The 112,045-nt window shown below is 61.4% G+C and carries 116 protein-coding genes (1 of these 116 running past the window's edge); 85 read left to right on the forward strand and 31 right to left on the reverse strand.

What is annotated here, in order from left to right; translation table 11 throughout:
• The first annotated feature begins 19 nt into the window (after positions 1–19).
• Genes M1E12_RS00245 through M1E12_RS00255 form a run of 3 tightly spaced genes read left to right on the forward strand, consistent with a single transcriptional unit; the run spans position 20 to position 4,125 of the window.
• A complete protein-coding gene (locus M1E12_RS00245; protein ID WP_479563326.1) occupies positions 20–2,173 on the forward strand; it encodes a type I secretion system permease/ATPase in 2,154 nt (717 codons plus the stop codon).
• On the forward strand, positions 2,170–3,462 hold the full coding sequence (locus M1E12_RS00250) for an HlyD family type I secretion periplasmic adaptor subunit (protein WP_479563327.1): 1,293 nt from the start codon (positions 2,170–2,172) through the stop codon (positions 3,460–3,462). Before M1E12_RS00245 ends, M1E12_RS00250 begins: the two co-directional genes overlap by 4 nt.
• Before the next feature lie 6 nt (positions 3,463–3,468).
• On the forward strand, positions 3,469–4,125 hold the full coding sequence (locus M1E12_RS00255) for a ribbon-helix-helix domain-containing protein (RefSeq protein WP_479563328.1): 657 nt from the start codon (positions 3,469–3,471) through the stop codon (positions 4,123–4,125).
• 19 nt (positions 4,126–4,144) lie between these two features.
• On the opposite strand, the gene M1E12_RS00260 is transcribed toward M1E12_RS00255, so the two are convergent.
• Positions 4,145–5,101: a transglutaminase-like cysteine peptidase gene (locus M1E12_RS00260; RefSeq protein ID WP_479563329.1), complete on the reverse strand. Its 957-nt coding sequence runs from the start codon at positions 5,099–5,101 to the stop codon at positions 4,145–4,147.
• Positions 5,102–5,426: 325 nt separating this feature from the next.
• Between M1E12_RS00260 and M1E12_RS00265 the strand changes: the two genes are divergently transcribed.
• From M1E12_RS00265 to M1E12_RS00275, 3 genes are all read left to right on the forward strand, one after another.
• Positions 5,427–6,605, forward strand: a complete 1,179-nt coding sequence (locus tag M1E12_RS00265) for a type 1 periplasmic-binding domain-containing protein (protein ID WP_310240326.1) — start codon at positions 5,427–5,429, stop codon at positions 6,603–6,605.
• Between the two features lie 144 nt (positions 6,606–6,749).
• Complete coding sequence (locus M1E12_RS00270; protein WP_479563330.1) at positions 6,750–7,292, forward strand: cytochrome b; 543 nt, start codon at positions 6,750–6,752, stop codon at positions 7,290–7,292.
• 19 nt (positions 7,293–7,311) lie between these two features.
• Positions 7,312–8,118, forward strand: coding sequence for a RibD family protein (locus tag M1E12_RS00275; protein WP_479563331.1), 807 nt, complete (start codon positions 7,312–7,314; stop codon positions 8,116–8,118).
• Here the strand turns inward: M1E12_RS00275 and M1E12_RS00280 are convergent.
• From M1E12_RS00280 to M1E12_RS00295, 4 genes are read right to left on the reverse strand one after another with little or no spacing between them, the layout of a single operon-like run.
• A complete protein-coding gene (locus tag M1E12_RS00280; protein ID WP_479563332.1) occupies positions 8,071–8,868 on the reverse strand; it encodes a class I SAM-dependent methyltransferase in 798 nt (265 codons plus the stop codon). The two genes, M1E12_RS00275 and M1E12_RS00280, sit on opposite strands and share 48 nt — an antisense overlap.
• The gene (locus M1E12_RS00285) at positions 8,865–9,908 is read right to left on the reverse strand and encodes a glycosyltransferase family 4 protein (protein ID WP_479563333.1); all 1,044 of its coding nucleotides are present in this window, start codon (positions 9,906–9,908) and stop codon (positions 8,865–8,867) included. The genes M1E12_RS00280 and M1E12_RS00285 overlap by 4 nt, the downstream gene beginning before the upstream one ends.
• Positions 9,905–10,303 (reverse strand): 6-pyruvoyl trahydropterin synthase family protein, encoded by a 399-nt coding sequence (locus tag M1E12_RS00290; RefSeq protein ID WP_136542361.1) that lies wholly within the window; start codon positions 10,301–10,303, stop codon positions 9,905–9,907. Before M1E12_RS00290 ends, M1E12_RS00285 begins: the two co-directional genes overlap by 4 nt.
• Positions 10,304–10,316: 13 nt before the next feature.
• Entirely contained in the window at positions 10,317–11,318 is a 1,002-nt protein-coding gene (locus tag M1E12_RS00295; protein ID WP_479563334.1) for a zinc-dependent alcohol dehydrogenase, read from the reverse strand.
• A 159-nt stretch (positions 11,319–11,477) separates the two neighbouring features.
• Here M1E12_RS00295 and ribA point away from each other — a divergent pair, with 159 nt between their 5' ends.
• From ribA to M1E12_RS00310, 3 genes are read left to right on the forward strand one after another with little or no spacing between them, the layout of a single operon-like run.
• Positions 11,478–12,584: a GTP cyclohydrolase II RibA gene (gene ribA / locus M1E12_RS00300; protein ID WP_479563335.1), complete on the forward strand. Its 1,107-nt coding sequence runs from the start codon at positions 11,478–11,480 to the stop codon at positions 12,582–12,584.
• 28 nt (positions 12,585–12,612) lie between these two features.
• Positions 12,613–13,425 (forward strand): CDP-alcohol phosphatidyltransferase family protein, encoded by an 813-nt coding sequence (locus M1E12_RS00305; protein ID WP_479563336.1) that lies wholly within the window; start codon positions 12,613–12,615, stop codon positions 13,423–13,425.
• On the forward strand, positions 13,422–14,180 hold the full coding sequence (locus M1E12_RS00310; RefSeq protein ID WP_479563337.1) for an FkbM family methyltransferase: 759 nt from the start codon (positions 13,422–13,424) through the stop codon (positions 14,178–14,180). Before M1E12_RS00305 ends, M1E12_RS00310 begins: the two co-directional genes overlap by 4 nt.
• An 8-nt stretch (positions 14,181–14,188) precedes the next feature.
• Here the strand turns inward: M1E12_RS00310 and M1E12_RS00315 are convergent, their stop codons facing one another.
• The gene (locus tag M1E12_RS00315) at positions 14,189–15,109 is read right to left on the reverse strand and encodes a lysylphosphatidylglycerol synthase transmembrane domain-containing protein (RefSeq protein ID WP_479563338.1); all 921 of its coding nucleotides are present in this window, start codon (positions 15,107–15,109) and stop codon (positions 14,189–14,191) included.
• Between the two features lie 131 nt (positions 15,110–15,240).
• On the opposite strand from M1E12_RS00315, the gene M1E12_RS00320 reads away from it, so the two are divergent.
• Entirely contained in the window at positions 15,241–16,845 is a 1,605-nt protein-coding gene (locus M1E12_RS00320) for an alkaline phosphatase family protein (protein ID WP_479563339.1), read from the forward strand.
• A gap of 4 nt (positions 16,846–16,849) precedes the next feature.
• Here M1E12_RS00320 and M1E12_RS00325 read toward each other — a convergent pair whose 3' ends face one another.
• Positions 16,850–17,773, reverse strand: coding sequence for a helix-turn-helix domain-containing protein (locus tag M1E12_RS00325; RefSeq protein WP_479563340.1), 924 nt, complete (start codon positions 17,771–17,773; stop codon positions 16,850–16,852).
• Between the two features lie 104 nt (positions 17,774–17,877).
• On the opposite strand from M1E12_RS00325, the gene pobA reads away from it, so the two are divergent.
• Positions 17,878–19,050, forward strand: a complete 1,173-nt coding sequence (pobA, locus tag M1E12_RS00330) for a 4-hydroxybenzoate 3-monooxygenase (protein ID WP_479563341.1) — start codon at positions 17,878–17,880, stop codon at positions 19,048–19,050.
• 193 nt (positions 19,051–19,243) lie between these two features.
• The gene (locus tag M1E12_RS00335) at positions 19,244–20,689 is read left to right on the forward strand and encodes an aldehyde dehydrogenase (RefSeq protein WP_479564784.1); all 1,446 of its coding nucleotides are present in this window, start codon (positions 19,244–19,246) and stop codon (positions 20,687–20,689) included.
• A 64-nt stretch (positions 20,690–20,753) separates the two neighbouring features.
• Here M1E12_RS00335 and M1E12_RS00340 read toward each other — a convergent pair whose 3' ends face one another.
• Positions 20,754–21,266, reverse strand: coding sequence for a MarR family winged helix-turn-helix transcriptional regulator (locus tag M1E12_RS00340; protein WP_113459946.1), 513 nt, complete (start codon positions 21,264–21,266; stop codon positions 20,754–20,756).
• 162 nt (positions 21,267–21,428) lie between these two features.
• Here M1E12_RS00340 and M1E12_RS00345 point away from each other — a divergent pair, with 162 nt between their 5' ends.
• The 3 genes from M1E12_RS00345 (at position 21,429) to M1E12_RS00355 (ending at position 24,333) form a co-directional block, all read left to right on the forward strand.
• Positions 21,429–22,985 carry an AMP-binding protein gene (locus M1E12_RS00345; RefSeq protein ID WP_479563342.1) on the forward strand — a complete coding sequence of 519 codons (1,557 nt, stop codon included), beginning with the start codon at positions 21,429–21,431 and terminating at the stop codon, positions 22,983–22,985.
• A 51-nt stretch (positions 22,986–23,036) separates the two neighbouring features.
• Positions 23,037–23,864: a p-hydroxycinnamoyl CoA hydratase/lyase gene (locus M1E12_RS00350; RefSeq protein WP_310240351.1), complete on the forward strand. Its 828-nt coding sequence runs from the start codon at positions 23,037–23,039 to the stop codon at positions 23,862–23,864.
• A 277-nt stretch (positions 23,865–24,141) separates the two neighbouring features.
• Positions 24,142–24,333 (forward strand): CsbD family protein, encoded by a 192-nt coding sequence (locus M1E12_RS00355; protein ID WP_479563343.1) that lies wholly within the window; start codon positions 24,142–24,144, stop codon positions 24,331–24,333.
• 94 nt (positions 24,334–24,427) lie between these two features.
• Here M1E12_RS00355 and M1E12_RS00360 read toward each other — a convergent pair whose 3' ends face one another.
• The 5 genes from M1E12_RS00360 to M1E12_RS00380 are packed head-to-tail and all read right to left on the reverse strand — an operon-like array spanning position 24,428 to position 30,697.
• Entirely contained in the window at positions 24,428–26,161 is a 1,734-nt protein-coding gene (locus tag M1E12_RS00360) for an acetyl/propionyl/methylcrotonyl-CoA carboxylase subunit alpha (protein WP_479563344.1), read from the reverse strand.
• A 48-nt stretch (positions 26,162–26,209) separates the two neighbouring features.
• The gene (locus M1E12_RS00365) at positions 26,210–27,814 is read right to left on the reverse strand and encodes a 5-oxoprolinase subunit B/C family protein (RefSeq protein ID WP_479564785.1); all 1,605 of its coding nucleotides are present in this window, start codon (positions 27,812–27,814) and stop codon (positions 26,210–26,212) included.
• A 7-nt stretch (positions 27,815–27,821) separates the two neighbouring features.
• Entirely contained in the window at positions 27,822–28,628 is an 807-nt protein-coding gene (locus M1E12_RS00370) for a putative hydro-lyase (protein WP_479563345.1), read from the reverse strand.
• A gap of 22 nt (positions 28,629–28,650) precedes the next feature.
• Positions 28,651–29,415 (reverse strand): LamB/YcsF family protein, encoded by a 765-nt coding sequence (locus tag M1E12_RS00375; protein ID WP_479563346.1) that lies wholly within the window; start codon positions 29,413–29,415, stop codon positions 28,651–28,653.
• A 22-nt stretch (positions 29,416–29,437) separates the two neighbouring features.
• Entirely contained in the window at positions 29,438–30,697 is a 1,260-nt protein-coding gene (locus M1E12_RS00380; RefSeq protein WP_479563347.1) for an NRAMP family divalent metal transporter, read from the reverse strand.
• Between the two features lie 324 nt (positions 30,698–31,021).
• Between M1E12_RS00380 and M1E12_RS00385 the strand changes: the two genes are divergently transcribed.
• A complete protein-coding gene (locus tag M1E12_RS00385; RefSeq protein ID WP_113459939.1) occupies positions 31,022–31,672 on the forward strand; it encodes a GntR family transcriptional regulator in 651 nt (216 codons plus the stop codon).
• 23 nt (positions 31,673–31,695) lie between these two features.
• Here M1E12_RS00385 and M1E12_RS00390 read toward each other — a convergent pair whose 3' ends face one another.
• The 3 genes from M1E12_RS00390 to M1E12_RS00400 all read right to left on the reverse strand — a co-directional run bounded on the left by M1E12_RS00390 (position 31,696) and on the right by M1E12_RS00400 (position 33,855).
• Positions 31,696–32,451 carry an SDR family oxidoreductase gene (locus tag M1E12_RS00390; RefSeq protein WP_479563348.1) on the reverse strand — a complete coding sequence of 252 codons (756 nt, stop codon included), beginning with the start codon at positions 32,449–32,451 and terminating at the stop codon, positions 31,696–31,698.
• A 79-nt stretch (positions 32,452–32,530) separates the two neighbouring features.
• Positions 32,531–33,040: an acyl-CoA thioesterase gene (locus M1E12_RS00395; protein WP_310240375.1), complete on the reverse strand. Its 510-nt coding sequence runs from the start codon at positions 33,038–33,040 to the stop codon at positions 32,531–32,533.
• Positions 33,041–33,348: 308 nt separating this feature from the next.
• Positions 33,349–33,855 (reverse strand): histidine phosphatase family protein, encoded by a 507-nt coding sequence (locus M1E12_RS00400; RefSeq protein WP_479563349.1) that lies wholly within the window; start codon positions 33,853–33,855, stop codon positions 33,349–33,351.
• Positions 33,856–34,152: 297 nt separating this feature from the next.
• On the opposite strand from M1E12_RS00400, the gene M1E12_RS00405 reads away from it, so the two are divergent.
• Positions 34,153–35,250, forward strand: coding sequence for a glycoside hydrolase family 25 protein (locus M1E12_RS00405; protein ID WP_479563350.1), 1,098 nt, complete (start codon positions 34,153–34,155; stop codon positions 35,248–35,250).
• A 20-nt stretch (positions 35,251–35,270) separates the two neighbouring features.
• Here M1E12_RS00405 and M1E12_RS00410 read toward each other — a convergent pair whose 3' ends face one another.
• Complete coding sequence (locus M1E12_RS00410; protein WP_113459929.1) at positions 35,271–35,450, reverse strand: hypothetical protein; 180 nt, start codon at positions 35,448–35,450, stop codon at positions 35,271–35,273.
• A gap of 193 nt (positions 35,451–35,643) precedes the next feature.
• On the opposite strand from M1E12_RS00410, the gene treZ reads away from it, so the two are divergent.
• Together treZ and M1E12_RS00420 are read left to right on the forward strand one after the other, a co-directional pair.
• Positions 35,644–37,494 (forward strand): malto-oligosyltrehalose trehalohydrolase, encoded by a 1,851-nt coding sequence (gene treZ / locus M1E12_RS00415; protein WP_479563351.1) that lies wholly within the window; start codon positions 35,644–35,646, stop codon positions 37,492–37,494.
• Between the two features lie 84 nt (positions 37,495–37,578).
• On the forward strand, positions 37,579–37,833 hold the full coding sequence (locus M1E12_RS00420) for a hypothetical protein (protein WP_479563352.1): 255 nt from the start codon (positions 37,579–37,581) through the stop codon (positions 37,831–37,833).
• Between the two features lie 144 nt (positions 37,834–37,977).
• Here M1E12_RS00420 and M1E12_RS00425 read toward each other — a convergent pair whose 3' ends face one another.
• Positions 37,978–38,277, reverse strand: coding sequence for a BON domain-containing protein (locus M1E12_RS00425; RefSeq protein ID WP_479563353.1), 300 nt, complete (start codon positions 38,275–38,277; stop codon positions 37,978–37,980).
• Positions 38,278–38,354: 77 nt separating this feature from the next.
• On the opposite strand from M1E12_RS00425, the gene M1E12_RS00430 reads away from it, so the two are divergent.
• Positions 38,355–40,046: an HWE histidine kinase domain-containing protein gene (locus tag M1E12_RS00430; RefSeq protein ID WP_479563354.1), complete on the forward strand. Its 1,692-nt coding sequence runs from the start codon at positions 38,355–38,357 to the stop codon at positions 40,044–40,046.
• A 58-nt stretch (positions 40,047–40,104) separates the two neighbouring features.
• Complete coding sequence (locus M1E12_RS00435) at positions 40,105–40,335, forward strand: hypothetical protein (RefSeq protein ID WP_479563355.1); 231 nt, start codon at positions 40,105–40,107, stop codon at positions 40,333–40,335.
• 203 nt (positions 40,336–40,538) lie between these two features.
• Here the strand turns inward: M1E12_RS00435 and M1E12_RS00440 are convergent, their stop codons facing one another.
• Complete coding sequence (locus tag M1E12_RS00440; protein ID WP_479563356.1) at positions 40,539–40,859, reverse strand: hypothetical protein; 321 nt, start codon at positions 40,857–40,859, stop codon at positions 40,539–40,541.
• 100 nt (positions 40,860–40,959) lie between these two features.
• Here M1E12_RS00440 and M1E12_RS00445 point away from each other — a divergent pair, with 100 nt between their 5' ends.
• Positions 40,960–41,235 (forward strand): hypothetical protein, encoded by a 276-nt coding sequence (locus M1E12_RS00445; protein ID WP_113459922.1) that lies wholly within the window; start codon positions 40,960–40,962, stop codon positions 41,233–41,235.
• On the forward strand, positions 41,232–41,441 hold the full coding sequence (locus M1E12_RS00450) for a hypothetical protein (RefSeq protein WP_479563357.1): 210 nt from the start codon (positions 41,232–41,234) through the stop codon (positions 41,439–41,441). Before M1E12_RS00445 ends, M1E12_RS00450 begins: the two co-directional genes overlap by 4 nt.
• A 64-nt stretch (positions 41,442–41,505) precedes the next feature.
• Here the strand turns inward: M1E12_RS00450 and glgA are convergent, their stop codons facing one another.
• Together glgA and M1E12_RS00460 are read right to left on the reverse strand one after the other, a co-directional pair.
• Positions 41,506–42,957, reverse strand: coding sequence for a glycogen synthase GlgA (gene glgA / locus M1E12_RS00455; RefSeq protein ID WP_479564786.1), 1,452 nt, complete (start codon positions 42,955–42,957; stop codon positions 41,506–41,508).
• 128 nt (positions 42,958–43,085) lie between these two features.
• On the reverse strand, positions 43,086–43,349 hold the full coding sequence (locus tag M1E12_RS00460) for a DUF2934 domain-containing protein (protein WP_113459919.1): 264 nt from the start codon (positions 43,347–43,349) through the stop codon (positions 43,086–43,088).
• A 289-nt stretch (positions 43,350–43,638) separates the two neighbouring features.
• Here M1E12_RS00460 and ku (M1E12_RS00465) point away from each other — a divergent pair, with 289 nt between their 5' ends.
• A complete protein-coding gene (ku, locus tag M1E12_RS00465) occupies positions 43,639–44,448 on the forward strand; it encodes a non-homologous end joining protein Ku (protein WP_479563358.1) in 810 nt (269 codons plus the stop codon).
• Between the two features lie 47 nt (positions 44,449–44,495).
• Here ku (M1E12_RS00465) and ligD read toward each other — a convergent pair whose 3' ends face one another.
• Positions 44,496–47,072 carry a DNA ligase D gene (gene ligD / locus M1E12_RS00470; protein WP_479563359.1) on the reverse strand — a complete coding sequence of 859 codons (2,577 nt, stop codon included), beginning with the start codon at positions 47,070–47,072 and terminating at the stop codon, positions 44,496–44,498.
• Between the two features lie 2 nt (positions 47,073–47,074).
• Complete coding sequence (ku, locus tag M1E12_RS00475; RefSeq protein ID WP_479563360.1) at positions 47,075–47,917, reverse strand: non-homologous end joining protein Ku; 843 nt, start codon at positions 47,915–47,917, stop codon at positions 47,075–47,077.
• Between the two features lie 410 nt (positions 47,918–48,327).
• On the opposite strand from ku (M1E12_RS00475), the gene M1E12_RS00480 reads away from it, so the two are divergent.
• The 13 genes from M1E12_RS00480 (at position 48,328) to visR (ending at position 60,445) form a co-directional block, all read left to right on the forward strand.
• Complete coding sequence (locus M1E12_RS00480; protein WP_479563361.1) at positions 48,328–49,965, forward strand: methyl-accepting chemotaxis protein; 1,638 nt, start codon at positions 48,328–48,330, stop codon at positions 49,963–49,965.
• A gap of 135 nt (positions 49,966–50,100) precedes the next feature.
• Positions 50,101–50,400, forward strand: coding sequence for an STAS domain-containing protein (locus M1E12_RS00485; protein WP_113459914.1), 300 nt, complete (start codon positions 50,101–50,103; stop codon positions 50,398–50,400).
• Positions 50,397–50,762 (forward strand): chemotaxis response regulator CheY1, encoded by a 366-nt coding sequence (gene cheY1 / locus M1E12_RS00490; protein ID WP_113459913.1) that lies wholly within the window; start codon positions 50,397–50,399, stop codon positions 50,760–50,762. Before M1E12_RS00485 ends, cheY1 begins: the two co-directional genes overlap by 4 nt.
• A gap of 16 nt (positions 50,763–50,778) precedes the next feature.
• Positions 50,779–53,046, forward strand: coding sequence for a chemotaxis protein CheA (locus M1E12_RS00495; RefSeq protein ID WP_113459912.1), 2,268 nt, complete (start codon positions 50,779–50,781; stop codon positions 53,044–53,046).
• A 4-nt stretch (positions 53,047–53,050) separates the two neighbouring features.
• Positions 53,051–53,521 carry a chemotaxis protein CheW gene (locus M1E12_RS00500; protein ID WP_113459911.1) on the forward strand — a complete coding sequence of 157 codons (471 nt, stop codon included), beginning with the start codon at positions 53,051–53,053 and terminating at the stop codon, positions 53,519–53,521.
• Complete coding sequence (gene cheR / locus M1E12_RS00505) at positions 53,518–54,420, forward strand: protein-glutamate O-methyltransferase CheR (protein ID WP_136542400.1); 903 nt, start codon at positions 53,518–53,520, stop codon at positions 54,418–54,420. Before M1E12_RS00500 ends, cheR begins: the two co-directional genes overlap by 4 nt.
• Positions 54,420–55,466, forward strand: a complete 1,047-nt coding sequence (gene cheB / locus M1E12_RS00510; protein ID WP_113459909.1) for a protein-glutamate O-methylesterase CheB — start codon at positions 54,420–54,422, stop codon at positions 55,464–55,466. The genes cheR and cheB overlap by 1 nt, the downstream gene beginning before the upstream one ends.
• The gene (locus tag M1E12_RS00515; protein ID WP_006726293.1) at positions 55,466–55,855 is read left to right on the forward strand and encodes a response regulator; all 390 of its coding nucleotides are present in this window, start codon (positions 55,466–55,468) and stop codon (positions 55,853–55,855) included. Before cheB ends, M1E12_RS00515 begins: the two co-directional genes overlap by 1 nt.
• The gene (gene cheD / locus M1E12_RS00520) at positions 55,852–56,406 is read left to right on the forward strand and encodes a chemoreceptor glutamine deamidase CheD (protein WP_113459908.1); all 555 of its coding nucleotides are present in this window, start codon (positions 55,852–55,854) and stop codon (positions 56,404–56,406) included. The genes M1E12_RS00515 and cheD overlap by 4 nt, the downstream gene beginning before the upstream one ends.
• Positions 56,407–56,419: 13 nt before the next feature.
• Positions 56,420–56,809, forward strand: coding sequence for a chemotaxis protein CheT (cheT, locus tag M1E12_RS00525; protein WP_113459907.1), 390 nt, complete (start codon positions 56,420–56,422; stop codon positions 56,807–56,809).
• Between the two features lie 161 nt (positions 56,810–56,970).
• Positions 56,971–58,665 (forward strand): flagellar basal-body MS-ring/collar protein FliF, encoded by a 1,695-nt coding sequence (gene fliF / locus M1E12_RS00530; RefSeq protein WP_479563362.1) that lies wholly within the window; start codon positions 56,971–56,973, stop codon positions 58,663–58,665.
• A gap of 270 nt (positions 58,666–58,935) precedes the next feature.
• A complete protein-coding gene (gene visN / locus M1E12_RS00535; RefSeq protein WP_113459905.1) occupies positions 58,936–59,685 on the forward strand; it encodes a transcriptional regulator VisN in 750 nt (249 codons plus the stop codon).
• Between the two features lie 10 nt (positions 59,686–59,695).
• Positions 59,696–60,445 carry a transcriptional regulator VisR gene (gene visR, locus M1E12_RS00540; RefSeq protein ID WP_113459904.1) on the forward strand — a complete coding sequence of 250 codons (750 nt, stop codon included), beginning with the start codon at positions 59,696–59,698 and terminating at the stop codon, positions 60,443–60,445.
• Positions 60,446–60,452: 7 nt separating this feature from the next.
• On the opposite strand, the gene M1E12_RS00545 is transcribed toward visR, so the two are convergent.
• The 6 genes from M1E12_RS00545 to motA all read right to left on the reverse strand — a co-directional run bounded on the left by M1E12_RS00545 (position 60,453) and on the right by motA (position 65,743).
• A complete protein-coding gene (locus M1E12_RS00545) occupies positions 60,453–60,893 on the reverse strand; it encodes a hypothetical protein (protein WP_113459903.1) in 441 nt (146 codons plus the stop codon).
• Positions 60,894–60,898: 5 nt separating this feature from the next.
• Positions 60,899–61,981 carry a flagellar biosynthesis protein FlhB gene (flhB, locus tag M1E12_RS00550; RefSeq protein ID WP_136542404.1) on the reverse strand — a complete coding sequence of 361 codons (1,083 nt, stop codon included), beginning with the start codon at positions 61,979–61,981 and terminating at the stop codon, positions 60,899–60,901.
• A 179-nt stretch (positions 61,982–62,160) separates the two neighbouring features.
• Complete coding sequence (fliG, locus tag M1E12_RS00555; protein ID WP_113459901.1) at positions 62,161–63,198, reverse strand: flagellar motor switch protein FliG; 1,038 nt, start codon at positions 63,196–63,198, stop codon at positions 62,161–62,163.
• A 28-nt stretch (positions 63,199–63,226) separates the two neighbouring features.
• Positions 63,227–63,853 carry a flagellar motor switch protein FliN gene (gene fliN, locus M1E12_RS00560; RefSeq protein ID WP_113459900.1) on the reverse strand — a complete coding sequence of 209 codons (627 nt, stop codon included), beginning with the start codon at positions 63,851–63,853 and terminating at the stop codon, positions 63,227–63,229.
• A 61-nt stretch (positions 63,854–63,914) separates the two neighbouring features.
• Positions 63,915–64,868, reverse strand: a complete 954-nt coding sequence (locus M1E12_RS00565) for a FliM/FliN family flagellar motor switch protein (RefSeq protein WP_136542406.1) — start codon at positions 64,866–64,868, stop codon at positions 63,915–63,917.
• Positions 64,865–65,743: a flagellar motor stator protein MotA gene (gene motA / locus M1E12_RS00570; RefSeq protein WP_136542407.1), complete on the reverse strand. Its 879-nt coding sequence runs from the start codon at positions 65,741–65,743 to the stop codon at positions 64,865–64,867. Before motA ends, M1E12_RS00565 begins: the two co-directional genes overlap by 4 nt.
• Before the next feature lie 224 nt (positions 65,744–65,967).
• On the opposite strand from motA, the gene flgF reads away from it, so the two are divergent.
• From flgF to folD, 38 genes are all read left to right on the forward strand, one after another.
• Positions 65,968–66,702 carry a flagellar basal-body rod protein FlgF gene (gene flgF, locus M1E12_RS00575; protein ID WP_113459897.1) on the forward strand — a complete coding sequence of 245 codons (735 nt, stop codon included), beginning with the start codon at positions 65,968–65,970 and terminating at the stop codon, positions 66,700–66,702.
• Positions 66,703–66,720: 18 nt separating this feature from the next.
• On the forward strand, positions 66,721–68,109 hold the full coding sequence (gene fliI / locus M1E12_RS00580; protein WP_113459896.1) for a flagellar protein export ATPase FliI: 1,389 nt from the start codon (positions 66,721–66,723) through the stop codon (positions 68,107–68,109).
• 2 nt (positions 68,110–68,111) lie between these two features.
• On the forward strand, positions 68,112–68,678 hold the full coding sequence (locus M1E12_RS00585) for a flagellar protein (RefSeq protein WP_136542408.1): 567 nt from the start codon (positions 68,112–68,114) through the stop codon (positions 68,676–68,678).
• Between the two features lie 75 nt (positions 68,679–68,753).
• A complete protein-coding gene (flgB, locus tag M1E12_RS00590; protein ID WP_113459894.1) occupies positions 68,754–69,149 on the forward strand; it encodes a flagellar basal body rod protein FlgB in 396 nt (131 codons plus the stop codon).
• Positions 69,149–69,571 (forward strand): flagellar basal body rod protein FlgC, encoded by a 423-nt coding sequence (gene flgC, locus M1E12_RS00595; protein ID WP_113459893.1) that lies wholly within the window; start codon positions 69,149–69,151, stop codon positions 69,569–69,571. The genes flgB and flgC overlap by 1 nt, the downstream gene beginning before the upstream one ends.
• Positions 69,568–69,906, forward strand: a complete 339-nt coding sequence (gene fliE, locus M1E12_RS00600; RefSeq protein ID WP_136542409.1) for a flagellar hook-basal body complex protein FliE — start codon at positions 69,568–69,570, stop codon at positions 69,904–69,906. Before flgC ends, fliE begins: the two co-directional genes overlap by 4 nt.
• 15 nt (positions 69,907–69,921) lie before the next feature.
• Positions 69,922–70,710 (forward strand): flagellar basal-body rod protein FlgG, encoded by a 789-nt coding sequence (gene flgG, locus M1E12_RS00605; RefSeq protein ID WP_006726361.1) that lies wholly within the window; start codon positions 69,922–69,924, stop codon positions 70,708–70,710.
• Between the two features lie 17 nt (positions 70,711–70,727).
• Entirely contained in the window at positions 70,728–71,204 is a 477-nt protein-coding gene (flgA, locus tag M1E12_RS00610) for a flagellar basal body P-ring formation chaperone FlgA (protein ID WP_479563363.1), read from the forward strand.
• Entirely contained in the window at positions 71,201–72,322 is a 1,122-nt protein-coding gene (locus tag M1E12_RS00615) for a flagellar basal body P-ring protein FlgI (RefSeq protein ID WP_113459890.1), read from the forward strand. The genes flgA and M1E12_RS00615 overlap by 4 nt, the downstream gene beginning before the upstream one ends.
• Positions 72,319–72,855 carry a MotE family protein gene (locus tag M1E12_RS00620; protein ID WP_479563364.1) on the forward strand — a complete coding sequence of 179 codons (537 nt, stop codon included), beginning with the start codon at positions 72,319–72,321 and terminating at the stop codon, positions 72,853–72,855. Before M1E12_RS00615 ends, M1E12_RS00620 begins: the two co-directional genes overlap by 4 nt.
• The gene (gene flgH / locus M1E12_RS00625; RefSeq protein ID WP_479563365.1) at positions 72,852–73,571 is read left to right on the forward strand and encodes a flagellar basal body L-ring protein FlgH; all 720 of its coding nucleotides are present in this window, start codon (positions 72,852–72,854) and stop codon (positions 73,569–73,571) included. Before M1E12_RS00620 ends, flgH begins: the two co-directional genes overlap by 4 nt.
• 21 nt (positions 73,572–73,592) lie before the next feature.
• The gene (locus tag M1E12_RS00630; RefSeq protein WP_479563366.1) at positions 73,593–74,114 is read left to right on the forward strand and encodes a flagellar basal body-associated FliL family protein; all 522 of its coding nucleotides are present in this window, start codon (positions 73,593–73,595) and stop codon (positions 74,112–74,114) included.
• Positions 74,111–74,848, forward strand: coding sequence for a flagellar type III secretion system pore protein FliP (gene fliP / locus M1E12_RS00635; protein WP_113459886.1), 738 nt, complete (start codon positions 74,111–74,113; stop codon positions 74,846–74,848). The genes M1E12_RS00630 and fliP overlap by 4 nt, the downstream gene beginning before the upstream one ends.
• A 248-nt stretch (positions 74,849–75,096) precedes the next feature.
• Positions 75,097–76,023, forward strand: a complete 927-nt coding sequence (locus M1E12_RS00640) for a flagellin N-terminal helical domain-containing protein (RefSeq protein ID WP_113459885.1) — start codon at positions 75,097–75,099, stop codon at positions 76,021–76,023.
• 402 nt (positions 76,024–76,425) lie between these two features.
• A complete protein-coding gene (locus tag M1E12_RS00645; RefSeq protein WP_479563367.1) occupies positions 76,426–77,427 on the forward strand; it encodes a flagellin N-terminal helical domain-containing protein in 1,002 nt (333 codons plus the stop codon).
• A gap of 222 nt (positions 77,428–77,649) precedes the next feature.
• Positions 77,650–78,648, forward strand: a complete 999-nt coding sequence (locus M1E12_RS00650) for a flagellin N-terminal helical domain-containing protein (RefSeq protein WP_136542416.1) — start codon at positions 77,650–77,652, stop codon at positions 78,646–78,648.
• Between the two features lie 305 nt (positions 78,649–78,953).
• Positions 78,954–79,913 (forward strand): flagellin N-terminal helical domain-containing protein, encoded by a 960-nt coding sequence (locus tag M1E12_RS00655; RefSeq protein WP_479563368.1) that lies wholly within the window; start codon positions 78,954–78,956, stop codon positions 79,911–79,913.
• A gap of 264 nt (positions 79,914–80,177) precedes the next feature.
• Positions 80,178–80,825 carry a FliH/SctL family protein gene (locus M1E12_RS00660; RefSeq protein WP_479563369.1) on the forward strand — a complete coding sequence of 216 codons (648 nt, stop codon included), beginning with the start codon at positions 80,178–80,180 and terminating at the stop codon, positions 80,823–80,825.
• Complete coding sequence (locus M1E12_RS00665; RefSeq protein WP_479563370.1) at positions 80,822–82,156, forward strand: MotB family protein; 1,335 nt, start codon at positions 80,822–80,824, stop codon at positions 82,154–82,156. The genes M1E12_RS00660 and M1E12_RS00665 overlap by 4 nt, the downstream gene beginning before the upstream one ends.
• A 2-nt stretch (positions 82,157–82,158) precedes the next feature.
• Entirely contained in the window at positions 82,159–83,487 is a 1,329-nt protein-coding gene (motC, locus tag M1E12_RS00670; protein WP_479563371.1) for a chemotaxis protein MotC, read from the forward strand.
• Positions 83,488–83,489: 2 nt separating this feature from the next.
• The gene (fliK, locus tag M1E12_RS00675; protein ID WP_479563372.1) at positions 83,490–84,908 is read left to right on the forward strand and encodes a flagellar hook-length control protein FliK; all 1,419 of its coding nucleotides are present in this window, start codon (positions 83,490–83,492) and stop codon (positions 84,906–84,908) included.
• A complete protein-coding gene (locus tag M1E12_RS00680; protein WP_479563373.1) occupies positions 84,832–85,413 on the forward strand; it encodes a transglycosylase SLT domain-containing protein in 582 nt (193 codons plus the stop codon). The genes fliK and M1E12_RS00680 overlap by 77 nt, the downstream gene beginning before the upstream one ends.
• 280 nt (positions 85,414–85,693) lie before the next feature.
• A complete protein-coding gene (rem, locus tag M1E12_RS00685) occupies positions 85,694–86,365 on the forward strand; it encodes a transcriptional activator Rem (RefSeq protein ID WP_102019162.1) in 672 nt (223 codons plus the stop codon).
• Positions 86,366–86,508: 143 nt separating this feature from the next.
• On the forward strand, positions 86,509–87,714 hold the full coding sequence (locus M1E12_RS00690) for a flagellar hook protein FlgE (RefSeq protein ID WP_479563374.1): 1,206 nt from the start codon (positions 86,509–86,511) through the stop codon (positions 87,712–87,714).
• A 21-nt stretch (positions 87,715–87,735) separates the two neighbouring features.
• Positions 87,736–89,190 carry a flagellar hook-associated protein FlgK gene (flgK, locus tag M1E12_RS00695; RefSeq protein ID WP_136542424.1) on the forward strand — a complete coding sequence of 485 codons (1,455 nt, stop codon included), beginning with the start codon at positions 87,736–87,738 and terminating at the stop codon, positions 89,188–89,190.
• 6 nt (positions 89,191–89,196) lie between these two features.
• A complete protein-coding gene (locus tag M1E12_RS00700; RefSeq protein ID WP_479563375.1) occupies positions 89,197–90,258 on the forward strand; it encodes a flagellar hook-associated family protein in 1,062 nt (353 codons plus the stop codon).
• A gap of 38 nt (positions 90,259–90,296) precedes the next feature.
• Complete coding sequence (gene flaF, locus M1E12_RS00705; protein ID WP_113459873.1) at positions 90,297–90,644, forward strand: flagellar biosynthesis regulator FlaF; 348 nt, start codon at positions 90,297–90,299, stop codon at positions 90,642–90,644.
• Positions 90,641–91,090 carry a flagellar biosynthesis repressor FlbT gene (gene flbT / locus M1E12_RS00710; protein ID WP_006726382.1) on the forward strand — a complete coding sequence of 150 codons (450 nt, stop codon included), beginning with the start codon at positions 90,641–90,643 and terminating at the stop codon, positions 91,088–91,090. Before flaF ends, flbT begins: the two co-directional genes overlap by 4 nt.
• Positions 91,081–91,539 (forward strand): flagellar hook assembly protein FlgD, encoded by a 459-nt coding sequence (gene flgD, locus M1E12_RS00715; RefSeq protein ID WP_479563376.1) that lies wholly within the window; start codon positions 91,081–91,083, stop codon positions 91,537–91,539. Before flbT ends, flgD begins: the two co-directional genes overlap by 10 nt.
• Positions 91,540–91,598: 59 nt before the next feature.
• Positions 91,599–91,865 carry a flagellar biosynthesis protein FliQ gene (gene fliQ / locus M1E12_RS00720; RefSeq protein ID WP_113459870.1) on the forward strand — a complete coding sequence of 89 codons (267 nt, stop codon included), beginning with the start codon at positions 91,599–91,601 and terminating at the stop codon, positions 91,863–91,865.
• A gap of 104 nt (positions 91,866–91,969) precedes the next feature.
• Positions 91,970–94,057, forward strand: coding sequence for a flagellar biosynthesis protein FlhA (gene flhA / locus M1E12_RS00725; RefSeq protein WP_113459869.1), 2,088 nt, complete (start codon positions 91,970–91,972; stop codon positions 94,055–94,057).
• Positions 94,054–94,803 (forward strand): flagellar biosynthetic protein FliR, encoded by a 750-nt coding sequence (fliR, locus tag M1E12_RS00730; protein ID WP_136542426.1) that lies wholly within the window; start codon positions 94,054–94,056, stop codon positions 94,801–94,803. Before flhA ends, fliR begins: the two co-directional genes overlap by 4 nt.
• A gap of 67 nt (positions 94,804–94,870) precedes the next feature.
• Positions 94,871–95,224, forward strand: a complete 354-nt coding sequence (locus tag M1E12_RS00735; protein ID WP_210309974.1) for a hypothetical protein — start codon at positions 94,871–94,873, stop codon at positions 95,222–95,224.
• Between the two features lie 33 nt (positions 95,225–95,257).
• The gene (locus M1E12_RS00740) at positions 95,258–95,818 is read left to right on the forward strand and encodes a rod-binding protein (protein ID WP_113459866.1); all 561 of its coding nucleotides are present in this window, start codon (positions 95,258–95,260) and stop codon (positions 95,816–95,818) included.
• A 30-nt stretch (positions 95,819–95,848) separates the two neighbouring features.
• Positions 95,849–96,214, forward strand: a complete 366-nt coding sequence (locus tag M1E12_RS00745; protein ID WP_113459865.1) for a hypothetical protein — start codon at positions 95,849–95,851, stop codon at positions 96,212–96,214.
• Positions 96,214–96,753 (forward strand): flagellar basal body-associated FliL family protein, encoded by a 540-nt coding sequence (locus tag M1E12_RS00750; protein ID WP_113459864.1) that lies wholly within the window; start codon positions 96,214–96,216, stop codon positions 96,751–96,753. Before M1E12_RS00745 ends, M1E12_RS00750 begins: the two co-directional genes overlap by 1 nt.
• 135 nt (positions 96,754–96,888) lie before the next feature.
• The gene (locus tag M1E12_RS00755) at positions 96,889–97,713 is read left to right on the forward strand and encodes a WecB/TagA/CpsF family glycosyltransferase (RefSeq protein WP_479563377.1); all 825 of its coding nucleotides are present in this window, start codon (positions 96,889–96,891) and stop codon (positions 97,711–97,713) included.
• Between the two features lie 121 nt (positions 97,714–97,834).
• Positions 97,835–98,734 carry a bifunctional methylenetetrahydrofolate dehydrogenase/methenyltetrahydrofolate cyclohydrolase FolD gene (gene folD, locus M1E12_RS00760; RefSeq protein WP_479564787.1) on the forward strand — a complete coding sequence of 300 codons (900 nt, stop codon included), beginning with the start codon at positions 97,835–97,837 and terminating at the stop codon, positions 98,732–98,734.
• Between the two features lie 23 nt (positions 98,735–98,757).
• Here the strand turns inward: folD and M1E12_RS00765 are convergent, their stop codons facing one another.
• On the reverse strand, positions 98,758–99,783 hold the full coding sequence (locus M1E12_RS00765; protein WP_479563378.1) for a LacI family DNA-binding transcriptional regulator: 1,026 nt from the start codon (positions 99,781–99,783) through the stop codon (positions 98,758–98,760).
• 280 nt (positions 99,784–100,063) lie between these two features.
• Here M1E12_RS00765 and M1E12_RS00770 point away from each other — a divergent pair, with 280 nt between their 5' ends.
• The 9 genes from M1E12_RS00770 (at position 100,064) to M1E12_RS00810 (ending at position 110,687) form a co-directional block, all read left to right on the forward strand.
• Positions 100,064–101,416: an ABC transporter substrate-binding protein gene (locus M1E12_RS00770; protein ID WP_113459862.1), complete on the forward strand. Its 1,353-nt coding sequence runs from the start codon at positions 100,064–100,066 to the stop codon at positions 101,414–101,416.
• 96 nt (positions 101,417–101,512) lie between these two features.
• Positions 101,513–102,754, forward strand: coding sequence for a carbohydrate ABC transporter permease (locus M1E12_RS00775; RefSeq protein WP_479563379.1), 1,242 nt, complete (start codon positions 101,513–101,515; stop codon positions 102,752–102,754).
• A gap of 14 nt (positions 102,755–102,768) precedes the next feature.
• A complete protein-coding gene (locus M1E12_RS00780; RefSeq protein ID WP_479563380.1) occupies positions 102,769–103,932 on the forward strand; it encodes a carbohydrate ABC transporter permease in 1,164 nt (387 codons plus the stop codon).
• Positions 103,933–103,970: 38 nt separating this feature from the next.
• On the forward strand, positions 103,971–105,626 hold the full coding sequence (gene bglA / locus M1E12_RS00785) for a beta-galactosidase BglA (protein WP_479563381.1): 1,656 nt from the start codon (positions 103,971–103,973) through the stop codon (positions 105,624–105,626).
• Positions 105,627–105,639: 13 nt separating this feature from the next.
• Positions 105,640–106,728, forward strand: coding sequence for an ABC transporter ATP-binding protein (locus M1E12_RS00790; protein ID WP_479563382.1), 1,089 nt, complete (start codon positions 105,640–105,642; stop codon positions 106,726–106,728).
• Positions 106,729–106,882: 154 nt separating this feature from the next.
• A complete protein-coding gene (locus tag M1E12_RS00795) occupies positions 106,883–107,290 on the forward strand; it encodes a hypothetical protein (protein ID WP_113459857.1) in 408 nt (135 codons plus the stop codon).
• A gap of 126 nt (positions 107,291–107,416) precedes the next feature.
• Entirely contained in the window at positions 107,417–108,121 is a 705-nt protein-coding gene (locus M1E12_RS00800; protein ID WP_479563383.1) for an SDR family oxidoreductase, read from the forward strand.
• Positions 108,122–108,306: 185 nt separating this feature from the next.
• Entirely contained in the window at positions 108,307–109,638 is a 1,332-nt protein-coding gene (locus tag M1E12_RS00805) for a DUF2778 domain-containing protein (protein WP_479563384.1), read from the forward strand.
• A gap of 221 nt (positions 109,639–109,859) precedes the next feature.
• The gene (locus tag M1E12_RS00810; protein ID WP_479563385.1) at positions 109,860–110,687 is read left to right on the forward strand and encodes an alpha/beta fold hydrolase; all 828 of its coding nucleotides are present in this window, start codon (positions 109,860–109,862) and stop codon (positions 110,685–110,687) included.
• Positions 110,688–110,735: 48 nt separating this feature from the next.
• Here M1E12_RS00810 and M1E12_RS00815 read toward each other — a convergent pair whose 3' ends face one another.
• Entirely contained in the window at positions 110,736–111,521 is a 786-nt protein-coding gene (locus M1E12_RS00815) for a DUF4394 domain-containing protein (RefSeq protein ID WP_113459854.1), read from the reverse strand.
• A 261-nt stretch (positions 111,522–111,782) separates the two neighbouring features.
• On the opposite strand from M1E12_RS00815, the gene M1E12_RS00820 reads away from it, so the two are divergent.
• Positions 111,783–112,045, forward strand: the 5' end (the start) of a protein-coding gene (locus M1E12_RS00820) for a sigma-70 family RNA polymerase sigma factor (protein ID WP_113460285.1). Its footprint extends 289 nt past the window's final position; the window shows 263 of its 552 coding nt (coding positions 1–263); its start codon is at positions 111,783–111,785; its stop codon lies off the right edge, out of view.

Raw genomic sequence — 112,045 nt, forward strand, 5'->3', positions numbered from 1 at the left:
GACCATCCGATAGGATGACATGTTAAATTCGTTGATCGAACCGGCGGGCCCTCGTGCCCGCCTGAGCTTTCGTGCATCCTTCAAGGCTGTGGCTGCGTTTTATGGCCGGCCCAGCTCGGATACCGTTTTGTTCTCCGGCCTGCCGGATGAAATCGTCGAGTCGCTCGAGCTCGATGATGTCGAGCATGTGGCCGAGCGCATCGGCCTGCAGGTCATGCGGGTCGGCGAGCGCGCGATCCGGGAAAACGATTTCGATTGTCCCGCCATCGTCGTCCTGAACGATGGCGGAACGCTGCCCTTGCTTGAGGTCAGCGACGACGGCGTCTATACGCTTGATATCCGCGAAGGCACCGCAGCCGTCCGCCTGTCGCATCAGGAACTGCTGGCGCTGGCGCCCGTCTCGGCCTTTGCCTTCACGCTTTACTACCGCAATGACAGCGAAGAAGCGCTCACCGGTTCGGCTGACGAGATCGAGAAGCGCCACTGGCTGGTCCGCGCGCTCGTGCCTTACTGGCGCACCTATATGCGCGTCATCGTTGCGGCGCTCTTCATCAATCTGATCGCGCTCGGCTCGCCGCTCTTCACGATGAACGTCTATGACCGCGTCCTGCCGAACAAGGCGATCCCGACGCTATGGGTTCTCGCGGCCGGTATCATGCTCGCCTATCTCTTCGACTATCTCCTGAAGGAAGCGCGCGCGGCTCTGATCGACCATGCCGGGCGCAATGCCGATCTGCGTCTGTCGCAGATGATCTTCGACAAGGTGTTGAACACGACGCTCGCGTCGCGACCCATGTCGACGGGGGAATATGCCAATCGCGTGATGCAGTATGAATTCGTCCGTGAATTCTTCACCTCGAACACGATTGGCCTGATGATCGACACGGCCTTCGTCTTCATCTTCCTGATTGTCATCTATTTCATTTCGGGTTGGCTCGCGATCATCCCGGCCGTCGCGCTTCTGCTGTCGGTCGCCATCGGCTTCCGCGCCCAGGCCCAGATCGGGCACCGTATGGCCGCCGCCTCGAACGAGGCCTCCAAGCGCCAGTCGCTGCTGGTCGAGACGATCTCGACGATCGAGACGCTGAAGAGCCTGCGCGCCGAGGCAACCATGCTGCGGCGCTGGCAGGAGCTGATGAAGCATTCGAGCCGCACCAGCGAAGAGATCAAGCACATCTCGACGAATGCGATCAACCTGACGACGCTGATCCAGCAGATCGTCGGCGTGTTGATCGTCATCGCCGGCACCTACGAGTTTTCCGAGGGCCGCCTCGCCATGGGTGCGATCGTTGCCACCGTGATGCTTGCAAGCCGCGCCGGCGCGCCGCTGGGGCAGATCGCGATGACGCTCGCCCGGTTCCGGCAGGCGACGCTTTCGCTGCGCATCCTCGATCAGGTGATGGAGCAGCCGGAAGATCGCCCCTCCACGGTCGGCTTCGTCAATCGCGAGATCAAGCATGGCGGCTTCAGCTTCCAGGATGTGAGCTTCCAATATCCGGGCTCTGATCATCCGGTAATCAACAAGCTGTCGATCACGGTCGCTCCGGGCGAGAAGGTCGGCATTATCGGGCGCATCGGGTCGGGCAAGACGACGCTCGGACGCCTTCTCGATGGACTCTTCGTGCCGACGGAGGGCCGCGTCCTGATCGATGGCGTCGATATCCGGCAGTATCACATGTCCGAAGTGCGTGCGGCCGTTGCGGTCGCGGGCCAGTCCTCGGATCTCTTCTCCGGCACGGTCAAGGAAAACCTCTTGATCGGCCGCGCCGATGCGACGGATGAAGAACTGCTCGAAGTCTCGCGCATGACCGGGGTCGAGGAATTCGTCTCGCGCCATCCCCGCGGCTTCGACATGCCGGTCGGCGAGCGCGGCTCCAATCTGTCGAGCGGCCAGAAACAGGCCATGACGATCGCGCGCCTGCTGCTGACCAAGCCGAAGATCGTCTTCCTCGACGAGCCCTCCGGCGCCATGGACCTGGCAAGCGAACGCCATCTCATCAATCGTTTGAACAATGCCTTCGACAAGGACACGACGCTGCTGATCGCCACCCATCGCTTCACCATGCTCGACCTCGTCGACCGCCTCATCGTGCTCGACAAGGGGCGGATCGTGGCCGATGGCCCGAAGAAGCAGGTGATCGAAGCAATGCAGAAAAAGGGTGTTAAGCCATGAGCCGCCCCGTTGCCGATACCCCGCCCTTCATGGCCCGCATGATCGTCGGGCTTGTCGCGGCTTTCATCGTGATTTTCCTCGCCTGGGCGGCGATCGCGGAGATCGATGAAATCGCTCGTGGTGAAGGCAAGGTCATCCCCGTCTCGAAGACCCAGATTGTCCAGTCGTCCGAAGCGGGTGTGGTCGAGACCATCGCCGTGCAGGTCGGTCAGGTCGTGCGCAAGGGGGAACTGATCGTCCAGCTCAACAACACAACCACGGAATCCTCGCTTGGCGAATCCGTTGCCAAGGCTCGCGCGCTGGGCGCAAAGATTGCCCGTCTCGCCCTCGAAGAGGCCGGAGACTACGACACCGCCTTTGTCTGCCCGGAAGAGGTTCAGTCGGTCGCCGACAAGGTCTGCGAAAACGAAGAGCGCCTGTTTGCGGCCAACAAGGCAGCCTACATCAACAAGGCGGGCGTGCTGCGCGAACGCGTGCGCCAGCGCGAGAACGAACTGACGGAAGCCCAGGCCAATATCGCCCGCCTCGAGCAGAACATTGCCCAGGCCACCCGCCAGTATGATCTGATGAGCCCGCTGGCGAAGAAGGGGCTCGTCGCACAGACGGAACTGATCGCGCTCGAGCGAGAACTGACCGATCAGCGCGGACAGATCACGGTCTACCAGGAAAGCCTCGAGCGCCTGCGTGGCGCCGTGGAAGAGGCGCGTCTGCAGGTCGAGGAACTGGCCTTGCAGCTGCGCCAGCAGGCGCTGACGGAAAAGGCCCAGACGCTTGCCGAGCTTTCCGTCATCGACGAGACGATCCGCGGCGCGACGGATCGCGTCAGCCGGACCGACATCCGCTCGCCGGTCGATGGCATCGTCAATACGCTCGAAGTCAACACGATCGGTGCCTATGTCGATCCGGGCACGGTCGTCGCGGGCATCGTGCCGACCGCCGATACGCTCCTGATCGAAGCCAAAATTTCGCCGCGGGACGTGGCCTTTATCACCCGCGGACAAAAGGCGATCGTCAAGGTGACAGCCTACGACTTCTCGATCTTCGGCGGGCTTGAAGGCGAGGTGACGAACGTCTCGGCTGACAGCATCGTCGACAAGGAGAAGGGGGAAACCTTCTACCTCGTCCACGTAAAGACCGATCAATCGGAACTGGTGCGCAACGGCAAGTCCTATCCGATCATTCCTGGCATGGTCGCCTCGGCGGAAATCATGACGGGTCGCAAGACCATCTTGAGCTACCTGATGAAGCCGATCAACAAGGCGCAGTCCGTCGCCCTGACCGAACGGTGACGCCGCATGTCTTTTCCGGACCGGCATCTGTTTCAGCCTGAGCAGACCGATTTTACTCCGGCGGCACTGCAGCAGGTCGAGGACAGCGACGCGGAGCCGAAGTTCCGTGCAATCATCGGCAAGGGCGGTACGAGGCGGGGGATCCGGCTGGAAACCATCTATTGGGATGGTCTCTCATGGCTGTTGACCGGCTCGCGCCAGTCGATCGGCGATATCGTCGATCAGGCTGCGACCCAGGTCGGGGAAAACAGCAACCTCGCCTCGATGCTGCGTGTCATCGCCTTCCGCTGGATGTGGCGGCGACTGGCGCAGATGGAAAACGTCTATTCACTGGACCACCTCAATACGCTTGTTCAGGCCTGTCCGACACCGGCGATCGTGCTCACCCGCGACAAGAAGATCCAGTTCTTCAATGAACCCTTCATGACCATGCTGAAGCAGCGGCTGGTCATGGGCAATATTGCGCAGCTCTCTGCAGGTTTCCGTTTCGTGCTGGATACACAGGTCGATGACGCGATCCAGAGCCTGTCTGCGAAAGGCAAGATGGTAACGACCGGTTTCACCGCCACCTGCGCCGGCAAGCAGCTCACGGGCCAGATGAACCTGGCCATGGCGCCAAGCCATCAGAAGCAGATGGTGATCGGCTACGTCGTTCGAGGCTGAGGTTCACCGCGAACATCTCTCAGAGGTCGCCACCCTCGCCGGGGGCAATGCTGTCGAAGCTCTTCATCGCAAGAGCCTTACCCTTTGTCCGGGTGCCGTGCAGGAAGCCACGACCGTTCGAAATCGAGAACAGCGGCTGATAGTCCGGCAGGCGGCTGTCGGCCAAAACCTGATCGCGCATATTGTCGAGAATGAAATGCGTGCCCTGCACCTCGACCGAAAGGACGGCGTGATAGAAGTGCCGCTTCTTGTCGTAGAGGATGACGACAGTCATGTCCTGCAGCGAAACGCCCTGCGCTGCGAGAACGGCCATCTTCAACAGAGCATAGTCCTCACAATCGCCGAAGCCGGACGCAAGCGTCTGGGACGGGGACGACCACTGGTCAAGGCGGCCATGGCTATCGATGTCCTTGCGATAGGTGATGCGTCGGTTCACCTCGTAATTGACGAGGTTGAGCTTGTCCCGGATCGAAGACATCCCGCTGCCGGCTGAGGTCCGCTGAACGATCGCCTTCGCATCGAAGCAATCCTTGCCTGCGCATTTCAGGGCCGTTCCCTTAGCGATCTCCGAGAAAGTCGGCGCAGCTTTCTTCAGCGCGCCGAGCTTCTTGAACGGAATGGCGACCGAGCCGAAGACATCTTCCGCCTTGGTCCGGCCTGATGGCGCAGACTTGGGAGTAACGGCGACGGCGCCTGTCGAGAGCGTCTTGTCAACCGGCGCAAGGGCAATGGCCTGAGGCGCCGGCGGTTGAACCATCAGTCGGGCGCTTTTCTGCCAGGTTTCGGCAAGCTTCTCCCGGATGGTCTCGCCGAAGGTTGCCGCCACGGGGCTCATCCCGAGCACCAGCGTCTGGGCGACTGTGGAATAGGAGGAAAGCGTGCCAGTCGGAATGGGCGCGGCCGTGGCGCTGGTGGACAGCAGTGAAGCGACGGCGAAGGCCGAGAGGGCGATAGTGTTTTTCTTGTTCTTGAGCATCGCTATTCTCCGATTGTTGCTTGGAGAATAGCTGTATTGATTGAATTATTGGTTCCGATATGTGGCGTAAATACTTTGAATTCGGGTGGATATATTATAGTAAAATGCAAGCGATCGAAGTAATCGGTGTTTAACCATGGCAGGCCGAGTCCCGGGAATTGCGGGCTTCTGCAGTCGTAAGTCTAGGCTGATCGCCCGGCCGATCGGCGGCGGCTGACAGTTACCATGATGATAATCTGCCCAGATATGGAACGCCTTCGCTCTTGCGCCGGCGAATGCCGATGCTTAACGTTCCCGCAGGATCGGGAGCGCACGAACAGCAATCATGATTGGATCAGTCATCACCACGCGGAGTTTCCTGCGCGCCGGCACCTTGGCTTTGGGTCTCTTCACCCTGGCCTCCTGTCAGACAGACGACTTCAAGCCCGCTGGGAGCGAGGGGGCTGGAACTGCAACAGCGCCAGCCGGCAGTCAGACCGGCTTGTACAATCAGACGCTGGGGTCGGGTCCTGTGAAGGTGGCCTATCTCGGCGTTCGCCGAGCCGATCAGCAAAGCCGTCAGGCCGACAGCGAGTATCGTGACGGGGCGGCCCTGGCCGTCAACACGCTGGGCTCCGACGTCGTGACGCTGACCATGCTGGAGACGCTGGAGAAGCCCGAGGCAATCGAGGCCGCTGCCAAGACCTTGGCGCGCCAACAGGTCTCCCTGATCATCACCACAGCCCGTGGCGCCGAATTCGAAATCATTCAGCGAGGTCTCGGTGGTCTTCAGGTGCCGATGATCGCCTTCCAGACCAACGACGTTGCGCTGCCCCCGGATGTATACGCCTTCGTGTCGAGCCCGACCGACAGCCTCATCGAAAGCGCCTCCTTCGCCATGGCCGAAGGCGCAAGCCACGCCGTGATCCTCGCGTCCTCGCCGGCCGAAAAGCTGGAGGCCGATCGCATCGCCCGCCAGGTCAAGGCTTTCGGTGGCAAGGTGGAGCCGATTGTCGAGCTTGCCGGCGGCACGTTGCCGTCCAAGGCGCTGGCCTCCTGGAGCAAGGCCGACATGGTCGTCCTGATGCCGGGCGTGAAGTCACCCGGTGACGTGCTGAAGAAAGCCGATGCCGCCAAGCCGCCGCGTCCGGGACGCCGGGTCGTCGCCAGCACGGTGCTGACGGCCCAGGATCTCAACGATCCGAAGCTCACCGGCAGCATCGTCTGCCGCTACGACCAGAACGTCCAGAGCCGGATCGGCAGCCGCTACATGGCAAGCTATGGCATGCCAGCCTCGGCCCAGGCCGGATACGGGTTTGACGCCATGGCCATGGCAATCGGTTTGGCCGGCCGTTTCGGCGAAGTGGCATTCGCGCCGGAGCGCATCATGTCGCCGGATGGTTTCTCCGGTTCGCTCGGTGTCTTCCGCCTGGAAGGTGAACGCAAGGTTCGGCGCAACTGCGATATCTTCAAGGTTGCCAAAGGGTCCTACGTCTTCTTCCAGAAGGCCCCACCCACCTTGTGATCACCACAGTGTGACCTGATCTGCTGACCGTCATCTTTCGTTTACATTCTCGTCAAACGGAACCATGCTGGCCGTCTTCAGCGACCAACCCGGCGGGGAGGCCGGGCGCTGGGCCGATCACGGGGACGAGATGGGAGTGGGCAGATGAGCGTGAGCAATGTGGAGATGGCAGGAGAAGCTGGCCGCTATGCGGCTCGTTTGCGCATACTCCATTGGCTGATCGCCGGCCTCGTTCTGGCCACCTGGCCCCTCGGCTTGATGATCGGTTTCGTCAAAGACGACGTCAAACTGGATTTCTATCTGGTGCATGAGAGCCTCGGCTTCCTTGTTCTCTGGCTCATGCTGCTGCGCATCGGCGCGCGGCTGACAAGCGGCGCTCCCCTGGTCGAAGCTCCCGCTCTCGAAAAGGCGGCCGCCCATACCGTCCATGGTCTCCTCTATGTCTTCCTGATCATCATGCCCGTATCGGGTTTTCTGGCCACGAACGCCCATGGTTTTCCGCTGAACTGGTTCGGTCTGTTCACCGTCTGGAGCCCGATCGGCAAGTCGCCGGATATCGCCTTCACCCTGTCGGCCATCCATGAATGGAGCGCATGGATCCTTTTGGCACTTTTCGCGTTGCATTTTGCGGCGGTGATTTTTCACCACGTAATCCGCCGCGACCGGACCCTTTACCGCATTTTGTAAAATTCAGGACGGAGACCCGATGCGTAAGATCGACATGACGGATCAGCTCTGGGCACGCCTTCTTGCTATGCGGGGTGCTGGTTCAGGTGTTTCAGACGAAACAGACCCCGTCATGGCCCTTTACGCCCCGATCGCCGCCGCAAAGGATGGTTTCGTCCTGGCACAGGTCGGCCAGTCGCTCGACGGACGCGTCGCCACCCCCTCGGGCGATGCGCGGGACATCTCCGGACCCGAAGGGATCGCCCACCTTCATCGCTGTCGTGCACTCGTCGAGGCCGTAATCGTCGGTGTCGGCACAGTCAAATGCGACGACCCCCGGCTATCCGTGCGGGCTGTCAAAGGCCCGAACCCTGTCCGCGTGGTCATCGATTGCGGCGCGGAGCTAACGGGTGACGAGCGTCTCTTCCGCGATGGCGGCGCGCCCGTGATCCTGATCCAGGCAGACGACGCTCCCGTCAAATCGCACGGCGCCGACGTGATCCGCGTCCGGAAAGGCGAGGGTGGTCTGGACCCGCAGGAAATCCTCGACGCGCTTGCCGCGCGTGGGTTGCGGCGGATCCTTGTTGAAGGCGGTGCCCGGACGATTGCCCGGTTTATCGAGGCAGGTCTGGTCGATCGGCTGCATGTGGCCGTCGCACCGCTGATCATCGGCTCCGGCCCGGCCGGCATCGCTTTGCCGCCCATCGAAAAACTCTCGAGCGCCCATCGCCCGGCGGCCAAGGTTTACACGCTGGGTAGCGACGTGCTCTTCGACTGTGACCTCAGCAGCGCCGCCGGTTCAGCGGCAGGGCAGGGCGAGGATATCCGTGTGGCCGACCACGCATGAGCTGCCAGTCTGGCCGACTGCTTCCAGCCTGAAGTCCATCCAGGACCTGATCTCTGGTGCGGTCAGGCTTCCGATCTCGACCAGCGGCTGCTCCAAACCCTTCAGGAAAGCGATCTGAAGATCTGCCTCCTCCGGTCGGATGACCCATGGGCTGGTCGCGACCGAAACGCGATAGCGCAGGTTCTCGAATGCGAGCCTCAAGTGATCCGTCGCGTCGGGCCCAAGTGCCGGACCAAACCCCTTGTCTGAACGCTGGTGCTGGTTGAAATCGATCACCACCTGCCCGTCCAGCGGATGTCGCACCGACCACTCGATCACACCATCATAATTGAGAGCTGCGTAAAGCCCCGTTTTGCTTCGTACCAGCGCCTCCGCGAAACGATTGCAGAAGTCCGCCGAGCAGAGATCGAACAGCGCCGAGGCCGTCACGACCGTGACCTGCTCGAGCGGCAGGTCCTCGAACTGGTTGAGGTCGAACTGGCGAAACGTCACGTCGCTGGCGCCGCCGATACGCCGTTCGGCCTCTGCGAGAAGCAAGGGATCGTAATCGAGCAACTGCCAGGTAGCAGAGCGAGGAACACGCCCCGAAAGGCTCCTCCATGTCGAGCCTGTGCCGCAGCCGATATCGATGATCGCGGGCGCTTCGGCCTCTTCGAGGTGCCGCGATAGCCGCTCCACCAAAGCGTCTGCGCGCGCTCTTTGGTCAACCGGTTCGCGCAGTGCCAGCCAGTCCTTGTCAAAGCCGCTCATGATATCTTGTCCAATGCGTTGGAGATGATCTTCACCGTCTCGGCCCAGTCGGGGAGTGTCGCAATCGCTCGGCGCGCACCCTCAGCCTTTGCGGACCGCTCTTCCGGATCGTTCAGCAGGTGGCGCAGGGCCGCGCTGAAAGCGTCGACATCATCGACAGGCACGAGGAAGCCCGCTTCTTCTGGCACCACTTCCGGCACAGCTCCGGCATGACAGGCAACGATCGGCAGCCCATGGGAAAGCGCCTCGGCAAAGACCATGCCGTAGCCTTCGTATCGGCTAGCCAGAGCAAAAATGTCGGCCCTGGCGAAATAGGTGCGCGGCTCCTCGACCTCTCCCACAAGCTCGACCCGTTGCCCGAGTTCGAGCCTGTCAACCTGATCTGCAAGCGCTTTACTGGTGACTGGATCAAGTGTCTTGCTGCCGACGATGGTCGCCTTCCAGGGCAGATCCTCCACCTGCTTGAGAGCGGAAAGCAGCACATCGTGTCCCTTGCGTCGCGACAGCGTTCCGACGGAAAGGATGTTGGGCACAGAATTCTGAGGGGGGACGGTGGACGCTTTCTCCGTACCCGGGAGCGCCACCGTGATGTCGGCGGCCGCGACGTTGTAATTGGCGACGAGTTCCCGCGCCGTCATGGGTGACGTCACGATCACATGCCGTGCGGCAGAGAGCGCCTTGCGCTCGCTTTCGCGGAACCGGCGCTGCTCCTCCTCGGAAAGTCCGGTTTCGAGCGCAAGCGGATGGTGGACGAGGGCGACGATCCGCAGCCTCTCGGCCTCCTTCAGCGCAAAGCCCTCAAGCACGCCGAAGGCCAGCCCGTCAATGACGACGTGCGAGCCGTCCGGCAAAGCCGAAAGAGCCTCGCCCGCACGATCAAGGGTGGTGTCGGAAGGCGCAGGAAAACCGTCACCAAATCCGAGCAACTCGACCTCCCACCCGATCTGCTTCAGCCCCTCGATGACCTTGCGGTCATAGCCATAGCCGCCGGTTTTCAGCGAGAGATCGCCGGGATAGGCGAAGACGAGAGAACGGCTCAAAGATCGGCCTCATACCAGCCGCGGGCGGCATGGGACTCATGCAGGGTCACCTTCAGCCGGCAGATGCGGTGGCTCCCGGCGCCCAGACGCTTGTCGCTTACGGCTTTCGCCAACTGGTCGAAGATGTGCTTGGCGATCACTTCCGTTGTGCTGACCTTACCCTTGAAGGCCTCGACTTCGTCGAGATTCTGGTAGTTGAGGGGCTTCAGCACCTCGGCGAGAACCGTGGTGGCTGCACCGATATCGACGGCCAGCCCATCTTCGTCCACATCCTTGGTGAAGAATGCCGCATCCACGACGAAGGTCGCTCCGTGCATGCCCTGGGCAGGCCCGAAGACCGGACGCGGCAGGCTGTGGGCGATCATGATGTGGTCTCGAACTTCAACAGCGAACATGAGCTCTCTTTCGTCAGTAGCGGATGCGGTGGCACAAAGTGTCTTGCGAGGATAGGATACGTCCGTAAGCGGCGGGCAGTTCAGAAAAACGTGTCTCTCCGGAAATCAGGCGATCGAGCCTATCGTCGAGCAGCAGCTCGAGCGCCTTGGCGAGGCGGCGCGCATAGCTCCAGCGTGCCCTGCGCGAGGCGGGGACCGCGCCGACTTGCGAGCTGACCAATGACAGCCGGCGGGAATGGAATGCGCCGCCCAGCGGGATGGTCACCGGCCGATCGCCATACCAGCTGGCCTCGACGATCTTTGCCTCCACGCCCGCATGCGCAATGGCATTCTCCAGGGCCCCAGCCGATGCCGTCGCATTGATGAGAACGTCGAATTCGCCGTCGAGGCGGTCGGCCGCAGAGAAACTCAGGCTGAGATCCGTGGCGAGGCCCTGCCGTTTCGGATCGAGATCGACGAGCACGGTCTCCGTGCCCACGATGCGCGAGGAGATATAGGCGACCAGTGATCCGACGACGCCGGCGCCGAACACGGCAACCCGGTCACCTGGCTGAACGCCTGCGTCCCAGACGATGTTGAGCGCGGTTTCCATGTTCGCCGTAAGCACGGCGCGTTGTGGTGGCAGCGTTTCCGGCAGGACGGTGACCTGATCAATCGGAAGGACGAAGCGGTCCTGATGCGGATGAAGAGCAAATACGCTCTTGCCCAGGAGATGGGGAGGACCCGCCTCTACTTGTCCGACTGCGGCATATCCGTATTTCACTGGAAATGGGAAATCGCCCTGCATATGCGGCCCGCGCATGCGGTCAAATTCACTTTCGGGCACAGCGCCGCGGAAGATGAGGGACTCGGTTCCACGGCTGATGCCGCTGAAAAGCGTGCGGACGAGGACCTCGTTATCCGATGGAGCAGGAAGGCTTTCTTCGCGCAGACCGCAGGTTTCTTTAGCCTCGAACCAGAGCGCAAGGGCATGCGCACCGCCGGAAACGGTCTGTTCGTCTTGGTCGAGCTTCAAACTGAATTCCCCGCGCCCTAAATACATGTCCGAATGGAACGTATGGCTTTAGCAGGCATTTTGTTCCAAGCACGCCATCAAAATAAATTTATGGCGGCTGCGCAATCCGTCGCCGGAAGTCGGGCGTAATGGATGCCACTGATAGGGAGAGTATGCCTCATGTCGAATTCCAGCCAGCCCACTTTCCAGTTCCCCACCGCCGCAATCGAAGTTGAACGCGCCGTCGCAGAACTGCGCTACGGCCGACCCGTCCTGCTTGCGGAGGGATCAAGAAAGCTCGCGGTCGTGGCGCTCGATTGCGTGGCGCCCTCTCTCTACGATCAATTCGCCGCTGTTACCGAAGATCGCCACAGCCTGCTCTTGACCAAACCGCGCGCCGCTCGTCTCGGCATCGCCGCAGATAGCGATGTCATCACACCGCTCGCTGGGCTGGCCTTCGATGATGCGTCACGTCTGGCTTACGCTCTCGGCGCAGGGAAGCCGGCGATCTGGCAGCCCGCTGATGATCTCGCGATCCAGTCGACGGAGCTGGCACGTCTTGCGCTGCTGCTCCCCGCCATGGTGCTTGCTGATGTGACAGAGATCGCCGATCGCTTCGCCGGCTGCTGCGAGATCGCCGCGAGCCGCCTGAAGGGCGCCGATGTCGCGCGCCAGAGGTTCGAAAAGGTCGTGCGCACCCGCGTGCCGCTCAAGGATCTCGGCGATGCCGACTTCGTGGTCTTCCGGGGTGGCCTCGCCCAGAAGGATCAGGTCGCCATCGTGGTCGGCAAGCCGGACATGTCGAAGACTGTCCCGATCCGTATCCACTCGTCCTGCATCACCGGTGACCTCTGCGGCTCGCTGAAATGCGACTGCGGCGACCAGTTGCGCAACGGTCTTGCTCTGCTCAAGCAGGCAGGTGGCGGCGTGCTGCTCTATCTCGATCAGGAAGGACGCGGCACCGGCATCGGCGCAAAGATGCGCGCCTATGGCTATCAGCACCTCGGCCTGGATACGATCGACGCGGATGCGGAACTTGGCCTCGCCGAGGATCATCGGCGCTATGAGGCTGCGGTCGCGATGCTGCGCCAGCTCGAGATCTCGAAAGTCGCTGTCTACACCAACAATCCGACCAAGATCGCCGGCCTGGAACTGGGCGGTATCGAGGTCGAGGCGCGTTCGCCGGTCACCGGTCGCGTGACCGCGGAAAACCAGAACTACCTGCGGACAAAGACACTGCGTGCCGGCCACATGCTGGATCTGGAAACGCTGGTCGCCGCAGAGTAAGCTCCAAGCGGGCAGGGAGGATTTGACTATGGCAAGCGAGCCGGAACGGCTTGGCGGCGATCGTTTCGGTCGGTCTTGGGGTCTCGCCCAGGCTGGCTGGATCACACAGTTGCGCGCGCGGCCGGCGTTGCTGTCGGACACGATCGCGGGCCTCTCCGGTTTGCTCTTGGGCACGTCGATAGTCGCGCTGCTGGTCTCCTTCCGGCTTCCGCTCGGTTGGGACTTCGTAGCCTCGGTGATCCTTTCACTGGTCCTGATGTTCACGCTGGTCTTGTATGCCCTTCCGGACCACCCGCATCGGCGGTTCGGGCCGGCCAACCTGGTCACCGCCTTCCGCGCCTGCCTTGTCAGCCTGACGGGTGCGACCGTCCTCTGTTTCGATAGCCTCGCCGCCACCGACCTTGCACTTTGGACGCTCGTGGGCGTGGTTCTGATCGCACTCGCGCTTGACGGGGTCGACGGCTATCTCGCCCGCGTCTACGGCCATGAATCTGCATTCGGTGCGCGTTTTGACATGGAGGTCGACGCGCTTCTGATCCTCGTGCTCTCGGTCGCTGCCGCCTTGCTGGAAAAGGCGGGGCTTTGGGTGATCTGGATCGGCTTGATGCGCTACGCTTTTGTTGCAGCCGGCTGGATGATCCCGAGGCTGACAGGGGAGCTTTTCCCGTCCTTCCGGCGCAAACTGGTCTGCGTGATCCAGATTTCGGCGCTGTGCCTGATCCTCATCCCCTTCGTCGAGACACCTTATTCGACGGGTATAGCGGTCGTTGCGCTGCTGGCCCTGATCTACTCCTTCACAGTGGACATCATTTATCTTCTCCGAAAGCCGGGCGCGCCATGACGGGCCGTGTCCATCGGCTTTCCACCTCCTTCGGTCTCGCCCGATCCCTGGTCGTTTACTACGGTCAGCCATGGCGACGCCGCGCGTTGCGCAACTTCTACGGCTCGATCATCAAACCTGGCGAACTGGTGTTCGATATAGGCGCCCATGTCGGCAGCCGCAGTCGCACCTTGCTCGATCTCGGCGCGCGTGTGGTCGCAGTCGAGCCACAGCCGGCATTCGCCGATTTCATCGAAAGCCGCTTCTCAGGCGCTCTGACCGGTTTCGAGCGTGTTGCCGTCGGTCGTAAGGCGGGCGAAATCGATCTTCTGATCTCGAGCCTGCATCCGACGGTGACCAGCATTTCCAGCAGCTTCGTGGAGACGGTCAAGCAGAGCAAAGGCTTTTCGCAGGTAGTTTGGGACCAGAAGGTCACCGTTCCCATGGTGACGCTTGACCACCTGATCGCGAAACACGGCATGCCGTCCTTCTGCAAGATCGATGTCGAGGGAGCGGAGGCCGAAATCCTCCATGGCTTGAGCAAGCCGATCCCCCTCATCGCCTTCGAGTACATTCCCGCCATGCCCTCCGTGGCGTCCAATGCGATCGACAGGCTGATGGGCCTCGGCGGCTATCGCTTCAACCGGGTCGTGGGCGAGCAGCACCGTTTCGTCTGGGATCGCTGGAAGACGGCTGACGAGCTTCTCGTCGAACTGTCGCAGATGTCTCCGGACGCATCCTCGGGCGATGTCTATGCCCGGATCGAGGCTCGGTAATGGGCGCCTCAGGCGCGGCGCGGCCTGCCACGGATGGCTTCGATGGCAAGCAGGGCCAGCCCGGGCAGGGCGCCTGCCAGCGAAAGCCCGCCATAGATGATGCTGGCAGCCAGTCCTTCGGCCGCAGAAGCGCCGATGATCGGCCAGAGCGCCATGGCCGCCGCCTCTCGCGTTCCCCAGCCTCCGAAGCCCGCCGGGATCAGCATGGCGATCAGACAGAGCGGAACCACCGTCAGGGCTGCCTCCCAGGGCAGCGGCGCGCCCACCGCATCGCTGGCGATGAAGAAAGTCCCAACATAGGTCGAGACGATCAAGAGGCTCGTGCCGAGCTGGAATGGGAGCGCGCGCCCACGGATGAAGACCTCCGTGATGTCAGCCCGAAACTTGCGGATCCACGCCAGACGCCCGCCCGCCGCGATGATCGCTGCGATGGCGACGGCGGCAACGGCAAAGAAGCCGAGCACCAGACGGAAGGCCTGGCGCCCTTCCTGCTCTCCGCCGATCAAACGTGGCCAGACGAAAAGCCCGATGATCGCGAGAAGAAAGAAGGCCAGCTGTCCCGAGAGGCGCTCGAAAACCACAGCCTTTGCCGGCGCCTTCCATCCGCCCGGGCCGGCATTGCGCATGCGCACCGCGCGAACGGCATCGCCGGCCATGCCGCCCGGCAGGCTCTGGTTCAGAAAGCTCGCAACATAATACTCTCGGATCGCCAGCGATATCGGCATGCCCTCGCTAAGACGCGCGGCCGTGAAGCGCCAGCGGAGAGCCGAAACGATGATCTGAAGTTGCACAAGGGCGAGTCCGGCCGCTACGTGTGCAATGGAAATCTCCGAGAAAGCCGATTGCAGCGTCTCGAGGTCTATCCGCGACAGCAGGAATGCGAGAACAGCGATGAGGGCAAGTGGAGCGAGGAGACGCAGAAAGGTCAAGCTGTGAGGATTCCGTTTGTCGTGAGAGATCTGTCGGGGAGTTATACGCAAGAACCGAGGCAGAAGACCTTCATGGAGGCAAAATCCGTCGCATGCAACGCATATGAAGTTCGGCGGTCGGGAGTAACTGCATGATGGGGCGTGGCACGAACATCCGTCCCCTGGCAGGTATCTTGCTGGGCGCAGCCATCGCATGGCTCGCCTTCACGCTTCCCGGCCATCCTGACGCGATCGGTCTTGATGCCTTCGCGCGGCTGCCGCTCGAACTGCCGCTTCTGATGCTTCTCTTGCTAGTGGTCCCCTCCACATGGCGGAAGATAACGGCACTAACCTGCGGCCTGCTGCTCCTCATCATCCTCTTTCTGAAATTTGCCGATATCGGCACCCAGGCCGCCTTCCAGCGTCCCTTCAATCCGTATCTCGACCTCAAGATGCTGGTGGACGGCTGGAACCTGATGTCGGGTACGGTCGGACCGCTGGCTGCTTTTGCCGCGATCGCTGCAGGAATTCTCAGCCTTGTTCTGCTGCTCGCGCTCTTTCTCATCGCCGCCCGATGGTTGTCGACCATCCCGCGCCCGGGCCGATCCTGGCTTGTCTTGACCCTTGTCGGCATCACGCTTGCCGGCGGGACTGCCGCCTATCTCGGAATGCCGCGTGTCGAGGCCCGACTGCCATCCTACCTCAATAATCGACTGACCCTAGTTGTGCAGTCCGTGCAGGACATGCATGTTTTCGAAACGGCTCTGGCCGCTGGGGAGGGGCCAAGGACGGGTGAGGGGCTGTTCACCGCCATCGAGGACAAGGACTTCATCCTGATCTTCGTCGAGTCCTACGGCCGCTCTGCGATCGAAGACCCCCGCTATGCGGACATCGCAAGGCGCCGCCTTGAGAAGGTGGAGGCTGAGATAACCGCGGCCGGCCTTGCCTCTGCCAGCGCCTGGGCAACGTCTCCCACCGTCGGCGGCCTGAGCTGGCTGGCGCATGGCACACTTTTATCCGGCCTATGGACCGACAGCCAGGCGCGGTACGACCGCCTGATGATCAGCCGTCAGCCAAGCCTCAACCGGCTCTTCAGTGATGCCGGTTGGAAGCCGATCGCCGCGATGCCTGCCATCACCATGGCCTGGCCGGAAGCGGCCTATTACGGCTATCGCCAGGTCCTGGCAGCCGCAGATCTGGAGTACCAAGGCAAACCCTTCAACTGGGTGACGATGCCGGATCAATACACGTTGTCCGCTTTCGAACGACTGGGTCGCGCGCCTGCCCACGCAGCCGGAGAAAAGGTCATGGCGGAAATTGCGCTCATCTCGAGCCATGCCCCCTGGACGCCGGTTGCCACTCTTGTCGATTGGGATGACGTCGGGGATGGCACGATCTTCAACACCCAGGCAGAAAGTGGTGATCCGCCCTCGGTCGTATGGGCCGATCCGGAGCGCGTGCGGCGCCAGTATATCCAGACGATCGACTACTCGCTGGAAACGCTCGGCAGCTACATGGCCCGTTTCGGTGAGGATACCGTGTTCGTCATCCTTGGCGACCATCAGCCGGCTGCCATCATCACGGGGCCCGACGCATCGCGCGCGGTGCCGATCCACGTGGTCTCCTCCGATCGGGAGCTGATTGCCCGGTTCGAGCGCGAAGGCTTCACTCCGGGAATGCTGCCGATGGAGCAGACGCGCGAATGGCCGATGAACGCCATGCGCCAGGTGCTGATCGACCTCTTCAGCGCAGACTGATCTTTCAGAGGCTCTCTTCCCGGGAACCCAGCCGCGTCTGCTCCTGCGCACGCCATGCTGCCGGTGTCATGCCGGTCTGGCGCGTGAAGAATCGCGAGAAATAGGCCGGATCCGAGAATCCGAGCCGAAATGCCACCTCCTTGATGCTGCCCGGCGTGAAGAGAAGCTCCCGCTGCGTCTCCTCGATCAGGCGACGCGCAATAAGCTCCTGCGTGCTGAGCCCGGTCTTCGCCTTCAGGACACGATTGAGATGGGTGGGCGTGATGCCGAGAGCGTCGGCGTAGAACGACGCGGGGCGATGATTGCGCACCTCGCGCTGCAGGAGCGAGGAGAAGGCCTCGAGCCGGCGGTCATTGTCGTCAACGCCTTCGAGTTCCATCCGGTCCTGCGCCGCGAGACGCGCCGTCAGGGCAAGCGCTGCGGCTAACCCTGTCTCCATCAGGACGGTGCGCCCTGTCAGGCGTCCCTGCCATTCGGCCGCCACCCTCAGAAGATGGGCGACCACAAGATCGCCATCCGGCTCCTGCGGCATCAGACGCGTAATGCGCGGCTCTGCCAGAAAGCGGCCCATGGCATTCGGTTCACCCGGACGAACCGGCAATCGGCTGGAGAGGAAGGTGAAGACATAACCGTCGATATCGGGCGAGAAGCGAAAGCCGTGACCCACGGCTGGCGGCACGGTGACGATCGAAAGAGGTTCGAAACGAACAACTTCTCCCTCGAACACGGCATCGCCGGATCCACCTGTCACGAGAAGGATCTGGAAATACCGCTCATGTCTGTGAAGGCCGATTTCCCAGTGATGCAGGGCGCTGCGCGCAGGAATCGTTTCGCAGTGCACCCAAAAACGCGAGCCGGAAGGGTCGTCCTCCCCATAGAGCTCATAGGTCGGAATCGGATCTGCGAAAGAGACTTTGCGTTTCGTCATGTTCGATTTGTGCAACAAAACGCCCGATGCGTCCATTGTTGGCGCCGCTCATTCCGCTCAAAACTTGCCGAAAGACAAGTCGAGCGTGCCATGGGAGGAAAGTCATGCGGACCAAAGTCGCCATCATCGGGTCGGGCCCCTCAGGTCTTCTGCTCGGCCAACTCCTGACCAATGCCGGCATCGACAACGTGATCATCGATCGCGTCGGCAAGGATCATATTCTCGCGCGCGTTCGCGCGGGCGTGCTTGAAGAGGGCACGGTCGGCCTCGTCGATCGGGCGGGCGTGGGCGAGCGCCTCCACCGCGAAGGGTTGCCGCATGACGGCTTCTCGCTTGCTTTCGATGGGCGCGACCACCGCATCGATCTCTTCGATCTCACAGGCGGCAAGCGGGTCATGGTCTACGGCCAGACCGAGCTCACCCGCGACCTCATCGAGCGTCGCGAGCGCGATGGCGGAGTGACGATCCACGATGCCGTGAATGTCGAGCCCGCCGGTTTCGATGGGGACCGCCCTTATGTCACCTTCGAGAAGGATGGCGTGAGCCAGCGGATCGACTGCGACTTCATTGCCGGATGCGACGGCTTCCACGGTGCCAGCCGCAAGGCGGTGCCGGAGGGGGCAATCAAGACTTTCGAGAAGATCTACCCCTTCGGCTGGCTCGGCATCCTGGCCGATGTGCCGCCGGTCAGTCATGAATTGATCTACGCTAACCATCCGCGCGGCTTTGCCCTCTGCTCGATGCGCTCGGAGACCCGCAGCCGCTACTATGTCCAGTGTTCGCTCGAGGACAAAGTCGACATGTGGTCGGACGAGCGCTTCTGGGACGAGATCCGCCGCCGTCTGCCCGCCCACCACGCCGAGGCCATGGTAACGGGGCCGAGCTTCGAGAAATCGATTGCCCCGTTGCGGTCTTTCGTCGCCGAGCCCATGCGGTTCGGCCGCCTCTTCCTCGTCGGAGATGCTGCCCACATCGTGCCGCCGACGGGCGCCAAGGGTCTTAATCTTGCAGCATCCGACGTCCATTACCTGATCGGCGCTCTGCTCGAACATTATCAGGAAAAATCCGACGCGGGCCTCAACAGCTATTCGGAACGCGCACTGAAACGTGTGTGGAAAGCGGTACGCTTCTCGTGGTCGATGACCACATTGCTGCACCGTTTCCCCGATACCGGAGACTTCGGCCAGAAGATCCAGGAGGCGGAACTCGACTACCTCATGCACTCGAGAGCGGCGTCCACGGCCATGGCAGAAAACTACGTCGGCCTTCCCTACTGACGGCGGCTCGTCGACTACTTGTCAAAGCTAAATTGTTTGCTAGACTTACAAAAGGATCGGGTCGCGGAGGCTCCCGATATCGACATTGCGGCTCGCCCGGAGGCTCGACATCTGATCGGGAGTGCCGGCCGCCAGCGTCACCGATCGTGACGGCATTTTACGGAACAACAACGGAGGAGGTATACCCATGAATATGCATATATCGCTGCTCATCAACGGCGCTGAAAAGCAGGCCGCAGGCGGCAAGACCTTTACCCGCATCAATCCCTTCACCCAGGAAGTGGCCACGACGGCATCAGCCGCGAGTCTCGATGATGCGGCTGCTGCCGTCGATGCGGCCGCTGCCGCTTTCCCCGCATGGTCCAAGACGGGCCCTGGCGAGCGTCGCAAGATCCTGCTCAAGGCCGCCGACATCATGGAATCGAAGACCGCCGAGTTCTCCGATCTCGTGGTCGCCGAAACCGGTGCAACCGGCCATTGGGGCGCCTTCAACGTCATGGTTGCCGCCAGCATGCTGCGCGAAGCCGCTTCGATGACGACGCAGATCTCGGGCGAAGTCATTCCGTCCAACAAGCCCGGCTCGCTGTCGATGGGCATGCGCCAGGCCGTCGGTGTCTGCCTCGGCATTGCGCCGTGGAATGCCCCGATCATCCTCGGCACGCGCGCTGTCGCCATGCCGCTCGCTTGCGGCAACACCGTCATTCTCAAGGCCTCCGAACAGTGCCCGGGCACCCACCGCCTGATTGCCCAGTGCCTCGTGGAGGCCGGCCTTCCGACAGGTGCCATCAGTGTCATCACAAATGCGCCGGAAGATGCAGCCAAGATCGTCGAGGCGCTGATCACCAACCCTGCCGTCAAGCGCGTGAACTTCACCGGTTCCACCAAGGTCGGCAAGATCATCGGTGAACTCTGCGGACGCAATCTGAAGCCGGCTCTGCTGGAACTTGGCGGCAAGGCGCCGCTCGTCATCCTGGACGACGCCGACATCGATGCAGCGGTGAACGCAGCCGCTTTCGGCGCGTTTGCCAACATGGGCCAGATCTGCATGTCGACCGAGCGCATCATCGTCGACGAGAAGATCGCCGATGAGTTCGTCTCCAAGCTTGCTGCAAAGGCCTCCAAGCTCCCGGCCGGCGACCCGAAGGGCCACGTCGTTCTCGGGTCGCTGATCAGCCTGGAGTCCGCAAAGAAGATGGACGACCTGATTGCGGATGCAGTCTCCAAGGGTGCCAAGCTTGTGGCGGGCGGCAAGCGCGAAGGAAGTGTCGTGGAAGCAACCCTGCTCGATCAGGTCACGCCGGATATGCGCATGTATTCGGAAGAGAGCTTCGGCCCGGTCAAGCCGATCATCCGCGTCAAGGATGAGGAAGAGGCGATCCGCGTTGCCAACGACACCGAATACGGTCTATCCGGTGCCGTCTTCAGCCGCGACATCCGTCGCGCCATGGCGGTGGCGGCTCGCATCGAGTCGGGCATCTGCCACATCAACGGTCCGACGGTGTTCGACGAACCGCAGATGCCGTTCGGCGGCGTCAAGGGCAGCGGCTATGGCCGCTTCGGTGGCAAGGCGGCAATCGCCGAGTTCACAGAACTGCGCTGGATCACCATCGAGGATCCGAACCAGCATTACCCCTTCTGATCGCAGATACAGAAACGGCCGCTCGAAAGGGCGGCCGTTTTGGTTTGGTGGCGTTGATCGGAGATCAATCGGTCTGCTGTGTGCGCGGCGTGATGTCCGCATAGATGCGCTTCAGACCGTTGATGAACTCTTCGAGTTCTTCCGCCGAGAAGCGGGAGGTGAAGCGAAGCTCGTGCTGCTCCTGGATATGGCGAGCCTGCTTCAGGATCTCGATGCCATCTCCCGTCAGCAGCAATTCCTGCCGGCGGCGATCCACAGGCGAAGGCTGGCGCTCGAGAAGATTGCGGCCTTCCAGCCGATTGACCAAGGCCATCATCGTGGCGCGATCCATGCTGAGCTGGTTGGCGATGTCGATCTGGCTCACCTTCGGATTGGCAGCGATGAGCTCGAGAACGGCAAACTGCTTCTGGGTGAGGCCGATGTCTCCCATGGCCGCGGTATAGTCCTGATAGATGGCGACATTGGCCATGCGCAGATGGAAGCCGAGGATCTCGTCGAGACGGCCGGTGCGCAGGGGAGCGCCAACTTCGAAGACGTCATCGTCATTGGCCGGCTTCAGGTCATTATGTCGAGTCATGGCTCCTCTTCCAATCATGCGGCATCGAACTTGCAAATCATTCATGATCACTTTCGACTGCAACAGTCAAATTCGCGCTTGTCAAACCCGGAGCCGCAAAATAGTATGCACAACATACAATTCGCCGAGGAGGCCCTTCTGGGTGGCGATGGGAGGATGAACATGCAGCCTGAATTTCTAGCGGCAGCAACGGAAATGCGAGCCGTCGGATTGGAGACGGACGACCCGTTGATCTATCGCGCCACGGTCAGCCCCGAGCGCCAGGCCGCCTTCGAAGTGACAACTGGACGCAGCGAGACCTATGCATCCCTTGATGACGCCGTTGGTCGCGGGGCTGCCCTCATTGCGGAGCTTGTCGGACACGTAGCGCCATCGCAACGCATCGCCTATCTGGGGCGAAACTCGATAGACCAGATCGTCGTCTGTCTCGCCTGCCAGCGGGCCGGCCACGTGTTCGTGCCCCTGAACTGGCGCCTCGGAGCCTCCGAACTTGGCCAGATCATCGCGGATTGCGAGCCGGCTGTGCTGTTGCATGATGCCGAATTCGCACCCGTTCTCGGCGATGTCCATCAGCCGCTGCCGCGCACCATAAGCGTGGAAGGAGATGGCGGATGGGGCGACATGCTGAGGAGTGCAAAGCGCGCAGAGCCTGTGCCGACCGAAGCGGATGCACCCTGCATCATGCTCTACACATCAGGCACCACCGGCAGCCCCAAGGGCGTCGTCATCACCCGCCGCAACGCCTTCGCCTCGGCCGTGAACTTTGCGCTTGTCGGCGAAGTGACGAGCCGCTCCGTGACGCTGTGTGATCTCCCCTTCTTCCACACCATCGGACTGGTCGCGATCGGCCGGACGACGCTCACCATGGGCGGTAGGCTGGTGATTTCGGACAGGTTCCTGCCCGACCGGACGCTTGCGACCCTTGGCGATCCCGAACTCGGCGTCACACACTATTTCGCAGTACCTCAGATGGCCTCTGCCCTGCGCAATGCACCGGCCTGGGATCCGTCCGCGCTCAAGGCGCTTCAGGCGATCTTCATCGGTGGCGCCCCGCTTTCCCCGGCGCTGATCGAAGCCTTCCTCGAAGATGGCATTCCGCTGGTCAACGGTTACGGCATGAGCGAGGCCGGAACGGCGATCCACATGCCACTGGACCGTGATGCCGTTGCCCGCCACCCGGGCAGTGTCGGCTTCCCTGCGCCGCTTCTCGCGGTCCGCCTTGTCGGAGAGGATGGCCAGGATGTCGCGGATGGCGAGGTCGGTGAGATCTGGCTCAAGGGTCCCTCGGTCACCCCCGGTTACTGGAACAAGCCGGGCGAAACAGCCCGCGCCTTCGTCGGTGACTGGTATCGGACCGGTGATCTCGGGCGCCGCGCGGAAGGTGGTGTGATCCACGTGCCGGATCGGCTGAAGGACATGTACATCACCGGCGGCGAGAACGTCTTCCCCGCCGAGATCGAAGCGGTCATCGGAGCGCATCCGAAGGTGAGAGACGTGGCCGTGCTCGGTCTGCCGGATCCCAAATGGGGCGAATGCGGCGTGGCCTTCATTGTGGCCCATGTCGAAGCGCCCTCGGCGGACGAAATCCTCGCCCATTGTGCCGAACGGCTCGCCTCATACAAGCGGCCGACCCGTATCGTCTTTCTCGAACAGATCCCCCGCACGGCATCCGGAAAGGCTCAGAAACATATTCTGCGCCAGACCCACGCCGAGCTGTGAACCCGACAAAGCCGGCAGCGATGCCCAAACCATTGCCTCAAGGAGCCAAGCATGACTGAAACGAACACCACGCCAGATCCGGTTCTGGTCGAATTCGACAACGGCATCGCCTTCGTGACGCTGAACCGTCCGGAAAAGCGCAATGCGATGAACCCGAAGCTGAACATCCGGATGCTGGAAGTGCTGGACGAGCTGGAGGCCGACGATCGCTGTGGCGTGCTGGTGCTGCGCGGCGCTGGCCAGTCCTGGTCGGCCGGCATGGACCTCAAGGAGTATTTCCGTGAGAACGACGGCAAGGGCCGTGCTGCGGTTCTGAAAAGCCGCCGTCAGTCCGGTGGGTGGTGGAACCGCCTGATGTATTTCGAAAAGCCCACCATTGCCATGGTCAACGGCTGGTGCTTCGGCGGCGCCTTCACGCCGCTCGTGTCCTGCGACCTCGCCATCGCTGCCGACGAGGCAACCTTCGGTCTTTCTGAGATCAACTGGGGCATCCTGCCCGGCGGCAATGTCACCCGCGCCGTGGCTGAGGTGATGAACCACCGGGATTCGCTCTATTACATCATGACGGGCGAGACCTTCGGCGGCCAGAAGGCGCGGGAAATGGGCCTCGTCAACGAATCCGTACCCCTGGCCGATCTCGAAACCCGCGTCCGTGCGCTCTGTGCCACGCTGCTGGAAAAGAACCCGGTTGTGCTGAAGGCGGCAAAGGACACATTCAAGCGTGTCCGCAACATGCCCTGGGAGCAGGCCGACGACTACATCTACGCCAAGCTTGAGCAGATGCTGTTCCTGGACAAGAGCAACGGGCGCGCGGAGGGGCTGAAACAGTTCCTCGACGACAAGACCTACCGCCCCGGTCTCGGCGCTTACAAGCGCTGAGCCCTCTGTCTTGCCAACAGATTGACCAGCCGGTGGCGCTGAAATGCGTCACCGACTTTTTCGCGTTTTGAGACGCTGACATCGTCAGAGATAAGCCGCGCATACGTGCAACGGCGCCGCCTGATCAGGCTCAGCAAGCTGGATCAACCGGAACGTTTTCCCCTCTGAAGCATTGTTGAAACAAGCGGATCGTGAAGCAGCCCGAAACGGACTTCCCCGGCGTCTGACCGGATAGCGAATTTAAAGCTGTGCGTTACCGCCAACAAGGAGAACGATCATGGGTTCCACATCGGACAAGATTTCCGGCAAGGCGAACGAACTGGCCGGCAAGGCAAAGCAGGCCGTCGGCGACGCCACCGATAACCACAGCATGGAAGCCAAGGGCGCCGCTCAGGAAGCCAAGGGCCATGGCCAGCAGGCCAAGGGTGAGGCAAAGGAAGGCGTGAAGAAGGTCATCGACAAGGCCTGACCCCGTTCCGATTTCAATGAATGGTCCGCTTCGGCGGACCATTTTTTTCGGTCATTGCGTTGAGATAAGTCGCTAGCGGCGGCAATACCTGCTTTTAGGTCTCGAAACGTGCGATTTCTTCTCCCGCCTGCAGATAGGCGCCGGCCTCGGCCTTGAGCCGGACGCGGCCCGCCCGAGCGGCCACCACCTGCGTTTCCATCTTCATGGCTTCCATGACGGCGATCAGGTCGCCGGCCTGAACCTCGGCCCCATCCTCGATCTTGAAAGCCTGAAGCGTGCCCGCGATCGGAGCGGGGACGCTGGACGAATCCTGTGCCGACTTGGACGTCTCCTGGATGACACCGGCAGAGGCCGCTCCGGTCCCGAAACCAGCGAGCAGCATCGCCGGGATGGCCAGTGCATGACGTTTCCCATTGATCTCCACATGGGTGCGGATCACGGTTTCATCCGCAAGCTGCTCCGGCCGGTTGGCGCTGGCGAGCGGCTCTGCAAAATCCGTCTCGATCCAGCGCGTATGGACGCGGAAACCGTCCTTGCCGACAAAGTCAGGGCTTTCCATGGCCGCGCGATGGAAGGGAAGAACGGTCGCCACACCCTCGATCTTGAATTCCGCCAGAGCGCGCCGGGCGCGGGCCAGCGCCTGTTCGCGCGTTGCGCCCGTCACGATGAGTTTGGCCATGAGGGAATCGAAGGTGCCGGGTACCGTGGAGCCGCTCACCACACCGGTGTCGAGCCGCACACCCGGGCCCGACGGCGGATCGAACCGCGTGATGGATCCCGGCGTTGGCAGGAAACCGCGTCCGGGATCTTCGGCATTGATGCGGAATTCGATCGAGTGACCGCGCGGGGCAGGGGTCTCCAGCACCTCGAGCGCCTTGCCTTCGGCAATCCGGAATTGTTCGACCACGAGATCGATCCCGGTCGTTTCCTCGGTCACGGGATGCTCGACCTGCAGGCGTGTATTTACTTCCAGGAACGAGCTCGTGCCATCCACGCCGAGCAGGAATTCGACCGTGCCGGCGCCGGAGTAGCCCGCTGCCGCGCAGATCTTGCGCGCCGCCTCATGAATCTCCTCACGCTGCTTATCGCTCAGGAACGGCGCAGGCGCCTCTTCGACGAGCTTCTGATTGCGCCGCTGCAACGAACAATCGCGCGTGCCGAGCACCAGCACATTGCCGTGTTTGTCGGCAAGAACCTGCGCCTCGATGTGGCGCGGACGATCGAGGAAACGCTCGAGGAAGCATTCGCCGCGCCCGAAGGCAGCCTCGCCTTCACGCACGGCGGAATGATAGAGTTCGGCAACCTCCTCCATCTTCCAGGCAACCTTCAGTCCGCGTCCGCCGCCGCCATGGGCGGCCTTGATCGCAACGGGCAGTCCGTGTGTCTTAGCAAAGGCAATGACCTCATCCGCCGTCTCGACCGGGCCATCGCTGCCCGCCACGAGGGGCGCGCCAACCGAGAGCGCGATCCGCCGTGCTTCGACCTTGTCGCCCAAGGCCTCGATGACGTGCGGGTCCGGGCCGATCCAGGTCAACCCCGCCTGTTGTACAGCACGCGCAAACTCCGCCCGTTCGGAGAGGAAGCCATAGCCGGGATGCACCGCATCCGCACCAGAGCGCCGGGCAATGTCGATCAGCTTCTCGATATCGAGATAGGTCTCCGCCGGACGGCTGCCACCGAGCCCGTAGGCCTCGTCCGCCAGGCTGACGAACAGCGCCTCCATATCCGGATCGGCATAGACGGCGACGGACTGCAGCCCGTAATCACGGCAGGCGCGAATGATACGCACGGCGATCTCGCCGCGATTGGCGATCAGCACTTTCTTCATCGGGGTCTCCTCACTGTCTCTGTCGGCAGCCACAAGCGGCGTCGCTGGTCATGCCCCGCCGGGCACGATCTCGGCGAACTGCGTAATGGGCCGGAAGCGGATTTTGGCATTCACCGGGATCTGCCCGGCAAGATCGAGATGGTAGTCGGCGACCGTGCCGATGACGGGGTAGCCGCCAGTCAGCGGGTGATCGGCTAGGAAGAGCACGGGCTGGCCACTATGCGGCACCTGGATCGCCCCCGTCGCCGTGCCTTCGCTCGGAAGCTCGGCCCTGTCCTTGCGCTCGAGCGGCAAAGCTCCTGAAAGACGGATGCCGACGCGGTTCGACTGCGGCGTCACGTCGAAGACCTGGGTCGCCAGTGTCTCGAGACCTGATGTCGTGAACCAGTCGCTGCGCGGACCCATCACGACGTCGAGCGTGACGATCTCGCCCGCTGCCGGGCACGCAAAGGCTGGCGTCTCGGTGAGGGATACCGGCGACAATTCACGACCCCCGGTCTTGATCGCAAGCATTGCGCCCGCGCCAACGGGCTCCGGGCCTACGATCGCCAGCGTATCCGTCGAGGCGCTGCCCAACACCGGGGCAACATCGAGGCCGCCACGAAAGGCGAGGTAGCTGCGCGCGCCGCGCGCCGCAAAGCCGAGCGTTACGGTGTCTCCCGCTTCCAGCGAGATCGGCTGGTATCTCTCTGCCGTCATCACCCGGCCAGAACCGTCCCGAACAGAGATCGGGCAGGGAGCCCCGGTCAACGCCATGACGGCCGGGCCGGAGACGGTGAACGAAAAGCCGCCCAGCGTAATCTCGAGACAGGCTGCCTCGACCGGATTGCCGACCACCCGGTTGGCAGCGCGGAATGCACCCTGATCGAGCGCTCCCGAGGACGAAACACCCTGGCCGGCCTGGCCGAAGCGGCCAAGGTCTTGCACCAGAGCCGGCATGGGGGCTGCGGTCACCGTGATCGTCGTCGCCGATGTCGGCTCCACGATATCGTCGTCACGCCGATTGAGCGTATTCGCAACGACCGGCGTGCCCTGCGGACGCTTGGCCAGATCGAAAAAGCGAACCCGATAACCAGGCTGAAAAAGGGCAGGCGGCTGTCGCGTCAGATCCCACATCTTCAGCGGCGTGGTGCCGATGATCTGCCAGCCACCCGGGCTTGCCTGCGGATAAACGCCGGAGAAAGTGCCCGCCAGTGCCACGGAGCCAGCCGGGATCCTCGTGCGCGGGCTTTGCCGCCTTGGCACCTGCAGCGCCGGATCGCCGCCGACGAGATAGCCGAAGCCGGGTGCGAAACCGCAAAAGGCAACCGTGAATTCGCTCGCCGTGTGCCGCTCGATGACCTCTGCAACGGAAAGGCCCGTCAGTTCGGCCACATCCTGCAGATCTTCGCCGTCATAGGTCACGGGGATCTCGACCAGCATGTCCGACGGCGGGACCTTTGCCGTCAGGTCACGCTTTTGGATCTCGGCCGCTATCGCCCCGGCCGTCAGCATCTCCGGCTTGAACCGGATCATCAGCGTGCGTGCCGCCGGAACGATATCGACGATCCCGTCGACCGGATCAGCTTCCAGCGAAGCAAAGAGCGCGAGTGTCTCGTCGAGATCCTTCAGTTCGACAATCAGGACAGTCAGGCTGACGGGGAGAAAACGCATCATGGCCTCAGGCGTGGTAGGCGGAATCGGGGATGTCGGTAATGAACATGTGCCCGGGCGCATGGGTGATGGCAAATGGGACTTTAGACGCCATCACGGCCGCCTGGGGCGTCACACCGCAAGCCCAGAACACCGGCACCTCGCCGGGCTCGATCCTGACCGCATCGCCGAATTCCGGCTTGCCCAGATCGGTTATCCCGAGCTCTTCGGGTGCCCCCACATGAACGGGAGCGCCGTGCACGGCCGGAAACCGGCCTGAGATCATCGCTGCATCCGCGACCCGGGAGGCTGCAATCGGCCGCATCGAGACAACGAGATTGCCATGCAGCCGGCCAGCCGGACGGCAGGCACGGTTGGTCAGATACATCGGCACATTCGACTTGTCCGTAATGTGCCGGATATCGATGCCCGCCTCCATCATCGGCGTTTCGAAGGTAAAGCTGCAGCCGATCAGGAAGCTGACGAGATCGGGATGCTCCGCCCAGGCGGCACTTGCGTCCGTCACCTCTTCGGTAAGCTCTCCATCTCGCCAGATCCGGTAGAGCGGCACGTCACGCCGCAGATCGGCGCCCTTCGCCAGCACAGTCGCATGCGAGCCCGGATCCGACACGTCGAGCACGGGACAGGCCTTTGGATTGCGCTGCGCATAGAGCAGGAAGTCGAAAGCCCAGTCGCGCGGCAGGACGATCATGTTGGCCTGGGTAAAGCCCTGGGCAACCCCTGAGGTCGGCTCGACTGCCCCTTGGCGGTAGCGTTGGCGCGCGGCCTGCGCGGCAGACGTGTCGACATGGCGCAATGTGTCAGGATCGATCATCGGCGTTTCTCCTCCCGCGGTCTCAGCGATTGAGGAAGGATTGCACTGTAATGCCATCCTTCTTGAATGCCTGTCTGATCTCGCGTGCAATCGCGACTGCTCCGGGGCTGTCGCCATGCACGCAGATGGAGTGTGCCTCGATCTTGATGGTCGACCCATCGATCGCTTCGATCGTGCCCTCATGGGCCAGCTGCAGCATACGCCGGGCGATCAGCGCCGTGTCATGCAGCACGGCACCGGCCTCGCGGCGGGACACGAGCGCGCCGGAGGGCGTGTAGGCGCGATCGGCAAAAGCTTCAGCCACCACCTTCAAACCCGAGGCACGGGCGAGATCGAGGATCGGAGAACCCGCAAGGCCCATCATCACCAGATCGGGATCGATCGCCTTGATCCCGTCGATCACGGCCTGGCCCTGCTTGGGATCATGGGCGATGCGGTTGTAGAGCGCGCCATGCGGCTTCACATAGCCGACGGTGACGCCCGCGGCGGCGGCAACACCCTTCAAAGCACCGATCTGGTAGATCACATCGGCCGTCAGTTCAGCCGAGGTGACATCCATGTCGCGCCGGCCGAAGCCGACGCGATCCGGGTAGGAGACATGTGCCCCGATCGAAACACCGCGCTCTGAGGCAGCCTTCACCGTCTTCAGAATGCCGACCGGATCGCCGGCATGGAAACCGCAGGCGACATTGGCGCTGGAGACGATGGAAAGCATCGCCTCGTCATCGCCCATGGCCCAGGCGCCATAGCTTTCGCCGAGATCGCTGTTGAGATCGATGGCTGTCATGTCTTCCTCCCTGTATCGATTGTTAGGCAGCGGTCACCAGCGCGAAGATCGGCCCGATCGATTTGTAGCCCATGTACCAGGTGAGCGCGCAAGTCAGCGCCCCGAGGATCAGCAGCCAGCGCGGATAGCGATAGCCACCCATCAGGTCCGAGCGCGCCCAAGCGGCATAGATGAAGATCGTCAGACCGATCGGCAGGATGAGACCGTTCAGACCGCCGACAAAGACCAGCATCTGCGCCGGCGGTGTCGTGATGATCACGTAGAAGAACAGTGAGACCGCGATGAAGATGACGGTCGCGATGTTGCGGGCGCGCTCGCTGATGTCCTTCTTGAAGACGGTGATGAAGGAAACCGAGGTGTAGGCCGCACCGATGACCGAAGTGATCGCGGCGAAGAACAGCACCGCGCCGAAGATGCGCAGGCCGAGATCACCGGCAGCCGCCTGGAAGGCCTGTGCAGCCGGATTGGCACCCTTGCCCGAGACATCGATGACCACGCCGCTTGCGACAACGCCGAGGATCGCGAGGAAGAGCACGTAGCGCATGACGCCGGTGACAGCGATGCCGGACAGGGCCGCGCGGTTGACGGCGCCGAGGTTTTCGATGCCGACCGTGCCCTTGTCGAGCAGGCGGTGTGCGCCGGAATAGGTAATGTAGCCGCCGACCGTGCCGCCGACGATCGTGGTGATCGTGGCAAAGTCGATCGTGGAAGGCAGGAAGGTCTGGTAGAGCGCGTCACCCACGGGCGGCTGCGAGACGAGGGCCACATAGACCGTGAGAACGATCATCGCGAGACCGGCGACGATGATCAGCCGGTCGATGGCGACGCCCGCGCGATGCGACAGGAAGATACCGATTGCAATCAGCGCGCTGATCGAGCCGCCGAGCTTGGGGTCGAGACCGAGGAGCGCATTGAGACCGAGACCTGCACCACCGATATTGCCGATATTGAAGAACAGGCCGCCGACGATCACCAGGATCGCCAGCACATATCCGGTGCCGGGGATGGCAGCGTTTGCGATGTCGGACGCGCGCATCTTGGTCAGCGTCACGATCCGCCAGATGTTCAGCTGAACGACGAAGTCGATCAGGATCGAAGCGAGGATGGCAAAGGCGAAGGCCGAGCCGAGCTTCGTGGTGAAGGTCGCGGTCTGGGTAATGAAGCCGGGGCCAATGGCGGATGTCGCCATGAGGAAGATTGCGGCAAGCAATGCGCCGCGGCGCGTCTTGGCGGACATGCCGCCGGATGCGGCCGCTGGGGCCGTTGTCGATGTCTGTTCCATGTTTCCCTCTCGGTTGACCGATCCCCGGCTTTGCGCGGGGCTTGTTGTTCACCTGCAGGGCCAGCCTCTCCCGGTTTCACAATTCTGTCAATATTGTTCAACGATTTTATTTGATCGTTCTACTTAAGTGCCGCAATGTTGAGCGAATTGATGCTCGGATAAGCAGTGTCGACATCTGCAGGAACAATTTTTGGCCACCATTGGCCGGCGCCTTGCTGCGATTTCTGAACTGGACCATAAGGCAGCAGAGACCTGTCGCATGATTTGCGGGCGCTCTTCGGGCTAGACGACGCGACGGGACGAACCGGTCGCTTGGGGAAGTTGATGGCAGAAACAGAAACGACAGCAGCCCTGGCGCCACGCCTGGCGGAGGCCATTCGCGACAGATTGATCAGCGGCGAGTTGAGGCCGGGCCAGAGGCTTTCGGAAGCAGCGCTGAGCGCCGATTTCGAAGTCTCGCGCAACTCTCTGCGGGAGGCCTTCAGGCTGCTGACCAAGGAAGGATTGCTGCAGCACGAGCCGAACCGCGGCGTCTTCGTCGCCACACCCAGCATGGCCTCGATCATCGATATCTACCGTGTCCGCCGCGTCGTTGAAGGTCAGGCACTGGCCAATGCCTATCCCAAGCATCCGGCAGTCGAGCGCATGCGATCGGCAGTCGACGCGGCCCGTGCCGCCCGCGATCGAAACGACTGGACGGCCGTTGGTAGCGAAAACATGAAGTTTCATGCGGCAATCGTCGATCTCGCCGACAGTCAGCGGCTGAACGGCTTCTACGCCCAGATCGCCGCCGAACTGCGCCTGAGCTTCGGCCTCCTCAAGGAACCCGAACTCCTCCACGCCCCCTATGTCGAAATGAATGCTGCAATCCTCGAAAAGCTCGAAGCCGGCGAACCAAAAGCCGCCGCCGCCGCACTCGAAGCCTATCTCCTGCAGTCCGAGCGCACGGTGTTAGCGGCTTTTTCCCGGATCTGACGTGCCCCGGCTCCCTTACGACATCATAGCGACGCGGTGATCCCGCCGTCGACATAAAGGATATGCCCGTTGACGAAGGACGAAGCGTCGGAGGCGAGGAAGATCGAGGCGCCGACCAGTTCCTCGACCTTGCCCCAGCGTCCGGCCGGTGTCCGTTTGGAGAGCCACGCGGTAAATTTGGGATCGGCGACGAGGGCGGCGTTGAGGGGCGTTTCGAAATAGCCTGGCGCGATCGCATTGCATTGCAGCCCGTGCCGCGCCCAGTCCGTCGCCATACCCTTGGTCAGGTTCCCGACAGCCCCCTTGGTCGCCGTGTAGGGCGCAATCGTGGGGCGGGCGAGCGCTGTCTGGACGCTCGCGATGTTGATGATCTTGCCGCGTCCACGGCCGATCATGTGTCGGGCAACGGCCTGACCCACATTGAAGACACTGGACACATTGGCCGCCATCAGCCGCTCGAAGGCCTCCGCCGGAAAGTCCTCGAGCGGTGCGCGATGCTGCATGCCGGCATTGTTGATGAGGATATCGATCGGCCCGATCTCGGCCTCGAACCGGTCGACCGCCTCCTTGACCGCTCCATGATCCGTCACATCGAAGGCAAGCATGCGCGCGCCGGCCCCCAGCGAGCGGGCCGCGCTTTCAAGCTTCTCGACACTGCGCCCGTTGAGCACGACCTCGGCACCCGCCTGCTGCAGGCCGGCGGCGAGTGCAAGCCCGATGCCCTGCGAGGATCCCGTTATCAGCGCCCGGCGCCCTGTCAGATCGAAGAGCTTGTTCATGGTATCCGCCTCCACCGAAAATGATCGTGACCCCGGACTTGGCCATGGCTCGATCAAAGTCAAGGCAGTTGGGCGAGCCTCAGGTCGCGGCGAGCGCTTCCTCGGCAGTCTGGCTCGCCTCCTTGAAGCGGGCCTCGAATTCCAGACGCAGCGCCCGGCGGGTTTCGGCCGCGCGTTGGCGGCGCTTGCGGATCTCGTTCTGCGGCACATAGGGAGGGACGGCTGTCGGTCTGCCCTCGGCATCCACGGCGACCATGGTGAAGTAGCAGGAATTGGTATGCCGCCGCTCGCCCGTGCGGATCGTCTCCGCCTCGACGCGGATGCCGACCTCCATCGAGGTCCGGCCTGCATGGTTGATCGAGGCGCGGAAGGTGACGAGTTCGCCGACATGGATCGGCTGGCGGAACACCACCTGATCGACCGACAGGGTCACTGCATATTGCTGCGAATAGCGCGACGCACAGGAATAGGCCACGCGATCGAGCAGATTGAGCAGCGCGCCCCCGTGCACCTTGCCGGAGAAGTTGGCCATGTCGGGTGTCATCAGCACCACCATTTCAAGTTGGCTGGTGTCGTGCGGCTCGTCCATCAAATGCCCTCTGCGCTTTCAACTGTCCCCCATCCTATTGTGCGGCGCGTCAGGCGCAAGTGTCGGATGGGAAGCGGATGTGACCACAGAGCTTGAATGCCTTGCGGCAGAACGGAGAGGCAGGAGAACGCGATCATCTGCGATCAATGCAGATTTTAGACTCCAAGATCTAATTTTTCTGAAGAATTATAGGCCAGCCGGACCCTGCCGGCGCGTCCGCCGAGGCATGTCAGGATTGCCGCCGCACCTAAGCTTGTTCAAAGCCTTTCATCACGGGCGATCTCTTTCTCGCCGCACCCTTTTCCCCGTCATGCCTCGGCGGACTGCCGGCCGATCACGGCGACCGCACCGGCCTCATCCAGTTTGGCAAAGACCAGTTCCCCGCTGCGAGGGACGATGGAGGTGAGCCCGGTCACGTTGACCTGATGCGTCACGAGCACGAGCGGCATTCCTAATCCGCGGGTGCTGAGCCATTGCCTTAGAGCCTCGGTCTGGCCGCGTCCGTCTTCCGTGTTTCCGAAGAAGGAATTGAGCATTGGTTGCTCCGTTACCGGTCCGAGCTCCAGCAGCTCGGCGGTGTCGAGGCAGCGGCACCATTGGCTCGAATGCACCGATGCCTCCCGGATGCCATTGTCGCGGAAGAGAGCGCCGATCCGTGACGCCTGCGCTCGCCCTTCCTCCGACAGGTTTCTTTGCGTGCTGCAGTCACCGATCCGCATCCCCGGTGGGTCACCCGTTCCCGGGGCAATGGCGTGGCGAAGCAGCACGAAGGCCTGAGCGGACCGGAGAGCCGCCCACGGGTCCTCCTCTGCCATCAGGGATATTCCACCTGTTACGGCAAAGAGGGATGTGAGAAGAAAGGATCGTCTCGGCAGCATGCTTGCCTCCTTGAAGTCTCTCCGACGATTGCTCCTGAACAGATACGTCTTGCTTCGGGCCCGGGATTTTTGGCGCCGGCGCACATATGCGTGAACGGTTTCACAAGCCGCGCTGCAGTCGCATCCCGTAAAGATTGGATTCACCTTTTCCCGGTAAAGCTTTGTTAGCAATTCCCAGAAGCTTCGGGCGTCCGCCTTCGTTTGCGCCCGGCTTACAGTTCGAGTCCGTGTGCCATGCGTTCCCAGGTCCTCTCCTCGCTCCTCGTCGGCTGCCTTGTAATCACCGGCTGCAGTGCGCGCACAAACCCGATTGAAGCCCTCAGGCTCTCCTCCTCGAACCCAAAGCCGCAGCCGACCCAGACGGCAGCAGCCCCGACACCGGCAGTCGCCGTCGATGAACAGACAGGCTCGATCGCCGCGGCACCCTTGAGCGGGGGTGGGGCTCCGGAGCCCTTGGCATGGGCGGGAGATACGCCGAGCCAGTCACATTTCGAGTCGGCAACGATGACGGCCGGAATGCCGGTACCGGACCAGCGACCGGTCGCCATGCTGGTCCCGCCGACCTCGCCACTTGCTGCTCCAGAACAACCTGCCGGGCGCTCGGCTGGTCGCCACCGGGTTTACGACCAGCGCTTCCGGGATGCCAAGCCGATCAACTTCGGCAAGGTGAAGCCGAAGCATCATGCCGTTCACGGCGTCGACGTCTCGCGCTGGCAGGGCAACATCGACTGGACGACACTGCGCAAGCAGGGCGCCAACTTCGCCTATATCAAGGCGACCGATGGCGGCGATCACCTCGATCCCATGTTCCACACCAACTGGAAGCGGGCCAAGGAAGCCGGCGTGAAGCGCGGCGCCTATCATTTCTTCTACTGGTGCCGCGTTGCCTCGCAGCAGGCAGACTGGTTCATCCGAAACGTGCCGCGTGATCCCGACGCCCTGCCGCCGGTGATCGATGTCGAATACAACGGCGAGTCCAGCTGCCGCTTCAAGCTGTCTCCGGAAAAGGCACGCGAAAAGATGCAGGTCTTCATGGATCGGCTCGAGCAACACTACGGCAAGCGCCCGGTCATCTACACGGCGCCCGACTTCTACAAGGACAATCTGCGCGGCCACTTCCGGGATTATCCCTTCTGGCTGCGCTCCGTCGCGGCGCATCCGTCCAAGGTCTATCCGGATCGCAAATGGGTCTTCTGGCAGTATTCCGGCTCCGGCCTATCGCAGGGCGTGAATGGCAAGATCGACCTCAACGTCTTCTACGGCTCGGTCTCCGACTGGCAGAACTGGGTTGCAGGCAAGAAGGGCTGGGAAAGGGTCGCCGGCCTTCGCTGAAGCAGGCGACCCGGTTCGGCTTACATCGGTGCGCCGGGCTCCACGACCGGCGGATCGCGCGTTTCGTCCGGATTGGGATTCGGCAACTCGTCCGGCAGCACATCCGGTTCCGGCTCTTCGACCGGAACGTCCGGTGCCCAGGTCGGCGCCGGCATCGGCGGCTGATCTTCATATGGCGATGATGGATTGTTGATGGGCATGATCATCTCCCTCTTGGCCGCCTGCCGCAAAATGCGGTCGAGGTCGGCATATGCAAGAGCAATTCGCCCGGACCGGCTTTGTTCCTGAAAACAAGGGTATCCGCTCGCTCAATCATCATGCCTTCCCGCCGCGGAACTTTCGGCACGCCTCAGGGTTCGTTCGCTTCGGAGTTTAAAGCGAGAAGGCGAACAGATGGACGAGCGGATTGCAGGGCTTGATGCTGAGAACTTGGACGCTGCGCTGGAATACCGCGTATTCCCGAAAAGCTGGGGTGCGGAATACACCGCCGCTGGCGAGGTCCGCTTCCGCATCTACGCATCGGGTGTCGAAGCCCTGAGCCTTCGTCTGGCCGACGAACAGGTTCCCATGTCGACGACGGGGGACGGCTGGTTCGAGCTGCTGGCCACCAATGTCCCTCCCGGCACGCCCTACAGCTTCGTGCTGCCGGATGGCCGACAGGTCCCGGATCCGGCAGGCCGTGCGCTGGAAAGCGATGTCCACGGCGCTTCCCTGGTAGTTGATCCCACAGCGTATTCCTGGAAGGCCAGCGGCTGGAAAGGTCGCCCCTGGTCGGAAGCCGTGGTCTACGAGATCCATGTCGGCACCTTCACGGAGGAAGGCACGTTCGCCGCCGCGGCCGAAAAGCTTTCTGACCTCAAGGACTTGGGGATCACGACGATCCAGCTGATGCCCGTCGCGGCTTTCGGTGGGCAGCGCGGCTGGGGTTATGATGGGGTGCTGCTCTACACGCCGCATCCGGCCTATGGCGAGCCCGCCGATATGAAGGCCTTCATCGACAAGGCGCATGGCCTTGGCCTCATGGTCATGCTCGATGTGGTCTACAATCACCTCGGCCTCGACGGAAACTACCTTGAGGCCTACGCGCCTGATCTCTTCATGGACGAAGGCACGCCCTGGGGGCCGCGGCCCGACGTGACCCGCAAACCCATGCGGGATTTCGTCATCGAAAACGCTCTGTACTGGCTGGAGGAATTTGCCCTGGACGGCCTGCGTTTCGATGCGGTCGATCGCATCGAAGACCAGACCAGCGATGTTCACATCATGGAAGAAATGGCGCTGCGCATCCGCGACGCGCTGCCCGAGCGGCATGTTCACCTCGTGGTCGAGGATGGCCGTTGCATCACGGCGCTTCATGAGCGCTCCGAAGACAATTCGGTCCGGCTCTATGACGCTGTCTGGAACGACGGTTACCACCACCTGATCCATGCCTGGGCAACGGGTGAGCACGGCGGCCACTTCAAGGTCTTCGCCAAGGACTTCTGGCCGAGGATCGGCAAGACACTCGCCACCGGCTTTGCTCTCCAAGGGGAAAAGATCGCGGAGAAGGGAGACGAGCTGGTGGGTGAGCCAAGCGGTCATCTGCCACCGGTCACCTTCATAAACTTCTTGCAGAACCACGATCAGATTGGCAACCGCGGACGCGGCGACCGCCTCTGGGGCAACATCGAGGCTGATCTTGCTGCACGGCTGATGGCCATGCTGCTGTTGTCGCCACAGATTCCGATGGTCTTCATGGGAGACGAGTTCCAGTCGAAGGGCCGCTTCTTCTTTTTCGCCGATTATCCCGAAGATTTTGACCAGAACACGCCCGAAGACCGGTTGCGCCAGGGCGAAGCTTTCGGCTCGGCGGATCTGACACTGGACGAGATCCGGGATCCGACTGATGTCGCAACCTTCTCAGACTCCAAACTCGATTGGCAGGAGGCCGAAACGGAGGAGGGCGTGAAGGTGATGGCCGAGTTCCGGGATCTCCTGCAGAAGCGCCACGAGCATCTCATGCCTCTGCTGCGCGATATCGGAGGCGGCGTGGGGCATGTCCTGACTGCGGAGGAAGGGTTGCTCGCGATCGACTGGCAGCTGGGAGAGCGCCGCTGGCAATTGCGGTGTAATTTCAGCGATTACGAAGCCACTTTGCCGCCGGTCCACGGGCAAACCATTCATGTCATGCCCGGTGAGGCAGAGGCCGATATCCGGGATCTCTCACGCTTTGCTCTGCGCGCACTGATCATCGTCTGCGGTTGATTTCGCAAACTTGGTAAAAAACATCAGAGGTCGCGGAACCCTTCATCATCTTGTTCGTTTGTGGGCAATCAGGAGGAGTGCGGCATGACTCAAGTTTATTGTGACATCATCCCTCAGGCGAGCGGTTGGTGCTTTCTGTCCGAAGAAGGCCAGTCACCGGTCTACCCGAGCTACAGGCTCGCGGTGGAAGCCGCACGCGGCTATTCGGAAAGCCAAACCGCCAAGCGCAAGACGACTGTTCTGCGTCAGCAGGATCTGAAAGGTCGCATGCTTGAGATCGGCGGCATCAATCAGTCCTGGGGATCGGACGGCATGACGGGAATGAGCGGTCGTGCCTGAGCACGCCGCTTTGCAAGTGGCATCGGAACTTCGGTGAAGGCAATCAGGGGTGAGGCGGGCTGCAGCGGCGTGAGGCGGAGACTTTTGGTCTCCGAATGCGCCATGCCGCGCGTCGAGCGGACCTTGTGTGGCGAACGGTCTCGATCACGGCGCTTCGTCAGTCTCCATGTGCACCGTAACTTTCTCGACACCGGCCACCGTCAGCGCGGCTTCCACAGCACGGTCCATTTCTTCGCGCGTGCTGACCGCGCCGAAGAGAAATATCTCGCCCCCGCTCGCCACGACCCGCAAGCCTTCGGCCCCCGTGCCCTGCGTAGACGCCAGGGCGTCGGCCACACGCTGCTCGAGCGTTGCCTCTGTCGGGTTCTCTTCGGCGACGGTCGGCGCCTCGCCGTGGAACAGTTGCGGCTTGAAGATCATCGCACTCTCCTTCTTCGGTCTCATCTTCCTAACGCGCTTGATAGAAATTGGTTCGCCAAGACACGCGGGAGATCCGGGGTATCCCCGGGGAGGGCTGCTCCTTGAGCCGGATCTCGAAAACACTTCTGGGGTTCTTCCCGACGGCGACAATCGGATCTTATCTGGTCACGATGGCAGCGCTTGCCACGCTGCCATTGCTTGCCTTCGTCGCTTTCCTCCTCCTGGAACTCGAGAGGTCGCAGTTCCAGACCCTTCGGACCGATGTTGCCCAAAATGCGCAGGCCATCAGCCGCACAGTCGAGCGCAAGCTCTCCGACCTGGAAACAACGCTGGCCCTCGTCGCCAACTCCGTAGAGCTGCAGCAGGGCGATCTGCAGGCCTTTCATACCCGTGTCAGCGAAAGCCTGAAGGACAGTTCGCTCTATGTCCTCCTGGCGCGCGGCGATGGCATCCAGATTTTGAACACCCGTATGCCATGGGGGGCGCCTCTCCGGCCCATGGCCAATCCCCAATCCGTCTCCTCGGCCTTGGAATCGGGTAAGGTAGAACTCTCAGGCGTTTTCCTGGGCGCAACCAGCCAGCGTTGGGTCGTCAATCTGACGATGCCACTCAAAGAGCCCGGGCCAGCCGGCACCGAGGCCGTGGTGCTAACGCAGGACGCGGAAAGCCTTCGCAATCTCACCTTCCGCGATACGCTCCCGCTCGGCTGGACGGCTGCCCTTGTCGATGGGGAAGGCCGCATCGTCGTTTCCAATGGTGCAGACGTCAGGCCGCCCGGAACGCAGGTGGAGGCAAACTGGCCGGAACTCATGTTCGGGATGAACGGCAGCGCCGTCTTCTATCGGGAAGGCCGGCAACACCTTCTCGGATACGCCAAGGTGGCTGACTGGCCCTGGCGCGCCATCGTCTGGGGCCCGGCCGACAACCTCAACAACTCTTTCGTCACGCTCTGGAAGAGCCTGTTGATCGGCAGCCTGATCTTCCTGACGATCGTGCTCGGCCTGGCTTCGATTGCGGCCCATCAATTGCGGTCCGCCATCCGGAAAATTGCCAACATGGCCGAACGCATCGGCCGTGGTGAAATCGTCTCGCCGGAGCGGACCAAGATCGTCGAGGCAAATCAGGTCGCCATCGCTCTGTCCAATGCCTCCTTCGATCGTGCGGAAGCCGAGGAGCGCATCCATTTCATTCTCCAGGAACTCGTCCATCGAACGAAGAACATCCTGTCCCTCGTGCAGGCGATGATGCGGCAGCTGGCGCGCGGAACCGATGACGTCGAAGAATTCCAGCGCGCAGTGAGCGGGCGCCTCGCGGGTCTGGCGCAGTCGATCGAGGCACTCGCGAAGCAGCAATGGGGTGGCATTCCCTTAGCTTCGCTTGTGGACCTCCAGCTGACGACGGTCGTCGGTTCGATCGATCGTGTCTCACGGCAGGGGCCGGAACTGCTGGTCAACGCCAATGCGGTCCAGAATCTCGGGCTCGTCTTTCACGAGCTTGCCACCAATTCGGTCAAATATGGCGCCTTGTCCGTGCTCGAAGGGCGCCTTCGGATCGAATGGGAAATCCTCGAGCCTTCCGAAGAATACGAGGATCGCCAGCTGCGGCTGAAATGGATCGAAGAGCATGGTCCGCCGGTGAAGCCCCCGACCCGCCGTGGCTTCGGCTCCACGGTCATCGAGCGACACGCTGCGAGCGCATTCGTGGGCAAGGTTTCTGTCGATTTCGAAGAAGCAGGCCTTCGCTGGACGCTTGTCGCTCCGCTATCAGCTTTCGTTGCCGGCACGGATGAATAGGGCTCGGAACCTTTGACGGTGGTCTAGGGTTGATCCTCCGCAAACCGGAGGAAAGAACATGTCGTCCGATCATCAGGATAAAAACGTCAAACGCGTTCACAAGGACGCCCAGGGTCAGTTCGCAGGGACGCAGGCGGGCGGAGACAGTGACGGTGTCGCCAGCGCCAAGCCGACCGTTGTGACCGGCTCGGAGGATGCCACCGTCAACAAATGGCCGCCCGGCAAGAAGGATCCGCCGAAGGACTGGGACGCCAATTTCGACATTCGCGACCAATCCGCCGACAAGTAAGCGCGAGGGTCAGAACTTCCCTGACCCCATCCGTGCTCCGTTGATCTGTGCGGGAACAGCGACAAGGGACCGTGACCGCTCACGGAGCGGCAGGTCTGCCCGCAGTGGCAAGGCAACCTGCGGATTTTCCGGCAGGCCCGTGTCGGGCGTCCGACGGCGCCGGATCCTGCTGAAGAATTGAGAAAGCATCTTCCTGAGCATGATTATCTCCTCTCGTTCGTCGCTTGCGTGAAACCATTGGGTTCGCCGAGGTCGGTCGTAGAGCGTCTAAGGGCAGACGCTCGGGCTTTCGCCGTCTCCAGAATTTCGCGGATGGCTTCACCCTTTTCGTGACCGCGTCCGACACCGGCCGAAGGCTCGACACCCGGATCTTCCGACCCGTCCCGAAGCAGCACTTCCTGCTCGAGGTTGCGCAGCAGTTCAGGGGCTTGATTGGGCGAAGTGAGGATCTCCGTCAGGAGTGAGATCAGGATCTCCCGATGTGCATTCAGCCGTGCCTCAAGCGTCTTCAAATCGCCGTCCATTAAACCCTCTCCTCTGCGGACAAACCCTGTGGGAGAGGAACATTGCGCGGCTCCAAATGTTTCCTCAGAGAGCAATTTCTTCTGTCAAAGGGAGTGGATTATGTCCGAGGTACGTCCGCCGCGCTGGCGTCGTTTTCCCGATCCGCGAGATCGCCTGATCATCGCGCTCTTCGCCCAGCTGGAGGCGGAGAGGCAGACCCGCGAGACCCTCCGGATGGCGATCCGCTCCGGCACGATCGATCCCGCGGTTCTTGAGGCGATCGCGGATGATCCTGTGCCCGCCACCAGTGAGGATATTGCAGCCCTGGAACGGACGATCGCCGTTCGCGAGCGCTTCCATGCGGAAGCCGACCAGCACAGAGAGGACTGGAGATGAAACTGATCAAGATCGCCGCCGTGTTTGCCACGGTGGGTCTGCTCGCCGCCTGTGGCGACTCGAGCAACAATACGAGTGGCACGACGAGCGAGGAGCGGAACACAACCGGCACTCTGCCCGCGATGGAAACCGACAGCGACCCGACACCGCAGACCGGTACGGGCGGAGCAGGCCAAAGCCGCCCAAGCGGGCAGACGACCCCTTAACAATACCACAAAGGTAAAGGGCCCGGATCTGATCCGGGCCCTTCTTTATGCAATCCCTTAGGCCTCAATGGCGAAGCTGGATGTTCGCTTCCGTCAGGCGGCCATAGACCTCTGCATAGCTCTCTGCACTGCGATCCCACGAATAGTCAGCGCGCATGGCCTGCAGTTGCAGGCGCGCCCACTTGCGCTTGTCGCCATAGGCCTCGGCCGCGCGGCGCAGCGCATGACGCAGGCCCTCGGGGCGCACGGGGTGGAACTGGAAGCCCGTGGCAGCACGTGCCGAAATCGCAGCGTCATTCGCATCGATGATCGTTTCCGAGAGCCCGCCCGTCCGCGAGACCACGGGAACACAGCCGTACCGCAAGGCGTAGAGCTGGGTCAGCCCGCAGGGCTCGAAGCGCGACGGCTGGATGATCCCGTCGGATCCGCCGTGGATGAGATGGGCTGTCGGCTCGCTGTAACCGATGGACACCGCCATCTTTCCGGGGAAACGCGCGGCCGTCGCCTTGAGCGCATCCTCGATGTCATGATCGCCCTGACCGTGAACGATCAGGCGTCCACCCCAGTGGAAGATCTCATCCGCAACCTCGGCCAGCATGTCCATGCCCTTCTGCCAGGTGATGCGGGTGACAGCCGAGAAGAGCGGGCCATCACCGGGTTCGAGGTTGAAACGCTCGAGCAGCAGAGCCTTGTTGTTCTTCTTGGTGCGAAGTGTCTTCATGTCGTAGCGGAAGGGCAGATAGGGATCGGTCGCAGGGTTCCAGATCTCCTTGTCGATCCCGTTGACGATGCCCTGAAGACGATCCAACCGCGCGTTCAAAACACCGTCCAGGCCCATGCCAAAGGTGGGAGACAGGATCTCGCGGGCATAGGTCGGGCTGACGACGGTGATGTGATCAGCGGTGACGAGGCCACCCTTCAGGTAGCTGATGTCACCGAAATACTCCATCTGATCGATGGAATAGACCTCCGGCGGCAGACCAATCTGCGGCAGAAGCGCAGCCGAATACTGCCCCTGGAAGGCGAGGTTGTGGATGGTCAGGACCACGGGAACTGCCGAACCCATCTGGCGCAGATAGACGGAGGTCAGCGCCGACTGCCAGTCATGCGTATGGACGAGATCCGGCTTCCAGCCGGGCAGGGCCCCGGCAGCGATCTCGGCACCCGCGAGCGACAGCACGGCAAAGCGCTTCCAGTTGTCCGGATGATCCACGCCATGCTCATCGACATAAGGGCCGCCCGGGCGTTCGTAGAGCGCCGGCGCGTCGAGGACGAAGAGGCTGAGGCCATCGATTTCGAGATGACGCAGCGTCGCCTTTTCTCCCAGGAGATCGTCGAACTCCATCAGCGGAGGGTGAAGGCGCGCCAAGGCGAGGATGGACGGGTAGCCGGGGACGAGCGTGTGGGTTTCGATGCCGTAGGTGGACAGCGCCTTGGGAAGGGCACCGGTCACATCGGCGAGACCGCCGGTTTTGATCAGCGGATAAATTTCGGAGGTGACGGCAAGCACGTGCAGCGGCACGCGCGTGGGATAATGGCGACGGGGACGAAGCTCTTCATCGTCCCGGTAATAGGCTTCCCGCACCCGCTGGATGAACTGGGCCCGGCTCAGCGCTAGAGAAAGATCAACTCCTGCCACCTTGGTCACCCTTTCCGGCTCCTTGCCGCCTTGCGAACCGGGCGCACCGGCTCTTCCGTGATAACAAGACCTTCTTCTTGGGCAGATGCCTGCGCATCGGCGATGCGTCGGCCGGCTTTTGCCGTTGTCTCGGACGCGGATGCGTGCAGGGTTTCCCAGTCGTTGAGGGCAGTCTGCCAATGGGCCTCATCGCGGCCGTCAGGGCGCCCCTCTTCCTCCCAGAGCGAATAGGCTCGTCTGGCAATCCAGTCGTAGTCTCGTTCAGGCATGGCAATTCTCCGTCGTCGCCGCTTGCTCTTCCCCACGCAGTCATGATCGGCCGAGCGCGGTCTCGTCGCACCCGCCGGCTCCCCGGCTGGATCTGTCGGCGATACCCCCATATCGACTTCAAATCCTCCGGCTCATCACTGAAGAGGAACAGGCATGAGATGAACGCCGCCAAGGGCAAACAGTTCCCGCTGCAACCGGCGATTTGAACAATGTTTGGAACTGTTCCCTGACCCTGGCGTTCTCCGGGGCAGTGCCGAGGACAGACGAGGCCCGGGAGGAGAAAGACGCATGGCGCAGCGGGCGTTCTGGAAAGGCTATCTGAAGCTCTCTCTGGTCACGTGCCGCGTTGCCATGACACCGGCCGTCACCGAAAGCGCCAAGCTTCGTTTTCACAACATCAACCGCGAAACGGGCAACAGGGTCGTCAGTCGCTATGTCGATTCCGAAACCGGCAAACCCGTCGATGATGAGGACCAGGTCAAAGGTTACGAACGCGGCGAGGATGATTACGTCCTGTTCGAAGATGAAGAACTGGACGACGTCGCACTCGAGAGTACGCGCACCATCGACATCGAGAGTTTCGTCCCGCAGGATTCGATTGGCTGGATGTGGTACGACAGCCCGCATTATTTGGCGCCGGCGGACAAGGTGAGCGAGGAAGCCTTCGCCGTCATTCGCGAGGCCATGCGCAAGACGAAGACAGGCGGCATCGCCCGCCTGGTGCTCTATCGCCGCGAGCATGCCGTTCTCCTCGTTCCGCGGGACGAAGGCATGGTGGTCTGGACCCTGCGTTATGGCGATGAAGTCCGCGATCCCGATCCCTTCTTCAAGCAGTCTGCAGATGAAGCCCCAGCCAGCAGCGCCAGAACGATGATGAAGAAGCTCATCGAGGCGCGGATGCGCGACTGGGACCCGAAAATGGTGCGCGATCCCGTCGAGGAGCGTCTGCACGAGATCATCGAAAACCGGACGAAGAAATCCAAGCGCACCAAGCCGAAGAAGGCAGCGGAACCGGAGCGCAAGGACAATGTCATTGACATCATGGAAGCCCTGCGCCGGAGCCTCGCATCGGAAAAAAAGACGTCCTCTCGCAAATAGCGAAGCCACGGCCTGCTATCGGATCGCAGGTATCGCTTTCCCGCCGTCTACCGCCCCTTCTTAGGCCGGGATTTTGCTTTCGTTTGCAGCACCGCTTCAGCCTTGCGGAAATCTTCCCAGGGATCTGCGTCGGTTCCGGCCAGCCGTGCCGGCACGTTCTCGACGGTGAAATGGTTCGGCAGGATCTCCGGGCTCAGCTCATCGAAGGAAAGCGGCATGGAGACCGGTGCGCCGGCCCTTGCGCGAGTGGAGTAGGGAGCAACGGCGGTGGCCCCGCGTCCATTGCGCAGATAATCGATCAGGATCTTGCCCTTGCGTTTCGCCTTGCTGATCGTCGACACGTAATCGTCCGGACTGTCAGCGCTCATCCCGTCGGCCAGCGCCTTCATCGCCGCCTTCACCTCCGGCCATTGCGCCTTTGGCTTGAGCGGCGCAACGACATGCAGGCCCTTGCCGCCCGATGTCTTGACGAAACCCGTCAGCCCCATGTCTTCAAACCGTTGACGCACCTCGAAGGCCGCCGCGATCACCCGTTCCCATTCGACATACGGCCCCGGGTCGAGGTCGATATTGACCATATCCGGCCGCTCCAGATCTCCCCCACGGGAGCCCCATGGATGGATCTCGAGTGCCGCCCCCTGAACAAGCGACAGGAGCCCGTCTAGATCGTGGATGGCGACCAGCGCCTCGTCGTCCTTCGGATCGCGGATCGTGATGATCTCCTTGCGCATGCCCCTCCAGCCATGTTTCTGGAAGAAGCAGGTCTTTTCGTGCCCCTCCGGGCATCTCAGCAGCGCCAGCGGTCGATCCACGATGAAGGGCGCGATCCGCGGCCAGACAAGCGCGTAGTAATCGGCCAGGCCTTCTTTCGTCACGCCAGCCTCAGGCCAGTAGAGCCGATCGGGATGGGTGAGGTTGATACGCCGGCGCGCGGCCAAGCTGGCTGCCTGTTGCTTTGCGTCCTTGGCAGACCCACGACCACCACCTGCCTGCTTGGCTGGCGTATTCGTCTTGGGCGTCTCAATGATGACGTCGCGGGCGGCCTTGTCTTCCCTCAGCCCGCGGAAAGACGCGTGACGCAGATGGGCGTCGCCCGTCCAGCCGCGAAACTCGATCTCCGCCACCACCTCCGGCTCGACGAAGACGGCGTCCTTGCGTTCGAGGCTTGTCAGCTTGTCCTTGAACGGGCTCTTCTCCCGTTTCAGTGGCTCAAGCCGCGTGAACAGCTGGCGGGCGAGCTTTTGCGTATAGCCGGTGCCGACCCGTCCGACATGCCGCAAACCGTCTTGCTCGTTCACCCCCATGATCAGCGAGCCGATCGCCTTGTCCGAAACGGAGGAGGGCACATAGCCTGCGACGACGAGCTCCTGTCGCGCCGTGCATTTCGACTTGACCCAGTCACGCCCGCGGCCCGGCCGGTAGGGCGCATCGGCCACTTTCGAAATGATGCCTTCAAGGCTGAGCCGGCAGGCATGCTTGAGAACCAGATCTCCGCCTTCGTCGAAATGGCTCGAATACTTCAGCGGTGCCCCCACCTCGATGATCAGCGGCTCCAGCAGGGCCTTGCGGTCTGTGAGCGCAGCTCCGGTCAAATCCTGGCCATCGAGATGCATCAGGTCGAAGACATAGTAGGTGAAGCGATCGTCGCGGCCTTCGCTCAGATCCTGCTGCAGAAGAGAGAAATCGCTGCTGCCATTGCCGCTTTCGACGACGATCTCGCCGTCGATCAGGGCAGACTGGACCGGCAGGGCCTTGAGGGCCGAGACCATCCCTTTGCCGAACCGGTCCGTCCAGTCGAGGCCGGACCGCGTCAGCAACTGGACTTTGCCGTGATCGATCCGGGCCTCGATCCGGTAGCCGTCAAGCTTGATTTCGTGCAGCCAGCGGTCACCCTTGGGCACGGATTTGACCAACGTCGCGAGCGCCGGTGTCAGGAAGTCAGGTAGGCTCCCCGGCTTCGCGCCCTTGATCTTGGCGTCCGCTTTAGCGGTGGCGGTTTTGGCAGCCGCCGGCTTCTTCGCCTTCGAGGTCTTGCGCGAGTTCCAGACTGCGGCCTTGCCGTCCCCCTTCAGGCTCTCGATGGGACGACCGCTTTTGACGGAGAGCGGCAACTCTTCCACAATATCGGGATCTCCCTCGCGGCGAGCGGCCTCGTCCTCTCCCTTGATCAGGAGCCAGTTCTCGCGCGTCTCCCCTTCTTTCCCGGCCATCCGCACGAGGTGCCAGTGGCCGCCAAGCTTCTCGCCTTTCAGCCTGAATTCGAGATGCCCCTTCTTGTAACCCTTCTTGGCGTCATGGATCGGCTCCCATGTGCCGCGATCCCAGACGATGACCTCGCCCGATCCGTATTGGCCGGGCGGTATCACACCTTCGAAATCGCCATAGGCCAGCGGATGATCTTCCACATGCACCGCGAGCCGCTTGTCCCCGGGAACGAGGCTCGGGCCGCGCGTGACGGCCCAGCTTTTCAGAACGCCGTCCATCTCCAGGCGAAAATCATAGTGCAGACGCCGCGCCGCATGTTTCTGGACGACGAAGCTATTGCCCGACGTCTTCGTCTTCTGGGCCTTCGGCTCGGGTGTCGACTTGAAGTCACGCTTGCGGCGATATTCGGAGAGCGACATCGTCAGCTTGCCTTCTTCTGCTTCGCCGCAGAGCCAGTGCTCGCCTTGCGTTTGGGCGAAGACGCCGTCTCGGTCGCGCCCGCACTCTTGCGCAGAGCATCGAGAAGGCTCGTCACATTCTCCGGCTTGCGCTTCGGCAGCTTCTTGGGCTTGCGTCCGGCGATCTTCGCTTTGACCAGTTCGGTCAGCGCCGCCTCGTATCGGTCCTCATACTGGCTCGGATCGAATTCACCCATCTTCGTGCCGATGATATGGCGCGCCAGATCCAGCATCTCCTTCTCGATCTTTACCTTGGAGATGTCCTCGAAACTCTCGGCCGCGTTTCGGACTTCGTAATCGTAGTTCAGTGTCGTGGCGATCAGGCCCTTGCCGTGCGGCTGGACGAGAACGCTGCGGACCCGGCGAAATAGCACGGTGCGGGCAATCGCCGCCACACCTTCAGCCTCCATGGTCGCGCGGATCAGCTCATAGGCTTCCACCGAGCGCCGGTCGGCCGGGGCAAGGAAATAGGGGCGTTCGAGATAGAGGGTGTCGATCTGATCGCAGCTTAAGAACGCAGAAAGCTCGAGCCGCTTGTCGCTTTCGGGAACAGCGTCGCGAATTTCGTCCGGCTCCAGGATGACAGTCTGCCCTTCGGGCGTGTCATAGCCCTTGACGAGATCGTCCTTGCCAACGGGGCGTCCGCTGTCCTCGTCCACATATTCGCGACGCACCCGATGGCCGGTGTCGCGATTGATGATGTGAAAGGCCGTGCGCTCGGCACCGTTGACGGCGGAATAGAGCGCCACCGCGCATCCGAGATCGCCGATCGAAAGATGTCCTTTCCAGATTGCCCTCGCGCTCACGCTGAACTCCTGTCGCTTTTCGGCGCAACGACCGGATCGGGCCTTTGTTCCGCCAGCGCGATGAGCCAGGCGCAGCAAAATAAAACATTATCTTCTCATATTAGGGATTGCGGGTGCAGGTGGAGATTCCATTAACCTTCAAGCAAGGAATTAACCATAAAGATTGGGGGACACGTCGGAGTGGGACTCGCTCAAGAGTTTCCTTCGGGCATGACGCCATCCCGTCGTACCGGTTCTGGTCCGGTCTGTATTTCACATGGAAGCAGTTCGATGAACCGGCAGACCATGATGCGGACGGCGTAGGGACCGGATCCCGAACACCAGTTTTTCCGCATGCGTGACTGCAAGATCGTCGGACGGATGGAAGGCCCCTTCGGGCGGCACAGTCGGGACGAATGACAGGTCAGGGGATGTCCACGGAGCGGGCGACGGGATCACAGGCGGGCAGCCTGCGCGACCGGCTGCGCTTTGCCGGTCTCGACGAAGCGCAGTGCGAGCTGCTTCGTCAGAACCGCCACCTGCTGTCGCAGCCCCTGAAGACCGCCTTGCGAGATCTTTTCCAGCGCCTGCAGACCTCTCCCGACGCGGCCCGCGTGTTCTCCAGCGAGCGCCAGTATGATCGGCTCCATGATCTTCTCTCGTCCCACTGGGATGTTCTGACCGATGCCCGTTTCGATGGTCTTTATGCCGAGCGCGTGAAGGTTCTGTCCGACAGCGAAAGCCGCATGGGCCTCGATCCGCGCTGGCACGTTGCCGGCCACGCTGTGGTCCTCGAACATCTCCTGACCACGGCGATCGGCGAAAGCGCCGGTGCCGGCCTGCTTCCTTCCAGCCGCCGTCGCCAGCGTGAAGTCTCCGACCTCGTGGCAGCTCTTGTCCGGCTGGTGATGGTCGATGTCGAAATTGCCGTGTCCTTGCGCTTCAACGAATTGCGTCTCAAGCACCATCGCGATCTCGCCGCTCAGCGCGAACAGGACCGCGCCGAGTTCGAAGGCGTCTTCCGCCCGATCGTCGAGAGCCTCGCAGCCGGTGATCTGACGGTTCGCGCGCCTGCCGATGTGCCGGAAGCCTATGGCGATCTCGCAGGTCGCATGAACGAGGCGCTGGAACAGCTCCAGACCGCGTTCCTCTCCTCCGAGCAGCGGCTGAACCATGTCCGCGAGACGACCGGCCGCATGGCCGAAAGTGCCCGCTCTTATGCCGAACGCGCGGAAAACCAGTCCGGCGCCATGGCAGAGACAAGCCACGCGCTGCAAGATCTGACGACCAGTGTGCGCGAAAGCGCCAGCCAGACCAAGCGCGCGGAAGCGACAGTGGCCGCAACCCGCAGCTCGGTGGAAGCAAGCGGCGAAGTGGTCGGCCAGGCGATCTCTGCCATGGCGGATATCGAGGCCTCTGCCGAGCAGATCGGTCATATCATCGGCGCGATCGACGAAATCGCCTTCCAGACCAATCTTCTGGCGCTGAATGCAGGCATTGAAGCCGCCCGCGCCGGCGACAGCGGTCGCGGCTTCGCGGTGGTTGCTCAGGAAGTGCGGGCGCTCGCCCAGCGTTCGGCCGACGCAGCGCGCGAGATCAAGACGCTGGTTGCAACGACCAAGAACCAGGTCGAAGCCGGCGTCGATATGGTCGCCAAGACCCAAGGCGCCATCGCAGACATCGTTCTGCAGGTCGGCGATATCAGTGGCACGGTTTCCGACATCGCAGCCCGCACCGACCGTCAGGCCGGCGAGCTGGCAAACATCGCCGGAACAGTCGCTGGACTGGGCGCCGACATCGGCAGCAACGCCGCCCTTGCGCGCCAGTCGAGCGAAGGCACCGACGATCTGCACAAGGTCATTCTCGAACTCGGGGCGACGATCCGCGAATTCCACATCGAGCGCCAGAGCCGCGCGCCGAAGGCCAGTTCGGGTCGCATTCAGCTGTCGAACCAGCGGGAGCAGGGTGCTGCAGCCCCCGTCAATCCGGCATTTTCCGCGCCGGACATGGCTGACGAGGAATCTTCAGACTTTGGCTTCCCGGTTCATATCGCCGGGCTCGGAGGGTGAGGGGATTGTTTACCACCATGCGCTACACAAGGAAGTTAAGGGCGGGAATTTCGGCAATCTGTCCGGGGGAATGGTTCTCCTGGAACCCACATTCGGGCCTCTTTGCCGCAGCCTCGGGACACAAGGAAAGAAATGATGGCAAGTAAGAAAGGCGAACAGAAGGCCCTGAAGCTGGCCGCGGTGTTGGACCTGAACGAGGCTTCCAACCTCAAGGCCAATATTCTCTCGATGCGTGGTGCTCCGCTGACGATCGATGCTTCTGGCGTCGAGCGTGTCGGCGCCCAGTGTGTGCAGGTCCTCATGGCAGCTGCCAAGGCCTGGGAAGCCGACAAGCATCCCTTCTCTTATGGAAAGGCCTCCGAGGCCTTCCTTAAAACCCTTCAACTGATTGGCGTGAACATCGATCATCTGCTCGCTAAGGAGATCCGGCAATGAAGAAAAAAGTGCTCACCGTGGATGACTCCAGAACCATTCGTAACATGCTTCTGGTCACCCTCAACAATGCTGGCTTTGAGACCATCCAGGCCGAAGATGGCGTCGAGGGCCTGGAAGTTCTCGAAGACTGCAATCCCGACGTCATCGTGACCGACATCAACATGCCGCGTCTCGACGGCTTCGGCTTCATCGAAGGCGTTCGCAAGAACGAGAAGTATCGTGCGGTCCCGATCCTGGTTCTGACCACGGAAAGCGACGCGGAAAAGAAGAACCGCGCCCGCCAGGCTGGCGCGACGGGCTGGATCGTCAAGCCGTTCGATCCGACCAAGCTGATCGATGCCATTGAGCGTGTAACCGCCTAAGCCGGGAATTTCTCCTATGGATATGAACGAAATCAAAGAGATCTTTTTCCAGGAATGCGAGGAGCAGCTCGCGGAACTGGAATCCGGTCTTCTGAAAATGAATGATGGAGATCGGGATCCGGAAACGGTGAACGCCGTGTTCCGCGCGGTCCACTCCATCAAGGGCGGTGCCGGTGCCTTCGGTCTCGACGATTTGGTCGCCTTCGCACACGTCTTCGAGACGACTCTTGATTGCGTTCGTTCCAACAAGCTGGAACCTGGCCCCGAAGTCATGAAGGTCATGCTGAAGTCGGCAGACGTTCTGGCTGACCTCGTCACGGCCTCTCGTGACGGCGGCAGCGTGGACGAAAGCCGCTCCAGCGGTCTGGTCAAGGAACTGGAAGCTCTGGCCAACGGCGAAGTTCCCGCGCCGTCGGCAGCCCCGGTTCCCGCGGCCAAGCCTGCCGCACCGGCTCCGGCACCCGTCGCGGCAGCACCGACCGATGACAGCGGTTTCCAGCCGATCCCCTTCACCTTCGACGGCTTCGGCGGCGAAGAGGAAGAGACGATCGTTCCCTCGACCTTCGACGTGACCTTCAAGCCGCGTCGCGAGCTCTACTCCAAGGGCAACGAAGCAGCCCTCCTGCTTCGTGACCTGTCTCGCCTCGGCGAGATGAGCATCAACTGCAACATGGACGACCTGCCGCCGCTGGACAGCATGGATCCGGAAGCAGCCTATTTCCATTGGTCGATCCAGATCACGGCGGAGAAGGGCGAAGAAGCCATCCGTCAGGTCTTCGAATTCGCCGAATGGGATTGCGATCTCGAGATCAAGGTGCGCGAGGCGGAAGCCGCAGCGCCCGGCGAAGAACTGCCGATGATCCCGGTGCCGTTCGACCTCTCGGCGCTCGACGATGGTCCGGAGCCGCAGCAGGAATCCGCCGAGGAAACCGTCGCTGCCGCCGTCGAAGCAGCAGGCACGGCCTCCGGCGTCATGAAGATGGCAGCCAGCGCTGCAAAGCCTGAGAAGAAGGAATCGCCGGCCGCTGCTGCCGCCGCCGCTGCCGCCGCAGCTCAGGCCCAGGCCAACAACGCCGCCGGTCAGACCATCCGCGTTGATCTCGACCGCGTCGACCGCCTGATCAACCTCGTGGGTGAGCTTGTCATCAACCAGGCGATGCTCTCGCAGAGCGTCATCGAGAACGACAACAACGGAACCTCCGCCGTCAACATGGGCCTCGAAGAGCTGCAGCAGCTCACCCGCGAGATCCAGGACTCGGTCATGGCCATCCGCGCGCAGCCCGTGAAGCCGGTCTTCCAGCGCATGTCGCGTATCGTTCGCGAAGTCGCCGACATGGTCGGCAAGTCGATCCGTCTGGTCACCGAAGGTGAAAACACCGAAGTCGACAAGACGGTCATCGACAAGCTCGCAGAGCCGCTGACCCACATGATCCGAAATGCCGTCGACCACGGCATCGAAAGCCCGGAAAAGCGCGCCGCCGCCGGCAAGAACCCGGAAGGCACCGTCAAGCTGACGGCAAAGCATCGCTCCGGTCGTATCGTCATCGAACTGGTCGACGACGGTGCAGGTATCAACCGCGAGCGCGTGCGTCAGAAGGCCATCGACAACGATCTGATCGCGGCCGATGCCAACCTGACGGACGAGGAAATCGATAACCTGATCTTCATGCCGGGCTTCTCCACGGCCGACAAGATCTCCGACATCTCCGGCCGCGGCGTCGGCATGGACGTCGTCAAGCGCTCCATCCAGGCACTCGGCGGTCGTATCTCGATCACCTCGCGCCCCGGACAGGGCTCGACCTTCACCATGAGCCTTCCGCTGACGCTGGCCGTCCTCGACGGCATGGTGGTCACGGTCGCCGGCCAGACGCTCGTCGTTCCGCTCACCGCGATCGTCGAAACCCTGCAGCCGGAAGCGCAGAACATCCACTCCTTCGGTGCCAACCAGCGCCTGATCTCGATCCGCAACTCCTTCTGCCCGCTGGTGGACGTAGGCCGGATCCTGAACTTCCGCGGCAGCCAGGCAAACCCGATGGAAGGCGTTGCCCTCCTCGTGGAATCCGAAGGCGGTGGCCAGCGCGCCCTCATGGTCGATGCGATCCAGGGCCAGCGTCAGGTCGTCATCAAGTCGCTCGAAGCCAACTACACCCATGTCCCGGGCATCGCCGCCGCAACCATCCTCGGTGACGGTCGCGTGGCGCTCATCCTCGACGTGGATGCCGTCGTCGCCGCCTCGCGTGGTCAGTCCCTCAAACAGGAAATGTCGTTAGCCGTCGCAGGGTAATAGTATGTCGTATGCGGTCAAAAACTTGGTTCAGGGCAGCAGGGAGCTGATCGCCTTCCGTATTGGTGATCAGGAGTTCTGCGTAAACATCATGTCGGTGCGGGAAATCCGGGGCTGGAGCCCTGCGACCCCGCTGCCGCATGCCCCGCACTATGTCTTGGGCGTCATCAACCTGCGTGGTGCCGTCCTGCCGATCATCGACCTTTCCCTGCGCCTCGGCATGAAGCCCGCCGACCCGACCGCCCGCCACGTCATCATCGTGGCGCAGGTCAAGTCGAGGGTCGTGGGTCTCCTGGTCGAGGCTGTCTCCGACATCCTGACCGTGACCGACGAAAACATACAGCCGACACCGGAAGTCTCCTCCGATCTGGAGCGACAATACGCCCGTGGCATCCTTGCGATCGACAAGCGGATGATCTGCCTGATCGAGCTTGGTGCACTATTCAACGAAGCCGCGGAAAGCGAGGCTGCATGACCTTTGCAATGAGTACATCCCGTCAATCCGACGATGAGGTTCTGGCCAGCGGCGAATACCCGCTGACCCGACGGGATCTGAACGAGATTGCTGCCATGATCTATTCGGATGCGGGCATCGCGCTGAACGACAGCAAGGCCTCGCTCGTCTATTCGCGTCTGTCCAAGCACATCCGCAATCTCGGCCTCTCTGGCTTCCGCGCCTACTGCCAGCTCGTCGCTTCGCCGGAAGGTGCTGCCGAGCGCCGCGAAATGCTCTCGCACCTGACCACCAACTTCACGCGTTTCTTCCGTGAGAACCATCACTTCGAGCATCTGCGCGATGAGGTTCTGCCGGGTCTGGTCCAGCGCGCCAAGTCAGGCGGCCGCGTGCGTATCTGGTCGGCGGCAAGCTCGGACGGCCAGGAGCCTTATTCGATCGCCTTGACGGTCTTCCAGGCCTTCCCGAACGTCCTCGACTACGACTTCAAGATTCTGGCAACCGACATCGATCCGAAGATCCTCGCGATTGCCCGTCAGGGTGCCTATGACGAACAGGCGCTCGAAACGGTATCGCCCGCGATCCGCAAGCAGTGGTTCAAGGAAGTCGAGATCAACGGCCGCCGCAAGTTCCAGGTCGATGACCGCCTGAAGCGCCTGATCACCTACAACGAACTGAACCTGATGGCTCAGTGGCCGTTCAAGGGCAAGTTCGACGTCATCTTCTGCCGCAACGTCGTGATCTATTTCGACGAGCCGACCCAGATGCGCATCTGGACCCGTTTCGCAGACCTGCTTCCCGTCGGTGGCCACCTCTACATCGGTCACTCGGAGCGCGTATCGGGCGACTCCAAGAACGATTTCGACAACATCGGCATCACCACCTATCGCTACCTCGGCAAGAACGGAGGGCGCAAATAATGGCAGCACCTGCACGCGTTCTCGTCGTCGACGACAGCCCGACCATGCGTGGCCTGATCACGGCCGTGCTCAGCCAGGATCCTGATGTCAGCGTCATCGGCCAGGCCGGAGACGCCATGGAGGCTCGCGCGGCGATCAAGCAGCTCAATCCCGATGTCGTGACGCTGGACATCGAGATGCCGAACATGAATGGCCTGGAATTCCTGGAAAAGATTATGAAGCTCCGGCCCATGCCGGTGATCATGGTGTCGACCATGACACACCGTGGAGCCGAAGCAACGCTTGCCGCGCTCGAAATTGGCGCCTTCGACTGTGTTGCCAAGCCCCAGCCCGGCGAGCCTCGCCCGTTCGGCGAACTGGCCGAAAAGGTCAAGGCGGCGGCGCGGTCACAGCACCGGCACCAGTCAGCACCCCAGGTCCAGCCTCTGGCCACGGCGCCGGCCGCAGACTTCCGCGTCGGCCGCAAGATCGTTGCCATCGGTTCGTCGACCGGCGGGGTGGAAGCCCTGATCGCCGTGTTGCAGAAGTTCCCGCGCAATTGCCCGCCGACGGTGATTACGCAGCACATGCCGCCGACCTTCACCAAGAGCTTTGCCGAACGTCTCAACCGTCTCTGCGCCCCTGTGGTGGAGGAGGCCACGGATGGTGCAAGGCTCGAGATCGGCAAGATCTATCTTGCGCCGGGTGGTGAGCGGCATCTGCAGGTGGCCAATGCTTCGGCGCCCTGCTGCCGTCTCGTCGAGCGCGCACCGGTCAATGGACACCGCCCCTCGGTGGACGTCCTGTTCGACTCGGTGGCCGAACTGGCCGGCCGGAATGCCGTCGGGGTCATCCTGACGGGCATGGGACGCGATGGCGCGTCCGGTTTGCTGAAGATGCGTCATGCCGGTGCTCGCACCATCGGTCAGAACGAAAAGACCTGTGTGGTCTATGGGATGCCACGAGTCGCCTATGAGCTGGGCGCTGTCGAGCATCAACTGCCTCTCACCTCCATTGGCGAGGAAATCCTGAAACTCACTGCTGCCCGAAAAGAAGGTATCGAATAATGTCCCTAGCTGAAAAAATCAAAGTTCTGATCGTCGACGATCAGGTCACAAGTCGCCTGCTGCTCAGCGACGCGCTGACCCAGCTCGGCTTCAAGCAGATCACTGCCGCCGGTGATGGCGAGCAGGGCATGAAAATCATGGAGCAGCAGCCCCACCACCTGGTCATCTCGGACTTCAACATGCCGAAGATGGATGGCCTGGGTCTTCTGCAGGCCGTGCGCACCAATCCGAACACCAAGAAGGCGGCCTTCATCATTCTGACGGCGCAGGGTGACCGCGCGCTCGTTCAGAAGGCTGCACAGCTGGGCGCCAACAACGTTCTGGCGAAGCCGTTCACGATCGAGAAGATGAAGGCGGCCATCGAGGCCGTATTCGGAGCACTAAAATGACAGACGACAGTGCGGCGAAGCGCGTCCACATCATTCAAGGGGAGTGGAAGGTCAGCAAGGACCCGAACGTGGTTCTGTCTACCATCCTCGGTTCGTGTGTTGCCGCCTGTATTCGGGATCCGATCGCAGGAGTGGGTGGCATGAACCACTTCCTCCTGCCGGGCTCGGCGGTACCGGGAGCCGGAGGCGGCGACGCCACCCGCTACGGCGTTCACCTCATGGAGCTCCTGATCAACGGTCTTCTGAAACAGGGCGCTCGCAGGGATCGTCTGGAAGCCAAGATCTTCGGCGGCGCCAAGACAATCGCGACATTCTCCAATGTCGGAGAGCAGAATGCCGCCTTCGCTCAGCAGTTCCTGCGTGACGAAGGCATCAAGGTGGTCGGGTCCTCTACGGGCGGAGAACACGGTCGCAAGCTGGAATTCTGGCCGGTCAGCGGTCGGGCAAGACAGTATCCGCTCACGGGCGCAGAAACACAGAAGACGGTCGCGCTGGAGCAGCGTCCGGTTCCTGTGGCAAAGCCGGTGGAAACCTCAATCGAGTTCTTCTAGTACTGGACATCGGATGCAAAACGAAAACTTGGCGGCAAATCAGGACACTCTGGAAGAGCTTCCGGAAATCCTCATGCGCATCGTCAGCGAGCTTCACGACGTGGCTTACCTGATCGAGCGCGTGGAACCGCACCTGCTCGAGCTTGGCGGCCCGAAGGTCCTGGAGCATCCGGACAGTCTCAAGGTGTTGCAGGGCATCGACCTTGCCGTACAGAAGGCCCGTGGACTGGCCGAGTTTGTCGACACCATCACGGCGACGATCCCGCCTGACTGGATGATCGACATGACGACGGCGCTGAGCCTCGTCAAGCTCGCGGACATGCAGAAGGCCCTGGGGGCAGGTCTTCGTCATGGCCATTCCCAACCGCTTGTTAAGGCGGCTGGCGACTTCGATTTCTTCTGACCGTCCCTCAAGGACGGTATGGCCGCAAGTCTTCCATTTTGCGATGAGCCGAAATGAATTCGGCTTTCCCGCCTCGCGAAACGTTCGCACAAGTTTCGATTTCTATTGTCGCGCCAAGGGCAAAAACGCCCAGACCCTTCTTGTAGATGGTGCGAGACAGAATGAATCTGTTAAATCAATTACTTCAGATACCAAAAAATTTGGCGGCGATGGGTCAGGCGAAGCTTTTTGCCATGGCCGGCGTGGCCGTTGTCTCCTTTGCAATCATCATTGCCGGCGCCCTCTACGTCAACAAACCCTCCTACGAGACCCTCTATGTCGGCCTGGAACCCGTTGATCTGAACCAGATCAGCATCGCGCTGGCCGAATCTGGCATCGATTTCGAAACCGGTGCCGATGGTCAGAGCATCAGTGTACGCGCCGGTATGACCGGCAAGGCGCGCCTTCTGCTCGCCGAGCGCAGCCTGCCCAACAGCGCCAATGCCGGCTACGAACTTTTCGACAATGTGGGGTCGCTGGGTCTGACCTCGTTCATGCAGGAAGTCACCCGCGTCCGAGCTCTGGAAGGTGAAGTCGCACGCACCATTCAGCAGATCTCTGGCATAGCGGCTGCGCGCGTTCATATCGTCATGCCCGACATCGGCAATTTCCGCCGAGGGGAGCAAAAGCCGACAGCCTCCGTCATGATCCGCGCTTCCTCGGATGCCGGCCGCAAGGCCGCCGCATCCATTCGGCAGTTGGTCGCATCCTCCGTCCCGGGTCTGGACATCGAGGACGTGACGATTCTCGATTCCACCGGGCAGCTGCTGGCAGCCGGCGATGAATCGGGCGGCGAAGCCACCCGTTCGCTCGGCGTCGTCCAGTCGGTCCAGCGCGAGATCGAAACCAACATCGACAAGGCGCTCGCCCCGTTCCTCGGAATGGACAACTTCCGCTCCAGCGTCACCGCGCAGATCAACACCGACAGCCAGCAGATCCAGGAAACCATCTACGATCCGGAATCGCGCGTCGAGCGTTCGGTCCGGGTGACCAAGGAGCAGCAGAAGTCGCTCCAGCGCCAGTCCGATACGGCCGCCACCGTCGAGCAGAACATCCCCCAGGCGGCTCCGGACTCCGGCGGCGCTGGCCCTGAATCGTCTGACGAGCAGGACAAGAAGGAAGAGCAGACCAACTACGAGATCAACAGCAAGACGGTCGCCACGGTCAAGAACAGCTTCACCGTTGAGAAACTGTCCGTCGCTGTCGTGGTCAACCGTGGCCGTATCGCCAAGATGGTCGGCGAGCCTGTCGACCAGGCCAAGATCGACGCGTATCTTGCCGAGATGCAGAAGATCGTCAGCTCGGCGGCCGGCCTCGACGCAGACCGCGGCGACGTGGTCACCCTGACGGCCATGGACTTCCTCGAGAACCAGCTGCTCGAAGAATCCGCGACCGGCCCGGGCTTCATGGAGATCCTGAGCCGCAACATCGGCGGCATCATCAACTCGCTGGCCTTCGTTGCCGTTGCCTTCCTGATCGTCTGGATGGGTATCCGTCCGATGATCCGCACGGCAGGTGGCGGTGCCGCGGACACGGCTCTCGCCGGCGGCATCGGCGAGCAGGCAGCCGGTCTCGAACTGCCCGATTTCTCGCCGGCCCTCGGTGGCGGCGCAGGCGGCGGCCTCATGGAAGGCTTCGGCTCGGACTTCGGCTTCGACTCGACCGACGACCTCCTCACCATGGACGACGACCCGAACGGCGGCTTCAACCGCCGGGTCAAGGAAGGACCGGAACGGCGTCTCTCGCGCATGGTGGAAATCTCCGAAGAGCGTGCCGCCAAGATCCTTCGCAAATGGGCTGTGGACAACGCCGCCTGATCAGCAAGAAGAAACCAGCACCAACCGCGCCCCCTGGGCGCGGTTTTGCATTGTAATCCCATTGTCATGCGGGATTGCAACATCGCCTTGAGACGCGCATGCTTGTCGCTGGCCAAGAATACCGCAAACGCCTGTGACCTTTGCCACTTTATATTTTACAGTGAACATGATTCGGTACCTTGAGATTGCGAAGCCTGCGTGAGTCGGCCGTGATCTCTCGTAGCGAAGGCCGCGAGAATGCAAGGCTGTCACTTCAAAGGGGCACGTTGAATGGATGCCGAGCTGACAACAGAGGGCCAGGAGGGGCGGGCCCGTGGGGCTGCTCCCGCGGAACCTCTGCAGAAAGGCTCTCCGTCGAAAGACGCACTGATCCGTAAGCTGGCGACGCCAGGGCTTTCGGGCGACATGGGCCAATGCCTTCGGGTTCTCTGTGACTATGTCGGCGCATCACATCACCTTCTGGCGCGCTATGACCTCGTGCAGGAAGAAGGCCTCGACTTCGTGGTCGCCGCCGACTGGCCCTTCGATCTGGTCCGCCGGCTCGAGAGCGAGCTTGCCACCAGCTATTCCCAATCGACCGAGCTTGAGAAATGCTTATCGGTCCTGCAGCCGAAATATGCGATCCTGCCGGATGATGCGCATGTTCCTCTCGGCATCAGCCGCCAGTATTGCACCGTCACGCTCAATGTCGGGCGGACACGCCTTGCCCTGATGCTGCTGTTTCCGCAGGACTACGTACTGTCGCCAGAGCGGCTTCGTGAGGTCGGACTGCTTGCGGGCTACGCGCTGAGCCTGTCGACGAGCAAGGCACACAAGAGCGATCGGGATTTCGATCTGACCGATCGTGAGCTCGAATGCCTGTTCTGGATTGCCGAAGGCAAGACAAGCGACGAAATCGCGACGATCCTCGGCATCTCGCGCAACACCATCAACAACTACATCACGAGCGTCATGCGCAAGACGGCGACGAAGACCCGCTCGGAAGCGATCGCGTACGCGGTCCGTAACAATCTGGTCTGAGGGAGCAGGAATGGCCACAAATACGAGACCAGGCGGAGCCATCCTCGAAGATGCGGCTTGGTCCGGCCAGCGCCCCGTTACATCCCGCTCGGACGTCTTCCCGAAGCTGATGTCGCTGCAGAGGTCGCTGAATGCCCGAGGCTTCGCTGCGTTCCGCGTGGGTGGCGCAAGCCTGCCGCACAAGCGGCGCCTGGACCCGGAATTCGAGAACTGGAGCAGCGGTCTCAGCAGCGGACGGGATGCCTTCGTCGCCGCCTATGGCGATGTGCTGCTGTCGCATATCGAAACCTCGACGCTGCCGATCCTCTGGAGCGCGGAAGAGAAGACGAGCTTCCTCGACGCCTCCGACTTCACGCCCTTCGCGCTGCAGCTCGAAGAGCGGTTGCTGCCCTATTCCGGGATCGCATTTCCGGTTCGGCTGGGTGCCGTCGGCAATGGCTATGTCGTCTTCCCGACCCTTGGCGGCGCCGATCTGCCGGGCGAACTGATCCTCGCGGTGCATAGCCGCTGCTACAAGGTCATGACGGATATCCTCTCGCTCGACGAGCGAAAGGCGGCCCCGTCCGAGACGCTGAGCGAACGCGAGATTGCCTGCCTGCAGCTCGCGGGAGACGGCCGGATCAGTGAAGAAATCGCCGAGCGCCTGGGCCTGTCGGTTCACACCGTCAACGCCTATCTCGGCTCGGCCACGATCAAGCTCGATTCGGTGAACCGCATCCAGGCGATCGCCAAGGCGATCCGCCTTGGCTACATCACCTGACGCCTCTTCAGCCGTAAAGCGGGGACGCCTGTCCCTTGACGAAGCGCGCCTCCTGCAGGCGCTCTCCGAGCATCCGGGTGTTTGTGTCCGGGTCGCCGGAGGAATCGTGAAACGCGATGTGCTTGATGTCGAGCCCGGCATGCTCGCTGGTCAGCGTCAGCTGCGAGTAGATGGTGATGCCCCGCGGCTTGATTTCGAGATCAAGAACGACCTCCGGAGGACCGCCCCATTCGAGGCGGTAGTCACCACCGGCACCGAAGACGACCGTGCCAGGGTGGAAATAGAGTTCGGCTGCGGACGAAACGAGGTCCGAGAGATTTCCGTAAAGTTCAAAACGCAGAAGTGAAATGAGGTCGGCAGCGTCGAGAAGGCGCAATTCGCTCGCGACGGGGCTGATAGCCTCTGCCACGATGCGTTCACGCTGGTTGGTATAGGAGCACTTCTTCATCGGGCCTAGCGTATCCGTCTCTTGGGGGCCTTGGACGCATAGACCCGGTGCACGAGCTCTGCGACTGCCTTGTAAAATACTGACGGAATGACGCTATCCACCGAGACTTGCGCAAACATGGAGCGGGCGAGCGGCGGATCCTCAAAAATGGGGATATCGTTTTCCCGGGCGATCTCGCGGATCTTAAGCGCCACGAGGTCCTGCCCCTTCGCAACCACCACCGGCGCCTCGTTTTCCTCGCGCACGTAACGCAGGGCCACCGCATAGTGGGTCGGATTGGTGATGACGAGAGTGGCGCGCGGAACGCTGGCAATCATGCGCTTGCGCGCGCGGTCGCGGGCAATCGATCTCTGGCGAGCCTTGACGATCGGGTCACCCTGCGCCTGCTTGTACTCTTCCTTGACCTCCTGCTTGGTCATGCGCAGCTGTTCATACCAGTGGTAGCGCGTCCAGAAGACGTCCACGGCGGCCAGCAGGGCGGTCGCCATCACCACGATGATCATCATCTTGTTCAGGATCTGGGAGAACTTGACGAAGATGACCTGCGGGTCGGAGAACATCGTGTCGATGATGCCGAAATAATCGCTCTTCAGGGCAAAGACCATGATGACGGACAGCACCACGATCTTGAAGATCGACTTGGCGAACTCCACCATGCCCTGGCTGCTGAAGATCCGCTTCCAGCCCTTGAACAGCGAGATGCGATTGAGCTGCGGCCTGATTCGCTCCAGAACGAAATAGGGCATGTGCTGCGCGACATTGGCTGCCACGCCGAGCATGATCAGCATGATCAGCATGGGCGCGAGAAAGGCGCCGATCTCCCAGGCGAGATGCGTGAAGAGTGAGACCACGTCGACGGCCGTCCCGAGATACCATTGGTCGGGGCGCTCGAAGATGTCCTTCAGCGACTGGCCGAGACGGGCGATGGCATTCGGGAGGAAGAAGACGGCATAAAGATAGAAGCCAAGAGCCGTCGCGAACAGCGGCGCCTCGCGCGAGGTCGGCACATTGCCTTTCTCCAGAGCGTCCCGAAGCTTTTTCTCGGTCGGGTCTTCTGTCTTGCTGTCTTCGTCGTCATCTTCGGCCATGACCGCTGCCCTTCCGGAAGGCGTGCATCAGGTGAAGCGAGCCCCTGCCTGATCCAGGCGCCGACACCGCATGCCGACGGCTTGCCGGGTCATTCCCGGTTGGATGAACGTAAACACCCGCCGATTGCGCATCAATCGGCGGGTGGTGAAAAGCTGCCGGTTTTCAACAGAGGTGACCGTTAGGCCGCCTGAGTTTCGCCTTCGGTATCCTTCAGCTGGATCTGGCCGGCATTGGCCAGGCGGATAGCTTCCTGCGCGACGGCGCGACGGGCGATCGCGATCTCGCGCGGATTGATGCCGGCGGTGCCGGCCTGCAGATCCGATTCGATCATGCGGCGGGAGCGCGGGCTGATCGAGGCCAGCACACATTCTTTGATTTCCGCACTGGCGCCACGCAGCGCCATGGTGAGGATTTCGCCGGAGATGTCGTTGAGCAGCAGCACGCGGCTGCGCTGCGGCATGGCCAGGAGATCCTCGAAGAGGAAGATCTTCGGACGCACCTTGTTGACCGATTCCTTGCTGATCGATTCGAGCGACTGGAGCAGGGTGTCGACTTCCGGCTTCTCGAGTTCGTTCATCAGTTCCGCAACCTTGGCCGAACCCGTCGAATTCTTCTCGGCATCGATTTCGGCGATCAGATCATGCACCCGGTTCTCGATGATCTGAGCAGCCTTCGGGCTGACATTCTTCAGGTTGACCGTGCGGTTCATGATGTCGGCGCGACGGCTTTCCGGCAGCTTCAGGAGAACCTTGGCACCGAAGGACGAGGGCAGCATGGAGAGGATATAGGCAACCGTCTGCGGATGCTCCCGCATCAGGAAGCGTGCGATGAAGTCAGGATCTGCATCCTGCAGGCGGTCCCAGATGGAGGCTTCATAGGCCTGGAAGGCGGTGCGACGCCCGAGGAGACCATCGACTTCTTCCGGCGTCAGGCCTTCCTCGAGAATGCTCTCGATGGCCTTCGCATTGTCCATCAGGCCGGCGCCCTCGGTGAAGAGGTCCTCGAACTCGTTGACCAGCTCGGTCAGCTCATCCGGCGGAATGGTGCGAAGGGTCTGTGCAGACGCGATGATCGTCTGCAGCTCGGCCTGCGTGAAGTATTTGAGCAGCTTTCCGGCGACACCCTTTCCCATGGCCAGCAGCACGGCAGCTGCCTTGTCGGCTTGGGAGAGGGGTTTTCCGGTTAAGGGGCCGCCAAAATCGTCAAAGTCCATCATGGTCTTGTCCTCTCTGGCCCGTCATGGGTCAGGATGTCTTGGTCGCCATCACTTCAATCAGTTTGACACCAAATCGTGTATCGTCGTTCTCGAGAACGGTGATCTCGCCGCGCGCGATGCGGCGGCCATTCACCATGATCTCGACAGGCTCGCCGATCTTCTTGTCCAGCGCGATGATGGCGCCTTCCTCGAGGTTCATCAGCCCGGACACCTGCATGCGGCTGGAGCCGAGCACGATCTGGACCTCGATCGGGATGTCCATGATCAGGTCGAGATTGGCGCTGAGGCCGCTTCCCGGTTCCTGCTGGGTTCCGGTCGAGCCACCGAAGTCGCCGCCGCCGAAATCGCTCGAGCCACCGAAATCGCTGGTCCCACCAAAATCACTGCCGCCGCCAAGATCACTGGACCCGCCGAAATCGCCGAGGCCGAAGTCATCGCTCGGGGCCGCTGCAGCGCCGCCGCCAAAATCCGATTCGAACGCCGCAAGCGGGTCGTCCTTGAGACCGAGGTCGGACCCGAAATCGCCCAGTCCGCCTTCGGCATCTGCCTTCAGGACGCCGCGAAGGTCGTCGACCGCCTGGTCGAAATCGGTGTCGCTCGCACCTGGCATCGCCAGAGCGTCGTCATCCTTCGGTGGTGTCTTCTTCGTTGCCATGGATTGATTATTCCTCTTGAAACTTGCCTCAAGCTGCCGTGGGTCAAGCCCCGGCAAATGCCTAGCTCATCAAATGCTTTAAGATCTCATCTTCGCTGCTCACATTGTCCTTCACCCGGACCGTGTAATTCTCGCCCGCACGGCCGAACTCGCAGACATAGAGGTTCTTGCCGTTTGCGCTGACGTCGACCATCACGTCACCCTTGTCGCGGAAGGGAATGACGTCGCCGGCAACCAGCCGCGAAACCGTCGACAGGGTCAGGCTGTCGAGCCGGATGCGAGCTTCAAGTGTCACCTGGGAACGGCGCACCTGTTCGGCGATCTGCTCCTGCCATTCCTTCTTCGACTTGCCGCCTTGCCCCTTCGACTTTGGCATGGTGACAACGGTCTTCAGAAGGGCCTTCTGCGGGATGACCAGGTAGAATTCCGAGGTGACCGTGCCGAGCGTGATGCCGAGCTTCACGGTCACGGCATATTCGTCGACATGATCTTCTTCCGGCTTCGGCCGGTCTTCGGCATTGTGGGCCTTCTCGAGAAGCGGCTCGAAGCCGCCGGCCGCGTTGACGCCCGAGCGCAGCACATTGGCGATCTTGTCATAGACCATCACCGCCAGATCGAGTTCGATCTGGGAGAGGGGACGTTCGATCGGCTCCTGGATCGTCTCGGGCAAGGCGCCGAGCAGGTTCTCCATCAACGTGATGACGAAGCTGTTGCCGCAAGCCAGCACGAAATTCGGCGACCAGTTGCGCAGCTGCCCGTCGGCCAGCGAAACATTGTCGCCGAGATCGGCGATCAGATCCGTCATCAGCCCGCTTTCGTGGCCGTTGTAATGGACCTGCATATGGAGACCGGTCTCGCTGTGGAAGACGTCGGGCAGGAATTCCACGTAGAGCTGGCCGAAGTCCGCACAGAGGCGCTGCAGCGTCTTGGAATCGCCCAGCCCGCCGGTCAGCTTGGCCAGAAGGGCGCGGTCCATGCGTGGTGCAGTATCAGTTTGAGCTTCCGTCATGATCAGGCCGCCTTGCTTTCACCGCCGCCGCCCGGGTTCATCATTTCCTGCTCTACGGCGTCGATCGACGGACGCTCGTAGGAGGAGATGGTCTTGCGGCCGTATTCGAGTGCCACCTGCGGGACGGAGCCGTTCATGTAGGCGAGCAGCGTCTGCTTCACGATGATGTAGAGACGATGCTGCTTCGTACGGACCATCTTGATCTGGGCGATGATCGGGTTGCAGAGGCAGTAGGAGAGGAAGATGCCGAGCATCGTGCCGACAAGTGCGGCGCCGATCAGGCCACCCAGAACTTCGGGCGACTCGTTGATCTTGCTCATGGCCTTGATAACGCCGAGAACGGCCGCGACGATACCGATTGCCGGGAAGCTGTCGCCCATGGCAGTCATGGCGTGGTACGGCTTCATCTTGTCGTAGTGGATGGTCTCGATTTCCTCGTCCATCAGCGCTTCGATCTCGTGGCTGCGCGCGTTGCCGATGATGATCAGGCGAACATAGTCACAGATGAACGCGGTCAGTTCCTTGTTCTTCAGGAGGTTCGGAGCCGCGGTGAAGATCGAGGATTCTTCCGGGTTGTCGATATGGGCTTCAATCTCGTTGCGCGACTTGGTGCGGAGGTCGCGCATCAGAGAGTAGAGAACGCCGAGAACGTCGAGATAATCGCGCTCCTTCGGCACCTTCTGCTTGAAGGCCTCGCCCATCGCCTTGCCGGTGTCTTTGATGACCTTCATCGGGTTGGCCATGATGAAGCCACCCACGCCAGCGCCGCCGATGATGACGAGCTCGAACGGCTGGACGAGAACATCCAGGTGGCCACCCATGGCCATGAAGCCGCCGAGTACGCAGCCCAGTGTGATGATGAAACCGACGATAATGTTCATTTTGCCCGCACCCGAACGTTACTATTCACCGTAAGCGATAGATCCCCTGCCTTGCGTGAGGCTGAATGACAGAGCCAATTTTGGGCCACGCTTGATCCCCGGACAAAAGGGCTCCGGTCAACAGTTTCGCGCAAGCCTTTTGCCGCAAGAAGAGCCAGTAGAGCGTAGGCTACCCTGCGTTAAATAATGATTTACTGATATTCTTCACCTGCGGAGGAAAAACGGTGCAATCCGGTATTTACGTGTCCCTGTCGTCGCAGATGGCCCTCGAGCGCCGTCTCACCACGATCGCTGACAACATGGCCAATGTGAACACGGTTGGTTTCCGCTCGACGGACGTGAAGTTCGACGAAATGTTGAGCCGCACCGGCAATGATCTCAACGCGAAGGTCGCCTTCGTCAGCCAGGGCAACGACTATCTGTCCACCAAGAGCGGCGAACTCATCGAGACCGGCAACGTGCTCGACTTCGCCATCAAGGGTGACGCCTGGTTCTCCATCGATACGCCAGTGGGGCAGGTCCTGACGCGCGATGGCCGCTTCACCATGACCGACACCGGCGCACTCGTTTCCACGCGCGGTTATCCCGTCCTCGATGCAGGTGGCGCACCGATCCAGCTCAACCGTGCCGGTGGTCCGCCGGAAGTTGGCGCGAGCGGTCAGATCATGCAGGACGGACGTGTCGTCGCCACGCTCGGCGTCTTCACGGCCGATGTCCGCAACGGCTTCCTCCGCTTTGAAAACAGCGGCGTGACCACGGTCGACAATCCGCAGCCGGTCGTCGACAACCCGGAAATCTCGGTGCTGCAGGGTTATGTCGAGAACTCCAACGTCAACGGTATCGGCGAGATGACGCAGCTCATCCAGGTCAACCGTGCGTTCGAGGCGATCAGCTCGCTGATCAGCTCGAGCGAAAACACCATGAGCGAGGCGATCAAGGTCCTCGGCGGCGGCAACTAAGCCTGAGATCGGAAAGACATGACTGCGCCAAACCCCGAAGAACTCCCGCTCTCCCCGAAGCTCGGACAGTTGGCGGCTCTGGCGCAGCGCTATTCCAACCCCAGTCATTCAGTCACCCAGGGCGGCCATGTCCGCACAATCGCAGCCGGCCACTACACCGTGACAGGTCTGTCGCGGCATGTGCGTCTCGGCGAATTCGTCGCCCATCGCTCGGCCACCGGTGTCCATCTGGGCGAAGTCGTCCGCGTCGAGCCTGACGTTTGCTATGTCTGCCCGATCGAGCCAGGCGAGCCGATTGGCATCCATGATGTGGTCATCCGCAAGGGCGCCTTCCGCGTCGCCCCCGATGACAGCTGGTGCGGGCGCACGATCAATGCGCTCGGAGATCCCATCGACAATGGACCGGCACTTGCGCCTGGTCCGGAGCGCCGGCCGATCTCGACCACCGCGCCGCCGTCCATGACCCGCCGCCGCGTCGAAACCGGCTTCAAGACGGGCGTCCGCGCCATCGATATCTTTTCGCCGCTCTGCCTTGGCCAGCGTCTCGGCATTTTCGCCGGTTCCGGCGTCGGCAAGTCCACACTTCTTTCCATGCTCGCGCGTGCAGACGCCTTCGACAAGGTGGTAATTGCGCTCGTCGGCGAACGTGGCCGTGAAGTCCGCGAATTCATCGAGGATACGCTCGGCGACAACATGGCCAAGTCGATTGCCGTGGTCGCCACCAGCGACGAAAGCCCGATGCTGCGCAAGATGGCGCCGCTGACGGCGATCACGATCGCAGAGCATTTCCGCGACAAGGGCCAGAACGTCCTCTTCATCGTCGATAGCGTCACCCGTTTTGCCCATGCGATCCGCGAAGTGGCAACCGCGGCCGGCGAGCCGCCGATCGCGCGCGGCTATCCGGCGTCGGTCTTCACCGAGCTTCCCCGTCTCCTGGAGCGCGCCGGTCCCGGCGCCGAAGGCGCGGGCACCATCACCGCGATCATCTCGATTCTGGTCGATGGCGACAACCACAACGATCCGATCGCGGACTCGACGCGCGGTATTCTCGACGGCCACATTGTCCTTGATCGTGCCTTGGCCGATGAAGGGCGCTACCCGCCGATCAACCCTCTGACCTCGATTTCCCGTTTGGCACGCAAAGCCTGGACGGCGGAGCAGGAAAAGCTGGTCTCGCGTCTAAAGGCGCTGATTCACCGGTTCGAGGAAACGCGCGACCTGCGCCTGATTGGTGGTTATCGAAACGGTTCCGATCCTGATCTCGATATGGCGATCAAGCAGGTGCCGGTCATCTACGACATTCTGAAACAGACGCCGGGCGAAAAGCCGGCGCTCGACGCCTATGCCGATCTGGCCAACGCCCTGAAGGCGGCGGCCGGCGGGCAGGGCATGCGACAAAGGGGCTGACCATGACCGATTTCGATGCTGACGAGCCCGTGGCTCCGCTGCGACCGGTCCTGGCGAAACGCCGTATTCCGACCATTGACCGTGTTCTGGCCTTTACTGGCATAGCGCTCGCATGCGGCGCAGCCTTCTTCCCCTGGTATGTCTTCTTCAACGAGGAGAAGTTCGGAGTTCGTGTCGCCGACTGGGAACGCACGCGCGATCTGCCGGAAGGCCCGGGCCGTGATGTTTTCAGCGTTTCGCCCCTTGCCCTAGTCGATCGTGACGACGAAGGCGGAGAGGGTGATGCCGAAGCTCAGGTCGACCAGATCGTCACCGCGACTGTCCCGACCCTGGGACGTGAGCAGCCCGATGGTCTCGAGACCCAACCCAGCCAGCCTTTCCCGGGACGATCCGGCTTCCGTTTGCTGCATGTGGCCAATGGCCGTGCGCTGATCGAAGACAAGGCCGGCATGTATCTTGTCCGCGTCGGCTCGATCCTGCCGGACAACAGCCGTGTGGCAACGCTTGAACAGCGCGACGGGAAATGGGTCATTGTGACCTCCGCGGGCGAGGTTGTTCAAAACAATTGAGGAAGCGTGGGGCGGGCAAGTCCCACGCAAGATTACTGGCCTAGGCTCCGATCAGTAAAAGACGGAGTAACGCCCATGAATCCCATCCAGTTGTTCGAGCTTGCCTCAAGACAGGCGGAATGGCTTTCGGTGCGCCAGCAGGTGGTGGCGACCAATATCGCCAATGCCAACACGCCCAAGTTCGTGGCCAAGGACATCACGCCCTTCAGCGCTGTCCTGGACAAGACCGGCATGGTGCAGGGCATGGCCGTCACCCAGCCGGGTCACATGGCGTCGGCCGACTTCAGCGACCGCAACATCGCCATCGAGGAAGAAGATCTCAACAACGAGATCGGCATCCAGGAGTCTGGCAACACGGTCGCCCTGTCGGACGAACTCCGCAAGACCGGCGAGATCAAGCGCAATCACGAGCTTAACACCTCGCTGATGTCCTCCTTCCATCGCATGATGCTAATGACGGTGAAACGCTGATGTCCGATCCACTGCTTGCCACACTGAAGGTTGCCGGAAGCGGGCTTGAAGCCCAGTCGACCCGCCTTCGGATCGTCTCCGAAAACATCGCCAATGCGCGCACGACCGGCGACACTCCCGGTGCCGACCCGTACCGGCGCAAGACGGTGACCTTCGGCGCCGAGCTCGATCGCGTCAGCGGCGCAGAGACGGTCGAGGTCAAGAAGCTTGGCGTCGATTTCGCCGATTTCATCGAGGAATACGATCCTGGCAATCCGGCTGCCGACGAGCGCGGCATCGTCAAGATGCCGAACGTCAACATCCTCGTCGAAATGGCGGACATGCGGGAATCCAACCGCACCTACGAAGCCAACCTGCAGACCATCAAGCAGACCCGCGACATGATCTCTCAGACCATAGCGTTGCTGAAGGCCTCACAATGATTGAATCCGTTACCAAGACGAGCGCCCTGTCGGGCATCAACGGCCTCGACTCCCTGTCGAGCTCCTTCTCCACGAAGGGCCTCACCACGGAAGGCACGACCCCGGGCACCATGACCGGCGAAACCTTCCTGTCGGCGCTCAACAGCATGGCGATCCAGGCATCCGACAATCTGAAGCAGGCCGAGCAGGCTTCCTTTGACGGCCTGATGGGCAAGGCGAACACCCGCGAGGTGGTCGATGCCGTCATGCAGGCCGAGCAGTCGCTCCAGACGGCGATCGCGTTCCGCGACAAGATCGTCAACGCCTATCTCGAAATCACCAAGATGCAGATCTGACAGGGGTACCGAATTATGAGAGCGCTCGCCATCGCAGCCACGGGTATGGATGCCCAGCAGACCAATCTTGAGGTCATCGCGAACAACATCGCCAACATCAACACGACCGGCTTCAAGCGGGCGCGTGCGGAGTTTTCCGACCTTCTCTACCAGACGGAGCGCGCCCAGGGCGTGCCGAACCGTGCCAACCAGGCCATCGTGCCGGAAGGTGCCAATATCGGTCTCGGCGTCCAGACGGCTGCCGTCCGCAACATTCACACCCAGGGCCAGCTCACCCAGACCGGCAACGAACTGGATCTCGCCCTGATCGGCCGTGGCTGGTTCCAGATCGAAAGCCCTGATGGTGCCACCCTCTACAGCCGCTCCGGCGCGTTCAACATGAACGCCGAGGGTCAGCTCGTCACGATCGACGGCTATCTCGTCACGCCGCAGATCACGATTCCGCAGGATGCGAGCGAAGTCGTCATCAGCCGCACCGGCCAGGTTCAGGCCCGTATCGGCAACGACGCCGATTACACCGATCTCGGCCAGCTGACGATTGCCAACTTCGTCAACGAAGCCGGCCTGAAGCCGCTCGGCGACAACCTGTTTGCCGAAACGGCCGCCTCGGGTGCCGCGATTGTCGGCGCGCCGGAAGATCCGGGCTTCGGCTACATCAAGCAGTCCTACCTGGAAGCCTCGAACGTCGACTCGGTCAAGGAGATCACCGACATGATCTCGGCCCAGCGTGCCTACGAGATGAATTCCAAGGTCATCACCACTGCCGACGAGATGGCTCAGATCGTCAGCAAGAACCTCAAGTAAGACAACTGGAGGCAAACATGAGGTTTCGCCGGAAAATCGGACATGCCCTGCGGGCGGCGGCAATCGCCGCCGCAGCGTTTGGCTTCGCCGCCGGCACGGCGCTGGCGCAGAACACGGCCGTGATCCCCAGGCAGATCATCTATCCGGGCGAAACCATTTCCTCCGAACAGCTCGACGTGGTTGCCGTGACGAACCCCAACCTCGCGGGCGGCTATGCCCGCACCCGCGAGGAAGTCGTCGGCATGGTGGCGAAGCGCACGCTCTTGCCCGGTCGGACCATTCCGGTCCACGGCCTGCGTGAAGCCTTCGCCGTCAAGCGCGGCACCAGCGTCCGCCTGACATTCGCGATCGGTAACATGCTGATCAGCGCGAGCGGCACTCCTTTGACCGATGCTTCCGTTGGCGACGTCGTGAAGGTCCGCAACATCGATTCCGGCTCGATCGTCTCAGGCACGGTCATGGCCGATGGTACCGTACAGGTGATGGCAAAATGAGACTGACTGCACCCCTGCGGATCGCAATCTGTGCCCTGGCGCTGGTCCTGGCTCCGCTCGAGCCGGCCGTGAGCGCCAATTCGCGCATCAAGGACATCGCCTCGCTGCAGTCCGGCCGTGACAACCAGCTCATCGGCTATGGCCTCGTCGTCGGCTTGCAGGGAACGGGCGACAGCCTGCGCTCCTCGCCCTTCACCGACCAGTCCATGCGCGCCATGCTGCAGAACCTCGGGATCTCTACCCAGGGCGGACAGTCGAATGCAAAGAACGTGGCGGCCGTCATGGTCACCGCCAATCTCCCGCCCTTCGCCAGCCCCGGCAGCCGCATCGATGTGACGGTGAGCTCGCTCGGCGACTCGACCTCTCTGCGCGGCGGAACGCTGGTCATGACCTCGCTCACCGGCGCCGATGGCCAGATCTACGCCGTCGCGCAAGGCTCTGTTGTCGTCTCCGGCGTCAATGCCCAGGGCGATGCCGCAGCGGTCCAGCAGGGCATCACCACCTCGGGCCGGGTTCCGACCGGAGCGATCATCGAGCGCGAGCTGCCGTCCAAGTTCAAGGACAGCCTCAATCTCGTCCTGCAGCTCCGCAATCCCGACTTCACGACGGCGCTGAGGGTCGCCGACACGATCAACGCCTACGCGGCTGCCAATTACGGCGCGCCGATCGCCGAAGCGCGTGACAGCCTGGAGATCGTCGTCCAGAAGCCGCGCACCGCAGATCTCGCCCGGCTGATGGCTGACGTCGAAAATCTGGTCGTCGCGACGGACTCTCCCGCCCGCGTGGTGATCAACGAGCGCACGGGTACCATTGTCATCGGCGCAGATGTCCGCGTGTCGCGCGTGGCTGTCAGCTATGGCACCCTGACCGTCCAGGTGCAGGAAACACCGCAGATCATCCAGCCGGAGCCCTTCTCTCGCGGCGAGACGGCCGTCCAGCCGCAGACCGATATCTCCATCCGCCAGGAAGGCGACCAGATCGCCATCGTCGACGGCCCTGATCTCAGAACTCTCGTCAGCGGACTGAACAGCATCGGCGTGAAGCCGGACGGCGTGATCGCGATCCTTCAGGGGATCAAGTCGGCCGGTGCCCTGCAAGCGGAGCTCGTCCTGCAATGATCAAAGCAAGCCCCTCCCGTTTTTCCCGCATCGCGCTGCGCAATGCTGCTGTCGTTCTCGCGATCGCAACACTCCCTGCCTTCGCGCAAAACGCTGTCGGCCAGCAGCAGGCCGCCGAAAGCCCGACGGAAGCCGAGATCCGCCAGTTCTGCACCGGGATTGCCGATGCGGCCCGCGACCAGCGCTACCTGCTCCAGAAGCAGGAACTGGAGAAACTCCAGGCCGATGTCGACAGCCGTATTGCGATCCTCGAAGAGCGTCGCGCGGAATACGAGGACTGGCTCGGTCGCCGGAATGAATTCATGAAGCAGGCCGAAGGCCAGCTCGTCGAAATCTACAAGAAGATGGCGCCGGATGCGGCGGCCCCGCAGCTCGAGCAGACGAACGTCATCCTCGCTGCAGCCATCATCATGAAGTTGCCACCCCGCCAGTCGAGCCTGATCCTCACGGAGATGAGCGCGGACAAGGCGGCACAGGTCGCCTCGATCATGTCGAGCGCCGGCGACCCCACCACATCGAAGGACCCATCATGATGAAGCGTTTTCCGGCACTGCTGGCCGCACTCCTCCTGGCCGGCTGCCAGAGCCAGACCATCAAGGAAATCGGCAACGCGCCATCCATGAGCCCGATCGGGTCCGGTCTGCGCTACAGCCAGACCCCGCAGATGGCCATGTATCCAAAGCAGCCGATCCAGACGGCGAGCGGTTATTCGCTGTGGAGCGACAGCCAGTCGGCGCTGTTCAAGGACGCGCGCGCGCTGAACGTTGGCGACATCCTGACGGTCAACATCGAGATCAACGACCGCGCGTCGTTCGATAACAAGACGGACCGTAGCCGCACGAACGGCACGGGCCTGTCATGGGGCGCGAACGTCACGAACTTCCTTGGTTTCTCGACGGACACGGGAACCTCCGGCGATCTGTCGACCGATTCCAACTCGAGCTCCAAGGGCTCGGGCAAGACCGAGCGTTCTGAAAAGCTCAACCTGCTCGTCGCAGCCGTGGTCACCGGTGTGCTCGAAAACGGCAACCTGTTGATCAGCGGTTCGCAGGAAGTGCGCGTCAACCACGAGCTCCGGATCTTGAACGTGGCTGGTATCGTGCGGCCTCAGGATGTCGATGCCGAGAACGAGATCTCCTACGACCGGATCGCCGAAGCCCGCATCTCCTATGGCGGGCGTGGCCGTCTGACCGAGGTGCAGCAGCCGCCGATCGGCCAGCAGGTCGTCGACATCTACTCGCCCTTCTGACGCGATCCGGGGACAAAGGACATGGAAGAACCTCAGGAAGGCGAAGGCAAGAAGAAGTCGGGATTGATGGCACTGGTCATCCCCCTGGTCGTGCTGACCGCCGTCGGTGGCGGTGGCGGCTGGGTCATCGGCAACATGCTCGCGCCCCAGGTCAAGCAGGCCGAAGACGCTGCGAAGGCAGCCGAAGCCGCGGCTGCCGGCGAGCATGGTGGCGAGGCGAAAAAGGACGAGGAGGGGCTCCCCCCGATCTCGACCGAGGCCAATGGCGTGGTGGCGCTCGAGCCGATCACCACGAACCTCGCCTACCCCTCGGAAAACTGGATCCGTCTGGAAGTGGCCCTGATGTTCAACGGCCCGCCGGACGTCAAGATTGCCGAGGATGTCCATCAGGACATCATGGCCTATCTGCGCACGGTATCACTGCAACAGGTCGAGGGCCCGCGCGGCTTTCAATATCTCAAGGATGACCTTCAGGAGCGAGTTGACCTACGCTCGGAAGGCCGCGTATCCAAGGTGATGTTCAGAACGCTCGTGATCGAATGATTCGGTTTCTACTCCTCGTCGCCGTCATGATGATGGCGCCGCAACTGGCTGTAGCACAGCAGTTGCCGACGGATATCTTCAACACCCCGATCGATGGATCGGTGGCGGCGTGGATCATTCGTACCTTCGGTTTGCTCACGGTGCTTTCGATCGCGCCGGGCATTCTGATCATGGTGACGAGCTTCCCGCGTTTCCTTATCGCCTTTTCGATCCTGCGCTCCGGCATGGGGCTTGCGACAACGCCCTCCAACATGATCCTGACCAGCATGGCGCTGTTCATGACCTTCTATGTCATGGCGCCGACCATGGACCGGTCCTGGCGCGAAGGCGTGCAGCCGCTGATCAACAATCAGATCACCGAAGCCGAAGCCGTCGCCCTGATTGCCGAGCCCTTCCGCACCTTCATGACGGCGAACACGCGTGACAAGGATCTGGCCCTCTTCGTCGACATCGCCAACGAGCGCGGCCAGGCCACCATCGTGGACGGCCGGGTCGACTACCGTGTGCTGATCCCCGCCTTCATGTTGTCGGAAATTCGCCGCGGCTTCGAAATCGGCTTCCTCATCATCCTCCCCTTCCTGGTCATCGATATGGTGGTCGCGACCATCACCATGGCCATGGGTATGATGATGTTGCCGCCTACCTCGATCTCGCTGCCTTTCAAGATACTGTTCTTCGTCCTGATCGACGGCTGGAACCTGCTCGTCGGAAGCCTCGTCCGATCGTTTGCCTGAGTTAACCATGACGGTTGAGGGTTGATTCACCACGCTCCCTTACGGGGGATTCACCACGTCATCAGCGCCCTCTGAGCTGCCTTCAATTGTAAAGAAGTTGGCAAGGATTGGCTGCGAGTTTGGACCTCGCACGACGGGTCTGGTAGCAACGAAAAATACCAAAAGGCATGATGCCGAACGTCCGTGACCGGTAAGTTTTGTAAGTCCGGTATGTCCCCTCTTGTATCTCGTTTAAGGGACAAATTGACATGGCCAGCATTCTGACCAACTCCAGCGCGATGTCCGCGCTCTCCACCCTGCGCTCGATCGCTTCCAGCATGGAATCGACGCAGAACGCCATCTCGACCGGTATGAAGGTCTCCAAGGCCTCCGACAACGCTGCTTACTGGTCGATCTCGACGACTATGAAGTCGGACAACATGGCACTCGCCGCTGTCAACGACGCCCTTGGCGTTGGTGCAGCGAAGGTTGACACCGGTTATGCCGGCATGGAGTCGGCCATCGATGTAATGAAGGAAATCAAGGCCAAGGTTGTCGCCGCCAAGGAAGAAGGCGTCGATAAGGCCAAGATTCAGGAAGAAATCACACAGCTGAAGGACCAGTTGGTGTCGATCGCGAAGAGCGCCTCGTTCAACGGTGAAAACTGGCTTGCTGCAGAAACCATGGGTGACAAGACCGTCGTGTCTGGCTTTGTGCGTGACGCTTCGGGCAACGTGGGCGTGAAGACCACGACTTACACTCTGGCCGCTAGCAATGTGCTTTACCAGCTGGACGCTCAGGGTGAGGTTGACGCTGCTGGCGATTCAATCCTGACCAGCGGTGACAACGTGACGGTCGCTGGCGCAGCAGCAGCGGTCGCATCGATCAAGATCAACGATTTGGACGTCACAGGCGATGATCTTGACGTCGCATTGGCTTCGGTTGACTTGGCTCTCACCAAGATGACCAGCGCCGGTGCGGAACTTGGCTCGATCTCCAAGCGCATCGATCTGCAGTCGTCGTTTTCCTCGAAGCTGTCCGACGCCATCGAAAAGGGCGTTGGCCGTCTTATCGATGCGGACATGAACGAAGAGTCGACCCGCCTCAAGGCTCTGCAGACCCAGCAGCAGCTGGCAATCCAGGCGCTCTCGATCGCCAACAACGACTCGCAGAATATCCTGTCACTCTTCCGTTAATCGCAATGACAGGCCGGCCCCTCTGGGCCGGCTAGACACTCCCGACGCCAATATGCCTTGGTGGCTGACCAGAGGCGCGCGAAGGGAAGGCTTGACCCTCCGGAGGCTGAACCGGAACGGAAGCTACACGAAGGTCGCGTTCGGAAACGAATGCGGCCTTTGCGTTTTATTAATCATGACATGATACGCGCGCGCACGCTCGAAGGTTGCAATTTTTTCCAGAAAAGTTCCGTCCGCCGCTTTCGCTTAGGTCTTCATTAACCTTGATGGTTTTATCTAAGCCTATCGAAGCGGCGAGCTAACTATTAAATTTCAGCCAGTTAGCAGGCATGATGCTGTGCGCCGTTACCGGTGAGACCGGAATGTCCCTTCTTAGTCAGCCATTCAAGGGGCAATACTACCATGACGAGCATTCTTACCAATATCGCCGCCATGTCGGCACTCCAGACGCTGCGTTCGATCGGCAGCAACATGGAAGACACCCAGGCCCGCGTATCTTCCGGTCAGCGCGTCGGCGAAGCATCCGACAACGCTGCCTATTGGTCGATCGCTACCACCATGAAGTCCGACAACATGGCACTGTCTGCCGTGTCTGACGCTCTTGGCCTCGGCGCCTCCAAGATCGATACCGCCTATGCCGGTATGGAATCCGCCATCGACGTGGTCAAGGAAATCAAGGCCAAGCTGGTTACCGCCACCGAAGAGGGCGTCGACAAGGCCAAGGTTCAGGAAGAAATCACGCAGCTCCAGCAGCAGCTTCTGTCCATCGCAGAATCGGCTTCCTTCAGCGGCGAAAACTGGATCGCTGGTGGCACCGACACGATGACCGCAGGCACCACGGAAGACGTTACTGTCGTGTCCGGTTTTGTTCGCGACGCCAACAACAACGTTTCGGTCAAGACGACGACCTACACGCTGGACGCCACGACTGCGGGCAGCATGACCCTTCTGTTCGGTGGCGACGCCGATGGCGCAATCGACACGGCTTCCGGTATTCTCGGCCTGACCGCCGCGGACTTCACGACGACCGACTTCGACGCAACTGTCGCCGGTACCGATGGTGCCGCGACCGCAGTCGCTGGCTTCTCCGTCTACACGCTGGATATCAACGGCTTCGATGGCGCAGCTATGGCTGAAGCCCTCACGCTCGTCGACGCTGCCCTGGCATTCATGACCAGCGCAGCAGCCGACCTCGGCTCGATCTCCATGCGTATCGAACTGCAGGAAGACTTCGTAAACAAGCTGTCTGACTCGCTCGACTCCGGTGTTGGCCGCCTCGTTGACGCCGACATGAACGAAGAATCGACCCGCCTCAAGGCACTGCAGACCCAGCAGCAGCTGGCTGTCCAGTCGCTCTCGATCGCCAACTCTTCTTCGGAAGTCATCCTCTCGCTCTTCCGTTAAGACTGAAGAGATCCAGCATCGAAGCCGCCCTCCGGGGCGGCTTTTTTCGTTTTAACGATTTTATCAGATCTCTTTAACCATGCGTTAACCATAAGCCCGTTACATGAAGCCATGTAACGATGAGTTAACCAAGACGAAGAACTGGTTAAGGGCATTAGGCCGCTTCATCGTTCCCGGTAAGACCGGGATGTCCCCAAAACTAGCCATTTAAGGGACACGACCGTGACCAGCATTTTGACGAACAACGCAGCGATGGCTGCACTCCAGACTCTTCGGGCGCTCGACTCCAGCATGCAGGATACCCAGGCGCGCGTATCCTCCGGCCTGCGTGTCGGCGGAGCTTCCGATAACGCCGCCTACTGGTCGATCGCGACCACCATGCGCTCCGACAACATGGCTCTCTCGGCCGTCCAGGATGCCCTCGGTCTCGGCGCTGCCAAGATCGACACCGCTTATGCCGCGATGGAAAGCTCCATCGAAGTCATGAAGGAAATCAAGGCGAAGGTCGTTGCCGCCACCGAAGAAGGCGTCGACAAGAACAAGATCCAGGAAGAAATCGACCAGCTGCAGGAACAGCTTCGTTCGATCTCGGAATCGGCAAGCTTCAGTGGCCAGAACTGGGTCGCTACCGGTACCGATACGGTGACCGCTCCTGCCGACGTGACCGTCGTATCCGGCTTCATCCGCGACTCGAGCGGCAATGTTTCGGTCTCGACCACCCTCTATTCTCTCGACGCAACGACACCCGACGGCATGACCGTTCTGTTCGGTGGCGATGCGAACGGCCTGATCGATTACAACTCCGGTATCATCGGCAGCATCTCCGATACCTTCGACGCCTTCGTCGACTGGGACAATGACGGAGCAGTGGGCGCGGGTGCGGCGGAAATCGCCGGTGTCTCGATCGACCAGCTCGACATCACCGGCCTGACGACGGCCGGTATGCAGGAAGCACTCGCACTCGTTGAATACGGTCTGCAGCAGATGACCAGCGCCGCAGCTGCTCTCGGCTCCATCTCGATGCGCATCGGCATGCAGGAAGACTTCGTTGCCGCTCTCACAGACTCGATCGATAGCGGTGTCGGTCGCCTCGTCGATGCGGACATGAACGAAGAATCGACCCGCCTGAAGGCTCTGCAGACCCAGCAGCAGCTCGCCATCCAGTCGCTCTCGATCGCCAACACCTCTTCCGAAAGCATCCTGACACTCTTCCGTCAGTAAGCGGCGCCTTGGCTAGGGGCGACTTCGTCCCGCCCTGACGGTGTCGGATGTTCTCGGTGTGAATCCGCGCCTCGCAAGAGGCGCGGATTTTCGTTTGAGCCTTGCGCGAAACTTTTGGCATTTTCGTTTCAACTACAAAAGGCAAGTCGATACCTTGCCTTCCCCGCTCTCTGTTTGTTAACTGCCACTGTTAACGATTTGTTAACGGTGACGGGGACCGCGCGTGTGCGCGTTCTGCATGATGCCCTCCCGTCTTCCCGGCGAGCCGCCGGATGCGCAGTCCTACACGCTTAGGGGCACCAAGCATGACCAGTATTATGACCAACGCGGCCGCCATGGCGGCGCTGCAGACGCTTCGTTCGATCGACAACAATCTCGAGACGACCCAGCGGCGCGTTTCCTCGGGTTACCGGGTTGAAACAGCAGCCGACAATGCCGGCTACTGGTCCATTGCCACCACGATGCGCTCCGACAATGCGGCGCTGTCGACTGTATCCGACGCGCTCGGCCTTGGCGCGGCGACCGTTGATACCGCTTACACTGCGCTCGACAACGTCGTCGACGTCATGTCCTCGATCAAGGCGAAGCTCGTTGCAGCCAGCGAGCCGGGCGTCGACAAGAACAAGATCAACGAGGAAATGACGCAGCTGAAGAACCAGCTGATCTCGGCGGCGCAGTCGGCGTCGTTCTCCGGTGAAAACTGGCTCTACAACACCAATGCCGCTCCCCTTGGTACCAAGCAGGTGGTGTCCTCCTTCGTCCGCGGCGCCGATGGCAGCGTGCAGGTCACGACCCTCGATTTCGATACGGCGGAATCCGTCCTGATCGACATCCAGGACGCGTCCCAGGGCTTCCTCACCAAGGCGATCGACGCCGGCGCCCTGCGCAACACGGGCACAGGCGCGCGCGAATACTTCCTGCTCGACATGGGCGCAGCTCCCGCAGGCGATGAAATCGCCATCGACACGACCACAGACAAGGATACACTCGACGACATGATCGCTGTCGTCGACGATGTCATCCAGCAGTTGACCGACGCCGCGGCGACTCTCGGCGCGATCACCAGCCGTATCGAGATGCAGGACAACTTCGTCTCCAACCTCATGGACGTGATCGACAAGGGTATCGGCCGTCTGGTCGACGCCGACATGAACGAGGAATCGACCCGCCTGAAGGCCCTGCAGACCCAGCAGCAGCTCGGCATTCAGGCTCTCTCGATCGCCAATACCAGCGCCGAGAAGCTCCTGACGCTCTTCCAGCGCTGATGGTTGAAGCGCCGGATGCGAAGGCGTCCGGCGCTCGCGTGCCGTTCTGGGGCAGGGGGCCGGAAACGTCATTCATCTTCGCGCAAGTTTGAACCCATAACGTCAGGAAGAGCACGTGGCAGCAATGCGCCCTGCGTGTCGAATGAGCTTCAAACTGTGTCGGAAGATGAGAGAACGCGTAACGGATATGCTGAAGTCTGATCTTCTTCAAATGGAAGGCCTGCCATGCTGGTCTACCAACGTCGCCGATGGAGGCGATTGCCGATGAGCATGCCGCTTGCCCGCTATCTCAAGGATTTCTCGACGACGGCTGCGCCACCGGCGCCACCTGCGCCGAGCTTCGATCTGCCGACCGTTGACGATTTCGATATGGATTTCCCGGCGCTGCCCGAACCGGAGCCCGTGGATATCGAGGCTATCAGGCGGGAAGCCTTCGCAGAAGGCCACGAAGCGGGTGAAAAGGAAGCGACCGAGCGCCTGGAAGTCGAGCGGCAGGCAATGGAGATCGCCCATGCCCAGGCACTGGCCGAACGCGACCAGAGGCTGCGCGACGAGTTTGCGGAACTGCTGGCGACCAAGCTGCCCGAAGTAATCCAGAAACTCTCCCTGGCCGTCAGCGAACAGGCGGCGCAGGCGCTGGCGCCGGTTATCGGGGAAGCATTGGCTGACAAGGCGGTAGAGGATCTCGCAGCCCTTCTTCAAACTGCAATAGCTGCGGGCGAGGCGGGAACGATCGAAGTCAAGGGTCCGCGCGCGCTGTTCCAGAAGCTCCAGTCGGAAATGCCGGACCATACTGAATTCTTGCGCCATGTCGAAGATCCGGACCTGGATCTGACTGCCGAGTTCGGTGACGCGGCACTCGTCACCCGTATTTCCGCCTTCACGGCGAGCCTGAAGAAAGTCCTGGCATGAGTGACGAAAACCATCACCACGGCAAGAACGAGATCATCATCGTCAAGCGTCACAAGGGTGACCATGACGGTGCGCATGGTGGTGCCTGGAAGATCGCCTATGCCGACTTCATGACCGCCATGATGGCCTTCTTCCTCGTGATGTGGCTCGTCAACGCTGCCAACGAAGAAACCAAGGCATCCGTCGCCAGCTACTTCAACCCGATCAAGCTCTCCGACGAGAAGCCGACGGAGAAGGGTTTGGAAAAGCCCGTCGAAACCAGCGAGGGCGAGGAGAAGAAGGAGCGCTCCCAGGTCGACGAAGATCAGGACAAGGTCGGTTCCGCTGCTGCCACGGGCGAGGACCAGACCGCGTCCTCGGGCGATGAGGCGAACTATTCTGAAGCCGACTTCTTCGAAAACCCCTATTCGGTTCTCGCAGAAATCGCTCAGGAAGTGGGTCAGCAGGCCAATGTCAGCGCCAAGGGGGAGGGCGGTGCCGCCGATTCCGGTCCCTCGACCGGCGCTCAGGGCGGCGAAGCTTATCGCGACCCCTTCGATCCTGATTTCTGGACCCAGCAGGTGCAGACGGCAAACGGCCCGCCCGGCGAGCCGACCGATGCACAGACACCGGCCGAGCAGGCTGAGACCGCGCCGCAGCTTCAGACAGAACCTGCGGATCCCTCGACCGAGCCCGAGCAGCAGATTGCCCTGGTTGTTCCCGGGCAGAGGCCGGTCGATCCGGCCACGCCTGCCGAAGCAATGAACGAGGGCAAAACGGCCGAGCCGGACATGCCGAAAAGCGAAGTCGGCGAGACGGACAAGCCCGAGACACAGACTGAGGACAAGCCGGAAACCGCCAATGCCGAGGCGCAATTCGAAGCCCAACTCGCTGCCGCCGATCAACTGAAGGCCGAAATCGAGCAATCGATCGGCGGTGCCGCTGGCAAGCTCGCCGAAGGCCTGATCGTCACGCCGGCAGAAGGCGGTCTCCTCGTCACGATCAGCGATCAGAGCGACGCTGCCATGTTCAACGTCGGATCGGCCGTGCCCCGCCGCGAACTGGTGCTCGCCATGGAGCGGCTGGGCAAGCTCCTTCAGGAAAAGCCGGGCCGGATCGTCATTCGCGGACATACGGACGGACGCCAGTTCAAGGGTACGGAAAACGACAACTGGCGGCTTTCCATGGCCCGCGCACACAGCGCCTATTACATGCTGGTCCGCGGCGGCTTGAGCGAGAACCGTGTCGAGCAGGTCACGGGCTTTGCCGATCGACGTCTGCAGATTCCGGATGATCCGCTGGCTGACGCCAACCGCCGTATCGAAATCCTCATCGAAGCGGATGAGGGGTGAGCATGGCCATCCGGCGACTGTCCCTCCTTTGCTCTGTGCTGTCTGGTCTGGCCCTGCTTTCGGCCGGATCGTTCAGCCATGCGCAGCAGGTGGACGAGACGCTCGAGCCGTACCGCATGCTCCGCTCCCTGCAATTCGTGCAGGACACCGTCGTCCGGGGCGACCATTCCGCTGCGGACATGCAGCGCTTCATGCTGGGCACGATTGACGAGCGGCTGCGCACCGCGGATCCGAAGACCTTCCAGGATCCTCGCAATGTCGATGCGGCGCTCATCTATGCCATGAGCGGCGGCAACCCCGCGACGCTCGAATATCTCGTTGCCCGCGACATCGACGGTAACTTCGACAACCGCGTCAGCGACGCCTTGCGTAAGTATCTGAGCGGCAAGGGTACACTGATTGCGAAGACGCTCGGCGATATGGCCGTCGAATACAAGAACGCCAAGATCGGCCCCTATCTCGCCCTGGTCGCCGGCAATGTCACCTTGACCAAGGATCCTGCGGCGGCCTTGAAGTTCTACGACTGGGCTCGTTTGACCGCACCCGGCACGATCGTGGAAGAAGCTGCCCTGCGCCGTTCGCTCGCCGTCGCAGTCGATGCCAAGATCGTCGACAAGGCATCCCTCTACGCCAATGGCTACGCCCGCCGCTTCCTCTATTCTCCCTATGCCAGTCAGTTTGCCGATCTCTTCGTGCGCTTCGTGGTCGAGCATTACGAGGTCTTGAAGCCCGAAGATATCGATGCGACGCTCGGCTACATGGATGTCGACCGGCGCCGGGAAGTCTATCTCCGCGTTGCCCGTGAGGCCGCAATCGCCGGCCGCAAGGAACTGGCGACAATGGCTGCCGAACAGGCAAAACTCCTCTCGGGCAGCGAGGAAGGTGCAGACGCTCTCGCCAGGCTCTATGGCAGCCTCGTCGGCGTGCCGACGGAAAACGTCGACGACGCCATGGCTGTGCTGATGACCATCCCGGAAGAGGCGCTTTCGCCTCGGGACCGCGCTCTGAGGCAGGCCGCCGAGACGGTTGCCAAGGAGGTTCTGCGCAAGCCGGCGCCTGCGCAAAAGCCGCAATTGCCGCCGGCTGAGGTCTCCGCCGAAAGCGCAGCCCTCGAAGCCGCAGCGGCCGATCAGGATCTTCAGGATCCCTTCGCCCAACCGCAACAGACCGAAAGCGCTTTGCCCGAAGCGGAGGTTCAGCCTGCAGCCGCAGCGCCGGAAACGCCGCCTGCCGAGCAGGCCGAGATTGATCCGGAACTGCGCACTTTCGTCGAGACGGGCCGGTCCAAACTCGATGCCATTGATGATCTTCTCCAGAAAGAAGGCCCCTGACCATGATGGACGCACTTTCAGCTCCCAGAATGCCCGTTTCGGATGGCGCAGCGTCGCCATCGGCCGCCGGCCGAGCGGACAAGTCCGAAGACGGTGGCAGCTTCTCGAAGGTGCTGTCGAGTTCGGGCGAGCAGGAGCGCGGCGCATCGAAGGAGCGTAAGGCGGAAGACGACACGGCAAGTGTTGAGACCGAGGCCGATCGCCCACAGACCAAGGGCACCACGCGCAGTGCAGACGCCCAGATGCTCACCATCGACGATGCGCTGCTGGCAGAACTCGAAGCTCTGCCCGACGACGTCTCCATGGGCGATCTTGTTCGGCTTCTCGCCAATGCCAAGGGGCAGGCCAAGGGCAAGGGTGACGCAAAGCTGGGCGATGAACCGCAGGTCGAGATCGAGGGGCTCGATCCGGCACTGAAAGCCCAGCTTGCCAAGGCCATGGCCGCCGTTCGCGACCGCCAGGGGGCAGAGGCTGGCGACGAGACCAGCGCCGATCTGTCGACGACTGATGGTGCAGGTTCAGACGCGAAGGCTTCCGACCTTGCAGATATTCTCCAGCTTCTGGTCGGTGGAGAGACCAAGCTGACGGAGAAAGGCGAGGAAATCGGCAAGGGCGACAAGAACGCCAAGGACGAGAATAAGGCGGCGAACGGTCTGATGGCCGCGATCGCCATTGAAGAACAGGCGGGCGCATCCACTGCCGATGGCGGGGATGCTGATGGTGACCGGGATTTCCGGTTCGTGAGGGCGGACGGGAAGGGACAGTCTCTCCTCCTTCGGAGCGAAGGAGGAGCGGGTTCTGAACAGTCCGAGGCCAAGGCGGTCGAGACGGTCACGGTGGTCGACAGCCGCCGTTATATCGCGCCGGTCTCAACGACCAACGCTGCGTCCATTTCGGCTGCCATGCTGGGCGACAGCGAGTGGGTCGGTGCCATGTCTCCCGGCTCTGAGCTTGCCAATGCCGCAACCCAGTCGAGCCAGGGCAAGGTCGTACACACACTGAAGATCCAGATGACGCCGATTGAGCTCGGCAGCGTGACGGCTACCCTGCGGCTGTCGGGTGAGGAACTCAGCGTCCAGCTGACGGTCGACAACCCCGCGGCCCTGCGCCAGCTGCAGAACGATCAGAGTGATATCCTGAAGGCGCTGCGCGCCCAGGGTCTGGTTGTCGATCAGGTTCAGGTGAACATGCAGGTCGCCACGGTCGACCGCAGTGCCGACACGAGCCAGAACGGACCACAGGGCCAGCAGCCTGGCCAGCAGCAGTCCTTCCAGGCAGGCAGTCAGGGTGGCGGCGAACGACAGAGCCAGGGTGAAATGGCAGGCGGCGGAGCGAGGGTGGCAGATGAGCGTTTGGTCCAAGCAACGGATACTCCAGCTTCCGACGCTCGCGGCACTCGCCCTGGTCAGCTTTACATCTGACGCCGCCGCCAGCCTGCGTGACTGCGAGGGCGCAATCAGCGCCGCCGCGGCCAAATACGGCATCCCCGAAGGCATTCTCTATTCGGTTGGTCTGACGGAGACGGGGCGCAAGGGAAGCCTTCAACCCTATGCCATGAATGTCGAGGGCAAGGCCTATTACTTCGACGGGCTCGAGGAGGCCCTCGAAGGCTTTCAGCGCGCCAGGGAGAGCGGCGCCGTTCTCATCGACGTCGGCTGCATGCAGATCAACCAGCACTTCCATGGGGAGCATTTCACCTCCGTCGAAGCCATGTTCGACCCGAGGCGCAACGTGGAATATGCCGCGCGCTTCCTGAGCAATCTGCACAGCCGTCACGAGACATGGACGATGGCGGTCGCGAGATACCACGCAGGACCGAACAATGACCCCGCGCAGAAGCGCTATGTGTGTCGGGTCATCGCCAATCTTGTGGCAACAGGCTATGGAAACTGGACGCCCAATGCGCGACAATTTTGCGGTGAATAACAGCCATTGGTTGTTTGACAGCCACGATTGTGCCGATTTGCCAAATGTGGCGAGACTGCGATGCGAGGGTGCCGGGCAAGACCTTGTGCGAAACTTGCGTTAACTTTTCCACCGGAAAATAGTGTCGACTGTGCGCTGCATCTACTATATCTAGTTCAAATCGGCACCCAATGGTTAATCAATCGTTAATTACTATGGTTAAGTTTTCCTAGTTGTTCGTGAATCCTCCGATTCGTACGCATTGTGCATCGAAACACCACACTGATTCGGAGGCGGACGAATGATCGTAGTGGTTGATGAGCGCGAGCTCGTTAAGGACGGATACACATCACTATTTGGGCGCGAGGGCATTCCCTCGACGGGTTTCGACCCACGCGAGTTCGGGGAATGGGTCAATACGGCCGCTGATTCCGACATCGCGGCGGTCGAAGCCTTCCTGCTCGGACAGGGCGAGGCGACACTCGAATTGCCGCGGGCAATTCGCGATCGGACCCAGGCCCCGGTGATCGCAGTCAGCGATCAGCCATCCCTGGAGGCGACACTGGCACTCTTCGACTGCGGCGTCGATGATGTGGTTCGCAAGCCGGTTCATCCTCGCGAAATCCTGGCACGCGCTGCGGCGATCCGCCGGCGTCTCCGGGCAATCACCAACTTCACCGAGATCGGCCCGATCAAGGTTTTCTCTGACGGCCGCGATCCCGAGATCGCCGGCGACGTCTTCCCCCTGCCGCGCCGCGAGCGCCGCATCCTCGAATATTTGGTCTCCAACCGCGGTCGTCGAGTTTCGAAGACCCAGATCTTCAATGCGATCTACGGCATCTTCGACGAGGAAGTCGAAGAGAACGTCGTCGAAAGCCACATCTCCAAGCTGCGCAAGAAGCTGCGCAAGAAGCTCGGTTTCGACCCCGTCGATTCCAAACGCTTCCTCGGTTACTGCATCGACTGGAGCTGATCATTGCATGCCGCGGCCGCCCTTGAGCGGCCGCAGTTTTTTCCTCGCTGCGAGGTGAAAACTTGAAGGGCCCTCGAGCCAGACAGCTTCACGCAAGGCCCACCTCATACTCTCCCCATTGACTACAAAACGAGGATTTTGACATGAGCCTTTACGGAACCATGCGAACGGGTGTCTCCGGCATGAACGCCCAGTCGAACCGGCTGAGCACTGTCGCTGACAACATCGCCAATTCCAGCACCGTCGGCTATAAAAAGGCCTCGGTGCAGTTTTCATCCATGATTTTGCCGACCACGAACGGCGCCTACAATTCCGGTGGCGTCGAAACGGATGTCCGCTACTCGATTTCGAGCCAGGGCACTTTCAGTTACACCACCTCGACGACCGACCTCGCCATCAACGGCGACGGCTTCTTCATCGTCAAGGGTGACGATGGCACCCCTTACATGACCCGCGCTGGCTCCTTCGTCCTGCAGGACGATGGCACACTCAAGAACACCGCGGGCTACACCCTGCAGGGCTACGAATACGATTCGAATGTTGATCCGACGATCGTCGTCAACGGCTTCGACGGTCTCGAGCCGGTTGACCTGTCCGGTTCTGGCATCTCGGCCGTCGCGTCGACATCTGGTGCGTTGAACGTCAACCTGCCGAACTCGCTGGCTGTTGGCGAACAGAAGACCACGTCCTTGAAGGTCTATGACAGCCAGGGAACGAGCCGCCTGATCACCTTCACTTACGAGAAGACGGCGGACAACGAGTGGGAAGTCTCGGCGGTGGAAGCTGACGGCGGCACCACGGTCGTCACCCCGACCCTGCTTCAGTTCGACACCGATGGGAATCTCGTGAGCCCGGTTCCGGCTCAGCTCGACATCCTGACCTACAACATCGCCGGTGCGACGGTCGAAAACATCGCGCTCGATATCGGCAACACCACGCAGCTCGCCTCCGACTTCTCTGTCGAAGAAGGTGAAGTCGACGGTAACGCCGCGTCGAAGGTCAAGGGCTACGAAATCGACGACAAGGGCATTGTCTCAATCGCCTATGAAAATGGTGACCTGGTGCCGAAGTTCCGCGTCGCTCTTGCCAGCGTCCAGAGCCCCGACAACCTCAATCCAGTGGCTGGCAACATGTACACCCAGTCCAACGATTCAGGCGTTGTCATCCTCGGTTACGCCGGCTCCAGCGGCTTCGGTACGATCCTGTCCGGCGCTCTCGAAGACTCCAACGTGGATGTCGCCGAAGAGCTCACGGCCATGATCGAGTCCCAGCGGAATTACACCGCAAACTCTAAGGTTTTCCAGACGGGCTCCGAGTTGATGGAAGTCCTGGTCAACCTGAAGAGATAATCGAAAGAGTAGGTTAGTCCTATGTCGCTTGCATCGTCACTCAATACGGCAAACTCGATTTTCCGGAACACGTCGCAGCAGACGTCCGTGATCTCGACGAACATCGCCAACACCGGCAACGAGAACTACGTTCGCCGGGATGCGGTGGTCACGCAGACCGTATACGGTTTCTCGTCGGTGCAGAACGAGCGGTCGCAGCAGATGGCCCTGCTTCGGCAGATGGCATCCTCGACTGGGCAGCAAAGTGCCCAGTCGACCTTGCTCGACGGACTGACCACCCTCTCCGATGCGCTCGGCGGCAATGATTACGAGCTGTCGCCGTCCGCCTACCTTGCCAATCTGCAGAGCAGCCTGCAGTCTTTTGCCGCCTCGCCCGGTGAGTATGCACTCGCCTCCACGGTGGTGACGGACGCCATCGACGTCGTGAACTCGCTGAACAATGCGACCGCGACGACGCAGGAACTGCGTGAAGACACCGACGCCCAGATGTTCGAGCAGGTCGAGACGCTGAACAAGCTTCTCGCGGAGTTCAAGATCGTCAACGACACGGTCGTGCGCCAGACGGCAACCGGCGGAAACGCGGACGATTATCTCGACCGGCGCGATACGCTGCTCAAGGAGATCTCCGCGATCGTCGGCGTTTCCGTGAACATGCGCGACAACAGCGACATGGTGCTCTACACCTATGACGGCACGACGCTGTTCGAGACCGATCCGCGCGAAGTCAGCTTCGTCCGTACTTACACGTACGACTCGACCGTGACCGGGAATGCGATCTACATCGATGGCACGCCGGTCCGTGCTGGCGTCGGCGGCAACACCGATGGTCAGGGTTCGCTCGCCTCGCTGGTGCAGATCCGCGACGTCATCGCGCCGACCTTCCAGACGCAGCTCGACGAAATCGCCCGCGGCCTCATCGAAGCTTTCCAGGAAGTCGACACCCTCGGCGGTGGCGAACTGCCCGGCCTCTTCACCTGGCCGACCGGCACTGTTCCGGCAACAGGCACTGTTGAACCTGGACTGGCTGCCCTTATTCAAGTCAATCCGGCTGTCCGTTCGGATGCCGGCGGCGACCCGATGCTGATCCGTGACGGTGGCATCAACGGTGCGGCCTATGTCCAGAACGTCGATGGCTCCTCCGGCTACACGGATCTGATCAATTCCTATGTCGATGAGCTTGCAGCAAATCGCAGCTTCTCCGCGGATGCCGATCTGAAGACCGATGCGAGCGTCCTGTCCTTCGCCAGCAACTCGATCGGCTGGCTCGAAGAGCTGCGCTCCAACGCGACGACGGCAAACGAAAACAAGCAGGCGCTCTACGAGCGGACCTTCCAGACCTATTCTTCCAAGACGGCCGTCAGCCTCGATGAAGAACTCTCGCTGCTGCTCGATGTAGAGCAGTCCTACAAGGCCGCGGCCAAGCTCGTCTCCACCGTTGACGAGATGCTGAGGGCCGTTCTCGAAATGGCGGGGTAATCCCTGATGTCGACAGCCAGCGTTTCTAATCTTTCGACCCAGACTTCCATGCGACTGACGATCCGTCAGGCGCAGAACGAGCTGCTCAAGTCGCAGCAGGAGGTCAGCACCGGCTTCTATGCTGATATCGGCGCCGAACTCGGCAGCAAGACCTCGACTGTGGTTGACCTCAATCGAGAAAGCCTGCGGCTGAACTCGATGATCAGCAACAACTCGATCGCCACGCAGCGTCTCTCGGCCTCCCAGGAAGCCTTGGAGCAGATCGCGACCGCCGCGGAAGAGATGAACAACGCGCTGATCACCATCTCCGGTTCGTCGAACAGCGATACGATCAACACCACGATCATGACGGTCAGCAATTCGCTGTCGACCATGACCAGCATGGCCAACCAGTCGGCCAATGGCGAATTCCTGTTCGCCGGCATCAACACCGATGTTCAGCCGATCGCCGAATACACCGACACTTCGGCGGCCAAGACGGCCTTCGACGCGGCGTTCACGACCTATTTCGGCTTCCCGCCCACCGACACGGCAGGCACCGCGACCATCGCGGCGACCGGCACGCCGAGCATGGAAGACTTCATCACCACGGTGCTGGAGCCGATGTTCACAGGTGCGGACTGGACCACCAATTGGTCGAGCGCCACCGATCAGGCCATGACGAGCCGCATCACGCAGTCGGAGACGGTGCAGACCTCCGCGTCCGCCAATGAGAACGGCTTCCGTTACTTTGCGCTGGCCGCCATCGTCACCAAGGAACTGATGACCATTGGTGCTCCGGCCAATGCGGTCACGACGGCGATCAACAAGGCGATCGATTACACCGGTCGCGCCATCACCGGGATCAACTCGACGCGCTCGGAACTTGGTCTTTCGCAGAACCGAATTGAGAAGGCGGATGCCTCGCTCAAGGTTCAGGTGGATATTATCGAGACCAGCCTGTCGAGCAAGATTGAAGTAGATGCGTACGAAGCGTCGACTCGCGTTAACTCTCTGCTTTCCATGGTGGAAGCCTCTTACACGCTGACCTCGAAGATCCAGGCGTTGAGTCTTGTCAACTACCTTTGATGAGCAAAGGGTGAAATGAAACTGTGAAGGGCAACTGAATGTACCAGTTCTCATATGCCGAAATCATGGAGGATGGCGTCGCTGACGCCAAGGAGCGCGAACGGCAGGCCCTTGACCGTTGCATCCAGCTCCTGAGCGCTGCGCGGGACAAGAAGGGGTATTCCCGCGAGGCGATTGAGGCATTGTTCTATACCCGCCGGGTCTGGGTCCGGCTGATTGAAGATCTGCAAAACCCCGAAAACCAGTTGGGCGAGGAAGTCCGCGCCAACCTGATTTCCATCGCCATCTGGATTTTGAAAGAGTGTGACCGAATCCGCAAACGCGAGTCGGAAAACTTCCAGGGCATTATCGACGTGACAACCATCATCAGGGATGGACTTAAATGAAGAGCACTTTGCGCATCTCGCTCAAGTCGGGCGAACGTATTTTTATCAATGGAGCGGTTCTGCGCGTCGACCGCAAGGTTGCCCTCGAGTTCCTGAACGATGTCACCTTCCTGCTCGAGAACCATGTTCTCCAGCCGGAACAGGCAACGACGCCGCTGCGTCAGCTGTATTTCATTGCCCAGATGATGCTGATCAATCCGGAAGGCAAGGATCAGTCGCTGGCCATGTTCCGCAAGTCGGTCATCATGCTGCTGTCGTGCTTCGAGAACGAAGAGATTCTCGCCGAACTGAAGCGTATCGACGGAATGGTGTCCTCCGGCCGCGCCTTTGATGCCCTGAAAGCCATCCGCCAGCTTTATCCGATCGAAGATCGCATCCTGAACAATCAGGAAATGGCGCCGGCAACGATCGAACAGATCCGCAAGGAAATTGCGCCATGGCGGTAGACGCAGTCACCGGCACGACCACCACAACGAGCACGACATCCACGTCGTCGACATCCAGCAGTGCGGCAAGTCAGGCTTCCGCCAAGGCCTCACTGGACTATGACAGCTTTCTGCAGCTGCTCATCGCCCAGATGAAGAACCAGGATCCGACCGATCCGATGGACGCCAGCGAACAGATTGCGCAGCTGGCGACGTTCTCGCAGGTCGAACAGTCGATCCAGATGAACTCCAACCTCGAGACGCTGATCACGGGCAATGCCCTGACAAACGCCTCGTCCTACATCGGCAAGACCATCACCAGCGCCGATGAAAAGACCAGCGGCGTCGTGGCCTCGGTTCGCGTCTATAGCGACACGATGGTGGCCACTACGACCGAAGGCAAGGAAATCCCGATCGTTGTCGGCGTTCGTGTTGGCACCGCGCCCGGAACCGAGACGACCGATTCCTAACGTGCTAGTCCTTTCGGAGTGGATGGCATGATTCGCCGCTCCGAAAGGATACCCGTCTCATGAATGAGGCTGATGCTCTCGATATCTTGCAGGCCGCGATCTGGACGATCATCATCGCCTCGGGTCCGGCCGTTGCTGCCGGCATGATCGTCGGTGTCGTCATCGCCCTGATCCAGGCGCTGACCCAGGTTCAGGAAATGACCCTGACCTTCGTTCCGAAGATCCTGGCGATCATGATCACCATCGGCATTTCGGCCCCCTTCGTCGGCGCGCAGATCAATCTGTTCACGAACCTCGTCTTCTCGCGAATACAATCCGGCTTTTAGCCGCCCTCTGACACCCTCGCGCAAGCTTCACCTTCTATCTCTCTCGGGCAGACTGCCGGAAGCATGGTCTTCCGGATGACTTCTCATGAAGAGATGGAACGGACATGGCGCAACCACCTGCACTCGTAATCCCGAAGGCAAGCCCGAGCGGGCGTGACATCGGCTTCGCGTTCGGGATCGTAATGATCCTGTGCATTCTGTTTCTGCCGATCCCGCCCTTCCTCATTGACGTCGGCCTGGCCTTCTCGATCGCGCTCTCGGTGCTGATCCTGATGGTTGCCCTCTGGATCCAGCGTCCGCTTGATTTCTCGTCCTTCCCGACAATCCTGCTGATCGCCACCATGATCCGCCTGTCGCTCAACATTGCGACGACACGCGTGATCCTGACCCATGGCCACGAGGGCCATGGTGCCGCCGGCGGCGTCATCGCGGGCTTCTCGAACCTCGTGATGGGCGGCGACTTCGTCATCGGTCTCATCGTCTTCCTGATCCTGATCACGGTGAACTTCATCGTCATCACCAAGGGCGCGACCCGCATCGCGGAAGTCGGCGCCCGATTTACCCTCGATGCCATCCCCGGCAAGCAGATGTCGATCGATGCCGACCTGTCGGCCGGCATCATCGATGAGAAGGAAGCACAGCACAGACGCCGCGAACTGGAGCAGGAAAGCTCCTTCTTCGGTGCCATGGACGGTGCGTCCAAGTTTGTGCGTGGTGACGCGATCGCAGGCCTCATCATCACCGCCATCAACGTCGTCGGTGGTATTGTCATCGGCTACTTCCGCCATGGCATGGAGCTCGGCGAGGCGGCCGACGTTTTCGTCAAGCTCTCCGTCGGTGACGGTATCGTTTCCCAGGTTCCGGCGCTGATCGTCTCGCTCGCCGCCGGCCTTCTGGTCTCGCGCGGCGGCACGCCCGGCTCGACAGACCAAGCCGTTGTCAACCAGCTGAGTGGTTACCCGCGCGCGCTTTCGGTTGCCGCAGCCCTCATGGGCGCACTCGCGCTCGTGCCGGGTCTGCCGCTCATCCCGTTCACCGCCCTTGGCGGCCTGATGGCGTTCGGCGCCTGGTTCATCCCGCGCCAGCTGGAAGCTGAAAACAAGCTGAAGCGCGAGCAGGAAGAGAAGAAGGTCATCCAGAACAAGGAAGCCGAGAAGGATTCGGTCAAGTCGGTCCTCAAGACCTCCGAAATCGAATTGGCGCTCGGCAAGCTTGTCTCGACCCGCCTCCTCGGCGCCCACCAGGAACTCGCCTTCCGCGTCGGCAAGATGCGTAAGAAATTTGCGAGCCAGTACGGTTTCGTGGTGCCCGAAATCAAGGTCACCGACGATATCGCGATCCCGGAAAAGGCCTACCAGATCCGCATTCATGGCACGACGGTCGCGTCGAACAACCTGCGCGTCGGCGAAGTCCTCGTCGTCACCGGCTCCGGTCGCAAGCCGAATGTGCCCGGCGACGAGATCCGCGAGCCTGCCTTCGGCATGCCGGCCGTCTCGGTTCTGGAAACCTTCACCGAGGAACTGAAGCGCGAAGGCTTCCATCCGATCGACAACGTGTCGGTGGTCCTCACCCACGTCTCGGAAGTCATCCGCAACAACCTGCCGCAGCTCCTGTCCTACAAGGACGTGAAGGTCCTGATCGACCGTCTCGATCCGGAATACAAGAAGCTGGCCGACGAGATCTGCTCGTCGCACATGTCTTACTCAGGTCTGCAGGCGGTGCTGAAGCTGCTGCTTGCCGAGCGTGTTTCGATCCGCAACCTGCATCTCATCCTCGAAGCGGTTGCCGAGCTGGCGCCGCATGTTCGCAAGACCGAACAGATCGTCGAGCATGTCCGCGTTCGCATGGCGCAACAGCTCTGCGGCGACCTGACCGACAACGGTGTGCTGCGTGTCCTGCGCCTCGGCTCCAAGTGGGACCTCGTCTTCCACCAGGCATTGAAGCGCGATGCCAAGGGCGAAATCGTCGAATTCGACATCGATCCGCGCAGCCTGGAAGAGTTTTCCGAGCAGGCCAGCCAGGTTATCCGTGAATTCATGGACCGAGGACTGCCCTTCGTTCTTGTCACATCGCCCGAAACACGGTCCTATGTGCGCATGATCATCGAACGACTCTTTGCGACCTTGCCGGTTCTCTCGCATGTGGAACTGGCCAAGGGCATCGAGATCAAGATTTTGGGCTCCATTTCATGATTGCTGACCCGCAGGGGACTGTGCTGGTACTCTTTGCGATCTTCTGTCGCATCGGCGCCTGCATCATGACCCTGCCGGGTTTTTCATCGGCCCGCATATCGACCACGATCCGCTTCTTCCTGGCCTTTGCGGTCTCGCTTGCCATGACACCGCTTCTCTTCGACACGATCTACCCTCGCGTGAGCGGGACAGCGGCGTCATTGGTCGGCGTGATCGTCTCGGAACTGCTGATCGGACTGATGTACGGTCTGGTGCCGCGTCTCTATGTCCTGGGCCTGCAGTTTGCCGGCTCGGCGGTTTCCATGGCCATCGGCCTCAACACTCCCGGCGCCATGGACGTGCTTGAAGACAGCTCCGAAAACCAGATGACCAACCTCATCTCCTTCGGTGGATTGCTCGTGCTCTTCATGCTGGATTTCCACCACGTGGTCTTTCGGGCTTTGGTCGACAGCTACGCCGTGATGCCGCTTGGCGGCATGCCGGACAGTCAGAAGATGCTGATCACGCTCACCGATACCTTGTCGCAGACCTTCATGCTCATGCTGCGCTTGGCGAGCCCGTTCCTGATCTTCGGCCTGATGTTCAACTTCGCCGTCGGCCTCGTGAACAAGCTCGCACCCCAAGTGCCCGTCTTCTACATCTCCACGCCTTATCTGCTGATGGGCGGCCTGTTGCTCGTCTATTTCACCATTGGTGCCATGGTGATGCAGTTCGCGCAGTATTTCCCGATGATCTTCAACTTCTGACGAGGAAGCCGTGGGACCGCAGAAAAAATCCGACAAGCTGAAGCGTCTCGTCGCCGTGCAGCGCCACATGGAGCGCATGGCCGAAAGCGATCTCGGCATCACCGCGCAGCGCATCGAAGAAAACGCGCGCTCGATGGAAACCGTCATGGAAGCGATCGGCTCGCTCGAACCGCTGCACCGGCTGTTCGCTCAGAATTATGCCGATCGCTTCGACCGCCTGTCGAACACCGACAAGCAGCTGCATGGTCTCCAGCAGGTCCAGGAAATGAAGCTGATGCGCGAGCGCGCCAAAGGCGATCGCCTGGAAGAAAACATGAAGGAAGCGCGCGATCACGAAGAACGCGAGCGCGACGATGATGCCATCTACGACCTGATAGACATCAAGTTCGCCACACCAGCCTCCGACAAGCTTCACGAGTGATAGTCGCCTCGAACGAAAATCGAGGATGTCACCGTGGCCATTTCTCCTCCGAGCGATCTGGTACTGGACGTGATCCGCGCCGCCGATCCGGCGCAAGTCGCTGCCGCCCAGGAACAGCTGAAGACCAACCGCGCTAACTTCATGGCGAACAGTCTCGCCGAGAAGGGCGCAGGCTTCAGCGCGACCGTCGACATTCTCAACCGGACCACCAATGCCGCGCGGATCGAAGCCACGGCCGAAAAGACCGAGGAAGTCGGCAAGCCGCCGAAGATCTATCGCGATTTCGAAGCCGTCTACCTCACGAACTTCGTCCAGAGCATGCTTCCGGACGAGAGCGAGGAAGTCTACGGCAAGGGCAATGCCGGCGAAATGTGGAAGAGCATGATGGCTGAGCAGCTCGGCTCGACGCTTGCGGAATCGGGCGGCGTGGGCATTGCCAAGCAGATGTATGAAGAGGCTCTGCAGCGCGTTCGCGGCGAAGAGAGCGTCAATGCCGCCACGGACGAGACGGATCGCGGCCTCGCGATGAGCTGGGTGACGGATCTCGAACGCCGCACGCTCGGCGCTGCCGCAGACACTGACACCAAAAACTGATCGAAATTTCGAAAGACAGGGCAGAATTTCATGGAAGTTGTTTCGAGCGAATATCGTGTGAAGACGGTCTTGAGCCGCCTGGAGCGCATCATCGACAATGAAAACGAACGGATCGGCAAGGATCCGGAGTTCGACTTCAAGGTATCGAACGCGCATAAGAGCCGTTGCCTCTATGAGCTGACCATGCTGTTCCGTGACACCGATCCGCGCGAATTCGCCGTGAACTACGTCGAGCAGCTGCATGTCCTGAAGGAAAAGCTCGCCATCAACGCACGCCGCGTCGAGGCCCATCTGGCCGCAGTCCGCGCCGTCGCCGATCTCCTGAAGAACGCCGTGCGCGACGCCGATGGTGACGGCACCTATTCTCAGGAACAGTTCCAGTTCAGCGAGTTCTGATGGGCAAGATACTCGGAATCGGCCTTTGGGTCTGCATTGTCACGCTGGGGGCCGTCTATGGCTCGATCTACCTGGCGACAGCCCCTGCCGGCCCGAGCGAGGAAGAGACGAAGAAGGCCGCCCTGGAGCTGATCCGGGGCGAGCCGATCACCATTCCCGTCATCGGCAATGGTGATGTCACCGGCTACTTCCTCACCCGCATCTCCTTCATGATGGATAAGGAAAAGGTCAAGGGACAGACGCTGCCCACGACCGAGTTGATGACCGACCAGCTCTTCACGCTGTTGGTGGGCAACAAGATGGTCGATATCGGCAATGTCTCCGCCTTCGACGTCAACGACTTCCGCGAGAAGATCAAGACCGAGATGAATGCAAGGCTAGGCGAGGGCATGGTTGATCAGGTGCTGATCGAGCAGCTCGACTATGTTTCCAAGGACGCAGCCCGCAAGGCCGCCGACGGCGGATCCAAGCCGATGGAAATGACGACCGTCGTCGAAGGTGAAAAGGTCGAGGAACAGCCGGCATCCTCAGGCCATTGATCACGCAGCGGGGGTTATCCCGCCGCCGCAGGGTAAACGAAGTCTTTCACCAGACGTGAAACTTCGACTGCCATTTTTCACTTGAATTTCAGCTGTCGCTGATACGGTCTGAAGCCTAGATCTTCGGGACCTCTCATGCCAGCTTCCTCGTCTACTGCTTTGAAACAACCGGTCGACGGCGCTCCGCAGCTCGTCCCTGAAAAACCGGTTCCCGTGCTGCCGATCCTCGACATGCCCGTCCATGACCTCGGCTGGAATCAGGCGCTGGCGCTTCTGGAGCGCAAGCTGGTCTCGCGCGACGGCTTCACCCACATTGCCTTCCTGAACGCCAACAATGCCAATGTCATGGTGCGCGACCCCGAATATCGCGACGTGCTGAGCCGCTGCCTGGTGCTTCCCGATGGGATCGGTGTCGATGTCGCCGCCCAATTCCTGCACGGCGGTCGCTTCACGGCCAATCTGAACGGCACCGACTTCGTGCCGGCCGCGCTGACCTTCATCTCCAAGCCCCTGCGCGTCGGGCTTCTCGGTGCCACATCGGAGGTTCTTCAGGCGGCCGCTAGGAACTTCCGCAAGCGCACCCCGTGGCATGACTTCATCGAGATTTCCGACGGCTACTTCGATCGCGCCGATCCCCAGGTGATCCTGAACCGCATCGAAGACGCCCGCATCGATTTGCTGCTGGTTGCTATGGGCACGCCCTTGCAGGAAAAATGGGTCGATCGCCACCTGACGGCAGAGCATGCCCGCGTGGTGATCAGTGTCGGCGCGCTTCTCGACTTCGTCTCGGGACGTGTCGCACGTGCGCCGGGCTGGATCCGACAGCTGCGATCCGAATGGCTCTTTCGCCTTTGGCTCGAGCCCTCCCGCCTCTGGCGGCGTTATGTCCTCGGCATTCCCGTCTTTCTCGGCCACGTGGTCCGCCACCGGCTGCGCCAGCCCGACCCGACGCCGACGTGAGATCGAGCTCCAATCCTGCCTTGCAATATGCCGCAATTTGACAGCATAGGACGGTGACAGGCAAATGGTGCCCTTCCGTTGGCGCTAGCTTGCCGCCAGTGGAAGATGGGGATTGAGCACAGTGACAACGGTAATCGACGGAAAGGCAGCCGCCGCTTCGGTCATCGAAGCGGTAACCTCAGCGGCAACGACGCTCGAAAGTTCCGGCCATCGCAAACCCGGCCTTGCCGTCGTCATCGTCGGTGACGACCCGGCAAGCCATGCCTATGTCGGCGCGAAGAGCCGCATGGCCAAGCAGTGCGGCTTCAACTCCATCCAGCATACGCTGCCGGAAGAGACCTCGCAGGAAGACCTGATGGCGCTGGTCGCCGCGCTGAACGCCGATCCCGATATCGACGGCATCCTTGTCCAGCTCCCGCTTCCCAAACATCTTGACAGCGAGCCTGTCATCCAGTCGATCCTGCCGGAAAAGGACGTCGACGGTCTGCACATCCTCAATGCCGGTAAACTCGCAACCGGTGACCTGAAGACAGGGCTCATCTCCTGCACGCCCGCTGGCGCCATGATCTTGGTCCGCCAGATCCACGGCAAGGATCTGTCGGGCCTCAACGCCCTCGTCATCGGTCGCTCCAACCTCTTCGGCAAGCCCATGGCGCAGCTTCTGCTGAATGCCAACGCCACCGTCACCATCGGCCATTCGAAGAGCCGCGATCTGCCGGAGCTCGCCCGTCAGGCCGACATTCTGGTGGCTGCCGTCGGTCGAGCCGAAATGGTCAAGGCCGACTGGCTGAAGCCGGGCGCGACCGTCATCGATGTCGGCATCAACCGCGTCGCGGCTCCGGAAAAGGGTGAGGGGAAGTTCAAGCTGGTGGGCGATGTTGCCTTTGCCGAGTGCAAGCCGATCGCCAAGGCCATCTCTCCGGTTCCCGGCGGTGTGGGACCGATGACGATCGCCATGCTGATGGCCAACACCGTAATCGCGGCCCATCGCCGCGCGGGTGTTGCAGCACCGAGCTTTTAAGCGAGGCCGGTCGTGAGACTGCGTTAGGTTGGTGCCGGGCCCGTCGAGGCCCGGACAACCAGTTCCACCTTCCACAATTCCTGCTCCGGGGCTGCCGGTTCGCTCTGGTTGATCATCGCGATCAGGCGTTCGCCGATGCGTTTTCCCGCAGCACGCAGTGACGAACGGGTCGTCGTCAGCGGGATGGAGAAATTCTCCGGCTTCAACAGCGGCAACTCGTCGTCATGGGCAATCAGCGAGATGTCCGTCCCGAGCTTCAATCCGACCTCGTTCATCGCCCTGACGGCGCCCAGCGCGAGAACGGTACTGGCGCAAAGAACGGCGGTGGGGCGATCGACCGAGGCCAGGATCTCCTTCATCCCGCGATAGCCCTGTTCGTCGCCCATAAAGCTGTGCCGGGTGTGGCGAGGATCGAGCAACAATCCCTTTTCCGCTAAGGCCTTCTCGGTCCCGAGCCTGCGGCGGTGGGCGAAGTCGAGATCCGACGGGCCGTTCAGCAGCGCAAATCGCTGGTGCCCGAGCTGCAGCAGGAAGCGGGTCGCATCATAGAAGGCGCCTTCATTGTCCACGTCGAGGAAGGGATAATCCAGTTCCAGTCCGAAGGACCGGCCGTGAACGATGAAGGGCAGGGAGAGGGACTTTGCCATCGTGATCCGCGGATCCCGGTCGCGCACATAGGCAAGATAATAGCCGTCGACACTGCCGCTCGCGACCAGCCAGCGGATCGCCTGTTCCTCGTCCTCGGCCCGGGAGGGCATGATGACGAAATGGAAGTCATGAACGATCGAGGCCTCCGCCAGCCCGCTCTGGAATTCGGCAAAGTGCATGTCCGAGCTGTGATCGGGAGAGATCGGCATGATCAGCCCTATGGAGCCGGCCTTGCCTGTCGCGAGCCTCTGGGCCGCGCGGTTCGGCCGGTAGCCGGTTTCCCTCGCAGCCTGGAGCACGCGTTCCCGTGTCTCCTTGTTGACCTCCGGGTAGCCGTTGAGCGCCCGGCTGATTGTCGTCTGCGACAGGCCGAGCATCTGCGATAGTTCTTTGAGATTCACTGCAGGCATTCCTCTCCCTTGCCCGACCACACATTCCCTCCAGAGGCGGTCAAAGCGCTTCGACTATGGCGCAGACGCCCGGGCAGCCACAAGAGAAAAATGCCAAAAATCAATGCACCTGCTGCTAGGCGGGCAGGAGATTGCGCCTAAATGTGGCGGAACCAGAAAAGCGCTTGACTCGCGATGGAACCCAATGGGATGAAATAGGGGCCAAAGCGCTTTGAGGATTATGCGCTGAACAAGGACGATTGGCCGTCCGATGTGATGGGAGGTAAATCACATGAAGAAGATGTTTTTGATGACCGTGGCGGCAGCCGCGCTCGTGGCTGGCTCGGTCACCGCACAGGAATTGAAGTTCGCTCCGGGTGAAGACAGCAAGTTCAACTGGGCAAGCTACGAAGAGCTGAAGAAGACCCAGCTCAATGGCGAGCAGCTCACCATTTTCGGCCCCTGGCTCGGCCCGGACCAGGTGCTTGTTGAGAGCGTTCTGGCTTACTTTGCAGCCGCTACCGGCGCTGACGTTCGCTACACCGGTTCCGACAGCTTCGAACAGCAGGTCGTTGTCGACCTCGAAGCCGGCTCTGCCCCGAATATCTCGATCTTCCCGCAGCCGGGTCTCGCATCCGACATGGCAAAGCGCGGCTTCCTCACCGATCTCGGTGCTGAAAACGCAAGCTGGCTGAAGGACAACTACGCTGCTGGCCAGTCCTGGGTCGATCTCGGCACCTATGCTGGCAAGGACGGCAACAAGGCCTTCTACGGCTTCCCCTTCAAGACCGACCTGAAGTCGCTCGTCTGGTACTCGCCGGAGAACTTCGAGGATGCCGGTTACGAAGTGCCGCAGACCATGGAAGAGCTCAAGGCTCTGACCGAGAAGATCGTAGCTGATGGCGGTACGCCGTGGTGCATCGGTCTCGGTTCGGGTGCTGCCACCGGCTGGCCGGCCACCGACTGGGTTGAAGACATGATGCTGCGCACGGCATCGCCGGAAGACTACGACAAGTGGGTCTCCAACGAGATGAAGTTCGACGATCCGGTTGTCGTCAACGCCATCAACGAGTTCGGCTGGTTCGCCAAGAACGACAAGTTCGTCGTCGGCGGCGCCGGTGCCGTTGCCTCGACCGACTTCCGCGATAGCCCGAAGGGCCTCTTCGCATCGCCGCCGCAGTGCTATCTGCACCGCCAGGCATCCTTCATCCCGTCCTTCTTCCCCGAAGGCACGGTCGTCGGTGAAGACGCAGACTTCTTCTACTTCCCGGCCTATGCGGAGAAGAATCTCGGTAGCCCGGTCCTCGGCGCTGGCACGACCTTCACCATCACCAAGGACAGCAAGGCCGCTCGCGCCTTCATCGAGTTCCTGAAGTCGCCGATCGCGCACGAAGTCTGGATGGCCCAGAAGGGCTTCCTCACCCCGCACAAGGGCGTGAACCCGGAAGTCTTCACGGACCCGACGGTTCGCAAGATGAACGACATCCTGCTGCAGGCCACCACCTTCCGCTTTGACGGTTCCGACCTCATGCCGGGCGCTGTCGGCGCTGGCAGCTTCTGGACCGGCATGGTTGACTTTGTCGGTGGCAAGTCGGCTGAAGATGTTGCAAAGTCGATCCAGGCGTCCTGGGACGGCATCAAGTAAGCTGCCATAGAGCAGAGCTGCCTCACGAACGTCCGGGCCTGATGGTCCGGGCGTTCGCACAAAAAAATCAGAAGGCATGCGGAGGGGGAGACCATCATGAATCCAGCGTTGCAGGCTCTGATCACGATCATCATCGGTGTCGGTGGATGCGTCGGGTATTTCTATCTGTCGAACATGTTCATCGACAGGGTGCTGTTTCCTGCCAAAGGGGAACATGCCGGGCGCAACATCAATCGCGCCAACATGATCCGTCCGTGGCTCTTCCTGTTTCCCGCGATCGTGGCCCTTGGCCTCTATCTGGTCTATCCCGTCATCGCCACGCTCTGGCTCTCGGTCACCGATCGGAGCGCCGGTGGTGCTTTCGTTGGCCTCTCGAATTACCAGCGCATGGCCGGAGAATCGAAGTTCTGGGAAGCGATCCGCAACAACCTGCTTTGGTTGATCGTGGTGCCCGCGGTTTCCACCGCCTTCGGTCTTCTCGCCGCACAGCTCACCGACCGCATCTCCTGGGGCAGCATCGCAAAATCGCTGATCTTCATGCCCATGGCGATCTCCTTCGTCGGTGCCTCGGTTATCTTCAAGCTCGTCTATGACACCCGCCCGGCCGGTGAAGAACAGATCGGTATCCTGAACGCGATCTGGCTGTCCTTCGACGGCGGCGCGGGAACAGTGCTGGTGCTGCGCATCCTGCCGGCGCTTCTGCTACTCGCCTTCATCGCCTTCGTTGCCTATGGCATCTACCAACTGCTGCGCCCGCTGGCTGGTGGCATCGGCTATCACGGCGGCAGCTCGAAGTTCGGCGTGGTCGTGCGTGTCGTCCTCACGCTCGCCGGCGCCTGGCTCTGCTTCCGCGCGCTGGTCTCGATCTACACCGTCATGACCTTGGCCTATCCCTATGGCGAGCCGCAGACCTGGCTGACCATCCCCTTCTGGAACAACTTCTTCCTGATGGTCGTGTTGATCTGGATCCAGACCGGCTTTGCCATGGTCATCCTGTCGGCCGCCATTCGCGGTATTCCGGAAGAAACGATCGAGGCTGCCGTCATCGACGGCGCCAACGATTTCGAGATCTTCTTCAAGATCAAGATCCCGCAGATCATGGGCACTGTCGTCGTGGTCTGGACCACGATCACCCTCGTCGTGCTGAAGGTCTTCGACATCGTCTTTGCGATGACAAACGGCCAGTGGGAAACCCAGGTTCTCGCCAACTACATGTTCGACAAGCTGTTCCGCGCCAATGACTGGGGTGTCGGCTCTGCAAGTGCCATGGTCATCATGCTGCTCGTTCTGCCGATCCTGGTCTGGAACGTCTACAACGCTCGTAAAGAAATGCGCTGAGGGGAGGCGGGACCATGGCAAAAATCGCAGGCAAGAAATCCGGCCTCGTCTGGGCCGTCCATCTTTCGGTAGCCGCACTGGTCGTCCTGTGGCTGCTGCCGACGACCGGCCTCTTCATCTCCTCCTTCCGCACCGCGGACCAGATCGCCACCAGCGGGTGGTGGAGCTCGCTGTTTGCGCAGGAGCAGAACCTCGTGCTGCGCACGGCGGACCCGTCGACGCAGCGCCAGGAAGGCAATCTCTGGGTCATCGAAGGCAATGTGCTGGCCGAAGGCGGCGCCTCCGCCGATGCGGAAATTTCCGCCTGGGGCACATCCTCGCGCGCCATCAGTGAATACGAGCCCGGCGCGACCGCCGACATGGGCGACGACGGGCGTGTGACACTGCAGGCGAATGGCGACTATCGCCTCGAAAGCGACGCCGAGATGACCGGGAGCCGCGGCGAGCGCATCTTCGTGACGGCCGAGCTGCCGCCCGAGTTCACGCTCGACAACTACGAGACCGTGCTCTTCTCGTCTTCGACCACGGATTCGATGGCCAAGGCCTTCTTCAACACCCTGACGGTCACCATTCCGGCGACCGTCATCCCGATCGTCATTGCAGCCTTCGCCGCTTATGCGCTCGCCTGGATGGAGTTCCCCGGGCGTGCCCTGCTGATCGCGGCGGTGGTGGCGCTTCTCGTCGTGCCGCTGCAGCTCGCGCTGATCCCGCTTCTGCGCCTGCATCTGTCGATCGGCATCGGCAAGGGTTACCTCGGTGTCTGGCTTGCCCATACGGGCTTCGGCCTGCCGCTCGCGATCTACCTCCTGCGCAACTACATGGTCGGGCTCCCGCGCGACATCATCGAATGCGCCAAGGTGGACGGTGCAACGGACTTCCAGATCTTCACGCGCATCATCCTGCCGCTGTCCTTCCCGGCGCTGGCGTCCTTCGCCATCTTCCAGTTCCTCTGGACCTGGAACGACCTGCTCGTCGCCAAGGTCTTCCTGATCGACGCCACGGGGGACACGACGGTCATGACCAACCAGATCGTGGAACTGCTGGGCACGCGCGGCGGCAACTGGGAAATCCTCGCAACGGCCGCCTTCGTCTCGATCGCGGTCCCGCTTCTCGTCTTCTTCTTCATGCAACGTTATCTCGTGCGTGGCCTCCTTGCCGGTTCGGTCAAGGGTGGCTGACGCGAGATCTTAAAGACCAAGCCAACAGGAATATGTAAATGAGTGCAGATGCAAATCCCGTCATGACGCCCGACAAGGACTGGTGGCGTGGCGCGGTGATCTATCAGATCTACCCGCGCTCCTATCAGGACTCGAACGGCGACGGCATCGGCGACCTGAAGGGCATCACCGCCCGCCTGTCGCACATCGCCGATCTTGGCGCAGACGCGATCTGGATCTCGCCCTTCTTCACCTCGCCGATGAAGGACTTCGGCTACGACGTGTCGAACTATGTCGACGTCGACCCGATGTTCGGTTCGCTCACGGATTTCGACGGCCTGATCGCGGAAGCCCATCGCCTGGGCATCCGCGTCATGATCGACCTCGTGATGTCCCACTCGTCGGACCAGCATCCCTGGTTTGTCGAGAGCCGGTCGAGCCGCGTCAACCCGAAGGCCGACTGGTATGTCTGGTCCGATCCGAAGCCCGATGGCTCGCCGCCGAACAACTGGCTGTCGATTTTCGGCGGCTCGGCCTGGCAGTGGGATCCGACCCGCATGCAGTATTACCTGCACAACTTCCTGACCTCGCAGCCGGATATGAACCTGCACAATCCGGAAGTGCAGGATGCGCTGCTCGCAGCCACCCGCTTCTGGCTGGATCGCGGTGTCGACGGCTTCCGTCTCGACACGATCAACTTCTATTTCCACGACAAGGAACTGAGGGACAACCCGGCACTCGCCCCGGAGCGCCGCAACGCTTCCACGGCACCGGCCGTGAACCCCTACAATTTCCAGGAACACATCTACGACAAGAACCGCCCGGAAAACATCGCCTTCCTCAAGCGCTTCCGCGCGCTGCTGGATGAGTATCCGGCAATCGCCGCCGTGGGCGAAGTCGGCGACAGCCAGCGCGGCCTCGAGATCGTCGGCGAGTACACGTCCGGCAACGACAAGATGCAGATGTGCTACGCCTTCGAATTCCTGGCGCCGGAGCCCCTGACGCCCGAGATCGTGCGCAATACGCAGAATGCCTTCGCCGCAGCAGCCCCCGAGGGCTGGGCCTGCTGGGCCTTCTCCAACCACGACGTCGTTCGTCATGTCAGCCGCTGGGGCGCTAACGTTCTTGATCGTGAAGCCTATGCCAAGATGCTCTCGGCAATGCTGCTGACCCAGCGCGGATCGGTCTGCATCTATCAGGGCGAAGAGCTCGGCCTGACCGAAGCCGACATCGCCTTCGAAGACCTGCAGGATCCCTATGGCATCCAGTTCTGGCCGGAATTCAAGGGACGCGACGGCTGCCGTACGCCCATGGTCTGGGATGATCATGCCATGCAGGCGGGCTTCTCGACGGCCCAGAAGACTTGGCTGCCGATCCCGGTCGAACATGTGCTGCGCTCGGTCAACACCCAGGTGGGCAAGCCAGAATCGGTGCTCGAGCACTATCGTCGCTTCCTTGCCTTCCGCCGCCAGTATCCGGCCTTCGCCAAGGGCGACATCACCTTCCATGACGCAGGGGAAGATCAGCTGGTCTACACCCGTGCGTTTGGCAACGAGAAGCTGCTCTGCATCTTCAACATGAATGCAGAAGCGGCCGACATCGCGCTGCCGGCTGGCGACTGGGTCATGCTCGAGGGCCATGGTTTCAGCGGTGCAGTCAACGATAACAAGGTAGAATTGCCGGCTTGGGGCGCCTATTTCGCGCGCCACGCCTGACAGGGAGGAAAGCATGACGGGTCTCGTTCTCAAGGACATCCGCAAGGCATACGGGCAGGTCAAGGTCCTGCACGGTATCGATCTGGAGATCAAGGAAGGCGAGTTCGTGGTCTTCGTCGGCCCGTCGGGCTGCGGCAAGTCCACGCTGCTGCGCATGATCGCGGGCCTTGAGGACATCACCGGCGGTGAGCTCTACATCGACGGCCAGCTCGTCAACGACGTGCCCCCGTCCAAGCGGGGCATCGCCATGGTCTTCCAGTCCTATGCGCTCTACCCGCATATGACGGTCTACGACAACATGGCCTTCGGCATGCGCATTGCCGGCGAGAGCAAGGAAGAGATCGACCGCCGCGTCCGCTCTGCGGCGAACATCCTGCAGCTCGGTCCCTATCTCGACCGTCTGCCCAAGGCACTGTCCGGCGGCCAGCGCCAGCGTGTTGCCATCGGCCGCGCCATCTGCCGCAATCCCAAGGTCTTCCTCTTCGACGAGCCGCTGTCCAACCTGGACGCGGCGCTGCGCGTCGCAACCCGCATCGAGATCGCCAAGCTCAACGAGCAGATGGCCGACACCACGATGATCTACGTCACGCACGACCAGGTCGAGGCAATGACCCTGGCCGACCGCATCGTCGTTCTCTCGGCCGGCAAGATCGAGCAGGTCGGCCCGCCGCTCGAACTTTACGAGCGCCCCGCCAACCTCTTCGTCGCACGCTTCATCGGCTCTCCGGCCATGAACATCATGCCGGTCTCGGTCATCGGCACGGGCCAGGAAACCCGGATCAAGCTGAAGGACGGCTCGGAAGTCACCATCGACGTGACGACCGAAGCCTCGGAGCAGGGCAAGTCGGCGAGCTTCGGTGTCCGGCCGGAGGATCTCGCGATCGCCACGGGCGAGGATTTCCTCTTCGAGGGCAAGGTCGAGATCGTCGAGGCACTTGGCGAAGTGACGCTGCTTTACGTCAACGGACCCGTCGAGGACGAACCTGTCGTCGTCAAGCTGCCGGGCATCGTGGACGTGAAGAAAGGCCAGACCCTGCGTTTCTCCGCAGACAAGACCAAGCTGCATCTCTTCGATGCAGCAGGCCAGACCTACCGCCGCTGAAGCCGACTTGATCGATGCGTTTAAGGCCCTGTTATCCTTACCGATAACGGGGCTTTTTCGTAGCGAGGAATGGCCTTTGCGCCAACACCGACTGTTAAGCTGTCACTGCTAGCCTTTTGTCCATAACAACAGACAAAAGACGAGGGCAGAAACGATGAGAACGGCAAGTGGCGGATCTCATTTCCTGAAGAAGGAGGAATCCTTCATGTACGACCGGGAGAACCGGTATCGCATGGAGGATACGATGAATGCCGGACGCCTTGAATATACGGAAAACGGCATGACGCACATGGCGGCCCGCCGTTGCGACGTGCTGCGCATCTCGCTGAGCGGCGCGGTGATCGGCCTGATCACCCAGGTCAACCTTCCGAAGCAGTTCTATCTCGACATCCCGGATGCCCGGATCAACAAGGTCGGCGCCGTTCTGATGAAGACCTTTGCCAACAACACCGCCGAGATCCGCTTTCTCCGTCTGCTGACGCAGAAGGAGCTCGACCGCATCTTCGTCTTCTCGACCCATCCGGCGCACAAGGACCGCGTGCTCGACGTCCGCAGCTGGTAAGCCGGACGATCCGTCCCCTTCACGAAAGCCGGTGCGGCACACGCTGCACCGGCTTTCAGCTTTTCTGACTGGACATCACCGAACGGACCTTCGATCTTCCGTGCAACAGAAAAAGGGAGAGCATCGATGTCCGGTGAAAAGGTTGCCATCATCACGGCAGGGGGAAGTGGCATGGGAGCGGCTGCAGCGCGTCGCCTTGCCGCCGACGGTTTCAAGGTCGCCATCTTGTCCTCATCCGGAAAGGGCGAAGCGCTGGCAGCCGAGCTCGGCGGTTTCGGCATCACCGGCTCCAACCAGTCACCGGAAGACCTGGCTCGCCTCGTTGACGGCACCATGGAGCGTTACGGCCGCATCGACGTGCTGGTCAACAGTGCAGGCCACGGGCCGCGCGCACCGATCCTGGAGATCACCGACGAGCAATGGGCTAAGGGCATGGATGTTTACCTGCTCAACGTCATCCGCCCGACCCGCCTCGTCATGCCGATCATGGAGAAGCAGAAATCCGGCGCCATCATCAATATCTCGACCGCCTGGGCCTTCGAGCCATCCTCCATGTTCCCGACATCGGCCGTCTTCCGCGCCGGGCTTGCGTCCTTCACCAAGATCTTCGCCGACACCTATGCAAGCCATAATATCCGGATGAACAACGTCCTGCCCGGCTGGATCGACAGCCTGCCGGCAACCGAGGAGCGGCGTGAGATGGTGCCGATGCAGCGATACGGAACCAGCGACGAAATCGCAGCGACCATCGCCTTCCTCGCATCGGATGGCGCGGCCTATATCACCGGCCAGAACCTGAAGGTCGATGGCGGATTAACCCGTCACGTCTGAAACTATTTAGCGCTCCACGCCCGGAATGTGACATAAATCGCCGGGCGTAAACTTCTTGGTTACCAAACTTCTTCATTCTTTAGGGCAGTCGACAGGACGGCATTGCCACAACCCTGTCCTAGTAAAGCCGGCTTCTGCTGCTAGGCGGCCGGCTCCCAGAGTTCTTGGTAAGCGAGTTCAGTAACATGGCGTCCTCGACCCGAAAGGTCACCGGCGGCAATGGCGTCGCCGTTCAAACGATGAAGTCGCGTGCAAAGAAGCGCGGCTCCAGCCTTCCGACCGTCCTGGGCATCGGGCTGGCCTGCCTCTTCTGGGGCACTGCAAGCCTCGCCGTCTTCAAGGGCCTGTCCTCCTCGACGATTGAAGCCCCGGCGATCGCTGGCCACAGCCTGCCGAAGCCGGATCTTGCCCTGACGAAACCGATTGCCCCGCGCGCCGCGCAGGAGCCCTCGGCCAATTTCGCCGCCCTGCATGAAATGCGAAACCGCTTCGCCGAAGCCATCGCCGCGACGGATCACCTTGGCCTTCTGATGCTTCCGGCCGCCATGCAGCTTGCGGAGGTCGACAAGTCCGACCGCCTGCTGCTTGCCCGTGTGGAAAGCGTCATCGGCGCGCAGGACATCGCCGTGTTGCGCGAAGCGCTCGCCCAGGCGGAAGCGGGCCGCCAGCAGGCAGCCCTTGCGACAGTCGCCCACGAGCGCCGCAGCGGGATCGACGATGTCGATCCGGTGGTGACAGCTTCTATCGCACGTGACGCATCGGCTGCCGAAACCGTTGCCCTGGGCTATGCCTCGACGCCTTCGGCATCCGAGACAATGGCACTGGCCGACCCACGGGAAGAGCCGTTCCAGGAACTGCTGTCCGAGCCGGAGACCGAAGATCACGGTGCGCTGCCGGAGGATGGTCCGGTGCCGGGTGCAAAGCCTCAGGCTAAACCGCGCGTCGAGCGCGTACCGGCGCCCGAGACACCCGCTGTTGCGGCGAAGCCGGAACAGCCGAAGAAGAAAACACTGTTCAACATGCTGGCCTATGCCAAGCCGGACAATCCGATCACCACGGATGACGGGGCAGGCGGCATCTTCAACCGCAAGAACGCGCTGCCGGGTCCCGGAAGCCGCATCGCGGTCTATGTCATCGAGGATGCGGTCGTGCATATGCCGAACGGCGAGAAGCTGCGCGCGCATTCGGGCCGTGGCCATATGCGTGACGATCCGAAATTCGTGCATGTGAAGAACAAGGGGCCGACGCCGCCCAACGTCTACAAGCTGCGCATGCGTGAAGCCCGTTTCCACGGCGTTGAAGCCATCCGCATGAACCCGGTCGGCGATGCCAAGATGTACAACCGTGATGGCTTCCTGACCCACACCTATCTGCTCCGCCGCCGCGGCGACAGCTCGGGCTGTGTGGTGTTCGAGGACTACAACAAGTTCCTCAACGCCTACAAACGCGGACATGTGCACACGCTCATCGTCGTGCCCAGCATGCGGGATCTGCCCAAATACATGGCGATGCTCTGAGGCACCCACGGACTCTCCTGGATTAAACCCCCGCGCGATGCGGGGGTTTTTTTATCAGGATTCCAACACTCACGGAAACGTGACCCGAAAATAGATTGTGCGCAATTGATTTCAGCTCAGGATCCGGCAATAAAGATTGTGTGCAATTTAATTGTGCGCAAGTGAGAATTCACCGGATAGCGGCCGCAGCACCCACGCATGCGGCAGATGGAGAGACGATCATGAGCATCTTCAAGACGACAGACGGTACTGCGCTTTTCTACAAGGATTGGGGAAATGCCCAAGGGCAGCCGATCCTCTTCTCCCACGGTTGGCCTTTGTCCTCCGATGCCTGGGATGCCCAGATGCTATATTTCGGTCAGCAGGGCTTCCGCGTCATCGCCCATGATCGCCGCGGCCATGGTCGCTCCGACCAGCCATGGGACGGAAACAACATGGATCGCTATGCTGATGACCTGTCAGAGCTGATCGAGCATCTCGATCTTAAGAACCTGATCATGATCGGCCATTCCACGGGCGGTGGGGAAGTTGCCCATTACATCGGCCGCCACGGCACTGCCCGGGTCGCCAAGGTCGTGCTTGTCGGCGCCGTTCCGCCCTTGATGCTCCAGACGCCGGCCAACCCGGAGGGCGTCCCGATGTCCGTTTTCGATGACATCCGTGCTGGTACGGCCGGAAATCGGTCGCAATTCTTCTATGACCTGACCATCCCCTTCTATGGCTTCAATCGCGACGGCATTCCCGAGAACCCGGGCTTTCGCGAGAGCTTCCGCCTTCAGGGGCTCGCTGGCGGCATCAAGGGTCAGTTTGATTGCATCCGGGAATTCTCGGAAGTCGACTACACCGCGGACCTGAAGGCGATCGACAAGCCGACACTGATCATCCATGGCGATGATGACCAGATCGTCCCGATCGCGGCCACGGCGGAAAAGGCGGCCCGCCTGGTGAAGGGATCAGTCCTGAAGGTCTATGTCGGCGGATCGCATGGTCTGGCACAGACCGAAGCGGACAAGTTCAACGCTGACGTCCTCGCCTTCATCCGCGCCTGACGGGGCGCACTGCCCTCTCCCCCGAGTGGAGGGAGAGGGCAATTCGGCTTACATCGCCGGGATCACGGTGATCGACTTGATCGTCGCAGGCGCACCGGTGATGTCGCCGGCCTTGGTTGCCGCACCGGTTTCCAGGTTGACCGTGTAGAGCGTGCTGTCGGCGACGAGCCATGCCGTGTTCTTGCCCTCAGCGCCGGCTTCGATGTCGAAGGCGTAGGACTGCGGGTTGCCTTCGATGCCGAGCTTGCCGATCGCCTTCAGCGTGCCGTCGTTCGGCTTGGTCTGCTGGATCAGCGCGCCGATCGTCGCGTCGATGTTGTACATCGCGGTCTTTTCCGGCTTGCCCATCGAATTCGTGTAAGCGGCTGCAACGGTGTTCGGCGTTTCGCCCTTGTGCATGTCGCCTTCCTCGAAGACGAGGCTGCCGTCAACGGTCACGGCACCCGTGTCGGGATGAACGCGGTGGTTGGTGGTGCCGGTCATGTAGCGCAGACGGTCGGCGGCCGGGTTGAAGTTCACGACCACAGGCGCATCACCAATCGTCAGCGGCTTGTCCATCTTTGCAAGCTCGGTGGCCGCGCCCGTTTCCGGATCGATGGTGACGATGACGTTGTCAGCAGTCACGCCGACAATGGTCTGGTTGGCCGGACGGTAATCGATGCCGACGAGGCGATCGACGCCGGTCACATCCATCGACTTCGAGACTTCAGGCTTTTCAGTGTCGAACATCACGAGCGTCTTGTCGCCTGCGAGACCGACGACCTGGGCGGCCTGCGCTCCGAAGGCCGTAAGGGCGGTGGCTGCTGCAAGGCTGAGGATACGGATGCTGGTCATGAGAACTCTCCCGTTTGAATGGTGGCGACACCGGTCTGGTGCCTCCTAATCTCACGACACATGGCACCAGGCGTTTGGATGCAGCCGCCCAAAATTTTTTTCGTCTGCATCCGGAAACGGTCGTCGCGTGTCTCCGAAATGAAGGAGAAAGTCATGGACGTGACGATGACGAGCGGCAGTTCTTCGGTCAGCGCTTCCGGTGCCGGTTGCCAAATCAGGCGAGTGAGCTACTTTCCGCCCAGGTTCTTGGAAGGAAGCTGGATGGGGAATGAGCAAGACAAGCTCGGTGCGGCACTGAAAGCCTGTGCCGCAGGCGATCGCAAGGGCCTGGCCGTGATCTACGAAAGCGAGGCCGCCCGCATGGTGACGGTCGCTCAACGAATCTTGCGGCGTCATGATCTGGCAGAAGAGATCGTCCAGGAGGCCTTCCTGCAGATCTGGAACAAGGCCTGGCAATATGATCCGAGCCGTGGCTCCGCACGCGGATGGATCTACGCGATTGTCCGATCCCGTTCGCTGAACGC

Source organism: Rhizobium sp. K33 (assembly GCF_056501445.1).

What these genes read in the sequence shown, in the direction of transcription:
- M1E12_RS00245 (WP_479563326.1), top strand. Translation starts at nt 20, where the DNA reads ATGTTAAATTCGTTGATCGAACCGGCGGGCCCTCGTGCCCGCCTGAGC.
- M1E12_RS00250 (WP_479563327.1), top strand. Translation starts at nt 2,170, where the DNA reads ATGAGCCGCCCCGTTGCCGATACCCCGCCCTTCATGGCCCGCATGATC.
- M1E12_RS00255 (WP_479563328.1), top strand. Translation starts at nt 3,469, where the DNA reads ATGTCTTTTCCGGACCGGCATCTGTTTCAGCCTGAGCAGACCGATTTT.
- M1E12_RS00260 (WP_479563329.1), bottom strand. Translation starts at nt 5,101, where the DNA reads ATGCTCAAGAACAAGAAAAACACTATCGCCCTCTCGGCCTTCGCCGTC.
- M1E12_RS00265 (WP_310240326.1), top strand. Translation starts at nt 5,427, where the DNA reads ATGATTGGATCAGTCATCACCACGCGGAGTTTCCTGCGCGCCGGCACC.
- M1E12_RS00270 (WP_479563330.1), top strand. Translation starts at nt 6,750, where the DNA reads ATGAGCGTGAGCAATGTGGAGATGGCAGGAGAAGCTGGCCGCTATGCG.
- M1E12_RS00275 (WP_479563331.1), top strand. Translation starts at nt 7,312, where the DNA reads ATGCGTAAGATCGACATGACGGATCAGCTCTGGGCACGCCTTCTTGCT.
- M1E12_RS00280 (WP_479563332.1), bottom strand. Translation starts at nt 8,868, where the DNA reads ATGAGCGGCTTTGACAAGGACTGGCTGGCACTGCGCGAACCGGTTGAC.
- M1E12_RS00290 (WP_136542361.1), bottom strand. Translation starts at nt 10,303, where the DNA reads ATGTTCGCTGTTGAAGTTCGAGACCACATCATGATCGCCCACAGCCTG.
- ribA (WP_479563335.1), top strand. Translation starts at nt 11,478, where the DNA reads ATGTCGAATTCCAGCCAGCCCACTTTCCAGTTCCCCACCGCCGCAATC.
- M1E12_RS00305 (WP_479563336.1), top strand. Translation starts at nt 12,613, where the DNA reads ATGGCAAGCGAGCCGGAACGGCTTGGCGGCGATCGTTTCGGTCGGTCT.
- M1E12_RS00310 (WP_479563337.1), top strand. Translation starts at nt 13,422, where the DNA reads ATGACGGGCCGTGTCCATCGGCTTTCCACCTCCTTCGGTCTCGCCCGA.
- M1E12_RS00320 (WP_479563339.1), top strand. Translation starts at nt 15,241, where the DNA reads ATGATGGGGCGTGGCACGAACATCCGTCCCCTGGCAGGTATCTTGCTG.
- M1E12_RS00325 (WP_479563340.1), bottom strand. Translation starts at nt 17,773, where the DNA reads ATGACGAAACGCAAAGTCTCTTTCGCAGATCCGATTCCGACCTATGAG.
- pobA (WP_479563341.1), top strand. Translation starts at nt 17,878, where the DNA reads ATGCGGACCAAAGTCGCCATCATCGGGTCGGGCCCCTCAGGTCTTCTG.
- M1E12_RS00335 (WP_479564784.1), top strand. Translation starts at nt 19,244, where the DNA reads ATGCATATATCGCTGCTCATCAACGGCGCTGAAAAGCAGGCCGCAGGC.
- M1E12_RS00340 (WP_113459946.1), bottom strand. Translation starts at nt 21,266, where the DNA reads ATGACTCGACATAATGACCTGAAGCCGGCCAATGACGATGACGTCTTC.
- M1E12_RS00345 (WP_479563342.1), top strand. Translation starts at nt 21,429, where the DNA reads ATGCAGCCTGAATTTCTAGCGGCAGCAACGGAAATGCGAGCCGTCGGA.
- M1E12_RS00350 (WP_310240351.1), top strand. Translation starts at nt 23,037, where the DNA reads ATGACTGAAACGAACACCACGCCAGATCCGGTTCTGGTCGAATTCGAC.
- M1E12_RS00355 (WP_479563343.1), top strand. Translation starts at nt 24,142, where the DNA reads ATGGGTTCCACATCGGACAAGATTTCCGGCAAGGCGAACGAACTGGCC.
- M1E12_RS00360 (WP_479563344.1), bottom strand. Translation starts at nt 26,161, where the DNA reads ATGAAGAAAGTGCTGATCGCCAATCGCGGCGAGATCGCCGTGCGTATC.
- M1E12_RS00365 (WP_479564785.1), bottom strand. Translation starts at nt 27,814, where the DNA reads ATGCGTTTTCTCCCCGTCAGCCTGACTGTCCTGATTGTCGAACTGAAG.
- M1E12_RS00370 (WP_479563345.1), bottom strand. Translation starts at nt 28,628, where the DNA reads ATGATCGATCCTGACACATTGCGCCATGTCGACACGTCTGCCGCGCAG.
- M1E12_RS00375 (WP_479563346.1), bottom strand. Translation starts at nt 29,415, where the DNA reads ATGACAGCCATCGATCTCAACAGCGATCTCGGCGAAAGCTATGGCGCC.
- M1E12_RS00380 (WP_479563347.1), bottom strand. Translation starts at nt 30,697, where the DNA reads ATGGAACAGACATCGACAACGGCCCCAGCGGCCGCATCCGGCGGCATG.
- M1E12_RS00385 (WP_113459939.1), top strand. Translation starts at nt 31,022, where the DNA reads ATGGCAGAAACAGAAACGACAGCAGCCCTGGCGCCACGCCTGGCGGAG.
- M1E12_RS00390 (WP_479563348.1), bottom strand. Translation starts at nt 32,451, where the DNA reads ATGAACAAGCTCTTCGATCTGACAGGGCGCCGGGCGCTGATAACGGGA.
- M1E12_RS00395 (WP_310240375.1), bottom strand. Translation starts at nt 33,040, where the DNA reads ATGGACGAGCCGCACGACACCAGCCAACTTGAAATGGTGGTGCTGATG.
- M1E12_RS00400 (WP_479563349.1), bottom strand. Translation starts at nt 33,855, where the DNA reads ATGGCAGAGGAGGACCCGTGGGCGGCTCTCCGGTCCGCTCAGGCCTTC.
- M1E12_RS00405 (WP_479563350.1), top strand. Translation starts at nt 34,153, where the DNA reads ATGCGTTCCCAGGTCCTCTCCTCGCTCCTCGTCGGCTGCCTTGTAATC.
- M1E12_RS00410 (WP_113459929.1), bottom strand. Translation starts at nt 35,450, where the DNA reads ATGCCCATCAACAATCCATCATCGCCATATGAAGATCAGCCGCCGATG.
- treZ (WP_479563351.1), top strand. Translation starts at nt 35,644, where the DNA reads ATGGACGAGCGGATTGCAGGGCTTGATGCTGAGAACTTGGACGCTGCG.
- M1E12_RS00420 (WP_479563352.1), top strand. Translation starts at nt 37,579, where the DNA reads ATGACTCAAGTTTATTGTGACATCATCCCTCAGGCGAGCGGTTGGTGC.
- M1E12_RS00425 (WP_479563353.1), bottom strand. Translation starts at nt 38,277, where the DNA reads ATGAGACCGAAGAAGGAGAGTGCGATGATCTTCAAGCCGCAACTGTTC.
- M1E12_RS00435 (WP_479563355.1), top strand. Translation starts at nt 40,105, where the DNA reads ATGTCGTCCGATCATCAGGATAAAAACGTCAAACGCGTTCACAAGGAC.
- M1E12_RS00440 (WP_479563356.1), bottom strand. Translation starts at nt 40,859, where the DNA reads ATGGACGGCGATTTGAAGACGCTTGAGGCACGGCTGAATGCACATCGG.
- M1E12_RS00445 (WP_113459922.1), top strand. Translation starts at nt 40,960, where the DNA reads ATGTCCGAGGTACGTCCGCCGCGCTGGCGTCGTTTTCCCGATCCGCGA.
- M1E12_RS00450 (WP_479563357.1), top strand. Translation starts at nt 41,232, where the DNA reads ATGAAACTGATCAAGATCGCCGCCGTGTTTGCCACGGTGGGTCTGCTC.
- M1E12_RS00460 (WP_113459919.1), bottom strand. Translation starts at nt 43,349, where the DNA reads ATGCCTGAACGAGACTACGACTGGATTGCCAGACGAGCCTATTCGCTC.
- ku (WP_479563358.1), top strand. Translation starts at nt 43,639, where the DNA reads ATGGCGCAGCGGGCGTTCTGGAAAGGCTATCTGAAGCTCTCTCTGGTC.
- ligD (WP_479563359.1), bottom strand. Translation starts at nt 47,072, where the DNA reads ATGTCGCTCTCCGAATATCGCCGCAAGCGTGACTTCAAGTCGACACCC.
- M1E12_RS00480 (WP_479563361.1), top strand. Translation starts at nt 48,328, where the DNA reads ATGTCCACGGAGCGGGCGACGGGATCACAGGCGGGCAGCCTGCGCGAC.
- M1E12_RS00485 (WP_113459914.1), top strand. Translation starts at nt 50,101, where the DNA reads ATGGCAAGTAAGAAAGGCGAACAGAAGGCCCTGAAGCTGGCCGCGGTG.
- cheY1 (WP_113459913.1), top strand. Translation starts at nt 50,397, where the DNA reads ATGAAGAAAAAAGTGCTCACCGTGGATGACTCCAGAACCATTCGTAAC.
- M1E12_RS00495 (WP_113459912.1), top strand. Translation starts at nt 50,779, where the DNA reads ATGGATATGAACGAAATCAAAGAGATCTTTTTCCAGGAATGCGAGGAG.
- M1E12_RS00500 (WP_113459911.1), top strand. Translation starts at nt 53,051, where the DNA reads ATGTCGTATGCGGTCAAAAACTTGGTTCAGGGCAGCAGGGAGCTGATC.
- cheR (WP_136542400.1), top strand. Translation starts at nt 53,518, where the DNA reads ATGACCTTTGCAATGAGTACATCCCGTCAATCCGACGATGAGGTTCTG.
- cheB (WP_113459909.1), top strand. Translation starts at nt 54,420, where the DNA reads ATGGCAGCACCTGCACGCGTTCTCGTCGTCGACGACAGCCCGACCATG.
- M1E12_RS00515 (WP_006726293.1), top strand. Translation starts at nt 55,466, where the DNA reads ATGTCCCTAGCTGAAAAAATCAAAGTTCTGATCGTCGACGATCAGGTC.
- cheD (WP_113459908.1), top strand. Translation starts at nt 55,852, where the DNA reads ATGACAGACGACAGTGCGGCGAAGCGCGTCCACATCATTCAAGGGGAG.
- cheT (WP_113459907.1), top strand. Translation starts at nt 56,420, where the DNA reads ATGCAAAACGAAAACTTGGCGGCAAATCAGGACACTCTGGAAGAGCTT.
- fliF (WP_479563362.1), top strand. Translation starts at nt 56,971, where the DNA reads ATGAATCTGTTAAATCAATTACTTCAGATACCAAAAAATTTGGCGGCG.
- visN (WP_113459905.1), top strand. Translation starts at nt 58,936, where the DNA reads ATGGATGCCGAGCTGACAACAGAGGGCCAGGAGGGGCGGGCCCGTGGG.
- visR (WP_113459904.1), top strand. Translation starts at nt 59,696, where the DNA reads ATGGCCACAAATACGAGACCAGGCGGAGCCATCCTCGAAGATGCGGCT.
- M1E12_RS00545 (WP_113459903.1), bottom strand. Translation starts at nt 60,893, where the DNA reads ATGAAGAAGTGCTCCTATACCAACCAGCGTGAACGCATCGTGGCAGAG.
- flhB (WP_136542404.1), bottom strand. Translation starts at nt 61,981, where the DNA reads ATGGCCGAAGATGACGACGAAGACAGCAAGACAGAAGACCCGACCGAG.
- fliG (WP_113459901.1), bottom strand. Translation starts at nt 63,198, where the DNA reads ATGATGGACTTTGACGATTTTGGCGGCCCCTTAACCGGAAAACCCCTC.
- fliN (WP_113459900.1), bottom strand. Translation starts at nt 63,853, where the DNA reads ATGGCAACGAAGAAGACACCACCGAAGGATGACGACGCTCTGGCGATG.
- motA (WP_136542407.1), bottom strand. Translation starts at nt 65,743, where the DNA reads ATGAACATTATCGTCGGTTTCATCATCACACTGGGCTGCGTACTCGGC.
- fliI (WP_113459896.1), top strand. Translation starts at nt 66,721, where the DNA reads ATGACTGCGCCAAACCCCGAAGAACTCCCGCTCTCCCCGAAGCTCGGA.
- M1E12_RS00585 (WP_136542408.1), top strand. Translation starts at nt 68,112, where the DNA reads ATGACCGATTTCGATGCTGACGAGCCCGTGGCTCCGCTGCGACCGGTC.
- flgB (WP_113459894.1), top strand. Translation starts at nt 68,754, where the DNA reads ATGAATCCCATCCAGTTGTTCGAGCTTGCCTCAAGACAGGCGGAATGG.
- flgC (WP_113459893.1), top strand. Translation starts at nt 69,149, where the DNA reads ATGTCCGATCCACTGCTTGCCACACTGAAGGTTGCCGGAAGCGGGCTT.
- fliE (WP_136542409.1), top strand. Translation starts at nt 69,568, where the DNA reads ATGATTGAATCCGTTACCAAGACGAGCGCCCTGTCGGGCATCAACGGC.
- flgG (WP_006726361.1), top strand. Translation starts at nt 69,922, where the DNA reads ATGAGAGCGCTCGCCATCGCAGCCACGGGTATGGATGCCCAGCAGACC.
- flgA (WP_479563363.1), top strand. Translation starts at nt 70,728, where the DNA reads ATGAGGTTTCGCCGGAAAATCGGACATGCCCTGCGGGCGGCGGCAATC.
- M1E12_RS00615 (WP_113459890.1), top strand. Translation starts at nt 71,201, where the DNA reads ATGAGACTGACTGCACCCCTGCGGATCGCAATCTGTGCCCTGGCGCTG.
- M1E12_RS00620 (WP_479563364.1), top strand. Translation starts at nt 72,319, where the DNA reads ATGATCAAAGCAAGCCCCTCCCGTTTTTCCCGCATCGCGCTGCGCAAT.
- flgH (WP_479563365.1), top strand. Translation starts at nt 72,852, where the DNA reads ATGATGAAGCGTTTTCCGGCACTGCTGGCCGCACTCCTCCTGGCCGGC.
- M1E12_RS00630 (WP_479563366.1), top strand. Translation starts at nt 73,593, where the DNA reads ATGGAAGAACCTCAGGAAGGCGAAGGCAAGAAGAAGTCGGGATTGATG.
- fliP (WP_113459886.1), top strand. Translation starts at nt 74,111, where the DNA reads ATGATTCGGTTTCTACTCCTCGTCGCCGTCATGATGATGGCGCCGCAA.
- M1E12_RS00640 (WP_113459885.1), top strand. Translation starts at nt 75,097, where the DNA reads ATGGCCAGCATTCTGACCAACTCCAGCGCGATGTCCGCGCTCTCCACC.
- M1E12_RS00645 (WP_479563367.1), top strand. Translation starts at nt 76,426, where the DNA reads ATGACGAGCATTCTTACCAATATCGCCGCCATGTCGGCACTCCAGACG.
- M1E12_RS00655 (WP_479563368.1), top strand. Translation starts at nt 78,954, where the DNA reads ATGACCAGTATTATGACCAACGCGGCCGCCATGGCGGCGCTGCAGACG.
- M1E12_RS00660 (WP_479563369.1), top strand. Translation starts at nt 80,178, where the DNA reads ATGAGCATGCCGCTTGCCCGCTATCTCAAGGATTTCTCGACGACGGCT.
- M1E12_RS00665 (WP_479563370.1), top strand. Translation starts at nt 80,822, where the DNA reads ATGAGTGACGAAAACCATCACCACGGCAAGAACGAGATCATCATCGTC.
- motC (WP_479563371.1), top strand. Translation starts at nt 82,159, where the DNA reads ATGGCCATCCGGCGACTGTCCCTCCTTTGCTCTGTGCTGTCTGGTCTG.
- fliK (WP_479563372.1), top strand. Translation starts at nt 83,490, where the DNA reads ATGATGGACGCACTTTCAGCTCCCAGAATGCCCGTTTCGGATGGCGCA.
- M1E12_RS00680 (WP_479563373.1), top strand. Translation starts at nt 84,832, where the DNA reads ATGAGCGTTTGGTCCAAGCAACGGATACTCCAGCTTCCGACGCTCGCG.
- rem (WP_102019162.1), top strand. Translation starts at nt 85,694, where the DNA reads ATGATCGTAGTGGTTGATGAGCGCGAGCTCGTTAAGGACGGATACACA.
- M1E12_RS00690 (WP_479563374.1), top strand. Translation starts at nt 86,509, where the DNA reads ATGAGCCTTTACGGAACCATGCGAACGGGTGTCTCCGGCATGAACGCC.
- flgK (WP_136542424.1), top strand. Translation starts at nt 87,736, where the DNA reads ATGTCGCTTGCATCGTCACTCAATACGGCAAACTCGATTTTCCGGAAC.
- M1E12_RS00700 (WP_479563375.1), top strand. Translation starts at nt 89,197, where the DNA reads ATGTCGACAGCCAGCGTTTCTAATCTTTCGACCCAGACTTCCATGCGA.
- flaF (WP_113459873.1), top strand. Translation starts at nt 90,297, where the DNA reads ATGTACCAGTTCTCATATGCCGAAATCATGGAGGATGGCGTCGCTGAC.
- flbT (WP_006726382.1), top strand. Translation starts at nt 90,641, where the DNA reads ATGAAGAGCACTTTGCGCATCTCGCTCAAGTCGGGCGAACGTATTTTT.
- flgD (WP_479563376.1), top strand. Translation starts at nt 91,081, where the DNA reads ATGGCGGTAGACGCAGTCACCGGCACGACCACCACAACGAGCACGACA.
- fliQ (WP_113459870.1), top strand. Translation starts at nt 91,599, where the DNA reads ATGAATGAGGCTGATGCTCTCGATATCTTGCAGGCCGCGATCTGGACG.
- flhA (WP_113459869.1), top strand. Translation starts at nt 91,970, where the DNA reads ATGGCGCAACCACCTGCACTCGTAATCCCGAAGGCAAGCCCGAGCGGG.
- fliR (WP_136542426.1), top strand. Translation starts at nt 94,054, where the DNA reads ATGATTGCTGACCCGCAGGGGACTGTGCTGGTACTCTTTGCGATCTTC.
- M1E12_RS00735 (WP_210309974.1), top strand. Translation starts at nt 94,871, where the DNA reads ATGGAGCGCATGGCCGAAAGCGATCTCGGCATCACCGCGCAGCGCATC.
- M1E12_RS00745 (WP_113459865.1), top strand. Translation starts at nt 95,849, where the DNA reads ATGGAAGTTGTTTCGAGCGAATATCGTGTGAAGACGGTCTTGAGCCGC.
- M1E12_RS00750 (WP_113459864.1), top strand. Translation starts at nt 96,214, where the DNA reads ATGGGCAAGATACTCGGAATCGGCCTTTGGGTCTGCATTGTCACGCTG.
- M1E12_RS00755 (WP_479563377.1), top strand. Translation starts at nt 96,889, where the DNA reads ATGCCAGCTTCCTCGTCTACTGCTTTGAAACAACCGGTCGACGGCGCT.
- M1E12_RS00770 (WP_113459862.1), top strand. Translation starts at nt 100,064, where the DNA reads ATGAAGAAGATGTTTTTGATGACCGTGGCGGCAGCCGCGCTCGTGGCT.
- M1E12_RS00775 (WP_479563379.1), top strand. Translation starts at nt 101,513, where the DNA reads ATGAATCCAGCGTTGCAGGCTCTGATCACGATCATCATCGGTGTCGGT.
- M1E12_RS00780 (WP_479563380.1), top strand. Translation starts at nt 102,769, where the DNA reads ATGGCAAAAATCGCAGGCAAGAAATCCGGCCTCGTCTGGGCCGTCCAT.
- bglA (WP_479563381.1), top strand. Translation starts at nt 103,971, where the DNA reads ATGAGTGCAGATGCAAATCCCGTCATGACGCCCGACAAGGACTGGTGG.
- M1E12_RS00790 (WP_479563382.1), top strand. Translation starts at nt 105,640, where the DNA reads ATGACGGGTCTCGTTCTCAAGGACATCCGCAAGGCATACGGGCAGGTC.
- M1E12_RS00795 (WP_113459857.1), top strand. Translation starts at nt 106,883, where the DNA reads ATGAGAACGGCAAGTGGCGGATCTCATTTCCTGAAGAAGGAGGAATCC.
- M1E12_RS00800 (WP_479563383.1), top strand. Translation starts at nt 107,417, where the DNA reads ATGTCCGGTGAAAAGGTTGCCATCATCACGGCAGGGGGAAGTGGCATG.
- M1E12_RS00805 (WP_479563384.1), top strand. Translation starts at nt 108,307, where the DNA reads ATGGCGTCCTCGACCCGAAAGGTCACCGGCGGCAATGGCGTCGCCGTT.
- M1E12_RS00810 (WP_479563385.1), top strand. Translation starts at nt 109,860, where the DNA reads ATGAGCATCTTCAAGACGACAGACGGTACTGCGCTTTTCTACAAGGAT.
- M1E12_RS00815 (WP_113459854.1), bottom strand. Translation starts at nt 111,521, where the DNA reads ATGACCAGCATCCGTATCCTCAGCCTTGCAGCAGCCACCGCCCTTACG.